This window comes from Halomonas sp. Ps84H-12, assembly GCF_024124725.1.
GTDB classification, from domain to species: domain Bacteria; phylum Pseudomonadota; class Gammaproteobacteria; order Pseudomonadales; family Halomonadaceae; genus Vreelandella; species Vreelandella aquamarina.
This window is the reverse complement of the sequence record NZ_JAMXSJ010000005.1, coordinates 1-113,922: the sequence shown is the minus strand read 5'-3', so window position 1 is coordinate 113,922 and position 113,922 is coordinate 1. Positions and strand designations below refer to the sequence as shown.

Sequence of the window (113,922 nt, the reverse complement as noted above, 5' to 3'; positions counted from 1 at the left end):
GGCTCAAACGACGTGCGCAGTGCTTCCGCCGACATACCCAGAGAATCCGCCAGAATCTCGTAACGCATAAAAAAGCGGCCAGTCTCTAAGTCAGAGTGCTGGCTGGCTTCGGTAATTGAGCCACCTTGTTGAGCAATGAAACTTGAGACACGCGCCACGATGCCCACTTGATCTGGGCAGGAAACAACTAAACGATAGTAATGAGACATAACAAACACTCTTAACGTATTTAACGGCACGCTCGCCAAGCACCTGCCTACCAGCAGGTAAACCACATTAGCGGCGGTAGTGTACCGTAAGCACGATGAGGAAGCACCGTGGTCAGGTGCCGCGATGATTGTTACCCGCCCCCCGCTTCCCGTATAGTTAAGGAATTACTTTCTAGGCTTTTCATAACTGATGCATCCATCCCGCGTTCAACTTCGTCCTCGTCGTCGCCCGCCCCTGCGCCTACTCCCGCTAGGTGGATGTGGTGAAATTGGAATGAATCTTACGCTGTATGGATACGACGACCAGTGGATCGCCGTAGATTGCGGCATGATGATTCGCCAAGACCTGCCCAACTCGCCGCTGCAAGTACCTAATACCGATACCCTAGAGGCACTGAAGATCACACCTAAGGCGCTGTTTATCACCCATGGTCATGAAGATCATATTGGTGCGGTGGCGTGGCTATGGCCCAAATGGGGTTGCCCTATCTTTGCCACTCCTCTCGCAGCAGGGCTATTGCGTTACAAATTCGCCGAACACCAGCTCAGCAGCGCCTCCATTGAAGTGATTGAACCAGGCGATGCGGTGGAGAGCGGGCCATTTACACTGCGCTACTTGAGTGTTACCCACTCCATCCCCGAAAGCTGCTCCATCATGATGCAGGCGGGTGATTACCGCATACTGCACACCGGCGACTGGAAACTCGACCCCAACCCACTGATTGGCGCCCCCGTGAACGCTGCCCAGTTTAGAGCACTGGCGCCGGTGGATCTTCTGGTAGGTGACTCGACCAATGCGCCAATGCCAGGGCAGTCGGGCAGCGAGGGGGATGTTGCCAAGGCGCTTTCCACCACATTGAAAGCGTGTAAAGGCCGCGTGGTAGTGTCCTGTTTTGCTAGCAACCTAGCGCGCGTACTGGCCATTGGCTTAGCGGCCCAAGCGTGTGGCCGTCGCGTTAGTTTGATGGGCCGCTCAATGGAGCGCATGGTCAGTGTTGCTAGAGGCCTTGGTTATCTGGATAACTTCCCCCCCCTGGTGCCACCCCATGATTTGGGCTATCTACCACCGGAGGAGGTCGTGATTATTGCCACCGGTAGCCAAGGCGAGCCTCGCGCTGCCTTGCAGCGTTTAGCGCAGCGTCGACACCCCTTTGTGGACTTGGAACCCGGCGATAGCGTGATTTTTTCCGCCAAAACAATTCCAGGCAATGAGCGCCCTATCGAGCAGCTTAAAAAACGTTTATTGCAACTCGGTGTCACGCTGTTCGACGAAATGAACCACCCCGAGCTTCATGCCACCGGCCACCCCGCTCAGGAAGAGCTGAAAAAGCTCTACCAGTGGGTTAGGCCCAAAATGCTACTGCCGGTACATGGTGAAGCGCGCCATCAGGAGGCGCACCAAGCGCTTGCTGAGGAGCTAGGTATCAGAGCGCCGTTAGCACCGGTGAATGGCGATATGATTGTGCTTGACCACCAAGGGCTGCGCTGCGAAACGCGCTACCCACAGCCGCCTTGCATTGTTAACCAAAATAGCGTCGTGCCTCACCCTGGCCTTGAGAGCAGCCATCCCACTACCCGTCGTGGCAGTCTGTTTCTAGCGCTACCGGTAGCAGCAACAGAAACGGGATGGTGTCGTATTGGTCGTCTGATGCTTGACGCCAACGGCGCAAGCCCTATGGATGAAGATAGCTTCAGCGAGTGGCTGGATGAGCAGCTAGAAGAGATTGAGGCAGACACCTTGGCTGATTTGCGCCATGCGCTGCAGCCAAGGCTGGTGCACTGGCTGGCTAACCACTTGCAACATATGCCAGACGTGCACCTGCAGATCATGGCCGCTGAAATGCCGACCATCGAAGAGTTAAACGACGAGCCTTAAACACAGGTGTTACCAGCGTTCAGCATCCTGCTGATCGGTGTGGCGCTCTTTAACCCAGTACGCCCCCTGCTTGGAGTGCTCTTTCTTCCAAAACGGCGCCTGGGTTTTTAAATAATCCATAATGAAATCGCAGGCCTCAAACGCATCGCGGCGGTGTGCGCTTGCCACCAGCACTCTAACGATAGGGTCGCCCGGGGATAAGTCGCCCACCCGATGAATAACACGCACCGCCTGCAGCGCCCAGCGCTGCCAGGCTTGCTCAGCAATTTGCGTTAAGGTGCGCTCAGTCATTCCTGGATAGTGCTCAAGGGTTAACCCCGTTACGTCGGGCGTCTCGTTAAAATCTCGCACTAACCCGGTGAACGTCACAATCGCACCAATGTCGGTGCGCTGGCGCAGCGCGCTCTCATAGCCGTACGCCATTGAAAACGGAGCGGACTGCACTTCTACCGCGATGTCTGGCAATGTCGGCTCGCTAACAGACACGGCTTAGCCTCCCGTTACCGGTGGAAAAAAGGCCACTTCGTCATCATCAGTGATACGAGCGCTATCATTTGCCATCACTTGGTTAATGGCACATAGAGTGCGCTGATCAGCCAGCACGGAAAAGCGTGCATCCTGGGCACTAAGCGCAGCTTTTAGCCCGGCCACATCGCGACTTGGCAGCTTATCAAGCCCAATGGCCAGATCACTCTCACCGACCCGCTCACGCAGCTCTGCCAAAAACTTGACGCGCACACAGGGCGAGGCACAGCGCTCACCTAAGCTTACCTCTCCCACTGCGCCTTCACCGGTGACAATAGGCGTGACCATCTCACGCTCCCGCTGATAGTCACCACGCAATCCGCCTCGCTTGCTGTCGAGCTGCACAGCTTCAATGCGCATCTCTTTATCAACGGCTTTACACATATCGTAAAGCGTCAGGCAAGCAACCGAAACGGCCGTCAACGCTTCCATCTCGACGCCCGTGCGCCCGTTCAAGCGACACATGGCCGATACATTCACCCAGCCATTTGCATGGTCAATATCGAAATCCACCGCTACTTTGGAGAGCGCCAGCGAGTGGCAGAGCGGAATCAGTTCATGAGTTCGCTTCGCTGCTTGAATACCCGCAATACGCGCTGTTGCGAGTACATCCCCTTTGGGCAGCGCCCCATCGCTTAATAGCTGCAGAGTATTGGGCTGCATCACGATTCGCCCAGAGGCAACAGCCTCACGACGGGTCTCGCGCTTATCGCCGACATCAACCATATTCGCTTCGCCGTGCGCGTTCAGGTGGGTTAACTGCATGGTGTCACCTTTTCATCATCAAGCCAGAGTGCGGCGTTGTTGGTCGGCCCACTCACTTACCCAGCGAGCAATCTCTTCACAATTATTTAAATCCAAGCGGGCCACCGATGGCCTAAGAGCCACCGGCGGCTCAGCAGTAAGCGCAGCCGCCTGCACCCACTCATCGCATAAAATAGCCGGATCGCCTATTCCGTCTCGGTAAAGCACCAGCTTGGGAATAGGCCATGCTTTGAAGCCTTCCACAATCACCAGATCTGGGTGATGCGGTGCCATTAGGGTAAGCAAATAGGCTAAATTAGGCTCCTCCTGCCCTGGCGTCTCCTGCATCAGTGCAAAACGTTGGCGCGATGCAATCAGCATAGGAGTGGCCCCGGCGCTACGCAGCTTGTAGCTGTCTTTACCCGGCTGGTCCACATCAAACTGGTGGTGGGCATGTTTAATCACCGCTACCGAAAGGCCCTTTTCACGCAGTAGAGGTAACAGCTGCTCTAGCAGCGTGGTTTTACCGGTCCCACTCCAGGCTGCCACCCCTAATACGGGAAACGAGCATCGTAGGGCATCACTCATAAGTCACCATTCGCGCCACGGGTTACTCATCCTCTTTTTCTGCGGGCAATAACCAGTTTAACGCAATGCCTACCAAAGCGGCTAAGCTTACGCCCTGCAAAGTGAATTGCCCGCCACCAAACTGCATACCACCGATACCAAACACCAAAATAAGTGACACCACCACTAGGTTACGCGCCGCAGTAAGCGACTGACCTGCGCGCACCAGGGTATTCATCCCCACTACGGCAATAGAGCCGAATAGCAGCGTCATAATCCCACCCATGACCGGCCCAGGAATTGTCTGCAGCAGCGCCCCCAATTTGCCAACAAAGGCAAGGATGATGGCAATAACGGCAGCCACAATCATATATTTTGGATTGAATGCCTTGGTTAGCGTCACAGCACCGGTAACTTCTGAATAGGTCGTGTTAGGCGGCCCACCGAACAGGGCTGCTGCCGTCGTTGCCAAGCCATCGCCCAGTAACGTGCGGTGCAAGCCAGGTTTTTCAAGATAGTTTTTACGTGTCACCGAGCCAATCGCCACCATATCGCCAATATGCTCAACGGCGGGAGCGATGGCCACTGGAATCATAAACAGGATGGCCGCCCAGTGAAAACTCGGCGCGGTAAAGTTGGGGATAGAGAGCCAAGCCGCTTCACGCACCGGAGTAAAATCAACCACCCCCATAATCAGCGCCAACGCATACCCCGTTGCAATGCCGCCTATAATCGGCACTAAACGCAGCAGCCCACGGCCAAGCACCGCAAGCAATAAGGTTACTAACAGACTGGCCATGGAGAGAAAAATAGCTTGCCCATAGCTAATATTATCGCTGATTTCACCGGTTGCCATACTGACCGCGACTGGCGCTAGCGCTAAGCCGATCACCATAATCACTGGGCCCACCACGACAGCAGGCAGCAAACGATGCAACCAGGCGGTGCCCTTCAAGCGCACCGCCTGGGAAATGGCAACATAGACAAGTCCCGCGGCCATCAGGCCGCCCAGCGTGGCAGAAACGCCAAAACTGGCGATTGAGCCTTGAATAGGAGCAATAAATGCAAAGGAAGAAGCTAGAAACACCGGCACCGTTTGTTTGGTCACGCCATGAAACACCAGCGTGCCAATCCCGGCGGTAAAGAGCGCCACGCTGGGGTCTAGCCCGGTTAATAGCGGAACCAACACAAGCGCACCAAAGGCCACGAACAGCATTTGCGCGCCGGTAAGCAGCATTTTAGGCCACGACTCTTGACCAGCACTGTTTGTCATCACACCACTCCTGGGGGTCGGTTATTAGTAACGGAGACAAAAAAATGCCCCCAACGCGAAGCGTAAGGGGCCTTTTGAGGCGGAGCGCTTAACGCGTTCCGAAAATCTTATCGCCGGCATCTCCCAAGCCGGGGACAATGTAGCCATTCTCATCGAGTCGGTCATCTACCGACGCCGTGTAAATCTCTACATCAGGATAAGCATCTTGCACCCGTTTAATCCCTTCAGGGGCAGCAACTAAGACAATCACTTTCATATGTTCACAGCCACGCTCACGCAGCATATCCAGCGTGGCCACCATCGAACCACCAGTCGCCAGCATCGGATCAATCACAATCGCCATGCGCTCTTCGATGTCGTTGGCGAATTTAGCGAAGTAAGGTACCGGTTGAAGCGTCTCTTCATCCCGGTAAAGACCAACAACGCTTACCCGTGCGCTAGGGATTAAATCCGTTACGCCCTCCAACATGCCTAGCCCGGCACGCAGGATCGGCACGATAGTGACTTTCTTACCTTTCAAACGACGGGTCGCAATGGGCTCGCCGTTCCAGCCCTGAATCTCATGGTCTTCCAGCTCCAGACCTTTGGTTGCTTCATAGGTCAAAAGCTTAGCCACTTCACCTGCCAGTTCACGAAAGCTCTTAGTGCTCAAATCAGCTTCGCGCATCAATCCCAGCTTATGTTGAACAAGCGGATGGTTAATGGCGTAGACACTCATGGGGCTTCCTCACTGCAGGGGATTCAGGATGGCGACCTAGGTCGCATCGACATGCTTACAAAATTGCGCGCCATTCTACCCGCAACTGACCATCAGGTTAAGGGGTTTCGGGCAATTGCCACTCAATTGGCGTCCGCCCTTGCTCCTGCAAGAATTGATTCGCCCGCGAAAAGTGGTGATTACCAAAGAAACCACGGTGCGCCGACAGGGGAGACGGGTGTGGTGACTCAAGTACCAAATGGCGAGAGGTATCGATGAGCGCTTTTTTCTGGCGAGCATGACTCCCCCACAGCAGAAAGGCGCAGGGCTCTGCATGCTGACTCACGGTTTCAATAGCCCGGTCGGTAAAATGCTCCCAACCTTTTCCCCGATGCGACGCGGCGTTGCCCTGCTCAACGGTAAGCGCTGTGTTCAGCAGCAGCACCCCCTGCTTCGCCCACGACTCTAAAAAGCCATGACGCACTGGGGTAAAACCGACATCGCTTGCCAACTCTTTGTAGATATTGACCAGCGACGGCGGCACTTGCACGCCCGGCTGTACCGAAAAACAGAGCCCATGGGCCTGATTAGGCCCGTGGTAAGGATCCTGCCCTAGAATTACCACTTTCACCGAGGAGAGCGGCGTTAATTCAAAGGCGCGAAACCAGTTTGAGGAGTGAGGGTAGATCACTTTCTTAGCCGCTTTCTCTGCGGCCAAAAATGCTTTCAGGGCGGACATATAGTCAGCCTGAAAATCCTGCCCCAGCCACTGGCTCCAGTCTTCGGGTAGCGGGTTAGCCATATTACTTTTTCATTTGGTCAGCGAGAGGCTCTACGTAGGCAATGCCCATATCCCAAGGGAACTGAATCCAGCACTGCTGAGCCACTTCGGTCAGGTATTGATCCACCAAAGGGCGACCCTCTGGCTTAGCGTAAATCGTGACAAAGTGCGCTTTTGGGAGCATTTCGCGTACGGCGCGTGCCGTTTTTCCCGTATCGACGAGGTCATCAACCAGCAGCCAGCCGTCACCGTCGTGATCCACCCCTTTCATAATATCCAGACCACCTTGATCCATATGGTCGTAACTTTTGATGCACACGGTATCAATCAAACGGATATTCAGTTCGCGAGCAATCAGCGCAGCCGGAATCAAGCCGCCGCGAGTAATCGCCACAATGCCCTTAAAATCACGTTCGATTAAAAGATGGCAAAGTTGGCGCACGTCGCGGTGAATTTGGTCCCAAGAGACGGTGAAATGTTGATGGTAGCGTTCGCTGCTCATGGGGAATTACTCGTCTTCGTTAAAGGAACAGACCGCGAATACGCTATAGCCCGCATCGCGAATTTTCTGAGAACCACCCAGCTCAGGCAGATCAATGATAGTGGCTGTTTCCACCACCTGCCCACCGCAGCGCTGAATCAAATTCGCGGCTGCCAGCATCGTGCCACCAGTGGCAATCAAGTCGTCCATTAACAGGATCCGGTCGCCTTCCTGGAACGCATCAGCATGCAGCTCTACTTCTGAATGGCCATACTCCAGCGTGTAGGTTTCGCTGATAGTTTTAAACGGAAGCTTGCCTTTTTTGCGCACCGGCACAAAGCTGCAGCCCAACTCATACGCCAGCGGCGCACCGATAATAAAGCCACGGGCGTCAATCGCCGCGATGGCATCCAGGTTCATCTCCTGGTAGCGGTGCACGAAGCTATCGATCAGCTTGCGAAAGGCAGCGCTGTTTTGCAGCAGCGGAGTGATGTCACGGAAGTTCACTCCTTGCTCTGGCCAGTCAGGAACCGTGCGAATAACGGACTTAATGTAATCGCCGTAGATGCTCATCGCGTCTCTCATTGATTAGTCAAAATGCGGGCAGTTAGCCCAGGAACAGGAACTTTGCTGCAAACAGCAGCGCCAGCACGACCACTGCCGGATTCAGGTCGCTGAATCGACCTGACAGGGTCTTGATGGCAACGTAGCTGATAAAGCCCAGGGCAATACCCTCGGCAATCGAGAAGGTCAGCGGCATGGCCAGCGCAGCGATCAGCACCGGCGCGGCGTCTGTGGGGTCTTCCCAGTTGGCATGCGCCAGGCTACCCGCCATCAACACCGCCACGTACAGCAGAGCGCCCGCCGTGGCATAGGCCGGAATGGAACCCGCCAGCGGCGCAAAGAACAGGCTGATCAAAAACAGTATGCCAACAACCACCGCCGTCAGACCGGTACGGCCGCCCGAGGCAATGCCCGCTGTCGACTCGATGTAACTGGTCGTGGTGGAAGTACCCAGCGCAGCACCGGCCATGGACGCCGTGCTATCGGCCATCATGGCACGACCAATGCGCGGCAGCTTGCCATCCTTGTCCAGCAGCTTGCCACGGTGTGCCACGCCCACCAGCGTACCCGAGGTATCGAACAGGTCCACGAACAGGAACGCAAAAATCACGCTCAACATGGCCACGTCCAGCGCACCCATCAGATCCATGGCCATGAACGTCGGCGCGATGGAAGGCGGCATGGACATGATCCCGCCATACTGGTTGTGGCCCAGCACCATGGCCATGACGGTCACCCCCAGAATACCGATCATCACCGCACCGGTCACGCGCAGGTAGGCCAGCGCGGTAATCACGAAAAAGCCCAACAAGGCGTAAATGGCCGGCGGCTGGGACAGGTCGCCCAGCGCCACATAGGTCGCCGGGTTGGACACCACGATGCCCGCATTCTTCAGGGCGATCATCGCCAGGAACAGACCGATACCCGCCGCAATGCCCAATCGCAGCGACAGCGGAATAGAATTAATGATCCATTCGCGAATTTTAAAAATACTCAGCAGGAAAAAGGTCAAACCAGAGAAGAAGACGGCCCCTAACGCCGCTTCCCAGGTGTAGCCCATACCGAGCACCACGCCGTAGGTAAAGAAGGCATTCAACCCCATACCCGGCGCTTGAGCGATCGGATAATTGGCCCATAGGCCCATCACGAAACAGCCAATCGCCGCGGCCAAACAGGTGGCTACGAACACAGCGCCGTAATCCATTCCCGCTTCCGAGAGAATGCTTGGGTTAACGAAGATGATATACGCCATGGTAAGAAACGTTGTAATCCCAGCGATCACTTCCGTTTTTACATTGGTCTTCTGCTCTGTGAGCTTGAAGTAGTTGTCCAGTGATTTCATTTAGTTTTTATCCTTCGCGCTTACGCTGAATGCGTCCCTTGATGCGAGAAAAGCCGCACATACTACCGAAAGGCACCACGCGATGCGAGCACCTCAAGTGCGGCTAGCTAAGTTGAGGAGAAGCCTCATACCTAATTTATTAGCAAACTTCAGGCCATGAGCTAACCGATTGGTCAACAAAGAGCCAAGATTTTCCACTATTGGCGGCTCGCCAGAACCCGCTCCACCGTCTCAACAATCACTTGAGTCTGCGGGTCAATTTCAATATTGACCCAGTCATTCATCAAACGGCTACCTAACATCGTGCGTGACAATGTTTCAGGGATGAGATTAACACTGAACTCCACCCCTACCCCATCGGCAGATGGGCGTACATCGCCAACGGTGAGGCTGATACCGTCGACACCAATATAGCCTTTTTCAAACACAAACTTGGCCGCTTTATCAGGCAACGCAAACCAGAGCCGACGGTTATTAGGAGCTTCTTCAATAGCTACTACCTTCGCCATACAAATAATGTGGCCTGACATGGAGTGCCCGCCAATTTCATCCCCAAAACGAGCTGCGCGCTCTATATTGACGCATTGGCCTGGCGTAATTGCACCAAGATTGGTCAATCTCAGTGTTTCGCGCATCAGGTCAAAGCTAACGCGCTCACCATCTATCGCCGTTACCGTCAGGCAAACGCCGTTATGTGCCACTGATGCACCAATCTCTAACCCGCTACGCATACTCTCTGGCAGAGCAACCACATGGGTGCGGAACTCCTCTAGTTCATGCACCTCAACGACCTCTGCGATACCTTGAACAATGCCAGTAAACATTGGCCCTTCCTTTCAATCTCAGGTTAGTAGGATGGCATAGACCATAAAAACTCGCGCAAGCTTACTACTAATGACCCAACCTTGTGCAGCCAGTGGTTAGCAGACGTCTATTGATCATGGCTTTTTGCTGTTAGCAAGCAGCTCAATCACCCCAAAACAGCAATAAAAACCAAACATGACCAATAAAAAGGAAAATAAACCTGTATATGAACTTAAAAACATGAAATAGAACGGATTTAATTGACAACCCATTCGCCACTCTTTAGACTTTCGCCGCAAATGTAATGACGCCGATTTGTACCCAGATTGCGGGCGTCCACCTGGCCTTTGGCGGGGTGAAGTGCAGCTAAAAGGGTGTGTCCAGCATTGATGGCCACCCGCAAGGGTGGCCTTTTTTTGTTCCCCGCCCTACGCTTGCCCCCTCGCACTCCGTCTTCGGCCTACCATTAAGGCAGACGCTATGATTGAACTTAGCAACGTTAGTAAAACCTATGGCAGCGGCGACAGCGCCGTCCATGCTCTTCAGAATGTTAATTTAACGATTCCCAAAGGCACGATACACGGCGTGATTGGTCTGTCCGGTGCGGGCAAATCGACGCTCATTCGCTGCGTCAATCTGCTAGAACGCCCCACTAGCGGTAGCGTTTTGGTGGATGGTCAAGAAATGACCGGTCTACGCCGTCGTGAGCTCAACCATGCTCGCCATCGTATTGGTATGATTTTTCAGCACTTTAACCTGCTCACCACGCGGACCGTGTTTGATAATGTCGCCCTTCCCCTGGAGCTGATGGGCGAAAAGCGCAGCACTATCAAAAATCGTGTTTTACCGCTATTGGAGATGGTGGGCTTAGCCGATAAAGCGAAGCAGTACCCTGCCCAGCTTTCCGGCGGCCAAAAACAGCGCGTGGCCATTGCCCGCGCCCTGGCCAGCAAGCCCAACGTGCTGCTATGCGACGAAGCGACTTCAGCCCTCGACCCGCAAACGACCAGTTCAATCCTTGAACTCCTCAGGGATATCAACCATCAGTTGGGGATTACCATTCTGCTGATTACCCACGAAATGGAAGTGGTGAAATCGATTTGCCATCGGGTAAGCCTGATCTCTGACGGCAAGCTGGTAGAAGACGCGGAAGTCGGCGACTTCTTTACTGCGCCAGCCACCCAGCTTGGCCGCGACTTTTTGAACGACTTTCTACAGCTCAGTCCTCCTAAAGAGCTTTTGGAACGCCTGGAAGAGAGCCCCAGCGAACATACACATCCGGTGGTGCGGCTGACTTTCTCAGGCGATGCTGTCTCCACGCCGCTCATTTCTCGCTTGGCGCGTGAGTGCAGCGTCGATGTCAGCATTTTGCAGGCCAAAGTCGAGTCCATTCAGGACCGCACGCTTGGCCTAATGATTGCCGAACTACTGGGCAGCCATGAGCAAACCCAGCAAGCCATGTCCTATTTAGCAGCGCATCAACTACAGGTGGAGGTACTCGGCCATGTCCAGCGCAATGTTTGATCTTATTTTACAGGCCACGCTGGATACCCTTTATATGGTGGCAGTGTCCGGCGTCATCGCCACACTGCTTGGCCTGCCGCTGGGCGTAATGCTTTATGTCACCCGCCCGCGGCAAATTCTGGCGATGCCGGTGCTTAACCAAGTGTTGGGTATCATTACCAATATTGGCCGCTCAATTCCCTTCATCATTTTGATGGTGGCCATCATCCCCTTCACCCGCATGCTGGTAGGTACGTCTATCGGCATCAACGCCGCCTCCGTACCGCTGACCATTGCAGCAATTCCGTTTGTGGCTCGCCTCATTGAAGGCGCGCTCAACGAGATTTCTCCAGGGTTAATTGAATCGGCACAATCCATGGGTGCGACGCCTTGGCAAATTATTACCAAGGTGCTGATTCCCGAAGCTCGCGGCGGCATTATTACTGGCCTCACCATTACGCTCGTCACTCTGGTGAGCTACTCAGCCATGGCAGGCGCAGTAGGCGGCGGCGGCCTTGGCGACCTTGGCATTCGCTATGGCTACAACCGCTTCAACCCAACCATTATGCTAATCACTGTGGTGATTCTAGTGGTGCTGGTACAAGGGTTCCAAAGCCTAGGCGACTATTTAGTGCGCAAAAGCGACCGTAAATAGTCATAGCCAGCGCCTTTCATCGACATAGCTAAATATAACAAAAACGCATTAGACTTGCGTTTCTTATTCCCTCATCATTGCACCACGATGCATAACGACACTGGAGTAACGCCATGCAAAAAGTCATTATCGGCAGCCTGACCGCGCTTGCACTTGCCATCAACGTTGCCAATGCGGAAACCCGTACCATTAAAATGGGCACCGTAGCTGGTCCTGAAACCGAAGTGATGGAAGTCGCCGCTCGCATTGCCAAAGAAGAGTACGAGCTGAACGTCGAAATCATCGAGTTCACTGACTACGTAACGCCGAATGCCGCACTGGCCGATGGCAGCCTGGATGCCAACGCTTACCAGCACGAGCCCTACATGCAGGCGATGGTGAATGACCGCGGCTACGACTTTGCCATTGCCGGTTACACCTTCGTGTATCCCATCGGCGCTTACTCTGAAAAGTACGACAGCATTGATGAGCTGCCGGACGGCGCACAAATCGCGCTGCCCAACGACCCCTCCAACGAAGGGCGTGCGCTTATCCTAATGCACAACGAAGGCCTGATCACGCTCAACGATCCGACGTTCCTGGAAGCCACGCCGATCGATATCGCCGAAAACCCGCGTAACTTCCGCTTCCGTGAAATCGAAGCGGCGCAGCTGCCCCGCGTACTGCCTGACGTAGACATGGCCTTCATCAACAACACCTTTGCCCAGCCGGCCGGCTTAAGCCTTGACGACGCGCTGATCAAAGAAGGCCCAGAGTCTCCTTATGTGAACCTGATTGCCGTGCGCAGTGGCGATGAAGAGCGCGAAGAGATTCGTCAACTAGTAGACGCCTACCAGCGTGACGAAGTCATTGAAAAAGCCGAAGAGCTGTTCAAAGGCGCAGCAGTACCGGGCTGGATTGAAGAGTAATCTTCCCCACCGCTCATTCAAGCACGATCTTAAGCTAGTACTATCAGGCCAGCCGAGAGGCTGGCCTGATGCGTTTTCACCAAAGGAGACGGTATGTCGACAACCGATTACACGCTGTTAAACCGCCAGTTAGAGGCTTTGCTGGATACCCGCGACTGGCTGACCAACAGCGCCCAAACCTGCGCGTTTATTCAGCAGGAGCTCAGCGAGCTGAACTGGGTCGGTTTTTATCTTCAGCGCGAAGCGCAGGTGCTCTGCCTAGGCCCTTTCCAGGGCAAGCCTGCCTGCCACCCCATCCCGTTTAGCAAAGGGGTATGTGGCGCAGCAGCACGCGAGCAAGCCACCCAAAGAGTCGACGATGTGCACGCCGTTGCTGATCATATCGCCTGTGATGCAAACTCGAACTCTGAACTGGTGGTTCCTATCGTGACCGATGGTTTCGTCTGGGGCGTGCTGGATATCGACAGCCCGCAACATGCGCGCTTTAGCCAAGAAGACCAAGCCGGCATCGAGGCGCTTGTTGCTACGTTCATGCGCCAGACAGACCTACCCCGCTTCCTTTGATTCAAGGCCGTTTTGATTCAAGGCCGGGAAAGTCAGCACGTACAAAAAAGCCCCGCTCATTGAGCGGGGCTTTTGAAATTTGGTAGGACCAGGCGGATTTGAACCGCCGACCTCCACGATGTCAACGTGGCGCTCTAACCAACTGAGCTATGGTCCTAGAAAAGTGTGCACACATGAAATGGTAGGACCAGGCGGATTTGAACCGCCGACCTCCACGATGTCAACGTGGCGCTCTAACCAACTGAGCTATGGTCCTACTGTGCAACGGATGCGTATTCTACGGCTTCATAGCTGAATTGCAAGTAGTTTTTATTCTTCACACCCTTACCAACGAGTACCTTATCGCTGTTTCTATGAATAATGTCGGCACTTATCAAACCTAAGGACTAAGCTGGACATAGATTAATACTGATCGCCCGTGAAATAAGGAGGTAGGTTTTGCTAGGGCCTTTGCTAGGATGCATCGCCGTTTTACTGCTACTTTCCACGTTAATTGCTCGCATAAGATTGCGCTGGTGGTGGATACGCAGTTTTGAGTTTCCACGCCTGCAGATTGCCTTACTCGCTGGGGTATGTGCGCTAGCAAGCTGGATGCTGCTGGAGCCAGGTAAATGGCGAATGGCATCGACAGGCTTATCGCTGCTTACCCTGCTGATACAGCTGCGTTACATCATCCCTTGGACGCGTCTCTGGCCCGTTCAAGTGAAATCGACCCATGAGGCGCCAAGCAATCAAAAAATCACCCTGCTGATCGCCAATGTGCTTACTCCGAATCGCCAGGCGGATAAACTGCTCAGTATGATTGAGCAATACCAGCCCGATATTGTGCTAACGCTGGAGTCAGACCAGTGGTGGCAGGATCAACTAGATCAAGCGTTAGAGGATAAGTGGCCTAATAGCGTCAAAATTCCGCTCGATAATCTTTACGGCATGCATATGTACTCGCGACTAACCCTCAGCGAGACCGAGGTAAAGTGGCTGATTCAGGATGACATCCCCTCTATCCATACCTATGTCACGCTGGAAAGCGGCGACCGAATCCGCCTATATGCTCTTCACCCGCGTCCGCCAGCACCCAGTGAAAGCGAGAAGTCGCTCTGGCGCGATGCTGAACTACTGTTAGTTGGTAAGGAAATTCATCGCCACCCTTCTGCCACTCTGGTCGCAGGCGATCTAAACGATGTTGCTTGGTCGCGCACTACCCGACGCTTCTGCCGCATCAGCGGCATGCTTGACCCTCGTCGTGGCCGGGGCATGTTCAGCACGTTTCACGCTAACTACCCGGTCCTGCGCTGGCCGTTAGATCACGTCTTTGTCAGTGAACACTTTACGCTGGACAGCATGCAGCGCTTAGATGCCTTTGGGTCTGACCATTTCCCTATTCTGGCCACACTCTGCTATCGCCCTACTCGCCAGAACGAGCATGAAACACCAGAAGCCAGTCAAGAAGAGCACCAGGAAGCCAGCGAAACCATTGAAAAGGGCAAAACGGAGACGCAGCAAACTTAACCGTTTTGCCCAATCGCTAGGCGTAGGATGGAATAGGTTACTCGGGCAGACCGCCTTGCGTTAATACAGTGGGATCAAGCAGGCGCTCTAGGGTGGCGCGGTCCAGGTCCGTTTCCTCTTCCGCGACATCGATAATCGGCCGTCCTCCTTGATATGCCTTTTTAGCAATCGCGGCGGCCGCGTTGTAGCCAATCACACTGTTCAGCGCGGTCACCAAAATCGGGTTACGCGCCAGCGGCACCTGCAGGTTATCTTCACGCACTTTGAAAGTTGCGATAGCACGCTCAGCCAACAGCTTGGCGGTATTACTCATCAGAGTAATTGACGTGAGCAGATTAAACGCCACCAGCGGCAGCATAACGTTAAGCTGGAAATTGCCGCTCTGCCCCGCCACTGTGATCGCCGTATCTAACCCCATCACCTGCGCCGCCGCCTGTGCTGCCGACTCGGGAATCACCGGGTTGACTTTGCCCGGCATAATAGAGCTACCCGGCTGCAGCGCCTCAAGCTCAATTTCACCCAGCCCGGCCAGCGGCCCCGAGTTCATCCAACGTAGGTCGTTGGCGATCTTCATCACCACGCAGGCGAAGCCTTTCAGCTGGCCGGATAATTCCACCGCAGCGTCTTGCGAAGCCAAGCTGGCAAAAAAGCTATCGTTAGGAACAAAAGAGAGGCCCGTTTGTTGGCTCAGTTCTTTCGCCATTAAGTCAGCAAAGCCCTCCGGCGCGTTAATCCCCGTACCCACTGCAGTTCCACCCTGGGCAAGGCGGCATAACCGCACCACCGCACTGTCAAAGCGCTCAATGGCTTGCCCCACCTGGCTAGACCACGCCCCTAACTCTTGATCCATCCGCAAAGGCATAGCGTCCATCAAATGGGTGCGACCGGTTTTAACGACATGGCTGAGTTCGTCAGCACGGCGATCAATGGTCGCTTGTAGCGCGACTAATGCAGGCTTCAGTGACTCATTCACGGCGATAGCGGCGGAGAGGTGGATCGCCGTCGGGATCACATCGTTACTGGATTGGCCCATATTAACGTGATCGTTAGGCGCCACCTCGACTCCTTCACGGCTAGCCAACGTCGCCAGCACCTCATTCACGTTCATATTGGTGGAGGTGCCCGAGCCAGTCTGGAAAACGTCAATGGGGAAATGGTCGTCATGCTGGCCATCAATCACCGCTTGTGCGGCTTTTTCGATAGCCTGCGCGCGCTCGGCATCTAATAGTCCTAGCTGGTGATTGCTACGAGCAGCCGCTAGCTTAATGCGTGCCACGGCATGCACAAATGCCACCGGCATGGGCGTGCCTGAGACGGGAAAATTATTAATGGCACGCTGGGTTTGGGCACCGTAAAGCGCCCTTGCCGGTACCTCAAGCTCTCCCATGCTATCTCGTTCAATACGCGTATCCATTCCACACTCCTGTTAAGTCATCAGCGGCATTTGAACTAACACCACTTCATTGATAACGATTCTCTCTACGCTTCAGCCTAGCCACCCCGCACGGTTTGGTAAACCACCAAGCTGGCTGGGCGCGTTTTCAAGGTTTATTTTGCCCGCACCCGAATTGTTGCACCGCACAAAACCGCCTGCTATGCTGCAATGCAAGATAACCCAGATCAGTAACGGTGCATTCCTTAGCTCGCCGTCGCTGATAAACGAATCGTCTTGGGTTTAGCTTAGCAGCCCACAGACCTTAGCAATGGCACAGGAGTGTTGATTATGCGTACCTTTAACACCAATGAAATGACTCAGCAGTTCGATAACCTGTTTATGGCTCCGGCACGTGCCTACATGAGCCTCAGCATCGACTATTCTGAAAAACTGCTAAACGCTCAGCTAGACGCTAACAAAGCCTATGTTGATACTGGCATTGCACAAATGCGCCAGCTGATGAGCGTTAAAGACGCTGAGGGCCTGCGCAGCTACATGGAAGGCCAGCAGAAAGTAGCCAAAGAGTTGGCTGAGCGCGTCAAAGGTGATGCAGACAAAGTGGTATCACTGCAGCAGGACTTCTTGCAGAAGAGCCAAAAGCTGACGGAAGATAACGTTAAGCAGGCACAAGCGACTGCCAGCAAAATGAGCAAAACTGCCTAATGCTGAACTGATCGCGAAAGCGATTCAGCAACTTAAAAGCGGCTAGATGACGCCCTTGCCAGTTCTCTGGCAGGGGCGTTTTACCAATTAAGCGCGGATTTCACGAAAGGAATGGTGAGTTTGCGTTTCGCAGAGAGTGACGCTTGATCCAACGTTTCCAGCGCTCGACACAGCTCCCCTAGCTCCCTTGGGCCACGATGCATAATGTAGCGCCCAACGTCATCCGGTAGTTGCATCCCGCGGACATTCGCACGCAGCTTTAAGGCGGCCAAGCGGTCACTATCATCCATAGGATGTAGATGAAACGTTACCCCCCAGGCAAGACGCGATGCCAAATCCGGTAGGGCTACTTCCAAGTGGCGTGGAGGCTTATTGGCGGCAATCAGTAATGCTTTGCCCGCATCCCGTAAGCGATTGAAGGCGTGAAATAGCGCTTCCTCCCAGCGCTTACGGCCTATCACATACTCAAGGTCATCAATCGCGACTAAATCAAGACGCTCAATATCCTCTAGCATCAGCGGGGGGAAATGACCTAAATCAGCCAGAGGTAAATAGAGCGCTCGTTTGTCTTGATCAGAGGCCGCATGGCAGGCCGCTTGCAAAAGATGGCTACGGCCACTGCCCGGCGCGCCCCATAGATAAAGAAACGGCTCTGAGCCAGGCATTAGCTGATGGCTTAAGTGGTCTACCAACGAAGCATTGGCACTGGATGCGTAGTAATTATTAAACGTAGCATCGTCACGCAGCCCTACCCCAAGCGGTAGCTGTGCCGGTACTCGGCTCATGATGACTCCCTTTTGTCGTCGCGACCCAGCTCATCATGCTGTGTTTGCTGTTCTAATGGTTCTGACCGTGCATCATACAGCGCACTATTTTTATAACGATCTTTTACTTCTCGCAGCAGCACCATAATCACCGCCGCCGCCGGAAGCGCTAACAACACCCCAGTTAAACCAAAGAGATGCCCACCCGCCAGTACGGCAAAAATAACTGCTACCGGATGCAGGCCAATCTTATCGCCTAATAGCTTCGGCTGCAGCACCACGCTTTCAGCCACTTGCCCCAGACCAAACACGGCAATGACGCCTAATAGCGCCCACCACGTATCAAACTGAAACAGTGCCACCACCAGAGCAATTACTAGCCCGACGATAAAACCTAAAAACGGCACGATGCTCACTAGCCCAGAGAGCACGCCAATCAGCAGGCCAAAGTTAAGCCCCAACAGGGTTAAACCCACTGCGTAGATAATACCCAAGCAAAGCATGACCAGCAGTTGACCGCGTAAAAACGAGGCTAATACCTCATCACAGCGACGTGCCAAGCGAAACGTATCGTCCACCCACTGGCGAGGTACTAGATTCGCCATATTGTTAAGCATGCGCTCCCAATCCAGCAGCAAATAAAACGTCACCACAGGAATCAGCGCTACATAGGTGACCCAAGAGACAAACGCCATACCCGAGCGGCCAATCTGGCCTAACGCCTGGGCAACGTAACTACCCGCATCACGCCAGTTTTCAACCAGCGTTTCACGTACATTGCTCAGCTCGGAGGCGAGGTCATAGCCCGTCCACTCTTGCACCTGTGGAGCCAATACGCCTTCAATCCAGTTAAGCACGCCCGGGAGCGCTTCGCCCAGTTGCTTAATCTGTTGTACCACCAGCGGAATAAGAATAAGTAAGCTCAGCGCCAGAACAATCATCAGGACTAAAAACACGCTGCTGACTGCCCAAACACGCTTCATTCCCAGGCGTTGGAAATAATTGGTCAATGGGTCGGCCAAGTACGCCAATATCAACCCAGCAATAAAGGGCATCAGTACTGCATCGAGAAAGTAAACCGTGCCAACCAGAGCGACAAGTAGCGCAATTCCCCACCTTGAGTTTCTCATTCCACGCTCCTTCCTGGATATACGGTCAGCAGTAATGCTTGAATAGTAACAAAAGTTGCCCGCAGCGCACCTGATAACACGTCACATCGATGCGACTTACGTCGCTGAGTGATACAATCGCACCCCGTTATTGCTCCGGCACTGGCTACTTGCCAGCACAATCGCATTGCAGCTTTGCATAGGCTTCACAGGACCTGTCATGACCGAGACCTCTCCCTCCCAGGCTACTCCCTCTCTCAGCTACAAAGACGCAGGCGTCGATATTGATGCCGGCAACGCCCTTGTTGATCGTATCAAGCACGTTGCCAAGCGCACATCACGCCCTGAAGTGATGGGTGGCCTTGGCGGTTTCGGCGCATTGTGCGAGCTGCCCGCGGGTTATAAACAGCCGGTACTCGTCTCAGGCACAGACGGGGTGGGCACTAAACTGCGTCTGGCAATGGATCTTGGCAAGCATGACACTATCGGCATCGACCTGGTAGCCATGTGTGTGAATGACTTGATCGTGGCGGGTGCCGAGCCGCTACTTTTCCTGGACTACTATGCCACGGGCAAACTAGATGTGGATATTGCTGCCGACGTAGTGACCGGTATTGGCGCTGGCTGCGAGCTAGCAGGCTGTGCACTGGTAGGTGGTGAAACCGCAGAAATGCCCGGCATGTACGAAGGCAGCGACTACGACCTGGCCGGCTTCTGCGTTGGCGTCGTAGAAAAGTCAGAGATTCTCGACGGCAGCAAGGTGGCCGAAGGCGATGTGCTGCTCGGTCTGGCCTCCTCTGGCCCCCACTCCAATGGCTACTCGCTGATTCGTAAAATTCTTGAAGTCAGCAATGCTTCCCTGGAAGAAACCGTTGACGGCAAGCCACTAGGCGATGCCTTGATGGCCCCTACGCGCATCTATGTAAAATCACTGCTCTCCATGATGCGCGGCACCGACATCCCCGTACATGCCCTTTCGCACATTACTGGCGGCGGCCTGCTGGAAAATATCCCCCGCGTTCTACCAGACACCCTGGCAGCGCACATTGATCTCACCAGCTGGCAGCGCCCTGAAGTGTTCAACTGGCTGCAGGCCAAAGGCAACGTCAACGAAACCGAAATGCACCGCGTACTGAACTGCGGTATTGGTATGGTCATCGTGGTGCCCGCAGATCAGGCAGCGAACGCTAAAGCGCACCTTGAGGCCCAGGGCGAGACCGTTTATCAAATCGGTCAGATTATTCATCGCCAGGACGAGGCGGTCGTACTCGACCACGCCCAAGCGAGCCACAACGCATGAGCAGCACCGACTACAGCAGCGACACCCTAAACGGCATGACGCCTGATCCTGTGGGCGCACGCCGCGTGGTGGTACTGATCTCTGGCAGCGGCAGTAATCTACAGGCGCTCATTGATGCTCAGCAGCATGACCGCTTGGGCGGTGAGATCGTTGCAGTGATCTCCAACGAGCCCGATGCCTATGGCTTGAAACGTGCCCATGAAGCTGGCATCGAAGCGGTAGTACTTCCCCATCGTGAATATGATAGCCGCGATGCTTACGATGGCGCGCTGATCAAGGTAATAGAACGCCACGAGCCAGACGTTATCGTTCTAGCGGGCTTTATGCGCATTCTAACACCGCGTTTTGTACAGCGTTTCTTGGGGCGGATGCTTAATATTCACCCCTCACTGCTGCCGGCTTACCAGGGCTTGAACACCCATGCACGCGCATTAGCTGATGGCGCCTCGCACCACGGCTGCAGCGTACACTTTGTCACTGAAGAGCTCGATGGCGGTCCCGTTGTGCTGCAAGCGGAGCTGCAGGTTAACCCAGATGACACGGTGGAGACGCTAAAGGAGAAAGTCCACGCGCGCGAGCACCTGATCTTCCCGATTGCGGTGCAGTGGTTCCTGGAAGGACGCCTGCAGTACAACGCAGAGGGTGCCACCATGGACGGCCACCCGCTTCCGCCGTACGGCATGCGCCTCTCCCATGCGGATGCCGCTGAAGAGCTGGATGAAGAGATCGACGACGCCTAATTTCTCAGAAGAGCCGCCGTTAAAAAAAGCCTTGCCGCAGTGATGCGGCAAGGCTTTTTTAGTAGCACAGAAGGCGTATTAGGTACGCGGCAACGTCACGCCACGTTGGCCCATGTACTTACCACCCCTATCTTTATAAGAGGTTTCACACACCTCATCCGACTCCAGGAAGAGCATCTGGGCGACGCCTTCATGGGCATAGATCTTCGCGGGCAGGTTGGTGGTGTTGGAGAATTCCAGCGTCACGTGTCCTTCCCACTCAGGCTCCAGCGGCGTCACGTTGACGATGATGCCACAGCGCGCGTAGGTGGATTTGCCCAGACAAATGGTCAGCACATTACGCGGAATGCGGAAATACTCCACCGTCCGCGCCAGCGCAAAAGAGTTTGGCGGAATGATGCAAACATCGCCCTTCACATCGACAAAGCTTTTGTCGTCGAAGGCTTTAGGGTCAACAATCGCCGAGTGAATGTTGGTAAATACCTTAAACTCATCGGCGCAGCGTACATCGTAGCCGTAGCTGGAAGTGCCATAGGAGATCACCCGCTGGTCGTTCACATAGCGTACCTGCTCTGCCTCGAAAGGCTCGATCATGGCATCGCTTTGCGCCATCCGGCGAATCCACTTGTCTGATTTAATGCTCATCGGTTACTTCATCACTCGCTAAAAGAAATCGTAGGGCCGCCGCTTTGGCTAGCACTGACGGACTGCGCTACTTGGCTGGCAATCTCGGCAAAGGTACGGCTAACGGCACTGTCTGGCTCGGAAACCACGCTTGGGCGTCCAGAATCTGCCAGCTCGCGAATCGACAGGGTCAGCGGCAAACGTCCCAACACGGTAGTGTCGTACTCCTCTGCAATACGATCGCCACCGCCAGTGCCAAAAATAGCGGCTTCATGGCCGCACTTCTCGCAGTGGTACAGGCTCATGTTCTCCACCACGCCCAGCACTGGCACGTTCACTTTGCGGAACATTTCGATGCCTTTACGGGCATCCAATAGCGCGATGTCCTGTGGTGTCGTGACGATCACAGCACCAGATACCGGCACTTTCTGCGCCAGCGTTAGCTGGATGTCACCCGTGCCCGGCGGCATATCGATCAGCAGAAAATCCAGGTTATCCCACTGAGTTTGGGTCAGCATCTGTTGAAACGCACCCACCACCATCGGGCCACGCCACACCATGGCATCCCGCGTGTTAACCATAAACGCCATCGACATGGCCTGAATACCGTGGGCTTCCAACGGCAGAAACTTATTATCTGCCGCCGCCTGAGGACGCACACCCTCTTCTACACCCAGCATTTGTGCCTGGCTGGGGCCATAAATATCTGCATCCAAAACGCCTACACGATAGCCCTGTGCAGACAACGCCAGCGCTAAATTGACGGTCACGGTGGATTTACCAACGCCACCTTTGCCGGATGCCACTGCCACAATATGTTTTACACCATCCATCAATGGCACTCCCGTTGTTTGTTTATCGTGAACATGGCGTGAATGATACTCCTCAGCGGTCTATTTCTAAACCAACAAACAAAAGCGGATGTGGGAAACCACCCCACATCCGCTAAAGGAGTTATCAACCCCCGGAAGCCACGGCGCCGTGCTTAGTTGCTGCTTGGCTGGCTCTCTTCAGCCGCTTGGGCATCTTCGCTCTCTGCATTGTTGTCATCACCAGCGCTATCTTCTTGGTCCTGGCCTTCCTGATTTTGCTGATCTTGTTGGTTTTGCTGTTCACCCGTTAGGCTGGGCACCTCACCAGAGGCAGCATCTTCTACGTTTAAACGCTCATCCAGCGCAGAGAGTTCATCGCGCCACTCGCTCAACTGCGCTTCTAAACGTGCTAGCTGCTCTTCACGGGTTTCGATATCGCTCTCGACCTTAGCCACTTCATCGCGACCGATATCCAGTGCCACCATCAGGTCGTCCATTTCAGTGCGAACCTGCTCTAGGCTTTGCTGCTCTTCTTCGCGCAGCTGAGTTAAAGAGTCCACTTCTGATTGCAGCGAGTCACGCTCTTCAACCACGTTATCGCGCTCATCCTGCAAGGTTTGCAGCTCGCTCTCCTGGGCAGCAATTTCCTCTTCAAGCGTCGCTAAGCGCTCATTGGCATCCGTCACTTGGGCTTCAAGATCGCTTAGCTTGGTTTCAGCGGCGCCTAGCTCTTCAACAGCTTGCTGACGCTGCTCTTCAGCTTCCTGACGAGCAGACTCTGCCTGCTGACGAGCGTCCTCGGCACTTTGACGAGCTTCTTCAACCTGCTGAAGCGACGCCTCCGCCTCATCGCGCTCACTTACCACTTGCTCACGCTCTTCACGAAGCGACTGCAACTCGCTTTCGGTGCTAGCAAGCTGCTCTTCCAAAGCAGTGACTTCCTGCTGCAGCGTTTCACGCTGGCTTTCTAACTCTTCAAGACGAGACTGTACGCTGCTGACATCTCCCTGAGCAGACTCAAGGCTGGCGGTTGCCTCTGCTTGCTGCTGCTCTAAAGACGCCATTTCATCGCGCATCGCGGTCAAATCAGTTTCGGCCTGCTCTACTTCCGACAGGCGCTGGCTGAGCTCAGTATTCTCTTGCTCAACGCTGGCGAGCTGCCCTTCAAGCGCCTCTACACGCTCCTGGTGGGTGCCTGAATTGGATTGCGCCATAATGGCCCAGATCACCGCAATGGCTGCAATACCGGCAATACCTTTGACCCGGTTATCCTTAAACAGCGTTTTCATATCCGGCTTGTGGCCTGGCGTGTACTGATCTGAACGGTTTTCTTCTGACATGCTGCGCCCCTCTTTTTGCTTGGCTACTGGCGTTAGCAGCGTTAGTGGCAAGTAACACGATAAGTGAATGATCGTTTTTTAAAAGTGCTCTTTACTAGCATACACAGACAATTACATAACGCCACCCGGCTTGGCTCTCAAAACGCTCAACCATCTGTTAAACGCGCATGCTTACCCTCTGAAAAACCAACTGCTGTTCCGCTATCAGTCTCAAACCATGAAAGCGTCCGGTGCAGCGATACCACGCTACCAATTATTAACAGCGTGGGTGGCTTAATGTCACCTGCTAAAAAGCCATCCGGCAAATGCTGTAGTGTGCCTATGTGGGTTCGTTGCTGTTGTGTAGTGCCTTGCTCAATCAGTGCAAGAGGTGTTGCTGGGTTTAAACCATGAGCAATCAGCTCCTGACAGATCAACGTGAGATTGCTCAACCCCATATAAAACACCAGCGTTTGGCCAGGCTGAGCTAAGGTGGGCCAATCTAGGGTAAATTCGCCATGCTGAAGATGTCCGGTCACAAACCGCACCGACTGCGCATGGTCGCGATGCGTCAACGGAATGCCCGCATAAGCTGCACATCCGGAAGCGGCGGTAATGCCAGGCACTACCTCAACGGGCACATTAGCGGCGACCAGCGTTTCAAGCTCTTCACCACCGCGCCCAAAAATAAATGGATCACCGCCTTTCAGGCGTACCACCTGCTTTCCTTGCCTAGCCCACTCTACCAGCGATTGATTGATATCCTCCTGCGGGACGCTATGGGAGGAGCGCGCTTTGCCCACGTAGTAGCGCGCGGTCTCTGCGGGTAACAGTGCCAAAATTTCATCGCTAACCAAGCGGTCATACAGCACGACTTCCGCACTCAAAAGTCGTTTGTAAGCCTTTAACGTTAATAAATCAGGGTCTCCTGGGCCAGCCCCTACCAAGCTAACGCGCCCCTGGGAACGCGGCGCCGCTTCAGATGCTGTTGCCGTAACGGCGCCCGTATGTAATTTCTGCGTAACCAAAGCGACCACCAAATAGAATTAAAATATTTTTTAATATTTCAAAAAAAGAATAAAAAGCATAATCCGCCCAACTTTTGTCATTTTTACGGCAAAACAACAAAAATGGAATAGATAAGCAATTTTTAATTACCAAAAAATATTAAAAAAAGATAAATTGTCAGCAAAAGCTTACATATTGTTTACGATTTTACCGCTAATCTTCACGGCTAAATTACAACAGGCATAAAATTGGAGATTCACGCATGCCCGTGAATGATGCACCTGTACCTCCTGTAGCCATACCTCAAAGTGCTGATACCTTAGTTCCACATATCCCTGGGGTGCTTTTTCAATTCTATCGCTCCCATAGCGGCCATATGCACTTCCCTTACCTAGAGGGCGGCGGCATGGCGCTTGCTTATGTTGACAGACAGCAGCTAGCGACCGATGCAAGCCAACTAATCGAGCAGTTAACAGGTAATGATTACCCTAAGGTGATGTCAGCCATTGAGCGCTCCGCGCGCTGGATGCTGCCGTTAAATACGCGTTTCAGGCTGCCCTTTCCTAAAGCAAAACCGCACTGGATCGCCGTTAGCGCTAACCCCGAGCCAATGGAGACGGGGGTACGCTGGAACGGCATTATGCTGGATATTACTGACCAAGTGCTGGAAGAGCTTCGCTTGCGCAAACTAAGCGATACCGACCCGCTGACCGGCCTACCTAATCGGCGCAAACTGATGGGGCAATTAACCCACCTCACATCACTGAGCACACGCCACGGTACGCCGCTTTCGATCATGATGATCGATATCGACCACTTCAAACGGCTCAACGACCGCTGGGGTCATCTACAAGGTGATAGCGTTCTGGCACAGCTAGCCGATGTGACGCAGTCACTGCTTCGCTGTGAAGATATGGTGGCAAGGCTAGGAGGTGAAGAGTTTATGGTAGTGCTGCCGCTTACCTCGCTGCAGCAATGCCATAAGCTTGCCGACCGTTTACGCCACACCATTGCAGACTACGATTTTGGCATTGGCCAGGGTAACGTCACACTCAGCATTGGCGTGGCTGAATATCGTTGCGGAGAGCCACTGGTGAGCCTGATCGAACGGGCCGATCGAGCGTTATATAGTGCAAAGGATGTTGGTCGTGACTGTGTCTGCCTTCTACCCTGATAGATAAGTCAACCCTGGAGACTAACACTATGACATCTCTTGCTCAGTCGCAGTGCGAACCCTGCAGCGGTAGCGCTATACCGCTCTCTTATGACGCATGCCAAGCGCATCTTAAGGCGCTTCCAGAGTGGCAGATTATCGAGCACGATGGCATCATGAAGCTGACGAGACAATTTACGTTTCGTAATTTTGCTGATGCGCTAGCGTTTAGCCAGCGTGTTGGTGATGTCGCAGAGCAGGCTGGCCATCACCCAGTATTGGTGACCGAGTGGGGCAAAACCACGGTGACGTGGTGGTCTCATAAAATAAACGGCCTGCATCTTAATGACTTCATTCTTGCCGCCAGAACCGACGAGGTAGCCGAATAAATGTTTGAGCAAATTGAGCGAGTCCCTGGAGATGCCATTCTCGGGCTGATCGAAGCTTTCAAAAAAGATACCAACCCGCAGAAAGTGGACCTTGGTGTTGGTGTATACCGCGACGCCGCTGGCAACACGCCGGTCATGCGCGCCGTCAAGGAAGCAGAAGCTCGCCTGCTCAAGAATGAAACCACCAAAACCTACATTGGCTCCCACGGTGCACCCGCTTATGGCAATGTCGTTCTGCCGATGGTATTGGGCGCTGACTCTGCGGTGCTAAAAGCCAACCGCGCCAGCGCTACCCAGTCCCCTGGCGGCACCGGTGCCTTACGTCTGGCAGCCGACTTTATTGCCAGCCAACTGCCAGGTAAAGGCATTTGGGTCAGCGACCCCACTTGGCCGAACCACCACGGTATTTTCACCGCTGCCGGCATTGAACTGCATAAGTACCCCTATGTAGATGCCGACAACCGTTTAGATTTTGATGGTATGTTGGCCGCGCTGAAAAAGATCCCCGAAGGCGATGTAGTGGTATTGCATGCCTGCTGCCACAACCCGACCGGTTTTGATCTTTCTCAACAGCAGTGGCAAGAAGTGCTGGCGGTACTGAAAGAGCGCCATTTGTTGCCACTCGTCGACTTCGCTTACCAAGGTTTCGGTGAAGGCCTTGATGAAGACGCCTATGGCGTTCGCCTGCTAGCTGAAAACCTGGATGAAGTGATCATCACCAGTTCCTGCTCCAAGAACTTTGGTATTTACTGTGAGCGCACGGGCTGCTTGATTCTGGTCGCTAAAGACGCCGAGCAGATGGAGAACGTTCGCTCCCAGGTGGCTATTGTCGCCCGTGAAAACTACTCTAACCCGCCAGCCCACGGCGGTGCGATTGTCAGCGAGATTTTGCATGATGCAGAGCTTTCTGCCATGTGGCGCGAAGAGCTGACCGAAATGCGTGACCGGATCAACACGCTGCGTCGTGACTTCGTTGATGCGCTGAAGCCTTACGGTCTCGATGAGAAGTACGCCTGCGTTGCCGAGCAGCGCGGTATGTTCTCTTACACCGGCCTCACGCCCGAACAGGTAGATCGTCTGCGCGACGAGTTCGGCATATATATGGTGCGCTCTGGCCGCGCGAACGTGGCAGGCTTCTCCCATGAAAATCTGCCCTACCTCGCCAAAGCCATTGCTTCGGTTAACGACTAACCAACGGCATACCCTATCCACGCCCAGGCCAAGCGCCTGGGCGTTTTTGTTGGTAACAACTGGCTATTTCGAAAAGCCATAAGATTATCAATCCCCTTGGCAAATGTTGTGTACAATTGCGCGTTCGCCGCCAATTCCGACGAGCAGCCGCGTTTGCTGTGATAGCCGCAGGCTTCTCGTTTGTCGGCTTAATGCATGCGCCCAAACTCGCTTTTAACGCCGCGCCAGAATTTGTGATGGGCTACTTAGCCATGGCCCTGCTGTTTACGTACTTCTCGTTCCAAGAAGCCCCCCATAAACGCTAAGCTAGCCTGACGCTCCCGCCTGCCGATGCGGGCGGGAGAGGATACGCTTCAGCAAGACCCAGGCCGTTAGCCCGGCCAGTAAATTGCCGATAGCTGCACCAGCAGCGAGGCCCGTCCAGCCAAATAGCGCTGCCCCTAGCCATAAACAGGGCAGGTAGCAGATAAACAGCCGCGCACTAGAAAGCAGCATTGCCCTAAGCGGCCACCCCAGCGCATTACCCGCCGATACGACCAGCATGCACACTCCAAGTGCTGCGTAGCTTGGCAGCATAAAGCGAATCAGCAGAGCAAGTTCACTCTGCACCCCTGGATTGCCCGCCAAGGCCATGGCCACCCACGGCGACGCTAACGCCAGCAGCACGCCAAGGCTTAGCTGCCAGATCACGGCCACTTTTAATGCTAGGCGCATAAGCTGCTGAATTTGCCCCCAATCCCCCGCGCCATAACAGCGCCCCAGCCAAGGGGGCAACGACATGGTCATGGCAAGAATCACCATCAGCGATAGCGTCTCAAGGCGACTCGCTAACCCCCACGCCGCTACTTGGGTGTCGCCTAAGCCCGCCACTGCGGCAATGGCAAGCATTGCCGCCAGCGGCGGCATTAACTGGCTGACCATCGCGGGAGCGGCAATGCCTGTAAAAGGCCGCCATGAGCGCACAGCTTCTTGCCCAATATCATCCATTGTCGCCCACTGACAGCGCCGCAATTTAGCCCCTGTTAGCAACAGCCCAACGGAAAACGCCACGGCAGTCGCCCACGCTGCCCCCGGAAGCCCCCAACCTTCCCAGCCACCTACACCAAAAATAAACAGCGGATCGAGCGCTAGGTTGATCAGGCTACTGAGCACCATCATCTTGCCGGGCATGCGTGTATCACCGTGAGCACGAAAAACGCTATACATAAAGTAAAGCAGCGCCCCTAACCAGGCAGAAAATAGCTGAGGCCCCCAGTAGGTACGAATATACGTCAGCGCCGTTTCGTCCGCCCCCAACAGCTGAAAGAGCGGCACCTGAAGCAGCCATAACGCCACTGCCAGTACGGCAATCACCGCCCCACCAGCAATCAGCACTAGACTTGAGAGCCGCTTGGCCCTCGCCTGCTCTCCTGCTCCTAATGCTCTGGAAATCAGCGCGGCGATGGCAATGCCCATTCCCACTTGTATACCAATGATCAAAAACGACAGAGGAAAGGTAAACGACTGAGCCGCCAGCGGCGCAGTGCCTAAACGTGCGATAAACGCACTATCCACAAGCTGAAAACCCAATAGCGCCAGCACACCAATGGCCATCGGCCACGTTTGCCGCCATAGGGTTATCGCCAACTCGCGTTGTTGCATGACAGCTGCCAAAAACTGACTCCTTAACATCATAAATGTAGGAATACTAAACGCAAAAAAACGCCACCACCCGTTAGGGTGGCGGCGTTTTTAAACCGTATCGCTTACTGGCGAATACCTTCAAACGTCACGTACAGCTCAACTTCGTGCATAACTTCCGGGAAATCGCTCATGTTAATACCGAAATCGCCGAGGGTAAGCATCGTGCTGCCTTCAAAACCTGCACGGTAATTGCCCCAGGGGTCTTCACCTTCGCCCATCAGGGTTACCGGCATTTCGATCACTTGAGTCTGACCATGCAGCGTTAGCTCACCGGTCACAACGCCTTCATTGTCGCCGGTAGATTCAAAACCGGTAGAAGTAAACGTCGCCGTGGGGAATTCGCTGGCATTCAGGAAGTCACCACTCAAGATGTGACGGTCACGCTCAGCATGATTACTGGTCAGACTATCAATTTGAACTTCCATTTCGACAGAAGAAGCGTCCAGATCGTCAGCATCGTAAGAGAACTGGCCGTCAAACTCTTCAAAGCTGCCCAGGATGTAGGAGAAGCCCAGGTGGTTAATTTTGAATTGAACGAAGGCGTGCTGGCCTTCCGTATCAATCTGGTAGTCCGCTGCCTGTGCTTGGCTCAAAGGAACCATCGCCGCTGCCGCTACGGCTACTGCCATTACGCTTTTCTTCATCATTATTTCCATCTCCTTTCTTTCCTTTATGGGCACTGTCGGCATTGCCTCTACCTTACCCGACAGCGTTCAAAAATTGTCACCCAGCAATCAGAGGCTGGTTCGGCTATAGCGGGGGTTTACCATCCGACTCAGCGTTGTATGACGATACCGGTAGTGATGTACTAACGCTGCCAGGGCATGACCACCCGCCAACAGCATTAGCGCAATCGCGCTATACCAATGAACCTCCCCCGCAAGGCTTGCCTGATTCGGCAGATCGTACAGCACCGCAGGAATCTCAAACCATCCAAACACGCTAATACCGCGGCCATTCGCTGTGGAAATCAAATAGCCACTGGTCAGCACAAGCAGTAATAGTACATAAAGCGCTATATGGCCCAGGTGAGCAGCAGCTTGCTCTAAGCGGCTGCCTTCTCCCGCAGGCGTGGGCTGAGCAAAACGCCATATTAAGCGGCCTACGGTCGCCAGTAGTAACAAAATACCTATCGAGCGATGAACCCAGGGGCCTTGGTTATACCAAGGATCGTAATAACCCAATCCGGTCATCCACCAGCCCAAAATAAACAACCCAATGATCGCCAGGGCACTGAGCCAGTGAAAAAGAATACTAATGACACCCCAACCGCTGCGTGTGTTCCGCAACATCCTTGATTCCCCATATAAAACTGCCCGCAAGGGTCTGCCCGCTCGTTTCGTAATGAGCATACCGTTTCACCGGCAAAAACTCTGCTGAAAAAAGCAGAATACATCGTTCGTAAAAACCATTGGTTATGTCGCTAATGACTCTGATGCTTCTTCACAAATTCTCCACGACATGTTCCAAGCCTAGCATCTTAGACGAAAGTTTAAAAAATCGAACAAACCCAGCAATTTTAATCAATTTTACTATTTGTTTAGCGCACTTATTATTAGCGCACTTTCTGACACGACACATCACAACGCTTTTAAACGAATCCACTATCTATAGAGAGTATGACCCATGAAAAAATTGACCCTTATTTCCGCTATCGCCCTAACATTGACCTCTACAGCGGCTCTAGCCGAACAAGGCTCTGCTGAGCTCAATGAAATCGTTCAGGCCAGCTCTTCTGTGAACCACAGCACAGAAAGCTTAAACCTGACGCCCGCTGATCTGACGCGTGTAAACGGTGATGCTGCTAAAAACACCGTTATCGAGCCTAGCTCTGAAGCGCGTCACTCAAACAGCAACAATGACCAGATTGCGCAGTCTGACCTGCCGCATCGCAACGCCTCCTAAGACAGGTAAGCGCTGCTGTCCAACGCAGAAACGCTTAGCTCCTTAGATGACAAAAACCCACCTCACGGTGGGTTTTTTATTTAGCTTGAACCAATGTTCCTTACTGGGCGGCTAGTACATCTAGGCCTCGTGCCAAGTCACGCTGAATATCTTCCTGACTTTCAAGCCCAACGGCCACACGAACCAAGCCCGGCGAAATGCCTGCCGCCGCTTTCTGTGCGTCCGAGAGACGGCCATGCGTGGTGGTTGCCGGATGAGTAATAGTGGTTTTTACATCACCTAAGTTCCCGGTAATGGAAAGCATCCGCGTGGCATCAATGACCTGCCAAGCGCCCTCTTGCCCACCTTTCACCTCAAAACCGAGCACCGCACCAAAGCCCTGCTGCTGCTGTTTCGCTAACACATGTTGAGGATGTGCTTCCAGCCCGCTGTAGTAGACGCGATTGACGGCCGGATGCTGATCTAGCCAGAGCGCCAGTGCCAGTGCGTTTTCACAGTGCGCTTTCATACGCAGTGAGAGGGTTTCCAAGCCTTTGGTGAAAATCCACGCATTAAACGGGCTCATGCAAGGTCCACAGGTGCGCACGACACCAAAAACTTCTTCCATCACGTCATGCTTGCCTACCACGGCTCCGCCTACTGCGCGTCCCTGACCATCCAGATATTTCGTGGCAGAGTGAATGACCAAGTCCGCACCTAGCGCGATAGGCTTTTGCAGTGCGGGGGTCAAAAAGCAGTTATCAATGGCGAGCAGTGCACCGCTACGCTTGGCGAGCGCCGCCAGCGCAGGGATATCCGCCACTTCGGAAAGCGGGTTTGAAGGCGTTTCAGCAAACAGCAGCTTAGTCTTAGGGCTGATCGCCTCTTCCCACGCGGCCAAGTTGGAAAGCTCCACATAGCGCGTTGTGATACCGAACTTGCCCAGATACTTATCAAACAGGCTGACCGTGGAGCCAAATAGCGAACGAGACGCCACAATCTCATCGCCTGCTGAAAGCAGTGCCAGCGCCGTTGAGAGAATGGCTGACATGCCAGAGCTAGTCGCCACGCAGCGTTCACCACCTTCAAGCGCCGCTAGACGGCGCTCGAAAGTATGTACGGTAGGGTTCGTAAAGCGCGAGTAAACATTGCCTGGCTCTTTACCACCAAACTTGCGTGCCGCCTCGGCAGCACTCTCGTACACAAAGCTTGATGTGGGAAAAATGGGTTCCGAGTGCTCCTGCTCAAACGTGCGGTGGTGGCCCGCGCGAATAGCAAGCGTCTCAAGCGACCACTCATCCTGATGGCTATCTTCGTGCATGGCAGAGCCCCTTATTCCAAACGCGATTTCAAAATGCTAATTATTGCACCACATACACATTTCTCCTGCGGGCCACTTGGGCACCGCAGGTAGCGTGACACTTAATCGTCCAGATCGTCGTCTTGATTATGCATATCGACCAGCGCGTGGTCACCCGCGCTCTGATCTTTTACTGCATCGTTACGGCTGGCTTCCAAGACGGCCAAATACGCATCGTCAATGTCGCCAGTGACGTAGTTACCGTCAAATACTGAACAGTCGAAGGCTTCCATGTCAGGATTTACTTCGCGGCAGGCGTCTTTTAGATCTTCCAGATCCTGATAGAAGATGCGGTCGGCACCGATCAGCTGCCCAACTTCCTCTTCAGTACGACCATGGGCGATCAGCTCAGACGCCGCAGGCATATCAATCCCATAAACGTTGGGGTAGCGAACGGGCGGCGCGGCAGAGGCAAAGTAAACCTTACGCGCACCAGCATCTCGCGCCATCTGAATAATCTGTTTGCAGGTGGTACCTCGTACGATGGAGTCATCCACTAGCAGTACATTCTTGCCTTTGAACTCCACATCAATGGCGTTCAGCTTTTGGCGTACCGATTTTTTACGCTGGGTTTGACCCGGCATAATAAAGGTACGGCCAATGTAGCGGTTCTTCATAAAGCCTTCGCGGTAGGTCACGCCGAGATGCTGAGCCATCTCTAGAGCGGAAGTACGCGAGGTATCGGGAATTGGAATAACCACATCGATATCGTGATCCGGCCACTCGCTCAAGATGCGATCACCCAGCTTACGACCCATCTGCATCCGCGTGCCGTAAACGTAAGCACCGTCCAGGATAGAGTCAGGACGCGCCAGATAAACATGCTCAAAAATGCACGAGCGTAGCTGTGGGCGATCTGCACATACCTGGGTGTGTACTTGCCCCTGCATATCAACAAAAATCGCTTCGCCGGGGCCAAGGTCGCGTTCCAGCTCGAAGCCACCCACGTCCAGGGCCACCGACTCAGAGGCAATCATCACCTCTTGGCCATCAGCATCCTGACGGGTACCAAACACCACCGGACGAATGCCGTGGGGGTCACGGAACGCCACCATACCAAACCCATTAATAATCGCGACCGCCGCGTAGCCGCCTTTGCAGCGCCGGTGCACTCTACGAACCGCATCGAAAATATCCTCAGCTTCCAGGTGCAGTCCCTGTTTGCCCAGTTCGTGGGCGAACACATTCAGCAGCACTTCAGAGTCGGAGCTGGTATTGATGTGGCGAAGATCCGTGGAGAACAGCTCCTGCTTCAACTGCTCTGAGTTGGTCAGGTTACCGTTGTGGGCCAGCGCAATGCCGTAAGGAGAGTTAACGTAGAAAGGCTGTGATTCTGCCTCACTGGAGGAGCCAGCTGTCGGATAGCGAACATGACCAATGCCCAGGTTGCCTTTCAGGCGTGCCATGTGGCGAGTATGGAAGACGTCACGAACTAAGCCGTTACTCTTGCGCAGTAGGAAGCGCCCCTCGTTCCAAGTCATCATTCCGGCAGCGTCTTGGCCCCGATGCTGAAGTACGGTCAGGGCATCGTAGATTCCCTGATTTACTGCCTGCTTGGCCAGAAGGCCCACTATACCGCACATTCCAGTTACCTCGCTTTAATACCATGGCTTACTGACGCAAGCCCGTACGTTCATCAAACTGACAAGCACTGGCGCTGGAAGCAGCACCAGCGGAGAATTTTCTGGCAGTTCCCGTTACTCAACCTCAGGGGCGCTGCTGGAGGGTAGCGTCGGCTGTGGGCGACGCAGTTCAGGTAGCGAAATATCGCGCAGCGACTCAGGCGGTGTCGGCAGCTCCCGCTCCCATTGGTCTAGCTGGCTGACCGCCCAATCGCGAAGCTCAATAAAGGTTGGCCGTAACGATGCTTGCTGCCAAGCCTGGAGCTCAGCCAGCGGCGTTAGGGTAATCAACACCGTAGCCACTAGCAGAATCACCGCCCCGCGGGCTATCCCAAAGGCAGCACCTGCAAATCGATTCAACAACCCCATGCCAACCCATTCAACGGCCGCATGCACCACGCGAATAACAATGCCACATAACAGAATGACGGCAAAAATCACCAGAGCAAATGCCAGCACTAAGCGTGCATCAAAGCTCTCAATAAAGCCGCTCATTAACTCTGCAACGGGCTCCGCCAAAACACGTGCGACCATTAACGCAACGACCCAAGCAGCTAAGCCAAGCGACTCGCGCACGAAACCGCGCACAAAGCCCGCCAGCATCGAAAGCCCAAGAACGGCTAAAAACAGCGCATCAATCCAGGTCAATGCCATCGTTAATCTCTTACTCGAACAAGCAAACCCTGCACATTAATACGCTGTTTGATAAGCGCCATCGCTGCCTCACCATCCTCAGACGTGGCGTAAGGGCCTACTAATACAGTAGTCAGATTGTTATCACGGGCGCGCTGAAACACGCTAAAACCTTCACCGCTTAGCTGGTCGCTAATACGCTGGGCGTTGGCGGTATCACCAAAACTGCCCACCTGGACTGCCCACTCACCCTGCTGCTGAGCAGAGGGTGCTACGGAGGCACTGCTATTGCGGCTCTCATTCGCTGCGACCAGCGCGGCAATGGGGTCTTCTTGCGGCGGAGAATCCGGTTCACGGCTGGGCTGCAAAGGCGCTTGTTGGCTAGGCTCGGCAGCAGCGGTTTGCGACGATGAACCTTCATCAGAACTAGAGCTCGCTACTTGATCTATTTGTGGCGCTCGAGGTATTTCCTCTATCGGCTCATCCAGCGCTTCATCGGTAAGGACAGGTGACGACGGTGCAGGTGTATCAATGGTGTCAGGCATGTCAGGCACGGGCACATCTTGTCGCTCCACATCCACAGGCTGTTCGATCACAAAGGTGGGCTGAGGGCGCTCTTCCCGAGGTGCGGGGTCGCTCATCAACCAAGGGACAACGATGGCCAGTAGCGCCAGCAGTATCACGATGCCACTAATGCGTTCCGTTTTACCGTATTTCATATCCCTCTCCATCAAGCTTAGCGTGCCCGCGGCGTTGCTTGCGGCAGTGGCATGGCCAGTAACTCAGCTACCGTGAAGAATGAGCCGGTGGCCAGCACGCGGTCATCTGGGGCTAGCTGCTTGGCAAGCTTGGCAACCCCCGCTGCGGGGGAGTCGGCGCAATAATACACGTGTCCGCCCAGCGACGTAATATGTTTGGCTAACTCGTCTGCAGAACGGCCACGCTCACCTTCAAGGGTAACGCACACCCAGTCCGTGATACTTGGCAAAAGCGCCTGAATCACACCGTCAGCATCTTTGTCGTTAAGCATACCAATCAACGCCCACTGACGACCCCCTTTGGGTGGTGCTGGCAAACGGCGGGCCACGTAGTGTGCCGCATGAGGGTTATGCCCTACGTCCAAACACCACTGCCCTACCCACTGCATTCGCCCGGAGAGCGTTACCGTACGCAGCGCTTTGCGCACCGTGTTTAACTGCAAAGTGACACCCGCTAAGGCCAGCGCTTGAAGCGCCGTGGCGGCATTATCAATTGGCAATCCAGGGTCTGGTAAACCATCCAGCGAAAGTGTACTGCCATCGGCAGTAAGGCCATGCCAGCACCAGGGGTTGCCTACCGTCTCACCAGCACTATGACTGAAGGCGGTGCCTAGTGCGTAGCTATGGGCTGCTATCGCTATTGCTGATTCCAACACGCTTGGCGGAAGCGACTGGCTACCTAGCACAGCGGGTTTTAGCGGGCGAAAAATACCCGCCTTTTCTCGCCCGATCTGTTCAAGATCGTTGCCTAGAAAATTCGCGTGATCAAGCGCAATCGTGGTCACGATAGCCACGTCCGCGTCAATAATATTCACCGCGTCTAAACGGCCGCCCAGCCCCACTTCCAGAATCGCAATATCCAATGTGGCATTAGCCAAGCACCACAGCGCACACAACGTGCCAGCTTCGAAATACGTGAGGCTAATTGAAGGCTCTTGTAAACGGGCGTTTTCTACTTGCTGAAAGCCTTCCACCAAACGCTGGTCGCTGGCTTCCCGGCCATCCACCGTCACGCGTTCGTTGTAACGCAGCAAGTGCGGAGAGGTATAAGTGCCCGCCCGCAACCCGTGGGCACGAGCGACAGCATCTATCATGGCAAGGGTAGACCCCTTGCCATTGGTACCTGCTACCGTGATGACCTGTTTCGCGATGGGGCGCTCTAGCAACCCCATACGCTTGGCCACCAGAGAAACACGCTCCAGCCCCATATCGATCCCTACGGGATGCAGGGTTTCAAGGTGATGAAGCCATTCGGCTAAGGTATTAGGCATTGCGTGAAGCGTCATCGCTCGTCGCGTGACGAGAATCCGCTTGAGCAGATGTCTCTGCCGCTTCCGCTAGCTGCTCTTCATTGGCCACCGGCTCAACCACCTCAGCTTCGGGCAGATCACCTTCAGCAGGGTTAGCACTTTGATGTGTCAGCTTACGCAGCACGCCACCCACGCGGGCACGCATATCGTGGCGGTGAACAATCATGTCCACCGTGCCGTGCTCTAGCAGGAACTCACTGCGCTGGAAACCTTCCGGCAGCGTTTCACGCACGGTTTGCTCAATAACACGGGGACCAGCAAAACCAATTAGCGCGTTGGGCTCGGCAATATTTAGGTCGCCCAACATCGCCAAGGAAGCCGAAACACCACCAAACACGGGGTCAGTCAGCACCGAAATATAGGGCACGCCCGCCTGCTTGAGTTTCTCAAGGGCCGCTGAGGTTTTCGCCATCTGCATCAGCGAGAACAGCGCTTCCTGCATACGCGCACCACCCGAGGCAGCAAAGCAGACCAACGGAATGCCCTCTTCCAGAGCGATGGTGGCGGCACGTACAAATTTCTCACCCACCACAGCGCCCATAGAACCACCCATAAAGGTGAACTCAAACGCCACAGCAACGATCGGCAGGCCATCCAGCTCGCCGCGCATCGCCACCAGCGCGTCTTTCTCGCCAGTCTCTTTTTGCGCTGCGGTCAGGCGGTCTTTGTACTTCTTGGAGTCGCGGAATTTGAGGCGATCATTCGGCTCAATCTCTGCCGCGATCTCTTCGCGCCCCTGTTTATCCAGGAACCAGTCCAAGCGTTTGCGCGCCGTTAAGCGTAAATGATGCTCACACTTGGGGCATACGCTGTGATGTTTCTCTAATTCAGGCAGGTAGAGAACGGCTTCACACTTGGGACATTTACGCCAGAGACCATCGGGCACGCTGGCACGACGGTCTTTACGCTGGATACGCCCCATGGAGGGCACGATCTTGTCTAACCAGCTCATATCAAAAAGGCTTCCGTGTACGTCAAGGCTTGGCAGCGCCAAGCCTGATGAGTGTCGTCAATCAATTCAGTGTAGACGATGAGGGAACGCGCTTAGGCGTCCATCGCGGTGCGCATTTCTGCCAGCACGCTTTTTAACTGCCCGGCGATCGTTTCAGGCGCATCGACGCTATCGGCAATACGGTTAACCAGTGCACTGCCCACAATCACGCCGTCGGCAACTTTTGCCACTTCGGCAGCCGTCACACCATCGCGAATACCAAAACCAACGCAAAGCGGTAAATCGGTCATATCACGCAGTGGCGCAAGGTGCTCGGCAACGTCTTCAGCGTTCAGCGTTGCCGCACCGGTGACACCTTTTAGCGAAACATAGTAAAGGTAGCCCTCACCGTGGGCGCATATTGTAGCGGCACGGGCATGGGAAGTGGTAGGCGCAACGAGGAAAATCGCTGCCAAGCCACGTGCCTTCAGCAGCGGGCCGAACTCATCGGCTTCTTCTGGTGGCATATCAACTACCAGCACGCCATCCACCCCAACACTCGCGGCTTTATCGGCAAACACCTCGTAGCCGATGCGCTCGATAGGGTTGAGATAGCCCATCAAGACGATGGGCGTCGTGGTGTCGGTTTGGCGAAACTCGGCCACCATTTCCAGCAGGTCCACCAAGCGAGTGCCCTGCTTCAGCGCCCGCTCACAGGCTTTCTGGATCACCGGGCCATCGGCCATGGGATCTGAAAACGGCACGCCAAGCTCAATCACATCAGCGCCCGCGTCTACCAAGGCATGCATAAAGCCAACGGTATACTGCGGTGCCGGGTCGCCTGCGGTGATGTAAGGGATCAGGGCTTTACGCCCCTGCTGCTTTAACTCTGAAAAACGCTGGTCAATACGATTCATGCTAGCCCTTAAAACTCGATGCCGTCGATTTTCGCAACGGTCATGATGTCTTTATCACCACGACCCGAGAGGTTCACCACAATATGCTGATCCGGGCGCATGGTAGGAGCCAGCACCTTGGCATGGGCCAACGCATGGGCAGACTCCAAGGCGGGCATAATGCCCTCCATGTGGGTCAGCTCACGGAAGGCTTCCAGCACCTCTTTATCGTTCGCGGCTACATAGTTAACCCGGCCCACGTCTTTCCACAGCGCGTGTTCGGGGCCAACGCCGGGGTAATCCAGGCCTGCAGAAATCGAGTGCGTATCCGACACCTGCCCCGCCTCATCCGACATCAGGTAAGTTCGGTTGCCGTGCAGCACGCCACGCGGCGCGTTAGATGAGAGCGGTGCGGCGTGACGGCCTGTCTCTACCCCATCGCCACCGGCTTCTACGCCGTACATGGCCACTGCATCATCCTCTACAAACGGATAGAAGAGACCCAGCGCGTTGGAGCCACCGCCCACGCAGGCGACCAGCGCATCGGGTAAATGGCCGATTTGCTCTAGTGACTGGCGACGGGCTTCGCGGCCCACCACGGCATTGAAATCACGCACCAGCTGCGGATATGGGTGCGGGCCCGCCACGGTACCGATGATATAGAAGGTATTATCCACGTTCGTTACCCAGTCGCGCAGGGCTTCGTTCATGGCGTCTTTGAGCGTACGGGTGCCAGACTCCACCGGGATAACCCGGGCACCCAGCAGACGCATGCGGTAAACGTTGAGCTTCTGGCGCTGCACATCGGCAGCCCCCATATAGACATCGCACTCAAGGCCCAAGCGGGCGGCTACGGTGGCCGTGGCAACGCCGTGCTGGCCAGCACCGGTTTCAGCAATCACGCGCGGCTTGCCGGTCTTTTTCGCCAACAGCGCCTGACCAATGGTGTTATTAACCTTATGAGCGCCCGTGTGGTTGAGGTCTTCCCGCTTCAGCCAGATTTGCGCGCCGCCTAACGACTCTGACCAGCGCTTGGCGTGATACAGCGGAGAAGGACGGCCAACGTAGTGAGCCAGGTCACGATCAAACTCGGCCTGAAAATCCGGATCATCACGCAAACTCAGATAAATCTGCTCCAACTCTTCCAGCGCAAAGCTTAAGGTTTCTGACACAAACCGGCCGCCGTAGGGGCCAAAATGACCACGGGCATCCGGCATTCGGGTCAGGTCGCTGAACTTGGTTTCAGTTGCTGAGACAGTCACAGGCATACCTCACAGGATCGCCAGAAAAGGCAAAAATGAATGAACAAACGTCTAGCGCGCCCACGTTCGCGGTGAGCCACGCATCGTAATTCTGAATGCACGCAGGTGGTAACGCTTAATGCGTATTGGCCTGCGCCACATGACGAACAAAAGCGGCCATTAACTCGGCCTCTTTAACACCGGGGGATGCCTCAATACCGCCTGAAACATCAACCGCATACGGCGCTACCTGAGTTACCGCGGCGGCAATATTATTGGCTGTTAGCCCACCCGCGAGGATAACAGGTTTTTCCAAGGTTGCGGGGATTCTAGACCAATCAAAGGTCTCGCCAGTTCCACCCGGCACGCCCGGACGGTAGGCATCTAACAGCAGCGCTTGCGCCGCCGCGTACTCTTTTGCCGCCTCGTGCAGGTCGATGTCATCGCGCATGCGCAGCGCTTTAATCCAGGGTCGCCCAAACTGTTGGCAAAACGCCGCCGACTCATCGCCGTGGAACTGAATAAGATCTAAATGCGGCAGACACTGCTCAATCAGATCGGCAGGCTGGTTCACAAATAGCCCCACACGGGTCACAAACGCAGGCACCTGTGCGGCAAGTACCCGCAGAGCCTCAGGGGTAATGCTGCGGCTACTTTTAGGCCACATCACAAAACCTAGCGCATCGACACCCAATGCCACCGCTTTGGCAATATCTTCCGGGCGAGTGAGCCCACAAAATTTGATACGCGTGCGTGCCATTAGCTGGCTCATGAGGAAGTCTCCTGCTGCTCAGGTTTCGCTTGCTTGGAGAACGTCAGCCGTCGTCTTGCGGCCACCCGAGGGCTTTCCGGCAATACGCGCTCTCCGGTCCACTCCCCAGTAAAGGCGAGTAGATTCGGGCCTAGCGGCTCTTTGGGTAGCTCGAAACGCTCATCGTAGATGGAGTCGACGAAATGCAGGCCGCAGGCAGGCGCCGTGACATCGCCCTTCTGGCGATTTTTCATCGCCAGCAGGCGCTCAATATGCCCTTCGTCCTGCGCCCCCCGGCCAACGCTGGCCAGCGCTCCGGCAATGTTACGGATCATGTGGTGCAAAAAGGCGTTGCCTTGAATATCGATGACCACCAGTGGACCGTGACGCTTCACTTCCACAAAGTGCATTTGCCGCCAGGGGGTTTTCGACTGACAACCGGCGGCGCGAAAACTACTGAAGTCATGCTCGCCAACCAACGCCTGGGCAGCACGGTGCATGGCATCGGCATCCAGCGGGTCACGGCACCAGGTCACGTTAGCGCGCTCTAACACCGGGCGGCTAATTTGGTTCAAGAAAATATAGCGGTAACGGCGCGCCAGCGCGCCAAGGCGCGAATGAAAATCGTCGGACACCGTTTTCACCCAACGCACCGCCACGTCTCGGGGCAGATTGGTATTCGCGCCAAAGATCCAGGCCTTTTCGGTGCGCTGTACCGGCGGGTCGAAGTGAATCACTTGGCGAGTGGCGTGTACGCCTGAATCTGTGCGCCCACTGGCATGGATACGCACCGGCGCGCCAGCCACCTTGGCTAACGCATCCTCGATGGCCTGCTGGACAGAGGCCGCATGCTTTAAACGCTGGAAGCCGCAAAAGCGTGAGCCATCGTACTCAACGCCCATCGCCAAACGGCCAGCCAGCGGTTGTGTCTCATCAAAGTGGTAGAACAGCGTCATCGAGCCACGTCATTTAGAGGATTTTGAAGGTTAGCTATTATCCCGACGTCGCGGCTCGAATGCCACCTCTTCGATTTCCCACTCATCTTCAGGCACTCGCCGCGTGTGATTCGCGCTCTTAGACGGGGTCGTCGTGCCACTGTTCAGCCCATCGTTATACGCACCCTCCTCACCCGTTTCCTCTTGTTTTAGCGATGGAGGGTTATAGTCAATGTAGTAATCCAGGGGCTGAGAGCGCTGATCCTCATCAGGCAGCGACACCTCGTCCTCCACGCCCTCCTTCGGGCTTTCCTGCTCATCGGCATCGGATAAATCATCGAGCGCACTGGCTTCCTGTTTCGCCGTCGAAGGCGCTAGCGATACCTGATCTTGGCTATCCGGTTTATGCTGCTGACGCTGTGCCGCTAATCCCGATGCTTGGCTGCGTGTAAACACGTCATCGTCGTCCGCTTCCCACTCTTTTGGTGCTTCGCTGTCACTAACCGTTGGCGGCTCCTCATTTGGCGCTGCCATGCCGGGCTTCATTACCGGCGCTTCATCAAACGCTGCGGTCTCCAGCTCTGGCTCAGCAGCCTGTGATTCAAAAGGGGCAGCACGGGCAGGCTCCGCGACATGCGGCTCCGTGCGCCCTGAGGCTGTCGCAGCAGACGCGGGCGGAGGCGTTACGGAACGTTCGGTTACCGGTGCATCTTCCCACTGACGCTCTCGGCGCTTGCGCGACCAGACCAACCCTGCCAACAACAGCACGAGGGCAGCACTGGCTAGCGGCCACCGATACTCAGCCAGCGGCGCTAACACACTCCCCTGATTGGCAGTAGGTTCAGGTGAAGCGCCCTGGCCTTGCTCACGCCCTGCACCTACCGCCCCCCCCGTTGCGACGGCATTAGCCGCGCGGCTCTCCTGCTGAGAGGCATTCAGCGCCTCGGTTAACGCAGCAACCTCCTGGCGTAGCTCAGCCAGCTCTATACGCAGCTGGGCTCGCTCTGCAAGTACTTGTTGGAGCATGGCTTGGCTTTCGGCCAGCTGCTCTATGACGTCATCTAAAGTAAGGCCAGCCAGCGCACTTTCAGGATTTTGCGCCTGCTCAGCGTCAAGTGGCTCTGCCGCTGACTCCGCGACAGAAGCGCTATCACCGGTGGCCTGATCCGGCTCTTCCTGCGGGATTTCTGCCGCCGCTTCGGCAGGCGGCGATTGACTTGTCCGCCGCATTGCTTGTACCGCACGCGCTGCCTCACCGGGTGAGCGCGCCATCACCTGCTCCCGGCTCGGCACCGCCAACGTTTGGCCAGCGCGCAGGCTATTGATATTGCCAGAGGGAAAAACGCTCGGATTTGCATCCACCAGCGCCACTATCATCTGCTGTACGCTAGCATTATCGGGCTTAATCCGGTCGGCCACACTCCACAGCGTATCGCCACTTGCCACATAAGCGGTGTTATTCGCTGTGGAAGTGCTACCGCCGCTTGGCACGCCTGGGGCTGCAGAAGCGGCAGACTGGCGATTGGGTAGAGCAATTTTCTGCTGCTCATGCGATGGACTGCGTGCATTCACCATATTGGGCGGGTCAAACAGCAGCATAATCGCTTCCGTACGCCGCCCTTCAGGCGTAGTGATGGTGACCAAGAGATCCAACCATGGCTCGCTCACCGCTTGCTCAGAACGCAGCACCAACTGTGGGCCACCGGGCATATGCTGTAATTCAGCGCGCACGCTGGCGACCAGCGGCGTCCACTCTAAGCCCAGCGCGTTAAAGGCAGCTTCATTTGCTATTTCCACGCGTACATCGTCTAGCGCCACACCGGCGGCATCGACCAGCGGCACGGTGGCATCTAGCGGCGATTGCAGCGGAGAATTCACGGTGGCTTGCCCAAGCCCAACTGCTAAAGCCAACGGGCTAACAGCGCTCAGTGGCAACCACAACCACCATGCCAGCTTCTTTTTCATGTAGGGCCCCTACTGCCTGCGATTCACTGCCACGATGCAACACCTGCATTCTGTTGCGACTAGATAAGTTAGTTCGTTCTTATCATAGCGTATTTATCATGCCGTTATGTTCAACGCATACATTTGCATGAAGCCATGGATTAGAAACATAAGTCACGGCAAAAAAATGGGAAGCTGCGAACAGCTTCCCACTTTTAGCTAGCGATTAAACGCCGGTGTTTCGCGACCGCTTACTGCTCACGCAGAATTTTCAGCATGCGCTTGAGCGGCTCAGCAGCACCCCACAGCAGTTGGTCGCCAACGCTGAAGGCAGAGAGGTATTCACCGCCCATTTTCAGCTTACGCAGACGGCCTACCGGCACTTGCAGCGTGCCAGTGGCAGCTGCAGGCGTTAGGCCCGCAATGGTGGCATCTTTATCGTTGGGGATTAGCTTAACCCACTCGTTATGCTTGGCAATACGCTCTTCAATTTCATCCAGCGGCACATCTTGCTTCAGCTTGATGGTGAACGCCTGGCTGTGAGAGCGCATAGCACCGATACGTACGCAGAGGCCATCAATGGGAATCGGGTTGTTCTCAAGACCCAGAATCTTATTGGTCTCGACGCTACCCTTCCACTCTTCACGGCTCTGGCCGTTATCGAGCTTGGTGTCGATCCACGGCAACAAGCTGCCTGCCAACGGCGCAGCGAAGTTGTCAGTGGGGAAATCACCGCTACGCATGGCTGCCGTCACTTTGCGGTCGATGTCCAGAATCGCGCTTGCCGGGTCGGCCAATTCGCTGGCCACGCTATCACGCAGGTGGCCCATCTGGTTGAGCAGCTCGCGCATGTGCTTGGCACCGGAGCCAGACGCCGCTTGGTAGGTCATGGAGGTCATCCACTCGACCATATCGGCTTCAAACAGGCCGCCTAAGCCCATCAGCATCAAGCTAACGGTGCAGTTGCCACCCACGAAGGTTTTGGCACCTTTCGCCAGCTGCGCATCGATGACCTTGCGGTTCACCGGGTCGAGGATGATGGTGGCTTCGTCTTCCATCCGCAGGGTGCTGGCGGCATCGATCCAGTAGCCTTGCCAACCGCCGCTGCGCAGGTCGCCGTAGACCTTCTTGGTGTAGTCACCGCCCTGACAGGTGATGATCACGTCCAGCGCTTTCAGGTCATCCAGTGCAAACGCATCTTTCAGCGGAGGCACGTCCACGCCGATGTCGGGGCCGGGTTGGCCAACTTGAGAAGTGGTGAAAAAGATCGGCTCAATGCCGTTAAAATCACCATCTTCCTGCATGCGCTGCATCAGCACCGAGCCAACCATGCCACGCCATCCCACGAAACCGACTTTCAACATGTGAAGTCCTCCAACTAAGAATGAGACCTATATTATACACACATATCAGACACGACGTCGGCCACCCCTGAGGGCGGCCGACGCGGTCTGTTTACAAAGCAACAAGGCGAATCAGTTAGTTAGCAAGCTCGCTTTATGCTTGATAATGCTCGAACGCCGCGAGTACGGCGTCCCCCATCTCAACCGTCGAGACGCGCTTCATGCCTTCAGAGGCGATATCGGCGGTGCGCAAGCCATCGTCCAACACGCTACCCACGGCGGCTTCGATACGCTCAGCCATCGCCGTTTCATTGAGCGAGTAACGCAGCATCATCGCCACGGAGAGCATCATAGCCAGCGGGTTGGCGATGTTTTGGCCCGCGATATCCGGCGCGCTGCCATGGCAAGGTTCGTACATGCCCTGACCGCTCTCGTTGAGCGAGGCAGACGGCAGCATGCCAATGGAGCCGGTCAGCATGGCGGCGGCATCGGAGAGAATGTCACCAAACATGTTGCCGGTTACCACCACATCGAACTGCTTCGGCGCGCGCACCAGCTGCATGGCAGCGTTGTCCACGTACATGTGGGACAGCTCGACATCCGGGTATTCCGGCGCCAGCCGCTCCATGACCTCACGCCACAGAATAGTGACTTCCAGCACATTGGCTTTATCTACTGAGCAGAGCTTTTTGCCCCGCTTCTGGGCCATCTCGAAGGCGACACGACCAATACGCTCGATTTCGCTTTCAGAGTAGATATAGGTGTTGAAACCAACGCGCTCACCGTTACGCTCTTCGATACCGCGCGGCTGCCCGAAGTATATGCCTCCGGTCAGTTCCCGCACGATCATGATATCCAAGCCCGCCACCAACTCCGGCTTTAGGCTGGAAGCGCTGGCTAGCTGCGGGTAGAGCATGGCCGGGCGAAGGTTGCCGAACAGACCGAGATTCTTACGCAGCCCCAGCAGGCCTTTTTCAGGGCGCTTGGAGAGGTCTTCGAGTTTATCCCACTTGGGGCCACCCACCGCACCCAGCAGAATGGCGCTGGCGGCTTTGGCTTTTTCCAGTGTTTCAGCGGGCAGCGGCTCGCCGTGGACATCGTAAGCGGAACCGCCCACCAAGCCCTCTTCTACCTCGATATCCAAGCCCGCCTCTTGGCAGGCTTTCAACAACCGCGCCGCCTGAGCCGCGATTTCCGGGCCGATACCATCACCGGGCAGCAGTAACACTTTATGAGTCATGCTCAATCCTTAGCACTGATAATTTAGATATTCATAGCCCATGGCAACTCTCTGCGAGGGCGCTGTGAACCCCTCCCTGGGCGCTACTTTTGCCATCCATGGCAAAAGACCCTCGCATAGACTTGCCCTTGCCATTACTCGGTGAGTGGACGCTAAGCTGGCTGGCGGAACAGCCACGGGCGCTGCTGGCGATGCTTCTCTTCAAAGCTACGAATAGCGTCTTCGTCTTGCAGGGTGATGCCAATATCGTCCAAGCCATTCAGCAGGCAGTGCTTGCGGAATGCATCTACCTCAAACTCCAGAATCTCACACCCTGGGGTAATCACCCGCTGATGCTCCAGATCCACATCGAGCTGATAGCCTTCGTTGGCGTCCACTTCCGCAAATAAGCGGTCGACCTCCTCTTCCTCCAGCGTGATCAGCAGAATGCCGTTTTTAAACGCGTTGTTGTAGAAAATATCGGCAAAGCTAGGGGCAATCACCACCTTGAAGCCGAAATCTTCCAGCGCCCAAGGGGCGTGCTCGCGGGAACTACCGCAACCAAAGTTACGCCGCGCCAGCAGCACTTCAGCTCCTTGGTAGCGCGGTTGGTTCAAAACGAAATCGGGGTTCAGCGGGCGCTTGGAGCAATCCTGGCCCGGCTGGCCTTCATCCAAATAACGCAGCTCGTCAAACAGGTTGACGCCAAAGCCGGTGCGCTTGATGGACTTCAAAAACTGCTTGGGAATGATCAGGTCGGTGTCGACATTAGCGCGATCTAGAGGCGCGACGATGCCTTCAAAACGTTCGAACTTTTTCATGGCTTAGGCCTCCTGCGCGTGTGTGGCGTCGTTAGCGGGTAAGGTGCGTACATCGACAAAGTGACCGGCAATCGCCGCTGCCGCTGCCATGGCAGGGCTGACCAAGTGAGTACGGCCACCGTAGCCCTGGCGACCCTCGAAGTTACGGTTAGAGGTAGACGCACAATGCTCGCCTGCGCCTAGCTTGTCGGCGTTCATGGCCAAACACATGGAGCAGCCCGGCTCGCGCCATTCAAAGCCCGCCTCAATGAAGATTTTGTCCAGGCCTTCCGCTTCCGCTTGGCGCTTCACCAAGCCAGAACCCGGCACCACCATGGCCAGCTTGATGGAATCGGCCACTTTGTTGCCCTTCGCCACTTTTGCCGCTTCACGCAGGTCTTCAATACGCGAGTTAGTACAGGAGCCGATAAAGACTTTATCCAACTTGATATCGGTGATCTTCTGATTCGCCTGCAAGCCCATGTACTCCAACGCGCGGGCGTGGCTGCGCTGAACGGTTTCGTCATCGGCGGCTTGCGGGTCGGGTACTTGGCCTGAAATACCGGTGACCATTTCCGGGCTGGTGCCCCAGCTCACCTGCGGTTCGATCTCTTCGGCTTTCAGCGTCACCACTTTATCGAAGTGGGCGTCTGCATCCGACACCAGGTTGCGCCAATCGGCTACGGCGGCTTCCCACTGCTCGGCGGTGGGCGCAAAGGGGCGCTCAGCGAGGTAGTCGATGGTGGTATCGTCCACGGCGATCAGGCCCACGCGAGCACCCGCTTCAATCGCCATGTTGCACACCGTCATGCGGCCTTCCATGGAGAGCGACTCGATGGCACTGCCAGCGAACTCGATGGCGTAGCCTGTGCCGCCTGCGGTGCCAATCTTGCCGATAATCGCCAGCACTACGTCTTTTGCGGTCACACCCAGGCCCAGCTCGCCTTCGACGCGCACCTGCATGTTTTTCATCTTTTGCGCCAGCAGGCACTGAGTGGCTAATACATGCTCCACTTCTGACGTACCAATACCGTGAGCCAAGGCACCAAATGCGCCGTGGGTGGCGGTGTGGGAGTCGCCGCATACCACGGTCATACCGGGCAATGTAGCGCCCTGCTCGGGGCCTACCACGTGCACGATACCCTGGCGTGGGTCGTTGATTTTGAACTCTTCGATGCCGTACTCGACGCAGTTATCGTCCAGGGTTTGCACCTGAATAAGCGACACAGGGTCTTTAATACCGCTGTTACCTTCGGCGCGCTCTTTCACCGTGGTGGGCACGTTGTGGTCCGGCGTTGCCAGGTTGGCATCCAAACGCCAGGGCTTACGGTTGGCCAAACGCAGGCCTTCAAACGCCTGGGGCGAGGTCACTTCGTGGAGCAACTGGCGGTCGATGTAGATCAGCGCCGTACCATCATCGCGCTGTTTCACCAAGTGCTGGTTCCAGAGTTTGTCGTAAAGGGTTTGACCTGACATGTGGCTCTCCTGGGCGGTGCCCTGCTAGTTCGGTGTGGCAGCCTCTATGTGCTGCTTAAATTGCGATGAACTGGAGTGTTACGCGACTCGCGCATAAAAGCAATTCATGTTATTCATACTTTAGATTCCAAATAGGAATAGATGACCAGGAGCCGCTGTGGATACCCAAAGCCTGCAAGCCTTTCTCGCCGTGGCGGAAACCCAGAGCTTCTCCCGCGCTGCCGAGCAGCTCCATCTCACGCAGCCCGCCGTCAGCAAGCGCATCGCCACACTGGAAGACCTGCTGGGCACTCGGCTTTTCGACCGCATTGGACGGCGCATCGCACTCACCGAGGCGGGTAACGTGCTGCTACCCAAAGCCCAGCGCATTCTGTTTACCGTGGAAGACAGCCGCCGCGCGCTGGCGAATCTCTCTGGCCAAGTGGGCGGCAAACTGACGCTCGCCACCAGCCACCATATTGGTTTGCACCGGCTGCCGCCGCTATTAAAGCAGTACACCCAGCGCCACCCAGAAGTCGCGTTAGACCTGCACTTTTTAGATTCCGAACTGGCCTACCAGGGCGTAATGGATGGCACGCTGGAAATGGCCATTGTGACGCTCGCCCCTCACCCCGTTGAACAACTGCAGGTAGTCGAGCTTTGGCGAGACCGGCTGTGTTTTGTCTGCGCCAAAGACCACCCGCTGGCCCAACGCAGCCGTGCTGATGACAAGCCCCTGAGCTTGGCGGAACTGTGTGAAGTGAACTGCATATTGCCGGGAGCCAAAACCTTTACCCGCACGCTGATTGGCCAGCGCTTTGAAGAAGCAGGTCTTAACCTGCCCGTGAGCATGTCCACCAACTACCTTGAAACGCTCAAAATGATGTGTGGCGTTGGATTAGGGTGGAGCCTGTTACCCGAAAAAATGCTCGACAGCGAGCTAGTAGCGCTACCCGTAGACACCGCGCCCATCCATCGTCCGTTGGGCTATCTAGTACATAACAACCGCACGCTCTCTAATGCTGCCCGCAAAATGATTGAGCAATTGGAAGCAAATTGCGAAACATAAAGTTACAAAAAGCTTACCTTCAGGAACCGCTGATCAATTCGTCTCTAAGCGGCTGAAACGCTCATAATGGCACTTTCACTGCATCAGCGGTCGCTTTCTGACCAGCGAAGGTGGTCTGTTTCCCCTGCCAGCCGGATTAGCCGGCTGGCAGGGCAGATGACAGCTGTGGCGGGATGCGTGCAGCGCTTCCCTTCGCTTAGCCTCCCCACACCGAACACGGTAAGCTTGGCGGCACTCTCGTTGCTGAAGATGCTTTACCCATGACAACCCACTGGATTCTTGGCCCTGGGGCCATTGGCCGTTTATTGGCGCACTCGCTGGCCCCGTTTGTGGAGGTGGCGGTGATTGGCCGCCGTGAATTGCCTACGCGGCAGGTGCTCACCACGCCAGAAGGCGAAGCGCGTGATCAGTACTTAACCTCACTCGCCGCTAAACAGTTGGTGGCTAATGCCCCTAAGCCGCCTGCGTTTGTGCATATCACTACCAAAGCGATGGCTGCCGAGGCGGCGCTTTCGAGTATTGCCAGCCTGCTGCCCCCCTCTACCCCGCTGGTGCTGTGGCAGAACGGTTTTTATGCCCAGCCACGCATTACCCAAACGTGGCCTGGGCCGGTGCTGTGCGCTACCACTACTCAGGGGGCCTACTTAACCGGGGATGATGGCGTGGTACACGCAGGCCGTGGGCCAACGTTTATCGGGGATTTGGATAACCAGCACGCAGGACTAGCGGAATCTTTAGCGACGCTGTTGAGTGAGGCTGGCTTTACTGCTTCGGCGGTGGGCGATATTCGTAGCCGCTTATGGCAGAAGTTAGCGGTGAATGCGGCGATTAACCCGTTGGTAGCGCTTAATGGCGTGCGTAATGGTGAGCTTCGTGGTGATGCCTACTCGGGCCGCGTGGTTGCCGTGGTGAAGGAAGTGGCGGAGATTTTAGCGAAGGAAGAGGTTGCCCCGCCGAATGGTGGTGAAGGTGACGCCGTGTGGCTAGCGTTAGTGTGGCAGGTGGTGGAGTACACGGCGAATAATAAAGCCTCTATGTTGCAGGATGTGGAGGCGAGGCGGCTTACCGAACGCGGGGCGATTTTGGGGCCATTGATTGAGAGCGCTGAGCGGCATGGGTTGGGGTGTGAGGTGTTAAAGGGGTTAGATCAGGAGTTGGCATTATTGGAGGCTGGGTTTTAGGTGGGCTTGGGTGGCTGAATCGTCGCGCGCTGAAGCGCCCTCCCACAGGCGCTCTCACAAGCACTAAAGTTGAGTATTGTTATAACGCACGATGGGTAGGTTGAGTATGTCGATAACAGCCCAGTGGCGGCTTTGCTGCCCTTCGAGGGTGCCTCGCGTGGCTCATTACGCCGCGCTACGGGATGATTACCCCTGTTCAACGACGAAGATACACGCCGAGCTCAAAATGAATTTTTAGGTGACGGGAATCATCACTACTTTGCGGTAGGCGGGGCGTTCGGCGAGCTGCTCTACCCAGCGCTGTAGATGCGGGCGGGGCTGCCAAGTAAGGCCGCTGTTTAAGAGATTGTAGGTGAACGGGGCGATGGCGATATCGCCAAGGCCGAATTCATCACCAGAGAACCAGGACTGCTGGCTTAACGCGGCGTCTAGCTGGGCGAAGAGTTTTTCGCAGGTGGCGATGGCGGGGTCTAGCAGTGTGCTATCGCACTGCTCCGGCGGGGTGCGTACATAGCCCATCAAAATGGTGCGGTGGGCGGGGGTTAGCAAGCTGCTAGACCAATCCATCCACTTTTCCATTTGCGCCCTTTTGGCGGGGCTTTCAATCCATAAATGGTTGGGGCCGTACTGAGCCGCTAGGTAGCGGATGATGGTGTTGGACTCCCACAGCACGCTTTGGGTGGCGTCATCTTTAAGCAGCGGCACCAAACCGTTGGGGTTCATGGCGAGGTATTCCGGCGTGTCGTTTACGCCGTGTTGCAGGCCTGCCATGATCTGCTCGAACGGTAGTTCCAGTTCTTCCAGTGCCCAGAGCACTTTTTTGACGTTAGTTGAGTTGTTGCGGCCCCAAAGCGTAATCATGGCAATCCTTGTTGTTGGTTAGTTTTGTGGCGCGACCAGGGCGGCGTTGCCGCCCTTCGCGGGTGCCTCGCGCTGCTCGTTACCACGCGCTACGCCACCCCCTCACGATTTACCACTTACCACTCACTACTCACTCTTATCCTGATACAACTTGAGCAGGCTGGAGAAGTCGAGTTTGCCGTTGCCGCCTGCTTTGTGCAGGGTGAACAACGAACGGGCGGCGGAGCCCATGGGCACGGGGGATGCGCATTGCTGGCTCACGTCCATGGCGAGGCCTAAGTCTTTGATCATTAGATCCACCTGGAAGCCGCCCTGGTAGCCTTTCGAGGCGGGGGCGTTCTCCATCACCCCTGGGTAGGGGTTGTAGACGTTCAGCGCCCAGTTGCCGCCGGAGCTTTGCTTCATGATTTCCGAAAGCACGGCGGGGTCTAGGCCGTTTTTGACGCCCATGTTGATCGCTTCGCAGGTGCCCGCCATCAGAATCGAGAGCAGCATGTTATTGCACACTTTGGCGACCTGCCCCGCGCCGTGGTCGCCTGCGTGGAAGATGTTTTTACCCATGGCTTGCAGCACTGGCTGCGCCTGGGCGAACTGAGCCTCCGAGCCGCCGACGATAAAGGTCAGCGCGCCCGCCTGGGCACCGCCCACCCCACCGGAAACCGGTGCATCTACAAAGCCAATGCCCTTTTCAACGCCAGCAGCGGCTACTTGACGGGCGGTATCGGCATCAATGGTGGAGCAATCAATCACCAGCGCGCTGGGTTTAATTACTTCAAACAGCGGCGCGTCACCATCCACGTAAAGCCCGCGCACGTGCTTGCCTGCGGGCAGCATGGAAATAATGAAATCGGCGTCGGTAGCGGCCTCTGTGGCGGTGGCGGCAACGTCGCAGCCTTGGGATTTCGCGGTTTCCAGCGCTTGGGCGGAAAGGTCGAAAGCGCGCACGATAAAACCTGCTTTCGCCAGGTTGGCAGCCATCGGGCCGCCCATATTGCCTAAACCAATAAACGCAACGGTAGTCATCTTTTTGTCCTTATTAGCGTGTTGTAGAGAGTGCGGTGTGCGTTATTTAAGATCTGCCAGCGGGCTGGTGTCCCATGCGGGTGCCAGCAGCTCGTCTATAAAGGAAGGCTCGACCGAGGCCACGTCTGGGTAGGTCCAGCTTGGCTGGCCGTCTTTATCCACCAGCAGCGCGCGCACGCCTTCGGGGAACTCCCGGTGGCGGCAGCACTGCACAGAGAGCGAAAGCTCAAACTGAAACACTTCCGCCAGCGACATATGCTTGGCACGGGCGAGCTGCTCGTGAATCAATTTGACCGAAACGGGGCTGCCGTGGGCCAAGGTTTTTTGCGCTTTGCTGAACCACTTGTCGTCGGTCTCGACTGCCAACACAGCCTCAACCATCTGCTCGACGGTGTCGTGATCCATCAGCTCACGAATTAAAGATGACGACTTGTAAACTGGCGCTTCCATCTCCGCGAACACTTCTTGGGAGGCCTGTTCCAGCTCGCGCAGTACGTGATTCACCACGCCGTGGGCGTCGGTGTGTTCGCCTTCGCCCCAGCTGGCTGCTAGCAGCTTTTCGGCCAGCTCGTCGCGGTAGTGGCTGGCAATGGCGCGGTCGGCAAGGCCCAGGTGAACCGCATCCGGGGCGTTAATTTGCCCACCGGTCATGGCCAGAAACCGCCCGGCGCCGCCCGGTAGGCGGTTAAGGAACCAGCTCGCGCCTACATCCGGGTACAACCCAATGGTAACTTCTGGCATAGCCAACCGGGAGGTTTCCGTGACGATGCGGTGGCTGCTGCCGCTTAACAGGCCCATGCCGCCGCCCATCACGATGCCGTTGCCCCAGCAGATCACCGGTTTGGGGAAGGTGTGCAGCTGGTAATCCAGGCGGTACTCGTTCTCGAAGAAGCGCTCGGGGAAGTCCGCGGCACCTTCACCTTGAATGGCTTTGTAGAGGTTGACCACATCGCCACCGGCGCAGAAGGCTTTTTCGCCTGCGCTATCCAGCAGCACGGCTACGACCCGCTCGTCGCTTTGCCACTGGTTTAGGCGCGGCAGGATCTCTTCGATCATTTCCAGCGTGAGCGCATTTAAAGAGCGCTCGGCGTTCAGGGTAATCTCGCCAATCACGTGGCCATCTTGGGTGGTGTGCTCTTCAAACAGTACGCAACTCATGGTTTGTCCTTATATGCTCGGGGCTTGGTGATATGTGCCCTGACAGCTATAGCTCAGCGGCACCGTCGGCCAGTACGCGGCGGGAAATAATCAGCCGCATAATCTCGTTGGTACCTTCCAGAATACGGTGTACGCGGGTGTCGCGCACGTAGCGCTCCATCGGGTACTCCTTGATGTAGCCATTGCCGCCGTAGAGCTGCAGCGCTTCGTCGCACACCTTGAAGCCCACATCGGTAGCGAACCGCTTGGCCATCGCACAGTAGGTGGTGGCATCCGGGTGGCCCGCATCCAGCTTGGTGGCGGCCATGCGTACCAGTTGGCGGGCGGCCACCAGCTCGGTCACCATATCGGCTAGGCGAAACTGCAGCGCTTGGAACTCGGCCAGGCGCTTACCGAACTGCTTGCGCTCTAGCATGTACTCGCGGGCTTTATTGAGCGCCTGCTGAGCGGTGCCGATCGAACACGTCGCAATATTGATGCGCCCGCCGTCCAGGCCCTTCATGGCGATTTTGAAGCCGTCGCCCTCGTTGCCCAGCAGGTGGTTAGCGGGTACACGCACGTCTTCAAAGGTAATCATGCGGGTGGGCTGGCTGTTCCAGCCCATTTTGTCCTCTTTGCGGCCATAGCTGATGCCCTCGCTCTTGGCATCCACCGCGAAGGCGGAAACGCCGCTGGGGCCTTCGCCGCCGGTGCGCGCCATCACCACCAGGAAATCGGTGCTACCCGCGCCGGAAATAAACATCTTGCTGCCGTTCAGCACGTAGTGCTCGCCATCGCGCTTGGCGGTGGTTTTCAGCGAGGCCGCATCGGAGCCTGCGTTGGGTTCGGTTAAGCAGTAAGAGCCCAATAGCTCGCCGGTCGCCAGCTTTTCGCCCCACTGCGCCACGGCGTCCGGTGTGCCGAAGTCCGCCAGCATCCAGGTCACCATGTTGTGGATGGTGAGGTACGCGGTGGTGGAGGTGCAGCCCATCGAGAGCTGTTCAAAAATAATGCTGGCATCAAGCCGGGAAAGGCCCAGTCCGCCGACACTTTCCGGGGCGTAGAGCGAACAGAAGCCCAACTCCCCTGCTTTACGAATCACATCGACGGGGAAAAAAGATTCTGCGTCCCATTCGGCGGCGTGGGGTTCTAGCTCGTTCTGGGCGAACGCCCGGGCCATATCAGAAAAAGCGACCTGGTCTTCACTTAGCTCAAAATTCATGGCGTATCTCCACAGTGCGTGGATGCACCGCGCCTAGGCAGGCGGCAGGCAAGTCACGCATTAGCTGTTGTCATTATTAGCAATGTTGACGTTTACGTTAACTTATATTCTTACCCTACCTTGCGCAACCAAATCCCCCACGACCTTTGGCGTAGAAATGGGCTTACGGCCTTATTTCACAAGCAGAAAAAAGGGTGCCCGAAGGCACCCAATCCACGGACAGACGCGGTTAACGGGAATCCATCACTTAAAGTTTTTACGGTACATTTTGGCCAGCTCGCCGATGATGCCGCTACGGAAGCTCAGCACGCACACCACAAAGATGATGCCCAGAATCACGCTCACCCAGTTCCCCAACGGCGACTGCGCCAGCAGATGCTGCAGGCTAACCACTAGCCCCGCCCCCATCAGCGGGCCAAGCAGCGTGCCTACACCGCCCAGCAGTGTCATCAAAATCACCTCACCCGACATATGCCAGTGGGCATCGGTGAGCGAGGCCAGCTGGAACACCACGGTTTTAGTGGAACCTGCCAAACCTGCTAGCGCCGCCGAGAGAACGAAAGCCAACAGCTTGTAGGCATCGACGTTGTAGCCCAGCGACACGGCGCGGGGCTCGTTCTCGCGAATGGCTTTCAGCACTTGCCCAAAGGGTGAATGAACCGTGCGCTGAATCACCGCGAAGCCAAACACGAACACGGCGAAGACGAAGTAGTACATCGCCAAGTTGCTGCTCAGATCGATCACGCCAAACAGGTTACCCCGCGGCACGCCGTGCAGGCCGTCTTCCCCTCCGGTAAAGGAGGACTGCACAAACACGAAGAACATCAGCTGTGCCAGCGCCAGCGTGACCATGGCGAAGTAAATGCCCTGGCGACGAATGGAGAGCACGCCAAACAGTACGCCTAGCAGAGTTGCCATTAACGTACCCGCAAGAATGCCTAGCTCTGGCATTAAGCCTGGGTAGCTGGCCAGCAAGTAGCCGGTCACATAGCCGCCGGTCGCTAGGAAGGCCGCATGGCCAAATGAGAGCAGCCCGGCGTAGCCCAACAGTAGGTTGAAAGCGCAGGCAAACAGCGCAAAACAGAGAATCTTCATTAAAAAGACGGGGTACGCCACAAAGGGAGCAACTAGCCCCATCGCCAGCAGCACAAGGTAGAACATATTGCGGCGTAGCTTGGCGCGCCGTTGGCGCTCCTGCACCGCGGAGGGCAACTGGGTTGCCGAGGTGGTATGCGTTGTTGTCATGGTTATGCCTCCTTACCGAACAGCCCAGCGGGGCGTAACATGAGTACCAGGATCATCACTAGAAAGATCACGGTATTAGAGGCTTCCGGGTAGTACACCTTGGTTAACCCTTCAATAATGCCCATGCCTAAGCCGGTTAAAATGGCGCCTAAAATGGAGCCCATACCGCCGATAACGACCACCGCAAACACCACAATCAATAGGCTTGAGCCCATAGTGGGCGATACCGGATAAAGCGGTGCCGCCAGCACGCCTGCAAAGGCGGCAAGCCCAACCCCAAACCCGTAGGTTAGGGTAATCAGCAGCGGTACGTTCACACCGAACGCCTGCATCAGTTGGGAGTTTTCTGTACCGGCGCGCAGGTAGGCACCCAAGCGGGTACGCTCAATCATGAACCAGGTGAATAGACACATGGCCAGCGCCGCTACTAGCACCCAAGCGCGGTAGGTAGGTAAGAACATAAAGCCCAGGTTAAGGCCGCCCTGCAGAATTTCAGGGGTAGCGTAGCGCGCCCCAGAAACGCCGAATAAGTTAATTAACGTGCCTTCGAAAATCAGCGCCAACCCGAAGGTCAGCAGCAGCCCGTAGAGGTGGTCGAGGTGGGCAATGCGACGCAGCAGAAAGCGCTCCATCAGCATGCCACAACCACCCACCACCAACGGGACTAAAATCAGTGCTAGCCAATAGTTAATGCCCAGGTAGCGAAAGCCTAGCAGCGCGGCGAAGGCTCCCAGCATGTACTGCGCCCCGTGGGCAAAGTTGACGATCTTCAGTAGGCCGAAGATGACCGCCAGGCCCAAACTAAGCAGTGCGTAAAAGGCACCGTTCACAAGCCCAAGCGTTAGCTGGCCCATGAACACGGCCATTGGCACGCCGAATATCATCGTCATGGTATGACTCTCCTCGCCGCTAAGCGGGCAGCCCTATGGAGCTGCCCCAGCGCGTTGCTTATTGTTAGAAACGCCTTTACGGCTTGCTTGGCCCCAGACCAAGGCAGCAGATGCCTGAGCCTGGAGCGCGTCAGCAGATCAGTTCTGTACCAGCGAGCACTGGCTTTCAGACAGCGGACGGTAGGCTTCTGTGGCGGGAATGGTGCTAAGGATCTCGTAGAGGTCCCACTCACCGGTAGACTCTTCCGGGGTTTTTACCTGGGCCAGGTACATGTCGTGAATCATACGGCCATCTTCACGAATGCTGCCGTTACGGGCGAAGAAGTCGTTGATCGGCTCTTCGGCCATTTTCGCGCGCACGGTTTCAGGGTCATCGGTGCCAGCGGCTTCCACGGCTTTCAGGTAGTGCATAGTGCTGGAGTAGATACCGGCTTGCACCATGGTGGGCATACGGCCGGTTTCTTCAAAGTAACGCTCGGACCAAGCGCGGGACTCTTCATCCATGTCCCAGTACCAGCCGGTGGTTAGCAGCAGCCCCTGGGTGGCTTCTAGCCCCAGCGCGTGTACGTCGTTGAGGAAGATCAGCAGGCCTGCTAATTGCTGGCCGCTTTGGGTCAGACCAAACTGGCTGGCAGTGGTAATAGCGTTGACCGTGTCGGCACCGGCATTGGCGAGGCCAACGATTTTCGCACCAGAACCCTGCGCCTGAAGAATGTAGGAGGAGAAGTCACTGGTGGGGAACGGGTGACGCACGCCGCCGACAATTTCACCGCCATTGGCTTCTACCACACTGGTCACGTCGGCTTCCAGTGCATGGCCGAAGGCGTAATCCGCAGTGAGTAGGAACCAGCTATCGCCGCCCTGCTCAACGACGGCCTTCGCGGTGCCGTTGGCCAGCGGATAGGTGTCATATACCCAGTGAATATGGTTCGGAGTACAGTGTTCGTTGGTAATACTAGACGCCGCCGAGCCCGAGACGATGCCCAGGCCGTTGTTCTCTTGCAACACTTTGGTCACGGCGATAGACACAGACGACGCCACTAAGCCGCCAACCATATCGACGTTACGCTGGTCGATCCACTCGCGCACGGTGTTGGCACCCACGTCGGCACTGTTGCGGTCATCGGCGCTGAAAATCACAATGGGTGAGCCGTTCACGCTGCCGCCAAAATCGGCCACCGCCATTTCCATCGCAGTTTGGCCACCTGGGCCAGCCAAATCACGGTAGGTGCCGGACATATCGGCTAAGTAGCCAATACGCACTTCACCATCGCTGATCTCGGCGTGGGCGGTCGAGATCGCCATGCTGGAGGCAGCGGCAACGGCGATGCTGGCGGCCAGCGTCTTCTTCATATAGGTCATGTTCGTCTCCTGGCCCTGAGGGCCTTTGTTTTTATGATGCGGACGTTCAGTTATAGCGTTTGTGTGTGGAGCGCTTGTGTATGAAACGTAAGTGTTGCGTTTGTTGTTCTTTAAGGCCGTGCTTACAGTTTAGATGGTGTGCGATTTATACCCCCAGCATGCTGTTTAAATGTTCCCGCCGGGAAGGCAACTGCTCGGCGGTGATCTCCTCAACAATTTGGCCGTGATCCATCACAAAGTGGCGGTCAGCCAGCGGGGCAGCAAAGCGGAAGTTCTGCTCAACCAGCACGATGGTCATGCCGCGCTCTTTTAGCTGCACCAATACCTCGCCCAGCTTTTGCACGATGACCGGCGCCAAGCCTTCGGTGATTTCATCCAGCAGCAGCAAGCGCGCACCGGTACGCAGAATGCGCGCCATGGCCAGCATCTGCTGTTCGCCGCCGGAGAGCCGCGTGCCCTGGCTTTTGCGACGCTCGTAGAGGTTCGGGAACATGCCGTAGATTTCATCCAAGCTCATACCGCCTGAACGCACAGTGGGTGGCAGCAGCAGGTTTTCGTGAACATCTAAGCTCGCAAAAATACCGCGCTCTTCCGGGCAGTAGCCAATCCCTAACCGGGGAATATGGTGCGGCTTCATGCGCAGGGTTTCATTGCCATTAATGACAATCGAACCGGTGCGCCGCCCGACCATATTCATAATCGCTTTTAGCGTGGTGCTGCGGCCCGCGCCGTTGCGGCCCAGCAGAGTCACCAGCTCGCCACGCTTCACGTCGAAATTCACCCCATGCAGAATGTGCGATTCGCCATAGAAGGCATGCAGGTCTTGCACTCGCAGCATCTCTAAAGTCTGGTTTTCTGGGGCTTCTTGGCTCTCGAATGCTTCTGCGGTATTCATACGGCAGCCTCCTCAGCCGCTTCGCTGCCCATATAGGCTTCGCGCACTAAGGGGTTGCGGGAAACCGTGTCGTAATCCCCTTCTGCCAGCACCGCACCCCGCGCCAATACGGTAATACGGTCACACAAGCGGCTGACCACGCTCAGGTTGTGCTCCACCATCAACACCGTGCGGCCTTGGGAAACCCGTTTGATCAGCGCAACGATACGGTCAACATCTTCCGCGCCCATGCCCTGGGTCGGCTCGTCTAGCAGCATCATGCTGGGGTCCAGCGCCAGCGTGGTGGCCACTTCTAAGGCGCGCTTGCGGCCATAGGGCATTTCCACAGTGAGCGTATCGGCGTATTCGCGCAGGCCCACTTCATCGAGCAGCGCTAGGGCGCGGTCGTTGAGGTGGTCCAGCGTTTTTTCCGATTTCCAGAAGTGGAACGACGTGCCCAGCTGGCGCTGAAGCGCTACGCGTACGTTTTCCAATGCGGTCATGTGGGCAAACACCGCTGAAATCTGAAACGAACGCACTAAGCCAAGCTGGGCGATCTCGTTAGATTTTTTGCTGGTGATGGGTTGGCCGCGATAGAGAATCTCGCCCCGCGTAGGGGGCAAAAACTTGGTTAACAGGTTAAAGACCGTCGTTTTCCCTGCACCGTTTGGGCCAATCAGGGCATGAATATGCCCCTCCTGCACCTGGAGGTTTACGTTATCCACGGCGGTAAAGCCGCGAAACTCTTTGGTCAGCCCTCGAGTTTCGAGCACTGGCCCCTTGGTCACTTCGTCTGCACGCATGAGGTAGGACGCCTCTTGTTGTTCTTGTACGGTGGGAAGCGAAACTCGTTAGCCAGCAACGCATCCTTACCTGAACGTAAGGTGTAAGTGCAAACTAGCAACCCCACACAGGGTATTACAATTACAACTTTGGTCTACGCACCACTCCGACGCATCAAATTAAAGTTAAAAATCCTTTATTTATCAATTACTTTTTAAAATTCAACGGTAGCTCACTCATTGCAATCCCAGCTTTACGTTAACGTAAACTTGCTTTAGCCTCATGGTCAGTGTTCCATAGGGACATCCCCTATCGACGAGAATAACGATCATGAGCAAAACCTACTCGATCAGCGAACTGGCCAGCGAGTTTGATGTGACCACGCGTAGCATCCGCTTTTATGAAGATCAGGAGCTACTGCATCCCACCCGCCGGGGCCAGACACGTATTTACAGCAGTAAAGATCGCGTACGGCTAAAGCTGACACTGCGCGGCAAACGCCTGGGGTTTTCGCTGGCGGAAATCCGCGAGCTGTTTGAGCTGTGGGATGAGACCCGCAGCGGCAGCGAAAAGCAGCTACAGCTGATGCTGAGCAAAATCAGCGAGCGTAAAGCCGCGCTGGAACAGCAGATGAAAGACATCACGATGGTGCAGTTGGAGCTTGAAAGCGCTGAGATTCGCTGCCGCCAAGCCCTCGAAGAGCTTAACGAGAAACATCCGGCCACCGCGAAATAAACAACCTCAACGAATAACGACCCGATTAACAACGACAAGGTGATTGACCATGTTTTCCCACTATTCAGAACTAAATTTCGGTCTTGACGATGAACTGAACATGCTGCGTGAGCAGGTCAACGCCTTTGCCGCCAGTGAGATTGCCCCACGCGCCGCCGAGATCGACCACAACAATGAGTTTCCCAACGACCTGTGGAAGAAATTCGGCGATATGGGCCTGCTGGGCATTACCGTACCGGAAGAAGATGGCGGCAGCGGTATGGGCTACTTGGCCCACTGTATCGCCATGGAGGAGATCTCCCGGGCCAGTGCTTCCGTCGGGCTCTCCTACGGCGCGCACTCCAACCTGTGCGTTAACCAGCTCAAGATCAACGCCTCCGCCGAGCAAAAAGCCAAATACCTGCCCAAGCTAATGAGCGGCGACCACGTGGGCGCGCTGGCGATGTCAGAGCCCGGCGCTGGCTCCGATGTGGTCTCCATGCAGCTGCGCGCCAAAGAGGATGGCGACCACTACATTCTCAACGGCAACAAAATGTGGATCACCAACGGTCCCGATGCCGATGTGCTGGTGGTGTACGCCAAAACCGACCCGGATGCCGGCTCCAAAGGCATCACCGCGTTTATTATCGAAAAAGGCATGCCGGGCTTTTCCACCGCCCAGAAGCTCGACAAGCTGGGCATGCGTGGCTCTAACACCTGCGAGCTGGTCTTCCAGGATTGCCGCGTACCCGCCGAGAACGTGCTGGGCGAAGTAGGCAAAGGCGTTCGCGTATTGATGAGCGGCCTGGATTACGAGCGCACCGTTCTGGCCGCTGGCCCCATTGGCATCATGCAAGCCGCCATGGACATCGTCATTCCTTACATCCATGAGCGTAAGCAGTTCAATCAATCCATCGGTGAGTTCCAACTGGTGCAGGGCAAGGTGGCGGATATGTACACCACCCTAAACGCCTGCCGCGCTTATTTATACGCCGTCGCGGCCGCCTGCGACCGTGGCCAAACTTCTCGTAAAGATGCCGCTGGTGTCATCCTCTACTGCGCTGAAAAAGCCACCCAGGTCGCGCTGGATGCCATCCAGCTACTGGGCGGCAACGGTTATATCAACGAGTACCCCACCGGCCGCTTGCTGCGCGACGCGAAGCTTTACGAAATTGGCGCGGGCACCAGCGAGATTCGCCGGATGCTGATTGGCCGCGAACTTTTCACCGAAAGCCTTTAACAAAAATTAGCAGGGGCGCGCCATGAGCACACTCTCCACACAGATCAACCCGCGCAGCGATGTGTTTCAGGCCAACGAGGCCGCCATGCTGGGGGAAGTCAACAAACTCCGTGAACTCACTGCGGCCATTGCACAAGGAGGCGGTGAGAAAGCCCGCGCCCGCCATGAGAGCCGTGGCAAGCTGTACGTGCGTGACCGCATCGACCATTTGATTGATGAAGGCTCGCCGTTTCTGGAGTTTTCCGCGCTGGCGGCGCATCACGTTTACGACAGTGAGGTACCTGCCGCAGGCGTGATCACCGGGATTGGTCGGGTGTCTGGCGTTGAGTGCGTGATTGTGGCCAACGACGCCACGGTAAAAGGCGGCACCTATTTCCCGCTAACGGTGAAAAAGCACCTGCGTGCCCAGGAAATTGCCCGCAAGCACCGCCTGCCGTGCATCTACTTGGTGGATTCTGGCGGTGCCTTCCTGCCCCGCCAGGACGAAGTCTTCCCCGACCGCGACCACTTCGGGCGTATTTTCTACAACCAGGCCACGATGTCCGCTGAAGGCATTCCACAGATCGCCGTGGTGATGGGCTCCTGTACCGCAGGGGGTGCATATGTGCCTGCCATGGCGGATGAGTCCATCATTGTTAAAGAGCAAGGCACGATCTTCCTGGGTGGCCCACCGCTGGTAAAAGCCGCCACGGGGGAGAGCATCAGCGCCGAGGACTTGGGCGGTGCGGACGTTCACGCCAAAGTGAGCGGTGTAGCCGACCACTACGCTGAAAATGACGCCCATGCGCTGCAGCTTGCCCGCGCCTGCGTATCGCGTCTGAACTGGCAAAAGCGCGGCCAGCTGGCCATGCAGCCGCCTAGGCCGCCCAAGCTCGACCCTTCAGAGCTTTATGGCATCGTCGGCACCGACCTGAAAAAGCCCTACGACGTGCGCGAAGTGATCGGCCGCATCGTCGATGGCTCCGACTTTGACGAGTTCAAACGCTACTACGGCGACACGCTGGTGACCGGCTTTGCCCATATTCACGGCTACCCGGTGGGGATCGTGGCGAATAACGGCGTGCTGTTTTCAGAGAGTGCGGTAAAAGGTGCGCACTTTATTGAGCTGTGCGCCCAGCGCAAAATCCCACTGGTGTTCCTGCAGAACATCACCGGCTTTATGGTTGGCTCCAAGTACGAGCATGAAGGCATTGCCAAGCACGGCGCCAAACTCGTCACCGCCGTGGCCTGCGCCAACGTGCCGAAATACACCGTGCTGATTGGCGGCAGCTTCGGCGCGGGTAACTACGGTATGTGTGGTCGTGCTTACGACCCCAACCTGCTGTTTATGTGGCCCAACGCGCGTATTTCGGTGATGGGCGGCGAACAGGCGGCAGGCGTACTTTCCCAGGTAAAACGCGAGCAGTACGAGCGCGAAGGCCGAGAATGGAGCAAAGAGGACGAAGAAGCGTTCAAAAAGCCCACCCGCGACCAGTACGAGCACCAGGGCCACCCCTACTACGCCAGCGCCCGCCTGTGGGATGACGGCGTGATCGACCCGCTGCAAACCCGCGATGTGCTGGGGCTGTCACTGGCCGCATCGATGAATGCCGAAGTCAAAGAGACGCGCTTCGGCGTGTTCCGGATGTAAGGGGCGAACATCATGGCTTACTCAACATTAGTCATCGAGGCGGGTATCGCTCGCCTAACCTTAAACCGCCCAGAGGTGCATAACGCCTTTGACGATAGCCTGATTGCCGAACTCAATACTCATCTGGAAAAGCTCCACGGCTTGGTAAGTGCAGGCGACGTGCGGGTGGTGGTGCTCGGCTCTGAAGGTAAAAGCTTCTCCGCAGGTGCTGACCTGAACTGGATGAAGCGCATGGTCGATTACGACCTGGAAGATAACCTAGCGGATTCCCGCAAGCTTGCGGCGCTGATGCACGGCCTAGATACCCTGCCCTGCCCGACCATCTGCCGCGTACAGGGGGCGGCGTTTGGTGGCGCGGTGGGCTTAGCCGCCTGCTGCGATATCGTCGTGGCGTCCGAAAAAGCCAAGTTTTGCCTGTCGGAAGTCAATATTGGCCTGTCGCCTGCGGTGATTAGTCCTTACGTTCAGCGCGCCCTTGGTCAGCGCCAAATGCGCCGCTACGCGCTGACCGCCGAAGTGATGGATGCGCCCACCGCGCTCAGCCTGGGTTTGGCCCATCAGGTAGTGGAGCACGATGCCTTGGATAACGCGGTGGACAGCATGATCGCCACGCTGGTTAAAGGCTCTCCCCAGGCACAGCGGGCTACCAAGGCACTATTAGCCACCGTGGCCCAAGCTCCAGATGCCGATGCTACTCGTGAGCACACCTGCCAAGTGATTGCCAAGCTGCGGGTGAGCCAAGAGGGCCAAGAGGGCCTCGCCAGCTTTTTGGACAAGCGTCGCCCCGCCTGGACATCTCCTGAAGAACACAATAACGCTGCGGAGCCACGCTCATGACGCTTACCCCAACCAAATTCGATACCTTGCTGGTGGCTAACCGCGGTGAGATTGCCTGCCGCGTGATGCGTACCGCCCGCCGCATGGGCTTAAAAACCGTCGCTGTTTATTCCGATGCCGATGCCACCGCCCGCCACGTACGTGAAGCCGATGAAGCCGTGCGCCTCGGCCCTGCCGCCGCCCGGGAAAGCTACTTAAACGTTGACGCGGTGATTGAGGCCGCCCAACGCACCGGCACCGGCGCGATTCACCCCGGCTATGGCTTCCTGTCTGAAAACGGCACTTTTGTTAAAGCGCTAGAGCAAGCGGGCATTACTTTTGTTGGCCCGCCCGCTTCCGCCATTGCCGCCATGGGCGACAAGTCTGCCGCCAAAGCGCGTATGGCGAATGCGGGCGTGCCGCTGGTGCCCGGCTACCACGGCGACGACCAAGGCGATGCCCTGCTGCGTTCCGAGGCCGATAAGATCGGCTACCCCGTCATGCTAAAAGCCAGCGCCGGTGGCGGCGGTAAAGGCATGCGCGTGGTAGAGAGCGGTGAAGGCTTCCAGGCCGCGCTGGACGGCTGCCGCCGGGAGTCTAAAGCCGCGTTTGGCGATGACCGCATGCTGATCGAGAAGTATCTAGTACAGCCCCGCCATGTGGAAGTACAGGTATTCTGCGACCGTTACGGCAACGGCGTGTATCTGTTCGAGCGGGACTGCAGCGTGCAGCGCCGACATCAAAAAGTGATTGAAGAAGCCCCCGCCCCCGGCATGACGACTGAACTGCGCGCCGCCATGGGCGATGCCGCCGTTCGCGCCGCCCAGGAGATTGGCTACGTGGGTGCGGGCACGGTGGAGTTTCTGCTGGACTCTTCACCAGGTCAGGACGGCGCTTTCTATTTCATGGAGATGAACACCCGCCTGCAGGTCGAGCATCCCGTTACCGAGATGATTACCGGTCAAGACCTGGTGGAGTGGCAACTAAGAGTCGCTATGGGCGAGCCGCTGCCCTGCCGCCAGGACGAGCTGACCATTACCGGCCACAGCTTTGAAGCGCGCATTTATGCCGAAGATCCGGAGCAGGACTTCCTTCCCGCCACCGGCCTCCTCACTCGCTTCGCGCTGGACTTGGAAGGCGCAGGGCTAGGCGCTGATCAAGTCCGCCTAGATAGCGGCGTGGAGAGCGGCGATACGGTCTCGATGCACTACGACCCGATGCTCGCCAAGCTGATTGTGCATGGCGTTGACCGTGACGCTGCGCTGGCAACCCTCAACCGGGCGCTAGCGTCGCTGGATGTGCAGGGCGTGGTCACCAACCGCGCCTTCTTGCAGCGCTTAGCCAATCACCCTGGCTTTAAGAACGTCGAGCTGGATACCCGCTTTATCGAGCGCAACGAAGCGACCCTGTTTGCTCCGCGTCAGTTTTCTACAGAAGACTATGCCAGCGCCGCGCTGATTGGCTTGCATCAATTAGCCCAGGAGTGCGAAAGCGACTCCCCTTGGGGCCGCCACGATGGTTTCCGGCTCAACGCCCCGCACACCATTCGCATTGCGCTGTGTGACCCGGCAAGCGCTCAAGCCGCGGATAATGACAGCGCAGTGGTCGTGGTAGAGGGCAAGCGCGCCACCTTGGATACCCAGTGGCAGCTCACCATTGGCAACAGCACACTGACTGCCAGCCTACAGCCGCTGGAAGGCGATGCCGTGGCCGTCACGCTCAACGGTCACCGCCGCCGCTTACAGGCGTATAAAGATGGTCATGTAGTGGTGATGGCCGAACCCAGCGGTGAAACCCGCCTGTTCTGGCGGCGCATCGACGCCATCGACCACGGCCACCACGAAACGGAATCTACTCTCACCGCGCCGATGAATGGCACGGTGGTGGCGCTGCTAGTGGAACCGGGTGCTCAGGTTGAAAAAGGCATGCCGCTGATGGTGATGGAAGCCATGAAGATGGAGCACACCATGACCGCCCCCGCCGATGGCAGCGTAGAGACCTTCCACTTCCAGGCAGGCGATACGGTAAGCCAGGGCGCTGTGCTGCTCGACTTTGCCCCCAGCGAATAGGAGCCACACATGGCACTGCCTACGTCTATCAAGCTATTTGAAATGGCCCCCCGCGACGGGCTGCAGAACGAGCCGGGCACCCTGGTGCCCACCGCCACCAAAATCGAGCTGATTGAGCGGCTGGCAAATGCGGGCATTCGCCACATTGAAGCGGCCAGCTTTGTCTCGCCCAAATGGGTGCCGCAAATGGGCGATGCCGCTGAGGTGATGCGCGGCATTCAGCGACAGCACGGCGTGGTGTATTCCGCGCTAACGCCTAACCTCAAAGGGTTAGAAGGCGCCCTGGAGGCAGGCGTTGAGGAAGTCGCGGTATTCGGTGCGGCATCGGAAGCGTTCTCCCAGAAGAACATCAACTGCTCGATTGCCGAGTCGCTGGCGCGCTTTGAGCCGGTGCTTGCCCGCGCCAACGAGGCAGGCGTGCGGGTGCGGGGTTATGTTTCCTGCGTGCTGGGCTGCCCTTACGAGGGCGACATTGCCCCCCATAAAGTAGCGGATGTCGCCAAAGCGCTGTATGAGATGGGCTGCTATGAAGTTTCCCTGGGCGACACCATTGGCGTGGGGACCCCGCTGGCCGCTAAGCGGATGATCGAAGCCACTCGCCAGCAGGTGCCGATTGAGAAACTGGCCGCTCATTTTCACGACACTTACGGCATGGCGATTGCCAACCTGTACGCCGTACTGGAAGAAGGCGTGAGCGTGATTGATGCCGCCACGGCAGGCCTGGGTGGCTGCCCCTACGCTAAGGGCGCATCGGGCAATGTGGCCACCGAAGACGTGCTCTATTTATTGGAAGGGCTGGGTATCGATACCGGCATCGACCTGCAGGCAGTGATCGATACCGGCTACTGGATCACGCGGCAGTTGGGCCGCCAGCCCAGCGCCAAAGTAGCGCTGGCCAGAGGGTGCACACAGCGCACTCCCGGCTAGTACGGCCCGGCCCTAATAATTAAAAACGCTTCACTTCCCGTTCAGACAACAAAAAGATTTCGGAGAGACTCACCATGGCATCATCTGCACCGCTTTCCAGCGCCCTGCCCAGCTACACTAGCAGCACCGCCGACAAACCCTTGCTGGGCATGACCATTGGCGATAAATTCGACCAAATTGCCGCCCAGTATCCGGATAACGACGCGCTGATTGCGCTACACCAGAATATTCACTGGAGCTACCGCGAGCTTCAGCAGGAAGTGAACCGCTGCGCCCGCGCCCTGCTCGCGATTGGTGTACAAAAAGGCGACCGCGTGGGCATTTGGGCACCCAACTGCAGCGAGTGGACGTTGACCCAGTTTGCCACCGCTAAAATTGGCGCAATTCTCGTGAACATCAACCCGTCTTACCGAACCCACGAGCTGGAGTACGCGCTGAACCAGTCCGGCGCGCGCTTTTTAGTCACCGCCAACCAATTCAAAAGCTCCGACTACACGGCGATGCTGTTCGAGCTGGCGCCAGAGCTCAACAACTGCGCGGAAGGTCAACTAAAATCACAGAAACTGCCGGACCTTAAGTGCGTGATTAATTTAAGCGCCGACAAGCACAGCGGCATGTGGCGCTGGGCAGATTTCATCGCCGAAGCCGACAAGGTGAGCCAAACCGACGTGGACGACCTACAGGCCACGCTGCAGTTCGATGATCCGATCAATATCCAGTACACCTCTGGCACCACCGGCTTTCCCAAAGGGGCCACGCTCTCTCACCACAACATTCTTAACAACGGCTTTTTTGTGGCCGAAAGCATGGGCTTTACCAGCGAAGACCGCTTGGTGATTCCCGTACCGCTCTACCACTGCTTTGGCATGGTAATGGGCAACCTGGGCTGCGTGACCCACGGCGCGGCGATGATCTACCCAGATGAAGGCTTCGACCCCGGTAAAGTGCTGAAAGCCGTTCATGAGCAGAAAGCCACTGCGTTGTATGGTGTTCCTACCATGTTCATCGCCGAGCTTGAGCACCCGGATTTCGCCAGCACCGATTTTTCGACGCTGCGCACCGGCATTATGGCGGGCTCCATTTGCCCGGCAGAGATCATGAAGCAGGTCATCAACAAGATGAACATGAAGGGCGTGCAAATCGCCTACGGCATGACCGAAACCAGCCCGGTCTCCACGCAAACCGGCGCGAACGACACCATTGAAAAGCGCGTTTCCACCGTGGGCCGCACCCAGCCCCACCTGGAGAGCAAGATTGTCGACCCCGGCAACGGCGGTATTCTACCCCGTGGCGAAATCGGCGAGCTGTGTACCCGTGGCTACAGCGTGATGCTGAAGTATTGGAACAACGACAAAGCCACTGCTGAGGCCATCGACGAGACAGGCTGGATGCACACCGGCGACTTGGCCACCATGGATGACGAGGGCTACATCCAGATCGTCGGTCGCATCAAAGACATGGTGATTCGCGGCGGCGAAAACGTCTACCCGAAAGAGATCGAAGAGTTCTTGTACGCTCACCCGGCGATTTCCGAAGTACAGGTCACCGGCGTGCCAGATAAAAAGTACGGCGAAGAGCTGATTGCCTGGGTGAAGCTCAACAGCACGGCGGGCGAAATTACCGGGGAAGACCTGCGCGAATACTGCAAAGGCAAAATCACCCACTTCAAGATCCCGCGCTACTTCAAGTTCGTGGATGAGTTCCCGATGACCGTGACCGGCAAAATTCAGAAATTCAAAATGCGCGAAATCTCGATTAAAGAGCTGGGGCTGGAAGACCAAAAGTAAAAGGGATCGAAGCTGTTACAACGATCAACTGTCGATCAGAACAACCCGTAGCGGAGGCGTTCGCCAGGGTTGTTCTGATCCTGAGACGTTAGCCCCAACCGAGGTTCCCCATGCCCACTTCCCTCGCCCACCACTACCATCAAGCGCTGCGCGACCAGGATATCCTTAACCAACTGAGCTCCCACTACCCCGATGGCCCCACGCTGCATCAATTAGCACCGCTCGACCAGCTGCATATTGGCGGTATCGCCGCATCGAAAAGGCTCTTGGATTTGCTCGATCAGAGCGCCCCTATGGCGCTGGATATTGGCGCAGGGCTGGGGGGATTGATGCGCCAGGGGGCCGCATTGGGTTTTCATCTCACCGGACTGGATATTACCCACCGCTTTAACGTGCTGAATCAAGCCATCAGCGAACTGGCAATGACACAGCCTCCTAACGATTCATCAGCGGGCACTCTGCGCTGTGTGACGGGAGATGCCTGCGCACTGCCGTTTAGTGATGCCAGCTTCGATGCTGTGCTGTTCCAACACAGCCTGATGAATATGCCCGATCCTGCACGCGTACTGGCCGAGTGCCGCCGCGTGCTGCGCCCCGGCGGGCAGCTGGTGATGCATGAGGTGGTCAGCGGCCCTCACTGCGAGGCACTGCGTTTTCCGGTGCCCTGGGCAGAAGGGCCGACACACTCGCATTTGCTGACGTTGGCGGCATTGACACAGCGACTGCAAACGGCGGGCTTCGATATTCGACACTGCGAAGACTGGAGCCACACCGCGCTTAAATGGCGCCAGCGCCAGCGTCAAAAAGAGCAGGCCCCGCGTACCGGTGTGCTCTCCCCGCAGTGGGTGTTTGGCGAACGGTTTATGTGCATGGGTAAACATTTATTGGAAAACTTGGCGAATGGTGCAATTAACGTGGTGGAAATCAGCGCCCGTTGCTAGTCTGTTAGGGATAACGTCAACAAGAAAGGACAAGAGGAACGCCAATGAACCGCTTGGCAAGCACCCTGCTCTTGAGTCTGTTCGGCACGCTCCTACCCCTAGAAGCCACCTTGGCCGATGATGACGCTCCTGCTCTCTCCTATGCAGCCCCCAATAGCGAATGGATGCGCCTCGATAACGGTGTGGTGCTGGAAGGCAGCGACCTGAGCAGCCTGGACACCAACACCACCGGCTTTCGGCTGACCGCGGGATTCAGCCCCGAACAGCTGCCCCGGCTGGATATCGGTGCCGAGATCGCCTATCGCGAAAGTGAAGAAGTCCCCATTACTTCCCAGATGAACCCGCTGCTCATGGACACCCTGAGCCTGGGTGGCGCCTTGGTGGCAGGCGTGCGCATGGGCGCCGTCAGCATTTATGCCAAGTCCGGCTTCACCGAGTGGCGTGGTGAAGCGTACCAGCCCCAGGCCGATGATGGCGGCACGGCGCTACTGCAAGGCTTCGGCGCCACCATGACCATCAACCGGTTGATCAGCCGTTTCGAGTACGAGCGTATCGATGCAGCCACGCTCAGCCACCTCAATATGCTCAGCGCTTCGCTACACCTGCCGTTTTAATCCCAGTTTTCGATGCTGCCAGCCGAGATGTCTCTTGACTCGGCGTTTATCCGTGTTAATGTACTATCGTACTAGTACATTAACACGGATTACATCGACCGCTGGTGACTCACTCATGCCCCTCTCTCCGTCACACTATCAGACTGAGCTGGTACGCCATCTGGTGGCCATCGAGACCCCCGAGGCCATGGACGCTGCGCTGGCAAGCCTTCTGACACCAGCAGAGTACCAAGAAATCAGCAAACGCCTACAGATTTTTAAGCTGCTGCGCGATGGCGTGCCCCACCGCAAAATTGCCGAAACCCTAGGCGTGGGTATTGCGACCGTGTCACGCGGATCACGCGCGCTGACGATGTTAGCCTCTTCACGGAATGATCACTTATGAGCACTACCGATACGGCCGCTGCGGCAGGCCCACAGCCGTTTACCCTGCCCCGCAAGCCCCACTACGTTACCCTGGCGGCGGACTGCGACTTCTTTGCCCTATTTCAAAAAATCGAGCGGCACTTCGATACCTGCTACATGCTGGAGTCGCTGGGCGAAGATAGCCACATGGCGCGCCACTCGATCATTGGTTTCGACCCCGAGTACACGCTCTACGCCAATGGCACCACGCTGACCATTGAAAACCGCGACGGCGATGCCAAGCATTACCAGAGCGACAATCCCTACGAGCTGCTGCGCAGCCTGATCCCGCAAAATATTATTTCACGCAAATACGCGGGCGGATTAAGCGGTTACCTGGGCTACGACGCCATGCAGTACTTCGAGCCTTCCCTGACGCTGAAAGCCAGCGACGACTTCGATACGTTCCGCTTTGGGCTGTATAAAGACGGCTTGATCCTCGACAAGATGACCGGGGAAGTCACCTACTTCTACTACGACAATAGCCGCTACGAGTTTCTGCAGACGCTGATCGACGCCGACGACGAACCCGCAGGCCCGCTGCACATTACAGCGCTGGGCGACACCATGAGCAAAGCCGAGCACGCCGAAGCGGTCGCCAAGGTGAAGCAGGACATTATCGACGGCAAAGTTTTTCAGTGCGAAGTGGGCTTTAAAAAGCGTTTTCGCATTCAGGGCGACACCCTGGCGCTTTACGAGCAGCTGCGTACCATCAACCCCTCGCCGCAGATGTACTACGTGAAGTTTGGCGAACAGAAGCTGATTGGCGCGAGCCCCGAGCTGCTGTTCCGCCTGCGCCAGGGCGAGATGGAGACGTTCCCGCTGGCAGGCACTACCCTGCGCGGCCAAACGCCCCAGGAAGATACCCAGCTTGCCCGCGCGCTGCTCAACGACCCCAAAGAGATCGCCGAGCACAATATGATTGTGGACCTGCACCGCAACGATATTGGCCGAGTGGCCCAGTTTGGCACGGTGAAAGTACGCAGCCTAATGGATATCAAGCGCTTCAGCCACGTTCAGCATATCTCTAGTGAGATCGTCGGAATCATTGCCGAAGGCGAAGACATGTTCACCGCGCTGGCCAGCAACTTCCCGGCGGGCACGCTAACCGGCGCACCTAAAATCGAAGCGATGAAAATCATCGATGACCTAGAAACCGATGGGCGCGGCCCCTACGGCGGCGCGGTGGGCCAGTTCTCTTTCAACGGCGACTGCACCTTTGCGATCCCGATCCGTACGGTGTTTGTCAACGGCGAGCGCGCCTACGTACAAACCTGCGGCGGCAACGTGTACGACAGCAACGCCGAGGATGAATACGAAGAGATTCGCCGCAAATTCGCCGGCACTCGCAAGGCCTTGGCCCCCTTTATGGATACGGAAACGGAGAGCCCCGCATGAAGGTGCTGATCATCGATAACTACGACTCCTTCACCTATAACCTTTACCAGTTTATTGGTGAGATTCTGACCACGGAGAAGAATCGCGGCGAGCTGCCTCATTTTGAGATCATGGTGAAGCGCAATAACCAGATTGATTTTAAAGCGATTGAAGCCATGGCGCCGGATCGCATTATTATCTCGCCTGGCCCAGGCTCGCCGGATGACCCGCGCTACTTTGGCGTATGTGCCGAGGTGATTGAGAAGCTGGGCAAAACCACGCCACTGCTGGGGGTTTGCTTAGGCATGCAAGGGATTGTGCATGTGTTTGGCGGCAAGGTGGTCAAAGCGCCGCTGCCAATGCACGGTAAAATCAGCCCCATTAATCACAATAACCAATCGGTATTCAACGGCGTGCCCGACCAGCTTGAAGTGATGCGCTACCACTCACTGATTGCCGATGCGGCGACACTTCCAGAGTGCCTAGAAGTGACCGCCACAGTAGGTGCACTCACCGCCGACAACTTTGCTGAGCGCGGCCGCTGGCAGGCAGCGGGTGAATTTGAGCTGATGGGCGTAAAGCACCGTGACTACCCAATTCACGGCATTCAGTTTCACCCGGAGTCGTTTGCCACCGAGGGCGGCAAAGAGCTCATCGCTAACTTCCTATTTGCCCCTAACGCAGTGGCATAACCGCGACAAGACCACCTAACACTGCAATATTGAGCAGCACCGTGGCCCAATAAACGCGTCGAAAGCTGGTTTTTTGGGTCTTGTGGCGCAGCTGCTGCTGCGCGCACCATGCCCCCGGCCAACCGCCTAGCAGCGCCAGCCAGTGCAGCGTTTTCTCACTCACCCGCTGGCGCTGTTTAATCGCGGCCCGCTTATCCCACGCATAGAGAACGTAGGTAATCACGCTGGCCGTCGCATACCACGCCAGTAGGTAACTCATATAAGTTGGCATCTCTGTCATGGAGAACTACTTGCGCCGGGAAGGCGGCTTACCGGAGGCAGCTTTACCCCCGCTGGGGCGTCCGCCCTTTATCGCGCCCTTACGCGCGCCCGGTTTGCCGCTAGAGTGGCTCCCGGGCCTCCCCTTTCCTTTAGTGGCCGGTCTTCCCGCTGACACTGCTCCTTTGCCGCCTGACTTACCAGCAGCGGCCCCTTTTGCCTTGGGATCCTTGCGGGCTTTGTTACCCGCGCCGGCACCTGAAGAGGCCCGTTTTGCTGCCGTCTTTTTATCCTGCGCGCTACTTCTACCGCCGCTGTAGTTGGGTCGGGCGATTTTTTTCTTCTCAGGTGCTTTCTTCTCAGATGTTTTCTTCTCAGGCGCTACATCTGAGGTTTCGGTGAGGGCAACAATGGTCTCGATCTCTTTGGGCGTCAGGTCACGCCAATCCCCCAGCGCCAGCCCTTTCAGCGAGACGTTCATGATGCGCGTACGTACCAGTTGCGTCACTTCGTAGCCAAAGTATTCGCACATACGGCGAATTTGGCGGTTGAGCCCCTGCACTAGCGTGATATTGAACACAAAGGTGGACTCTTTAACCACCTGACACTTTTTGGTCATCTGCCCAAGGATCGGCACGCCGCCCTGTATACCGGCAATAAACTCGTTGGTGATCGGTTTATCGACCGTCACCACGTACTCTTTTTCGTGGTTGTTGTTGGCGCGCAGGATTTTGTTGACCAAGTCGCCGTTGTTGGTGAGAAAGATCAACCCCTGGGAGTCTTTATCTAAGCGCCCAATGGGGAAAATACGCGTGCCGTGCTTCACAAACTCAACGATATTGTCTTTTTCTGCCGACTCCGTGGTGCTGACAATCCCCACCGGTTTGTTGAGCGCGATCAGTACTAAATCCTCCTCTTCCTGCGGCTCAATCTCCTGGCCGTTGACCTTTACCCGATCCCCCGCGACCACTTGGTCACCAGTGGTTGCCCGGCGGCCGTTGATCCACACATTGCCCTGCTCGACAAAGCGGTCCGCCTCCCGGCGGGAGCAGAGGCCGCTTTCGCTGATGTATTTATTGATACGGGTAGATTTTCGTAACGACATAAATCGCCATATAGCCTAAATAAACGTTAAAAAGAGGAGCCGGGCTGCTTGAGGAACTCGACCTCTTCCGGAGTCGAGGCTCTGCCCAAGACCGCATTGCGATGCGGGTAGCGCCCAAAGCGATCGATAATCTGTTGGTCGATTTGGGCATCTTTCTTAAACCACTGGGCTGGCGACAACTCCTGAAACCAGAATGCCAGCACGGCCTGAGCGTCTGTGGTCATGTTTCTGCCTCCAACACTGGACATAAAGAAAAGCGCCGCCACCCATCGGTAGCGGCGCTGGTGGGCTGTCTTCAGCTTAGCCGGTGTTACGCAGGCCAGCCGCAATACCCGCCATGGTGACCATTAACGCGCGGGAGAGATCTGGGCTAATCGCCCCATCAGCATCCCGGTTACGCTGCAAAAGCTCGGCTTGCAGGCCATGCAGCGGGTCGATGTAGGGGTTGCGCACGTCAATCGCCTGACGAATCAGTGGCGTGTTCTCCAGCAGTTTCTCCTGCTGCAGGATATCTAACACCACGTCTTCCAGACGCTCGAAGCGCTCACGGAGTTTTTTGCCCAGCGCTTTTAGCGACGGCTCGTCCACCAAGCGGTGCTCGTAGTAGGCGGCAATCGCCACGTCTGCTTTGGCTAGCAGCATCTCTAACATATCCAGGTAGGTGCCAAAGAAGGGCCACTGGGTGCGCATTTCTTGCAGCACTTCACGGCCGCCGGGCTGCTCCAGACGGCGGGAGAAGGCTTCGCCACTGCCAAGCCAAGCGGGCAGCATCAGGCGGATCTGCGTCCAGGCAAAAATCCAGGGGATCGCCCGCAGGGTTTCTACGCCACCATCCTGACGGCGCTTGGTGGGCCGCGAGCCTAGCGGCAGCCTACCCAGCGCGCCCTCCGGCGTCACCGCACGGAAATAGGGGACGAAGTCGGGATCTTCCCGTACAACACCCACGTAAGCCGCATGGGCCACCTTGGCCAGTTGATCCATCTCTTCGCGCCAGTGGGGTTCCGGCGCGGGCGGTGGCAATAGCGTGGCTTCCAGCACCGCACAGGCGTAGATCTCCATGGAACGCAGCGCGATATCCGGCTGGCCGAACTTAAAGCGAATCATCTCGCCCTGCTCGGTCACCCGCAGGCTGCCGTTCACGGAGCCAGGCGGCTGAGACAGAATCGCCGCGTGAGCCGGGCCGCCACCACGGCCAACGGTGCCGCCACGGCCGTGGAACAGCGTTAGGTCCACACCATGTTTCTCACACACGTTCACCAGCGCTTCCTGGGCGCGGTACTGTGCCCAAGCGGCGGCGAGCTGACCGGCATCTTTGGCGGAGTCGGAGTAGCCGATCATCACTTCTTGGCGGTCTTTCGTCAGGGCGCGGTAGCCCGGCAGCGCCAGCAGCTGATCAACCACATCCCCCGCGTGGTCCAGGTCGTTGAGGGTCTCGAACAGCGGCGCGATGGGCAGCGTTACTTGCCCACCCACTTCCTTCATCAACAGTGCCACGGTGAGCACATCAGAGGGCTCGGCGGCCATGGAGATAATGTAAGTACCCAGCGCTTCCGCGTGCTCCTGGGCGATCACCTTGAAGGTATCGATGACTTCCCGGGACTCTGCCGAACACTCCCAGCGGCGGGGAATCAGCGGGCGGCGAGACTCAAGCTCCGCCAGCAAAAACTCCTGACGCTGGGTTTCGCTCCACTCCTGGTAATGGCCTAGCCCCAGGGAGCTGGTGAGTTCTTCCATTACTTGGGCGTGGCGGCTGGCTTCCTGGCGAAGGTCGAGCTTGGTCAGCGTGACGCCGAACACGGCCACGCGGCGCAGGGTATCCAGCAGCGCACCGTTGGCAATGGTATCCAGCCCCACGTCGCACAGCGAGCGGTAGCAGGCCAGCAGCGGCGCGTAGATTTGGTCGCGGGTTTCAATGATCGGCCCGCCGTCGTAGTTGCGGCCATCCAGCTGCGCTTTTGCCCAGTCGCGGGTGGCTTCCATTTTAGTCAGCAGCCGCTTAAGCAGCTCCCGGTAGGGTTCCGCCACATCGCCCACTTCGGCTTTGAGGGCGCTGTTGGCTTTCCACATGGAGAGCTCAGTCTTGAGCTGCTCTAAATCGCGCAGATAAAGGTCCGCCGCCATCCAGCGGCCCAGCAGCAGCACTTCCTGGGTCACTTTGGCGGTGACATTCGGATTGCCGTCACGGTCGCCGCCCATCCAGGAAGCGTAGCGGATTGGCGCGGCATCCAGCGGCAGGCGTTCGCCTGCGGTGTCCAGCAGCAGGTTATCCAGATCGCGATGAAAATCTGGCACCGCCTGCCACAGTGAGTTCTCGATGACGGCAAAGCCCCACTTCGCTTCGTCTACCGGCGTGGGGCGTTCGTGGCGAATCTCGTCGGTATGCCACGCCTGGCTGATCAGCTCTTCCAAGCGGCCTTGGGCGCGGGCACCACGCTCGGGGTAATCCTCGGAGCTTTCGATCGCAGTCAAGCACTCATCGATCGCATCGTATTTTTGGATCAGCGTGCGGCGAATAACTTCGGTGGGGTGGGCGGTCAGTACGAGCTCGACGCGCATATTAGCCAGGGTTTCCACCAGCTTGCGGGGCGAGTTACCGGCCTGCTGAGCGCGCCCCAAGAGCTCCCCTAGCGCGGGCTGCGAACCGGGTTTGTAATCCTCCACCCGACGGAACCGTGCCCGGTAGTGCTGCTCGGCGATATTGGCCAAATTCAAGAACTGGTTGAATGCGCGGGTCACCGGGAGCAGGTCCCGCTCGGGTAGCTGACGCAAATACTCGATGAGCTGGCGCTGTTGAAGCGAGTCGCCCTGGCGACCGCGCTTGGCGTGGGCACGAATGGTTTCAATCTTATCGACAAACGACTGGCCTAAGTCATCGGCGATGGTACGCCCAAGACTGTCCCCCAGAATACGCACGTTGTCGCGCAGGGATTCGTGTAAATCATGACTCATGGGCGTGGCCTCCTTGCGGGGTCGCGTTGATGATTTTGAAATTAGCGTTGTTCTTGGGCTTTAGCGGCTTGCCAGTGGCCTTCCATTTCGTCCAGCGAGGCCTCGCTTAGCGGGCGCTCTGCCTCGGCAAGCGCACGTTCCACATAGCGAAAGCGGCGCTCAAATTTTGTATTGGTGTTACGCAGGCACTGTTCGGGGTCGGCCCCGAGGGTGCGGGCTAAATTGGTGACGGCAAACAGCAGGTCACCGACCTCTTCCTGGGCGTGCAGCCTATCGCCTGCCGCCAGCGCCTCTTCGACTTCATCCAGCTCTTCGCGGATTTTGTCCAGCACGCCACGGGCATCCGGCCAATCAAAGCCCACTCGGGCAGCGCGTTTGGAGAGTTTGGCCGCGCGGCTTAGGGCGGGCAGCGCCCTAGGCACATCATCTAGCACCGACGGGGCTTCGGTAGCCCGCTCGGCGCGTTCGTCCGCTTTGAGCGCTTCCCAGCGGCTATTCACCTGTTGGGTTTTGACTTCTTCGGCACTGACGCCGGGCGGGCGGCGTGACGCCAGGGTGCCCTGCGGAAACACATGGGGATGACGGCGGAGCATCTTGGCGGTCAGCGTATCGACGATATCGTGAAAATCGAAGCGCTGCTCTTCTGCGCCAAATTGGGCGTAATAGACCACTTGAAAAAGCAGGTCGCCGAGCTCGCCGGGCAGTTCATCGAAGGCGCGACGCTCGATGGCGTCGGCCACTTCGTAAGCCTCTTCCAGGGTGTGGGGCACGATGCTGTCCCAATCCTGCTGGATATCCCACGGGCAGCCCTGCTCCCGGTCGCGCAGCACGGCCATTAGGGTGAGCAAATCCTCCAGGGTATGACGCATCAGGCCCCTCCTTTACGGGCACTTTTCTCGGGATCGGCGTTACGCAGGCGACGCACTTCGGTCACGTTGGGCAACTGCTGAATACGCGAGAACAGCCTGCCCAGGGATTCAAGGCCATCGACTTCCAGGGTAATCCTCAGTCGGGCGATGCCCTCGTCGGTATCCGTAAGCGTGTTGACCGCTAACACATTGACCTTTTCATTACCCAAGAGACCGGTCACATCGCGCAGCAGGCCGGAGCGGTCCCAGGCTTGAATCTCGATGGTCACCGGGTAGCGGGTGTGTGCCCGCTCGCCCCACTCCACCTCGATAATGCGCTGGGGCTCTTCCATACGCAATTGGAGAATATTGGTGCAGTCCTGGCGGTGCACGGTGACGCCACGCCCCTGGGTAATGAAGCCAACGATCGGCTCGCCGGGTACCGGGCGGCAGCAGTTGGCCATGCTGGTTTTCAGATTGCCCACCCCCAGCACGGTGATATCGCTTTGAGTGGCCTTGCTGGGCTGGCGGCGTGGTTTTGCCAATAGGCGGTCGAGCTGCTCCTGGTCGTCGGTTTCACCAAACAGCTGTTGGGCCTGGTGCAGCACTTGCCCAATACGCAGGTCGCCAGCCCCCAGCGCCGCGTACATATCGTCGGCGTTTTGATAGTTGACGGCTTTGGCGAGCTTAGCAAGGTCCAGCCCTTCCACATCCAAGCGGCGCATTTCGCGCTCAAAAAGTACCCGACCTTCATGCAGGTTTTGGTCGCGGGCCTGGTGCTTGAACCACGCCTGGATTTTTGCCCGGGCGCGGGAGGTGCGCACGTAACCTAAGCTGGGGTTGAGCCAGTCACGGCTGGGGCCGCCTTTGGTGGCAGTAAGAATCTCGATCTGCTGGCCGGTTTTGAGCTTGTAGGTCAGCGGTACGATACGGCCGTTAACCTTGGCTCCCCTGCAAAGGTGGCCAATTTCGGTATGCACCCGGTAAGCAAAATCGATCGGCGTGGCGATACGCGGCAGGTCGATGACGTGCCCATCGGGGGTAAAAACGTAGATGCGGTCTGGGGCGACATCGCTGGAGAGGCCTTCGCGCAGGTCGCCAAAGCCGCCCACTTCGTCCTGCCACTCCAATACTTGGCGCAGCCAGGCGATTTTCTCTTCGTAGCTGCGGCTCTTGGCGTTGGTATCGTGGCCTTTATAGCGCCAGTGGGCACACACCCCAAGCTCTGCCTCGTCGTGCATGGCAAAAGTGCGGATCTGAATCTCCAGCACCTTGTTTTCCGGCCCGAGTACCGCCGTATGCAGCGACTGGTAGCCGTTTTTCTTGGGGTTGGCAATGTAGTCGTCAAACTCGTTGGGAACGTGGTGCCAGCGGGAGTGGACAATCCCCAGTACGGTGTAGCAGTCGGTGACTTCCGGCACCAGAATACGCACGGCGCGCACGTCGTGTACCTGGGAGAAATCGATCCGCTTGCGCTTCATTTTGCGCCAGATGGAGTAGATATGCTTGGCCCTGCCGCTCACGTCGTAGCGGTGAATGTGTTGCGCTTCCATCAGGCTTTTGAGGGTTTCGACGACGTCGTGAATATAGCGGTCGCGATCAAGGCGCTTCTCCGCCAATAGCTTGGCGATGGCCTTGTACTCATCCTCGTGCAGGTAGCGAAACGAGAGGTCTTCTAGCTCCCATTTAATTTGGCCAATGCCCAGGCGGTGGGCCAGCGGTGCGTAGATATCCGCTACTTCCCTGGCGACCTGTAAGCATTTCTCACGGGGAGCGTCTTTGACTTGGCGCAGCGCGCAGGTGCGCTCGGCAATTTTGATCAGGGCGACGCGCACGTCGCCCACCATATTCACCAGCATTTTGCGCAGATTTTCCTGCTGGTTGTGCTGGCTCATGCCATGGTTGGGTGCCAACGGGTAGCTAATGGCGGCCATTTGCAGAACGCCATCGATGAGCTTGGCGACTTCATCCCCAAAGCGTTTGGTCACCGCCTCCAGGCTCAGCAGCCCTTCCCGCACGGCGCGGTAAAGCACGGCCGCCTCTAGCGCTGGCTGGTCGAGCTTCAGGTCGGCGAGGATGTCCGCCATCTCAAGCCCCATGCGGAAGCTGGAGCCGGGCGACAGCCACACGCGATGGGTTCGAGGCGCTTCCCGATCTAACTGCTCGGCAAGCTCGCAGGCTTCCTGCAAACGCTCGGGTTCACGTAGGCGCACATCTTCTTGAAGGCGCGTTAACCATTGTTGTATGTCCACCTTTCCGCTTTCTGTCAGCGGTTGGTCTTCACGCACTTTCACCATGACGTTCACTCATCCTTTCTGGGTGACGGCCTCCACACCGCCGCCACCAATGCTCGCTGCAAAGGGCAAACTAGCCCGCGTATTCAAACAGCATTAACGTTTCCATGTGGGCAGTGTGCAGAAACATATCCGCTACTGCGACTTGCTTAACACGATATCCCGCATGCACAAGGTGTGCCGCATCCCGGGCTAGCGTGGCCGGGTCGCAGGAAACATAGGCCACCTTGGGTATCCGGTGGCGGCCAACCGCTTGGCAGATAGCTTCCGCCCCGCTGCGTGGGGGATCTAATACCAACGCATCCACCGAACGCTCGCGAAGCAGTGTTTTTACCGCTATTGCATCGTTTAGATCTGCCTGTTGAACGCTCACATTGAGCTGGTTCAGCGCTGCGTTAGTGCCAAGGCGCTCTACCATGGCGGTGTTACCTTCTACCGCGTGCACGCTGGCGCCTGCAGCGGCCAGAGGAAGGCTGAAGTTCCCCATCCCGGCAAACAGGTCGAGTAGCTGCATCCCAGGTGCTGGCGTTAACCATGCTACCACCTGAGACACCATCTTTTGATTGACCTCGGCATTTACCTGTAAAAAATCACCTGGCGCAAACTGCAGCACCAACTCAGACTCAGCGCTTTCTTGGTGGGGCGACACACCAAGCGCACTCAGCGAAAAGCGCTCTTCCAGCGCAGGCTCTGCACCATGCCAGTGCAAGGACGGTGACTCACGCCCTAACCATGCGCCTAATCTCACTTGGTGCTGGTCAGCAAACCCTTGCCAGCGCTGCCAATCCTGCGGCTGCTCTTTTAACTGCCTGACCAGCACCACCGTAGCCTGGGGCGTCGCCAGCAGTTCAATATGCCCTACCGCGCGGGGTGCATCCAGTTCAGTAAGCAGTTGCTTTAGTGGGGCTATCAGTGCTTGAAGGGCAGGTACCAATACATGGCAGTGGTCGATATCCACCAGCCGGTGGCTGTTGGCGGCACGAAAACCTAGCCGAACACTTCCCTGAGCGTCGACTTTAACACCTAGCCGCGCCCGTCGGCGGTAACCTTCCTGGTGCCCAGAAATCGCCGCCACCTCGCCAAGCGGTATGCCTTGGCGCGCCATTAATTCGCTAACGACTTCACGCTTGTGGGCGCGCTGGGCATCCACCGCCAGATGCTGCAAATCACACCCGCCGCAGTGTCCGAAGTGGCTGCAAGGCGGCGTCACCCGCTGGGGCGAGGTAGTCATCAGCGCTTTCACATGCGCTTCATCAAAGCGCTTGCGGGTGATGTGCACCGCCACCTCAACCTGTTCGCCCGGTAGCGCTTGGTCGACAAACACGGTTTTACCCGCCGGGTTATGGCTAACGCCACGGCCATCGTGGGCTAACCGTTCAATCACCAGCGGCGCCGAGAAGTCGCTAGTGGTAGCCGCACTCTTGGCCGCCTTGCCGTTGCCGCTTGGCTGGCGCGCCAGCCCGGAGTGGCCGGAGGCGGGACGCGGCGGCCGCCGCTTACCCAACATAGCCATCTATACCTCCGGGGCAAATAAGCCCGTGGAGAGGTAGCGGTCACCACGGTCACAGACAATAAACACGATGACCGCATTTTCGGTTTGTTCAGCAATGCGCAGCGCACCCGCCAGGCTTCCGCCAGATGAAACGCCTGCCAGAATGCCCTCTTCTCGGGCCAGGCGGCGCATATGCGTTTCCGCTTCTTGCTGGCCGATATCCAGGGTGACATCTACACGCGGCGCTTCGAAAATCGCCGGCAGATACTCTTTGGGCCAACGGCGAATACCGGGGATACTCGCCCCGTCAGCGGGCTGCAGGCCTACGATCTGAATGGCGTCGTTCTGCTCTTTAAGATAGCGCGATACGCCCATAATGGTACCGGTGGTACCCATGGAGCTGACAAAGTGGGTGACTTCGCCACCCGTTTGCCGCCATATTTCCGGGCCGGTGGTGCGGTAGTGGGCCAGCGGGTTATCCGGATTGGCAAACTGGTTGAGCGGCTTGCCTTCACCCCGGGCAATCATGGCATCTGCGATATCGCGGGCCTCTTCCATGCCGCCTTCTTTACTGGCCGTAATCAGCTTAGCGCCGTAGGCCGCCATGGCCTGCTTGCGCTCGGCGGAAGCATTTTCCGGCATAATCAGGGTCATGTTGTACCCTTTTAGAGCCGCCGCCATAGCAAGCGCAATGCCGGTATTGCCGGAAGTCGCCTCAATTAACGTATCCCCTGGGGAAATTTCCCCACGAGCTTCCGCTTCACTCAGCATAGAGAGCGCGGGACGATCTTTCACCGAGCCCGCGGGGTTATTGCCTTCGAGTTTGGCAAGCAGCGTATTGTTCTTCCCAGCGGTAATTCGCTTCAAGCGAACCAAGGGCGTATTGCCGACCACATCTTCAAGCGTGGGATAATTCATCGAACATTCCTTATCGTAACCGTTATGCTGCATTATATCGGTGCTGCCTGTGACTGGACAGGCAACCTACTAGATTCAACGAGCTTCTTTCATGTCATTAAACACGCGCCTGCTGTTTGCTCTGCTTGGTTTCCCACTGTTGGTCTACGCCGTTATGGCAATATTGCTTGTTATCCAGAGCGACCTGGGAGGACGCGACGAGCTTAAAGAGCGCTTAATCAGCGCTGGTGAGTTGATGGCTCCCAGCTTAGGCGATGCCATGGCCGACGGGGATTTACAGCGCCTTGAAAAGCTCGCTAGGCAGCTGTTGGAGCATCGCGGGCTGCGAGCCGTGACGCTGTTTGATGAACAGGGCAACCGTCTGCTGGTGCTAGGTAGCTCTATGCCACCGCCTAGACTGGATGCGCCAATGGCAACGGCCATCACCATGGAAGAGGACGCCTGGCGGCTGCGGGTGCCGCTGGGCAGCAGCGACACCCTGCGCATGACGAACGGGTGGTTAGAGGCTGAGATGGATACCCGCACCCTAACGCTTGAGCGCTATAAGCTTATTGCAAGCCTGAGCCTTGGCGGTATGTTGCTGGGGTTACTGCTATTTTTAATCGCATTTGCCATTAGCCGCTATGCTACCCGTCCAATCGAAGAGGCTAACCAGGCACTTTATCGCCTGTCGCGTGGCGACTACAGCTTGCTAATATCATCGGCCAAGCCCACCGAGCTAAAGCAGCTGGCCGATCATATCAACCGTTTAGCCGAACATTTCCAGCAGGCCCAGCGGGATATGCAGAGCCAGATTGAGCAGGCCACCAGTGAGCTGCAGGAGTCGATGGAAACCATCGAAGAGCAGAATATCAAGCTAGACCTTGCTCACCGCAGCGCGCTGCGCGCCAATGCTGTTAAATCCGAATTTCTGGCCAATATGAGCCACGAGATCCGCACACCGCTCAACGGCATTATTGGTTTTTGCCGCTTGCTGGGCCGTTCATCCCTCGACACCCGGCAAGAAGAGTGGCTGGAGCACGTTCGCCGCGCCTGCGATAACCTACTGATGCTGGTGAATGATGTCTTGGACTTCTCCAAACTGGAAGCCGACCGGCTGACTCTGGAAGAGGTCGATGTCGATATTGTTGCCCTGGTTGACGAAATTATTGGCTTGCACGCCCCTGAAGCACAGCGCAAGCAGCTGCACTTGGTCGCCATGGTATATGACGATGTGCCGACTCCCTTATGCGGCGACCCGTTACGCATTCATCAAGTGTTGAACAATCTGCTAGGCAACGCACTAAAATTTACCAACGAAGGCGAGATCATCATTCGCGTTATGCTGGATAGCCAAGAGGGTCAGCATGTCATACTGCATATTAGCGTGAGCGATACCGGCATTGGTTTAAGCGATGAGCACCAGCAGCAGCTCTTTAGCGCGTTCTCACAAGCCGAACCGAGTCACTCTCGCCAGTTCGGCGGCAGCGGTTTAGGGCTGACCATTTGCCGCCAGCTTATTCAGCGGATGGGTGGGGAGATTACGGTAGAAAGCGAACTGGGTAAGGGGTCGACTTTCTCATTTACCCTGCCTCTTCTGGCACACCAGGCGGCTGAGCGCCCGCCGGAGCTGACGCTAGATAACCCCACTATTCGCCTTCACGAAACGCACCCACCCACTCGCCATGTGCTAGAGCATTTACTAGTACGCTGGGGCGCGCGCCCAGTCTCGTTTATTAATGCCGGCAATGAATCGCTGCTGATGCTATGTCTGGCGCAGAGTGACTTTGAAGGTGATCGCAAAGCGTACTGGCAGTCCGTGATTGCGCAAACTCCCTGCCCGGTCATTATTCTGGCGAATACTACTAGCTTTGACCTACCCACGTGGGAATTTCCCTACGGCGGCGAAATGCTGTGCAAACCGTTTACTCGGACGCAGCTTGTGACCACCCTGCGTCAGTTGCTGCAACTGCAACCACTCCCCCTTGCCAGTGAAGCAGTCAGCAAACCGCCGCTTGCCCCTCGCCTAACAATTTTGATTGTCGACGATAACTCGTCAAACCGTGAACTGTTAAAAGCGATGCTGGAGAGCGATACGCTACACATTGTGCTAGCAGAAAGCGGCCAAGAAGCACTGGAGTTTGCGCGCCACCAAATTGCCGATATGGTATTGATGGATATCCGCATGCCGGGGATGGACGGCATACAGGCCACACAAGCGCTGCGGCGTATCAATAATAGCTGGGCGCGCTGCCCTATTATTGCCGTGACGGCCCATGTACTGAGCACTGAACGACAGCAGTGGCTGGCCGAAGGGCTGGATGATGTGCTGATCAAACCCATCGACGATGCCCAGCTACAACAGCTGTTGCAGCGCTTTTTAGGAATTGCACCACGAAAAGCAGCCCCTACTGAAGCAGCTTCCACTCGTCAGTCACAGGTTCCCACCGCTCCCCCTAGCTCGCTGCCAGCGGTCGATTTGATGCTAGGTGCACGCTTGGCAGGAGGCAGGGAGACCTTAGCCAAGCAGCAACTGGTACGGCTCATTGACAGCCTGCCGGAGAGCGAGCAGCAGATACGCGACGCCTTTCAGGCAGGCGATCTAACGGCACTACTGGACTGGGTGCATGGACTAAACGGAGCCAGCCGCTACTGCGGCGCACCAGAACTAGCCCTGCTGGTGGAAACCCTAGAAACGCGCCTGCGTACCAGTGGCCTACGCCATGTAGAGGCACTGCTTGACGAGCTATACGCCGCCATGACGCGCCTTAGCCAAGAGCGCGACTCACTGGTGAGCCGATAACTGCCCAGTATGAGGCATATTATCAGCTCTCTAAAATAACAAAGGCGACGGCGTAGTCGGCTTCATCACTCAGCGTAATATGCGCGGCGGTCGCCCCGCTGGCGGTGAACCGCCGCTGCGCTTCACCGCTCAGTTTAAGGCTGGGCTTCCCCAGGGCATCATTGAGTACCTGAATATCGCCCCACTGCATCCCCTGGCGAAGCCCAAGGCCCAGGGCTTTCACAAAAGCCTCTTTCGCCGCAAAGCGCTTGGCAAGATAGGCGACTGCTTGTCCCTTCTCCTGCCACACCGCCTGTTCGTCGGGCCCTAAGATACGCTGAGCAAAGCGCGGGCCGTGACGCGTCACGGCCTGGCGAAAACGCTCAACTCGGGCAATGTCCGAGCCAATTCCCACAATCATGTTAATGGCCGCAGCAGTGGTGACTGTCGCCGTGATCGTGGTCATGTTCGTGCTCGTGGGCATCAAGCGCAGCCATTAAGCCCGCTTCTTGCCCGGCAATGATTAGTCGTTTCATCTCTTGCACGGCTTCTTTCAAGCCGACAAACAGCGCACGGGCAATGATCGCGTGGCCAATGTTCAGTTCATTAACACCGGGTAGCGCCGCAATGGCTTCCACATTGTGGTAGTGCAACCCGTGACCAGCATTGACCACCAAGCCCAGAGATACGGCGTGTACCGCCGCCGCGCTGAGGCGGTCATACTCGGCGTTGGCCTCGGCACTCCCCGGTTTTGCCTCTGCATAGGCTCCGGTGTGTAACTCGATGGTAGGCGCGCCTGCGCGCTTGGCCGCATCAATTTGTGCTTCATCCGGGTCGATAAACAGCGATACATCGCAGCCAATCGCAGCGAGACGCTGGCAAGCACTGGCGATATGATCGAAACCGCCGACGATATCCAACCCGCCCTCGGTGGTCAGCTCTTCGCGCTTCTCGGGCACCAAGCACACATGGGCCGGGCGCACTTCTTCTGCCAGCGCCAGCATCTCTTCGGTGACCGCCATTTCAAGATTCATGCGCGTATTGAGCACCTCCGCCAGCAGGCGCACGTCACGAGGCTGAATATGGCGGCGGTCTTCGCGTAGGTGGACGGTAATCCCATCGGCTCCAGCTTCTTCCGCCAACAGCGCTGCCTGAACCGGATCAGGGTAACGAGTGCCACGGGCCTGACGCAGCGTGGCAATATGGTCGATGTTAACGCCGAGTAATATCCGTGGGGGATGCATAGCGGGTCTCCAATCAATAAGCAGCGATAGGTCGTTATCGCGATCAATAGTAACGGTGGTTCACTAACGATGACGGCGGCGGGCTAAATCCAGCATCAGCTCGCGAGAACGTAATGCCGTTGGGCCAAGATGGGGGGCCAACGCTGCCCGCATGACCGCTTTCAGAGCGCTCGCTAAGCCCGTAGGCTGCCAGTCGCCTTGCTCTATGTAGCGTAAGGTGCGACCTTCAATACCCTGTTCCGCTGCCACAAAAGCACGGCTGTCAGCATCAAAGCGATAGCGTTGGTGCGGGTCCAGCGCTCCGCCTTCAGGGGTACAAAAACGCGGCGTGGCCTCAAGCACCTCCAATAGCGCCCACTCATAGCGTCTAAGCGCCAAGCCCCGCTCCGCAGGTACCGGCAGCGCATCTAGCAAAGCACTATAAAAAGCAAAGACATCGGTGGCGACCAGTTCAAGCGGGAGTAAGCGAGTAGCAATTTCATTGGCGTAGAGACCACACAGCAGGCCTTCGCCTGCTAGCAGCGCGGTGTGACCTCGCGATTCCATCAACGTTAACCGTTTTAACTCTCGCTCTCCCCGCCATGACACAAATAGCGGGGTGAACGGCTGCAACCGCTGGCGAGATTTAGAACCGGGCCGCTGGCCGCCGTGGGCAACCGCCCGGATGCGGCCATGGTTGAGCGTTAATAAGTCGACCAGCGCGCTGGTTTCACGATATGCCCGGCGGTGCAGCAGAAACGCAGGCTCGGCGGTCATGGCGGTGCTCAATCGAGATCGTAACCCAGGCTCTTCAGTGCCCGCTCGTCATCCGACCAGCCGCGCTTCACCTTCACCCAGAGATTCAGCATGACCTTAGTACCCAGCGCACGCTCCATATCCAGGCGCGCTTCACGGCCAATACTCTTGATCCGGTCGCCGTTCTCGCCGATCAAAATCACTTTCTGTCCTTGGCGCTCCACCAAAATTAGCGCGCTGATGTGCGTGACGCGCTCGGTCTCGCGGAACTCTTCGATCTCGACCGTCATCTGGTAAGGCAGTTCGTCACCTAGCTGGCGCATGACTTTCTCACGCACCAGTTCGGCCGCCATAAAGCGCAGGCTCTTGTCGGTGATTTGATCTTCTGGGAAGAAGTGGATGCTCTCCGGCAAGTGCTTGGCGACTTCCTCTTCCAAGGTCTCTACCTGAGTGCCGTGCTTGGCGGAGATGGGCACAACGGCAGCAAACTCACGGCGTGCGCCTACCTCGGCCAGCCAAGGCAGCAGGTCGGCTTTATCCTGGAGACGATCGACCTTATTGACCGCTAGAATTACCGGCGCTTTCACATGCTCTAAACGCTTTAACACGGCCTGGTCTTCGTCAGTCCAGCGAGTGCGGTCGATGATGAACACCACGCAGTCCACATCGCGAAGCGCCTGGGTCGCCGCCTGGTTCATGAAGCGGTTGATGGCCTTGTTGCGATCTTTGGACATGATGTGCATGCCCGGCGTGTCGACGTAGATAAACTGCGTCTCTTCAACGGTTTTAATGCCCATCACTTGGTGGCGGGTGGTTTGTGGCCGCCGCGAGGTAATCGAAATTTTCTGCCCCAGAATCCGGTTCATGAGGGTTGATTTGCCTACGTTGGGACGGCCAACGATGGCCACGAATCCGCAGGTTTGGCTCATGATTTGTCTCCAGGGGGGTGTTCGAGATAGGACAGTGCTTCTTCCGCAGCCTGCTGTTCAGCGTGGCGGCGGCTGGGGCCTTTACCAGTGGTATGCTCGCTTAGTAGCTCGATGTAGCACTCCACGGTAAAGGTCTGGGCATGCGCCTCTCCCTTTACAGAGACCACTTCATAGCGCGGCAGCGCCGCTTGGCGCGACTGCAAAAACTCTTGTAAGCGTGTTTTGGGGTCTTTTTGGGTATCTTGCAGCGAAATATTTTCTAGACGCTCGGCATACCACGCCAGCACGCGCTCGCGTACCGCATCCATACCGGCATCCAGGTAAATCGCGCCTATCACGGCTTCCACGGCGTCTGCGAGAATTGACTCACGGCGGTGGCCGCCACTCTTCATCTCACCGGAGCCTAAACGTAAACACTCACCGAACGCCATTTCCCGCGCCAGTTCGGCGAGGGTTTGGCCTTTTACCAAGCGGGCACGCAGGCGGGAAAGCTGCCCTTCCCGCGCCTGGGGAAAGCGCTGAAACAACGCTTCGGCAATCACGAAATTGACGATAGAGTCACCTAGAAATTCCAGGCGCTCATTGTTACGACCACCGTAGCTGCGATGGGTCATGGCCAGTTCCAAAAGCGTTGGGTCGCCAAAGGTATGACCGATTCGTCGGCAAAAAGCGGTTAAGGAATTACTCACAGTGCTCCTACGTCATTGACGTTAACTAAGATAACCACACTAACGGTTTGTAAATTATGCTGCTTCATTCAATACGCCGTACGCTGGTGAAGCTGGGCAGGCCGCCATCCCAGTGCATCCAAACAGCAAACGCGCGGCCCACAATGTTATCTTCGGGCACAAAGCCCCAGTAGCGGCTGTCATTGGAATGGTCGCGGTTATCCCCCATGGTGAAGTAGTGGCCTTCAGGCACGACGACTTCGCTCATTTGCGGGCCTGGGTCACGGGGGTTGTTATAAATAAAGTGGCTGACTTCGCCTAACTGCTCTTCCAGCAGTAGCTGTTGGGGAGAGAGCTCCGGGCCCTCTTCAATCAGTACTTTGGTAACCGGCTCGCCGTTGATATAGAGCTGCTTGCCCTCATAGCGAATACGGTCGCCGGGCAGGCCCACCACGCGCTTAATAAAGTTCACCGATGGTTCTTCGGGGAAGCGGAACACCATCACATCGCCCCGCTCAGGGTCGTCTACCTCCAAAAAGCGGTTATGGACAACAGGCAGCCGAAGCCCATAGGCAAATTTATTCACTAGAATAAAGTCACCGATTTCCAGGGTAGGCTTCATGGAACCAGAGGGAATCTGAAACGGCTCTACGATAAAGCTACGCACCACCAACACGACGAGTAGCACCGGAAAAAACGAACGCGCGTAATCGACTGGCCACGGTTCTTTTAGGAGCTTTTCCCGAGTTGGCGCATCCAGGCCTTCCATGGTGGCCGTTTCAGCTTTGGCCACACGCTCACGGCGCTTTGGCCGAAGCACCAGCACATCCAGCAGATAAATGGCTCCAGAGAGTGCAACGGCGAGTACCAGTAATAGTGAAAAATCCATGTGGGGTTCGTATCCCTAGTCGTTTACCTTGAGCACAGCAAGGAAGGCATCTTGGGGAATTTCAACACGCCCCACCTGTTTCATCCGTTTCTTACCGGCTTTCTGTTTCTCTAGCAGCTTTTTCTTACGGCTGACGTCGCCGCCGTAACACTTAGCCGTGACGTTTTTACGTAGAGCCTTCACCGTAGAACGAGCAACCACCTGACCACCAATCGCTGCCTGAATCGCTACGTCAAACATCTGACGCGGAATCAGCTCTTTCATCTTTTCCACCAGCAAACGGCCGCGGGAGTGAGCATGGTCGCGGTGGATAATGACCGCCAGGGCGTCGACTTTATCACCGTTAATCAATACATCGAGACGCACCAGTTTCGCCGCTTCAAAGCGCTCGAAGTTGTACTCTAGCGAGGCATAACCGCGAGAGATGGATTTTAAACGGTCAAAGAAGTCCATGACCACTTCCGACATGGGCAGCTCATAGGTCAGCTGAATCTGGTTACCTAAAAACTGCATGTCCAACTGGGTGCCACGACGCTGCTCGCACTCGGCGATGACGTTACCTACAAACTCCTGAGGTACCAGAATGCTGGCACGCACGATGGGCTCGCGCATCTGCTCTACATCGGCCATATCAGGCAGCTTGGAGGGGTTGGAGACGTACTGGATGTCGCCGTTCTTCATGGCGAGTTCATAGACAACCGTTGGCGCGGTGGTCAGCAGATCCAGATCGTACTCACGCTCCAAGCGCTCTTGGATGATCTCCATATGCAGCGTGCCGAGGAAGCCTACGCGGAAACCAAAGCCCAGTGCATCGGAGTTTTCCGGCTCGTACTCAAGAGAAGCATCGTTAAGGGCGAGTTTTTCCAGGGCATCGCGGAAATCTTCATAATCGTCCGCACTCACTGGGAACATACCAGCGTAAACCTGCGGCTTCACTTTCTGGAAACCTGGCAGACGCGGCACATCTGGGGTCTTGGTGTGGGTGATGGTATCGCCCACGGGTGCCCCATGAATCTCTTTGATACCGGCCACGATAAAGCCGACTTCACCGGCACGGAGGATATTGGTCTCTTTGCGCAGCGGGGTAAAAATACCCACTTCCGTGGCGTTCCAGTCGCGGCCAGTCGACTTGATGCGAATTTTGTCGCCCTTACGCAGCGTGCCGTCAAACAGGCGCACCAGCGAGACAACGCCCAGGTAGTTATCGAACCAGGAGTCGACAATCAGCGCTTGGAGAGGTGCATCGGGGTCACCCTTGGGCGGCGGAATATCGCGCACTAGGCGCTCTAGCAGCGCGTCAATGCCGATACCGCTTTTCGCTGATACCTGGCAGGCATCGGTCGCATCTAAGCCGATAATCTCCTCTACTTCCTGGGCGACCCGGTCGGGGTCGGCCTGGGGCAGATCGATTTTGTTGAGTACCGGCAGGACTTCCAGCCCTTGCTCAATAGCGGTATAGCAGTTGGCCACCGATTGCGCTTCGACCCCTTGGGCGGCATCAACCACCAGCAGCGCCCCTTCACAGGCGTACAGCGAGCGCGAGACTTCATAGGAGAAATCAACGTGCCCTGGGGTATCGATAAAGTTGAGCTGGTAGACCTGTCCATCGGCAGCGGTATAGTCCAGCGTTACCGACTGCGCCTTAATAGTAATGCCCCGCTCACGCTCGATATCCATGGAGTCGAGCACTTGCTCCTTCAGCTCACGTTCCGTCAAACCGCCACAGGTTTGAATCAGACGATCAGAGAGCGTCGATTTACCGTGGTCGATATGCGCGATGATGGAGAAATTGCGAATATGCTTGAGCTTTCCGCTGGAAACGTCATGAGACATCGAGTGTGTTCTGCCTTATTGGTACGCAAGCGTGGGGGTGCGGCGCTAGGCCGAAGGGCAAAAAATCGAGGACCGCACCACTGCATTGCCAAAGTTCGTCAAAAGATAAGCGCTATTGTAGCGATATGCGGGGGATAGGAACAGCAGTCCGGCGAGAACCGCCGGACTGGAGTAAAGACAAGGAGGGGTTATTCGAGTCTTAATGCCACAAACAACGAACGACCATCACGGTATAGCCGCACAGGAATAGCACGGTCATTGGGCAGCTCTTCTACAATGCGCATTAGCTCGTCTGCCGACGCCACGCTGCGGTGATCAATACTCACCAGAATATCGCCAGCGCGCAGGCCCGCCTGGGCAGCCACACTATTAGGCTCTACCTGACTGACTACAACGCCGCCATTGATGTTCAGCCGCTCCCGCATTGCTTGATCCACTTCAGCAACTGCGACACCTAGGCGTACTTGGCTATCGCTATTGGCTGCCGATGTTGCTTCGTTCATATCGGGCCAGCTGCCCAGCTCTACCGTTTCTGAGACTTGCTCGCCATCACGCATTAGCGTTAGTTCGACATCATTGCCAGGTGCTACGCGACCAATTAAGCGAGGCAGCGTGCTTGAACGGTCAACCTCTTCGCCATTCACTTCGATAATGACATCTCCCGCTTGCAGGCCACCCTGGGCCGCAGGGCCTTCTGGATCAAGGTCGGCGATCAGTGCGCCAATGGCTTTGCTCATGCCAAAAGACTCAGCCAGATCTTGAGATACCGGCTGGATCATGACACCCAGCCAACCACGATTAACGTGGCCATCTTCACGAAGCTGATCGGCGACATCCATAGCAACGTTAATCGGAATAGCGAACGAAAGCCCCATAAAGCCACCGCTGCGGGTAAAGATCTGCGAGTTAATACCCACGACCTCTCCCTCTAAATTAAACAGCGGTCCACCGGAGTTGCCAGGGTTAATCGCCACATCGGTTTGAATAAACGGTACGTAGGCATCACGGGGTAGCGTGCGGTTAATCGCGCTAACGATGCCTGCAGTCACCGAGTGATCAAACCCAAACGGTGAACCAATGGCAGCGACCCACTCGCCTACTTTCAGTTCGTCAGAGTCGCCAAGGTTAAGCACTGGCAGATTGTTAGCATCAATTTTCAGGAGTGCCACATCAGTTTGAGTATCGCTACCGATCAGCTCAGCCGACAATTCGCGCCGGTCGTTCAAGCGCACCAGAATTTCGTCGGCATCCTGCACCACATGGGCGTTTGTCATGACATAGCCATCAGCGCTGATAATAAAGCCAGAGCCTAACGATTGGCGCTCCTCACTGCCTCCCCCGCTACTGCCTGGGGGTATCGGAAAACTATCGCCAAAGAAGTGACGGAAGATTTCAGGGATCTCCTGGCCGCCAAACCCTTGAATGGCCGGGCTACGCTGAACCGTTCGACTGGTGGAGATATTCACAACGCCCGGTGCTGCATCTTCCACCAATTCAGTGAAATCGGGCAACGTTTGCGCATAGGCGTTCTGGCCTATAAAAAACATCGCGACTAAGCATAGCCATAGTGTTGAGGGAAGAACCAAGCGCTTCATGCAACAGCTCCTAGTAAAGCAGATACGAAACGAAGGGAGTGCAACTCTTAGTGAGCTACGGAACAACTAACTGACCAAGCGCGGCCGGAAGCGTTCCATCCGCCCATGCATTAGATATTTAAGGACAATAACACCGCATATCAAGGCACTAAAGAAAAGCGCTGCGCTTAACCATTCATTAGTGCCTAGCAGCGAGGCGCCTCCAGAGACTAACAACGCCGCCAATAGTGGCAACGCGTAAACCAGAAGCGCCAAATAGCTGATATCGTGTTTAGGTAGTGCAATGGTAACTTGGCTACCAAGAGGGTAAGCAGACGCACCGCTAGCGACGCGCGCCTTAGGATACACAGTGATGTGCTGCTGTTGGCGCCGCGCTAACAGCCCCATACCACAACCACGCCCTTCAGCACACTGCTGGCAGGCAGCGTTAAGCGACACATCAACGGTCAATCCATCACCCGTATAGCCAACGACGATACCCGTTCTTAAAAGCGATGCGCAGGCGGCATAAGGGGTAGACATGGCTATGGCTCAATACGAACAGATTGCACAATACGCTGCAGCATATCCGAAGGAAGCTCCCCAATGGCTATCCATTGCCAGCGTTGATCACCCTCAGACACCAGCGCCACTGCTGCTGTTGAAACACCTAGCGGGTGAATGCCTTCTTTCAACACGCTCTGCTCAATAGGGTTAACGAAAAGGCTGACTGCGGCCAACCCATCGCTATATACCCGCTGGTTGCTGACAGGCTGCCCTGGATCTTGCGGCTGAGCAACAAACCCCTCTGGCAACCACTCTGCGTGCCAAGAGTGATCGACTTGTTCGGCGCTCACGTCATCGGCGACGCCGCCATCATAAAGTTTAGGAGAGTGAAGCTGGGTAATTTGAAAGGTTTCCAGCACACGTTCTTGCCGGTCACTCATAACATGCTTAAGTAACAGCCCGGTCTCTTTATCAACCCACCATGCATGATAGTAGCGCTGCTGATCCCGGGGTGAAAAACGCAGTTGCACTGCATCGCGCCCTGCTACTCGGGCATCTTCTTGAAGGGAAATATCGTAATAGGAAGCCACATGTTGCGCCCAAGCTTCAGAGGCTTTTAAGCCACTGTTCACTTCTGGCGTAAAGCGCGCCATATAGCCAGCAATAGAGCGTCGCTCGATACTTACCGATGGCCCATCAAGATGTTGTACGACCTGCTGGCGAACACCATCACGAATGCGGTGGGAAAGTGCAAGCGTACGTACACCCAAGGCATCGATAGCGACTGCCCGGGCCTGAAAGTCATAACAGTGGCCCGCAACCAGTGCTAACTCAAGCCATGCTTGCGTGGTTGCTGGTGTTTGCTGTTCAGCAACCTCGGCACAGGAGAGCACCGTAGGGGTATCAGCAGTAACAAACGAGGAATGCAGGCTGGCACTCAACAGGCTTAACGTTAATGCAAGCCGGCCTCCCCATAAAGCACATCTGGCAGTCACCATACCAATCTATCAGCCCCTTACTCAGCGATCACGTTGTCCGGCGACCCGCCTTGCTTAACGCTGACCCAGTGGTTCTGTCACTGCTGAGCGCATCAGCGGCATCCAGCTGTCACCACCGCCCGTTGCAGCACCCTGCGCATGTTGCTCTAGGTAGGACTGAAGCATGCGCAATTGATCAACATCAATCGTCGTCGCTTGCTGTGCCATCATGCCTTGCGGAGCAACGGGGGCAGAAAACCCAGCTTCGCTAATATTCATTAAGCCGCTGTTGCCCGACTGACCATTAATGCGAAATGGTGTAGGTTCAAACATAGGCATGTCAGAAGCCGTCATAGCGGCAGGTTGTGATGCTGCCAAATTTACCGGCTGCACCTGAGCTCCAGCGCTATTCTGCGAAGCCACTGTATTACTCGCGGGCTGAGCACCACCGGTAGAGGCGCTGCCATTAAAGAATTGAACGCCCGTAATGACCATCAACGACACCGCAGCAGCGACACCGGCACCACGAGCAAACGATATTCCACCTGCCCGTACAGGTGAGGCTGCGCTATCGCCACCCATAACAGGCGCTGGTTCTTCACGCAGGCGAGCCATAATGCCAGCAGAAAGGTCTACGCTAACGTCCACCCCACGCTCACGCTGCATCATACTGCGCGCTAAGTGATAGCGGCGCCACGTTTCTGCCGCGTCGGCATCATCGGGCAGTGATTTCAACACCCGGCGCAACTCAAGCTCGTCACTCTCACTGTCCATTAATGCTGAAAGTGATTCCCGTGTGCTTTGACTCATACTTCACACCCTCACACTGTGTTAGAAGAAGCTCAGCGGCAACACGGCTAGCGCGTGCTTTAACCGCAAAACCTCGCAGGCCAAGGCCCTATTACAAATTACCGTTTGCATAATGCTAATCACTGACAGACAGGTAGCATTACGGTAGCTGTCGGCGGCTCAACTCGTTAAAGCTAGATAACTTGTATGACGCCTCACTTGCCAGACAGTTCACAAAAAAAGCAAAAACGTAAATGACTGTGACCAAAGCACTACTTTGATTAGTCAGCGGCTTAGTCATCGCGGCTGTTACGCGCCGTAGTGACTAGCGGACGAATATGCTCATCAACCGCTTCCCGAGCGCGAAAAATTCGTGAGCGAACGGTGCCCACCGGACACTGCATCACTTGGGCAATATCTTCGTAGGCTAAGCCGTCCAGCTCACGCAGCGTAATAGCGGTGCGTAAATCATCTGGCAGTTTCTCAATCGCTTCATATACCGCCGCCTCAAGTTGATCCCGAGCAATAGATGCTTCTGGCGATTCTGAGTCCGCCAAGCGACCACTCTGATCAAGAATTTCAGCGTCGACAATATCTAAATCGCTACCTGGCGGCCGACGTCCACGAGATACCAAGTGGTTTTTCGCCGTGTTAATCGCAATGCGATACATCCAGGTGTAAAACGCGCTCTCTGCGCGAAATTTACCCAGCGCACGATAAGCCTTGATAAAAGCCTCCTGCGCCACGTCCTGCACTTCTGCATGGTCGTGGACGTAGCGTCCAATCAAGCCAATGATTTTATGCTGATATTTTTTCACCAGTAGATCAAAAGCGCGTGTATCGCCTTTCTGAGCACGTTCAACCAGCTGTTGGTCTGTTTCACGAGTGCCCATTCACACGCTCCTTCTGCTCGAACGTTTTACGCCGAGCTTTGTGTCTTTTTCGCCCTGTAAGCCGGGCCTTCACAGCAAGCAGCATAGCGTCCCTTGGGCTTAAGTTAATCATCATGGAGGAAATCAACAGGCAAAGCTCCACCTGCCCCACTTGGTTATGTTGCACGCGTTGAATTGCTAAACACCAATATCGTCTAGTGTTACGCGTTCTTAGCAGCGCATCAAGCGCTTGCCCCCTCTATTAAAACCCTGAGGCTGACATTTTTCCTTAATGCAAAGTTCCGTAACAATTGATTTTTACCACCGTGACGCGCCATAGTAGTGGTCACTTTTAGCCCATCGCGCACGCACAGGTAGCAAGATGTCAGATCAACAGGTTAGTAACCTTAACGTCCTTGCACAGGATGTTCTTACCACCCCAGAAGCACTGAAAAACGCTATCCCTTTAACGGAAAGCGCCGAGCGTTCGGTTATCGAAGGCCGTCAGACCATCCAAAACATTCTAGATGGCAAAGATCCGCGTTTGCTGGTGGTCGTTGGCCCCTGCTCTATTCACGACGTTGAAGCAGCGCTTGATTATGCCCGCCGCCTACGCACTCTGGCTGACCAAGTGAGCGACAGCCTCTATATCGTGATGCGTGTCTATTTCGAAAAGCCGCGGACGACCGTGGGCTGGAAAGGGTTAATTAACGACCCGCACCTGAACGACTCTTTCGAAATTGACGAAGGCCTGCACATTGCCCGCAAACTGCTGGTCGATTTAGCCGAAATGGGTCTGCCGCTAGCTACTGAAGCGCTTGACCCCATCTCTCCGCAGTACCTGCAGGACTGCATTAGCTGGTCGGCCATTGGCGCCCGCACCACCGAGTCACAGACTCACCGTGAAATGGCCTCCGGCCTCTCCTGCCCGGTTGGCTTTAAAAACGGCACCGATGGTAGTCTGGATGTGGCGATTAACGCACTGCAATCTGTCGCTAACCCGCACAACTTCCTGGGTATCAACCAGGCAGGCCAAGTGGCGATTATCCGCACCCGCGGCAACGCCTATGGCCACGTGGTCCTGCGCGGCGGCAATGGTAAGCCCAACTATGATAGCGTGAGTGTTGCCCTGGCGGAGAAAGAGCTTAAAAAATCTAATCTCTCTGCCAACATTATGATCGACTGCTCACACGCAAACTCGAACAAAGATGCCGCGCTGCAGCCACTGGTACTGGAAAACGTGACCAACCAGATTCTCGAAGGCAATACCTCGATTATCGGCCTGATGGTGGAATCCAACATTGGCTGGGGCAATCAAAAAGTGCCTGCAGACTTAAGCCAGCTGCAGTACGGCGTATCGATCACCGATGCCTGCATCGACTGGGACACCACAGTGGAAACGTTCACCCGTATGAACGAGAAACTAGCATCGGTACTGGCGAAACGCATCGCGTAAACAAGCCACCGCTCTCGAAAACGTCCCGCTGAGCGCTGCTTAGCGGGCGTTTTTTATTGCCAGAACCTAACGCCCCCTACCACCTATGCCTGTATATCGCGCCTGAAAGGCGGCAACGCATCTAATAGCGCCTGGCCATAGCGGCGCGTAATCACCCGCCGATCCAGCAGCGTAATGACTCCCCGATCGCTCTCTTTACGGATTAAACGACCACACGCCTGCACCAGTTTAATCGAAGCATCCGGTACGCTAATACGCATAAACGGGTTACCGCCCTGGCTCTCGATCCATTCGGCAAGCGTTGCCCCAACAGGGTCATCCGGCACCGCAAACGGCAGCCGAGTAATCACCACGTGGGTGAGATAATCCCCCGGCAAATCGATACCCTCGGCAAAGCTCGCCAAGCCAAAAATCACGCTACCCTTACCGCCATCCACCGCGGCCCGGTGGCGCTCAATGAGTTCACGTTTAGGCAACGCGTCTTGCGCCAAAATGCGCTCTTTTGTCGCAGCGGGTAGCGCCTTTTCCACCGCACGCAGCTGAGCACGGGAAGAAAACAGCACCAGTACCGCCTCCTCCTCACCTAGCTGCGACACAAAGCGTACAATGGCGTTCTCATGGGCATCCCGGTCACTAGGGTCGGTCGCTTCAGCAGGCACCCGCAAGACCGCATTGGCGTAATCAAACGGGCTTGGCAGCGCCTGATAACGATAACGGTTAGCTAAACCAGCTCGCTCCTGCAGGCGCTCAAAACGACCAAGCGCCGTGAGCGTTGCCGAAGTGACAACCGCCCCGTGGCAGCGCCCCCATAGGTGCTTGGCAAGCGTGTGCGCTGCAGAAACCGGGCTTGCTGAGAACTCAATCTCTGGTTCGCCCGCCACACGACTGAGCGTTATCCACCGTGCGCTGGGCGGCGCATTGGCGTCATCCTGTTCACTAAACGCTTGCCACAACGCATGAGCCTCCAGGGCGCGGCCATGGAGCAACGCTATTAGAGGCAGCCACGTTTCCGCCTGGTCACGGTCCAGGCCGGTCTGTTTATCCGGATCTAAACTTTCGCGCAGAATATCGCTAATGCTTTCTAGACTTCTCGACAGGGTGGCAAACATGACTAGCAGCTGCTGCGCCTGTTCGCGCAGCGCCTCGGGCACTTGGCCTTTTTCAAAGCGCTGCTGATGGGTCGCCTCTTCATCTGCCAGACCATTTTCACGCCCTGCCAGCTGATGCCCCATGCTAAATACGTCACCCAGCGCAGGCTCCAAGCTATGCAGCAGCTCAGGCAGCCCTGCCAGTAAGCGAGCAATGGTGGGCTGTACCGCCAGCCCCTGATTCAAATCCGTCAAACTACTTTTCAGGGTTTTTAGCCAGCGCAGACAGCCGTGCACTGCAAAGCGGTGGGCGAAATGGGACAGCGCCTTATCCGGCAGGTGGTGACCTTCATCAAAAATAAAGATGCAGTCGGCAGGGTCTGGCAGAATCGCACCACCCCCAAGGGCAAGATCCGCCAGCACAAGGTCGTGGTTAGCAACGATAACATCCGCATTTTCCAACTCTCGACGAGAGCGGAAAAAGGCGCAGGCACCGAAATGGCCACAACGGCGGCCGGTGCACTGGCGATGATCCACCGTCAGCTGCCGCCAGTGTGTATCTTCAATCGATACCGGCCAGGTATCGCGGTCGCCCTCCCAGTCGCCCTTGCCATAGGCTTCGGCCATATCGGTGGCCAGGACGTTGAAGTCGCTGCTATCAGCTTGAAGGGATTGCTCGAACAGCGAAAGCGTTGGGTTGGGCTCACTACCCTCCAGCGCTTGATCCAGCCGCGCCACGCAGACGTAACGGCCGCGACCTTTCGCTAGCGCATAGCGAAAGGCAACACCGCTATGGCTAGCCAGCGACGGCAGGTCTTGATTCAACACTTGCTCTTGAAGGGCAACGGTGGCCGTGGAGACAATGAGCCGTTTGCCTTGTGCCTTGGCTATAGGCAGCCCCGCAATGAGATAAGCCAGCGTCTTGCCCGTGCCGGTACCGGCTTCCAGCACGCAAACGTGGCTATCGCTAACGCGCTTTCCCTCGCTGTCGCACTCGATATCACCTAGGGTGCGGGCGATTTCAGCAATCATTAAGCGCTGCCCGTAGCGTGGTGTCAGCCCTAGCTTTTCCACCACGTTACGGTAGGCTTGCTGAATATCGTTTTTAAGCGCGTTATCGAGCATGCCCGTTACAGCATGCCTTCCGGCGGATGTTCGCAGGGCAGCTTACCGTTAATGTAGCGCTCAATCTCTGGCAGTGAGAAGGCGTCTTCTTCACCAACAAAGCTGATGGAGACCCCTTTGGCGCCCGCGCGGCCAGTACGGCCAATACGGTGGACGTAATCTTCAGGGTCTTCTGGCAGCGTGTAGTTGATAACGTGACTGACGTCTTCAATATGGATACCGCGACCCGCGACATCGGTGGCGACCAGTACCTGAATCTCTCCCTCGCGGAAGCTTTCCAGCGTTTTAATACGCTGGTTTTGAGGCACATCACCGGACAGCATAGCCGCGCTGACACCCGCTTTTTTCAGCAGATCGTCAAGCTTTCGCACCAAATCACGGCGGTTACCGAAGACCATGACGCGCTCAAAGCTCTCCTGCTCCAGTAGCTTCACCAGCAGCCGCTGCTTATCGTCATCTGAGACAAGATAGACGCGCTGGTCGATATCCGCCTGATTCTCGACGGTCACTTCGATCTCGACATGCGCCGGATCAAGCGTCCATTGGCTCGCCAGATTGAGAATATCGTCGGTGAAAGTGGCCGAGAACAGGAACGTTTGGCGCTCCTCTTTTTTCGGCGTGTAGCGAACAATGCGCTTCACGTCGGGGATAAACCCCATGGAGAGCATACGGTCCGCTTCGTCGAGCACCAGCACTTCGGTTTCAGAGAGGTCGATATCACGCTTCTGATGGAAGTCCAGCAGGCGTCCAGGCGTGGCGACCAGGATATCGATCTTCTTGCTCAGGCTATCGCGCTGTTTTTGATAATCCATGCCGCCGACGACACTGGCGACATTAAGCTGAGTAAAGCGCGCAAGCGCCTTGGCGTCTTTCTCGATTTGCAGCGCCAGCTCACGGGTTGGCGCGATGATCAGCGCGCGGGGAGCCCCCGGCTTTTGGCCCTCCGGTGTGGGCTCTTCGAGAAAATAGGCCAACACGGAGATCAAAAAGGCGGCGGTTTTCCCGGTGCCCGTTTGCGCTTTACCGACAATATCGCCACCTAACAGCGTGTGGCGCAGTGCTTCCGCCTGAATGGGCGTGCAGTACTCAAACCCTTGGGCATGAATCGCGCGCATCAAGGGCAGCGGCAGATCAAAGTCATGGAAGCGCCACTTGCCGGCAACGGCGGGCACCTGAAACTGACGAAGATCCCAGTTCGACTGACGACGACGCGGTTTCCGACGACGACGTTTAGGCTTGCGGTTCTGGGCCGATGCTGTGGTCTGTTCCGACTCGCTCATAGGCTGTGTATCTGTCCATTGCTGTGGAGGTTAGGCATCACGAAGTGCGCATTGTACCAGGGGTTGGCGATAAGAGCGCGCCCTGCTGTCGAAGGAGCACGCTTGCCTGTTAGAATGAGGCATACATTAACCCAAGGAGCGCGACATGACGCGTAAGAAAAAGACTCGTTCATTAGCGGATAAAGTGACTATCCGCACTGGTCGCCGCAAAGATTATAAAAAGTGGCGCCATGAGAACCCTGAGCAGGTGACCTCATCGCGCCGCTTTGTGGCTAAAAAGCAGCAGCAGCGCAAACTACAAGCCGTGCGTAAACTAGCGCGCCAGCAAAGTGGCCAACCGATTGCGATTCACCCTGACAAAGGGGGCGACAACTCATCAGGAGACCCTTCGTAATGCGTTTGGTGTCGTTTAATATCAATGGCATTCGGGCACGGCTACATCAGCTTCAAGCGCTGATCGACACTCAACAACCTGATGTCATTGGCTTACAAGAAACCAAAGTGCAGGATAGTGAATTCCCCGTGGCTGACGTAGAAGCCATGGGCTATCACGTCTTCTATTATGGCCAGAAAGGGCATTACGGCGTTGCGTTACTGTGCCGCCAACAGCCGCAGGCGGTGTTTTACGGTTTTCCTGATGATGAAGAGGATGCGCAGCGCCGCATGATTGGCGTCAAGCTTCTCGCCGACGATGGCGAAGCGGTCACTGTGTGGAACGGCTACTTTCCGCAAGGCGAGAGCATTGATCACCCCACCAAGTTTCCGCACAAAGCACGCTTTTATCAACAGCTCGCACACCTGCTTAATACCCAGCATGCTCCTGAAGAGCGGCTGGCGGTCATGGGTGATTTTAATATCTCACCGGAAGACCAGGATATAGGCATTGGCGAAGCCAACCGTAAACGCTGGCTGCGCGATGGCAAAACCAGCTTCCAACCCATTGAGCGTGAGTGGCTGGAAGGCATTAAAGCGTGGGGGCTTAGCGACAGCTACCGGCTGTGCCACCCTAATAACAGCGAGTGGTTCAGTTGGTTTGACTACCGTTCTAAAGGGTTTGATCGAGAGCCAAAGCGCGGCCTGCGTATCGACTACATTCTCGTCTCAAAGCCTTTGGCCGAGTGCGTGACAGGCGCAGGCATCGATTACCCGCTACGCGGTATGGATCGCCCCTCCGACCACGCCCCAACCTGGAGCGACTTTACATTAACGCTCCCTGTTACTCAGTAGTATGTGAAGCAATTAGCAAGAAAATTCAGTAACAAGAAAACAGCCTGCCCCTTGTTTAGCGAAGGGGCTTTTCTTATCAACGAAAATTGGCCAGCCACTCTTCCGCTTGGGTATCCCCAAGATTAGCAGCGGTTGTAAGCGCCGCCTCTGCTTGCTCATTTCTCCCCCACCCATAAGCAAGTTGACCCAGTTGGCGCCAGTCATCGGCTGATTGCGTTACTTCAGCGAGCGCTTGCCAAGCGCCCAAGGCATTATCAATATGTTTCGCCTGCTGCCAGGCCGTCGCTCGCAAGCGCAACGTCTCTTCGTTGCTAGGAAGCTCGCCTGCCTCAAGCGCTGCCTCTAAATGCTCCCCGGCACGGGCGGGGGTCCCGCCTGCCAGATGAAGCTGGATAAGAGTAAGGCGCTCATCTGGGGTCGAGAACTTGCCTAACTGCCATGCCGCCTCCCAGACGGCGGCTGCTACGCCCAACTGGCCTGCCTGCTGGGCAAGCCCGGCTGCCTGACGCCATGCATCGGCTTCGCTCTCAGCGTTTAAGCCCTTCAACAGCCAACTTAGCGCCTGCTCATTCTCTCCTGTGTGCCGTAGCACAACATTCGTGAGCGTTTGTTGTTCAGCGCTGAGATCCCCTTGCTCTAGCAGCGGCACCAGCCACTCTAACGCAGCCTCCCAGCGCTCCTCTTCGGCCAGCATTCGCACCAACAGCCACGCCGTTTCTGCGTAACGCTCATTGCCCGAGGACTCTGACAACCACTGTTCGAACAGAGCAATGGCCTCATCACGCTCTCCGGCTGCACGGCGCAGCGACGCCTCATCGCGCAGCCAGCGGCGTACCTGGCTATCGGGAACGCTCGGGCGTTGGCGAGCGCTGGCCAGTTCATCGGCGGCCGCAAGGTTTTCCCCCTGGTGCACAAGGGCGCTTGCCGCTAACTGGTGATAAAGCGCACTGGCCCACTGGTCGGCCCGGTTACCGCCAGCCAGCCGCTCAGACTGAGAGCGCGCATGGCTAATAATACGGCTTAACACCTCTGGATCTGCCGAACCGCTTGCTTGGCTTGCTAACTGGCTTTGCAACCCGTTCAGGTCTTGAATAATGTCACCGGGCAGCGGCTCATTGGCCACAGCGGTAGCGCTTAAGGCGCTCAGTAACATGATGGCGACCCACCGCTGCATCCTCTTCCCTCGGCCAGCATCGTTCACTAGCCTGTTTGGCGATTTTTCTCTACGAGACATGTCACCGCTACCTTAACTGGAACTCAATACGCTGGGTGGCGCGACGTAGCTGCTGGCTGGGTTCGAACTGCCAACGCGCAATCGCTTCGCGGGCAGCGTCTTCGAAGACCCGACGAGGCTGGGCATTGGTCACCCGAATAGAGCCACCGTCAACACTACCGTTACGCTGAATGACGAACTCCACCTCCACAAACCCCTCCATGCCACGACGCTGAGCACGGGGTGGATACGACGGGTTAACGCGATTCGTCGGCGCCACCTGCCCAACGCTCACCGGTTCATTGGAGGGGGCAGGCTCTGCGGCCGGTGCCGCGTCGCGCTGGGCAGCGGCGGGCTCAGCGGGTGGCGCTACCGTTTCTGCTGGCTCGGGCGAGGGTTCCGGCGCAGGTTCAGGAGCTGGCTGTGGCCGCGGTGTGGGTTCGGGCTGAGCCTCGGTCAGCTCGGGCAGCTCGCTTTCCAACTCGACGGGCTCTACCGGCGCGTCAGGCAGCTCTACCTCGGGTAACGCAATCGTACTGGTGGCCACTGGTGCAGGCGCGGGAGTCGGCATGGGCGGAGGCGCGGGTGCTGCTTGCGCAGGCGCGGGAGGCGGTGCCTCCTGTTCGGGCGCCACCTCCGGCGCTTCCACCATGGTCATGGACATCGTCATAATGGGCTCATCGACTTGCTGTTCAGGTGGTGCCACCAGCAGCGCCAGCATCCAGAAGAGTCCGACGGCCAGGGCAATACCGCCTAGCATCGACAACGCATGACGCATCATGGCGCGCTCCGGCTCGCTGCCACGGCGACCTGCTCGACCCCTGCCTGCTGGAGACGATCCATCACCTCAATCAGCACACCCGTGGTGGACTCTCGATCGGCTTGAATAACCACCGACCCTTCACCACTGAGCATTCCGGCCACCTGCTGGCCAACACGATGTAGATCTACCGGCTGGCCATCTACCCATACCGCTCCTTCCGGCGTGACAGCAATCAGCACCTGAGCATCGGGGCGGGGCGTGGCCGCAGACGCTTCAGGACGGTCAATCTCCACCCCGCTCTCCTTGATAAAGCTGGTCGTGACGATAAAGAAGATCAGCATAATGAACACCACATCCAGCATCGGCGTTAAGTTTACCTCATTGCTGTCGTCGGCAGCCTCTATAGAACGGCGTCTACGCATCACTCTCCTCCAAGGCACGCGCTAAGCGGTCATGCAAACGCTGGTCTTCGCGACGGATAACGTGCTCTAAACGGCTAATAAACAGCATACCCACTACCGCAATGGCCATTCCCGTTAAGGTAGGCAGCGTTGCCCGGGCAACGCCATCAGCCATGGCCCGAGCTTGGTGGGTATCACTCATCGAAAGACTATCAAAAACGGCGATCATACCGGTGACGGTACCCAACAGCCCCAGTAGCGGGCAGAGCACCACCAGCAGTCTGATCCAGGGCAGCGGGCGGCGAAGCTTGGCCACCAAAGCCGCACTCCATACATGGCGTAGCGTACGCGCACTCCAACTGCGGTGGTCGCTACGGGCCGCCCAGCGACGAACCAATTCATGGCGCGCGCGCCGCCAACTGATGCGGTAGTACCACCAGCGCTCAATCGCCATGGCGAACACCACCACCGCCACCAGCGCAAGCACGACTAGCACAGCGCCGCCCGCCTCTAACAGCCGCTCTACTGGCTCTAGCCAAAGGGGTAAGGTCGGCATGCTAGTTCACCGTTTGCCCAGAAAGAGTGGACTGCGCTTCCAGATGGTCGGCCAACGTGGCGCTGGCTTCGCCTTCAATCACCTGGGTAATAAAACGGCTGCGACTGGAGAGCGCCGTTTGAGCAAACAGCAGCGGCACAGCGGTTACCAAGCCCAGCACAGTGGTCACCAGCGCCTGACTGATACCGCCGGCCATTAGCTGCGGGTCGCCGGTACCAAATACCGTAATGGCTTGGAAGGTCACGATCATGCCTGTCACGGTACCCAGTAGCCCCAGCAGAGGTGCAATGGCGGCCAGCAATTTAACGATAGGCTGACCACGCTCAATCTTCGGCAACTCGGCCAGCACCGCCTCATCCAGCCTCGCTTCGAGCGCTTCTGGCGTTTGGTGCTTATCCATCTCTTTAAAGCGTTCTAACACGCGACCAAGCGGATTATCCTTGCTTGGCTGATCTAAGTTTTGGCGCTGGCGGCGCACACGCGCACTCACCGTCAGTAGGTAAATATACTGAGCTAACGCCACCAGCAGCCCGATACCACCGAGCACGACAACGACGTAACCGACGTAGCCCCCTTGCTGAAAGCGCTCCCAGAGCGTGGGCTGTTGCGCCAACGCTTCGAGAACACTGCCTTGCGTGGGGTCAATGGCAAATTCACGGCTCTCGCCCTGATGGTAAGCCGCTAACAGGTCGCTGATTGCTGTTGGCGTGCGCGGCACTTCGGCGAGGCTGCTCTCTTCGTCTTGCCCCTTTCTAAGCAGCGCAGACTCGGTAAAGGCAGCAAAATCACCCAGCCGCACGACGCTATGTGACTCTATGTCGCCGCTTGCATCCGCCACCGGCAGCTCGAGACGCTCGGCACGACCGGTATTCACAGTGAGCGTTGCCAGGCTATCTACCACGGCCTCAATTTGTGAGCGCTCCAGAACGTCGACATCATTAAGGCGCGGCGGCAGCGCATCTGCCTCTAGCGTTAGCCAGCTATCGCCGCCTAGCTCATTGCGAATTTCTTCACTATGACGGGCAAGATCTGCTAGCAATGAGGTTAACGCTTCTCCCTGCTCCTCTTGCCGCTGAGCAAGCGCTTGGGCCTGCTCGCTTTGCTCATCCTGCTGCGCTTCAAGGGCTGCCTGCTCTTCTTCAGCCGCCTCATGGGCAGCGCGTGCTTCCTCCAAGGCGGCTTCCAGGCCATCTTGATCTTCTAAGAATGACTGCAGCCGCTCCTGATCACGCGCTTGGGCAGCCTCTCGGGCCTCCCTTAGCGACCCGAGTTCGTCGCTTTGAGCCATGGCAGCGCTGCTCGTTAATGCGCCGACCAGTAACGTTAGGCAAAGCCATGCTTTTGGGCGAGAGAATAGACTCATGGCTGGCCCCCTTGGTCATTGGCAGTAATAGAAAGTGGTAGTTGCAGAAGCTCCGGCGTGCGCTGATCATTAGCGATGCGCAGGCCGTTGCGTACCTGACGGCGAGCGGGTTCGTCTAACGCCAGCCATTCACCGCTCTCTTCATCCCATACGCCACCTTCGCGACCATCGGGCGTCAGGTAGTAAAAGCCAATACGGCCAATGCGCAGGTACTCCACCTCTCTTGGCGACGCCCCCTCCATCACCAACCGGCCTCGCCAACTATCCACTTCACGGCCATAGGCCAGCTCAGCGCGCCAGGCTTCGAGCAAGCTGGCAATGCGTTCAGCGCTGCCTGCCTCGGGATTACCGGCGGATTCCACCCGGGCGAGGCGTTCATCGGTTAAGAAAGGTAGATCTGACTCGATCCAACGGGCTAGCTGCTCGGCCATGTCCTGCTCAATCATGGGCAGCGCATCACGGGTATCGCTTAACGTATCAAGCGCTTGGCTTAATCGCTGCAGGCGCTCGGCTTCGCTAGCCAGGCGGCTACTGAGCGTTGCGTTAGTAGTTTCTATCTGGCGGGTTTCCCGCTCTAGGCGGCGCAACTCTTCAATGGCGGAACGCGTAGCTTCATCCGCGCTGTTAATTTGCTGCTGCAGTTCAGACTGGGTTTGCTGGGCCTCGACACTTTGGGCCGCCTGATCCATTGTCTCATCACTTGCCATCAGCGTACCGCTGGCCAGCACTCCTGCTAGCCAACACCCACGCAAGGCAAAGAAAGGCCTTTTCAGCACGTTATGTCTCCGTCACTGCTTAACGCGCCCTCACGAACGGCGCGCTAAAACTCATTAGGTATAAGAACGATTTGCGTTTAACGCGTGCAGTGCATAGCGTAACACTAATAGAATAAATGACAATATTTATCATTAACATCCACCAACAGTCTGGCGGGAGTTGCGCGCATAAAAAACGGGAGCCATAAGCTCCCGTAGAGAACGTAACGACAGCAGTGCTTAAAACGCCCAGTCGTCGTCTTCTGTGGCGACCGCTTTACCAATGACATAGGAAGAGCCAGACCCTGAGAAGAAGTCGTGGTTCTCATCCGCGCTGGGTGACAGTGCGGCCATGATCGTCGGGTCAACGTCCGTCACGCTGCTGGGGAACAGCGGCTCAAAGCCCAAGTTCATCAGGGCTTTGTTGGCGTTGTAGTGAAGGAATTTCTTCACATCTTCCGACAGACCCACTTCATCATACAGCGACTCGGTGTAGCGAACTTCGTTGTCGTAAAGCTCCAGCAGCAGCTCGTAAGCGTAATCTTTGACTTCCTGCTGTCGCTCGGGCGTCTCTTCTGCCAGCGCCTGCTGGAATTTGTAGCCCACGTAGTAACCATGCACCGCTTCATCGCGAATGATCAAACGAATCAGGTCGGCCGTGTTGGTCAGCTTGGCATGACTGGACCAGTACATGGGCAAGTAGAAGCCGGAGTAGAACAGGAACGACTCCAGGAAAACGCTCGCCACCTTGCGCATCAGCGGGTCGTCGGAGCGGTAGCGCTTCAGGATGAGCTCCGACTTCATCTGTAGCGTCGGATTTTCCTCACTCCAGCGGAACGCGTCGTCTACATCACGCGTTGCACACAGCGTCGAGAAAATCGAGCTGTAGGAGCGCGCATGCACAGATTCCATAAAGGCGATATTGGTGTATACCGCTTCTTCATGAGGAGTGCGGGCATCTTCCATCAGCACAGGCGCACCCACGCTGCTTTGAATGGTGTCCAGCAGCGTCAGACCCGTAAATACGCGGATAGTAAGCTGCTTCTCTTGCTGCGTCAGCGTGTTCCACGACTGAATATCATTAGAGAGCGGCACTTTTTCCGGCAACCAGAAGTTACTGGTCAGGCGGTTCCATACCTCAAGGTCTTTATCGTCTTGAAGGCGGTTCCAGTTAATCGCATTCACTCGCGACAAACGTTGCATCATCGTCATCAGAGTTCTCTCACAAACATCTTCTTAAAAGCGTATCCGAGGTTACAGCGTACAGGAGACGCAACCCTCTACCTCGGTGCCTTCAAGCGCACTTTGGCGTAAGCGAATGTAGTAAAGCGTCTTGATACCTTTACGCCATGCGTAAATTTGCGCCTTGTTGATATCCCGCGTGGTGGCCGTGTCCGGGAAGAACAGTGTCAACGAAAGGCCTTGGTCAACGTGCTTGGACGCCTCCGCGTAGGTATCGATAATTTTTTCAGGACCGATTTCGTAAGCATCCTGGAAGTAATCGAAATTCGCTTCGTTCAAGAATGGCGCTGGGTAGTAAACGCGACCCAGCTTGCCCTCTTTACGGATCTCGATCTTCGCCGCCACCGGGTGAATGCTGGAGGTGGAGTGGTTGATGTACGAGATAGAACCAGTCGGCGGTACCGCTTGAAGGTTACGGTTGTATAGGCCGTGCGCCATCACCGAGGCTTTCAGCGCTTGCCAATCGTCTTGCGTGGGCAATGCAATACCGCTGCGCTCGAAAAGCTGACGGACTTTCTCGGTACGCGGCAGCCACGCCTGGTCGGTGTACTTATCGAAGAACGTACCCGATGCATAGGTAGAGTCTGCGAACCCGGCAAAGGTCTCACCGTGTTCGATGGCCAACTGGTTCGACGCACGAATGGCATGGAACGCAACGCAGTAGAAGTACAGGTTCGTGAAGTCCAACCCTTCTTCTGAGCCGTAATAAATATGCTCGCGAGCCAGGAAGCCATGCAGGTTCATCTGGCCAAGACCGATGGCGCGCGATTTGGCATTACCCTCGGCGATGGAGGGAACGCTGCGCAGATTACTCATTTCAGACACGGCGGTCAGACCGCGAATGGCGATCTCGACGCTGGTGCCGATATCACCGGAATCCATCACCTTGGCGATGTTCATCGAGCCGAGGTTACAAGAGATATCTTGCCCTACCTGACGGTAGCCCAAGTCGTCGTCGTACTCGGTCGGCGTGTTGACCTGCAGAATCTCGGAGCACAGGTTACTCATGTTGATACGGCCTGCAATCGGGTTGGCGCGGTTGACCGTATCTTCGAACATGATATACGGGTAGCCAGACTCGAACTGCAGCTCGGCCAGGGTTTGGAAGAAGGCGCGAGCATTGATCTTGTGCTTGCGAATACGCGCGTCGGCCACCATTTCATGGTACTTCTCGGTCACACTGATATCGCCAAACGGCACGCCGTAGACGCGCTCGACATCGTAGGGCGAGAAGAGGTACATGTCGTCGTTGCGCTTGGCCAGCTCGAACGTGATATCGGGAATGGTCACGCCCAGCGACAGCGTTTTGATGCGGATTTTTTCGTCCGCGTTTTCACGCTTGGTGTCCAAAAAGCGCAGAATGTCCGGGTGGTGGGCGTTGAGATAGACCGCTCCGGCACCTTGACGCGCACCTAGCTGATTGGCGTAGGAGAACGCGTCTTCCAGCAGTTTCATGATCGGAATGATGCCCGACGACTGGTTCTCGATACGCTTGATCGGCGCGCCGGATTCGCGAATGTTGCTGAGCAGGAAGGCCACGCCGCCGCCACGCTTGGAGAGCTGCAGCGCGGAGTTGATGGAACGCCCGATGGACTCCATATTGTCTTCGATACGCAGCAAGAAGCAAGAGACCAGCTCGCCTCGCTGGCGCTTACCACAGTTTAGGAAGGTGGGCGTCGCAGGCTGGAAACGGCCGCTGATGATCTCGTCGACTAGCGACTTGGCCAACGCTTCATCGCCACGCGCTAGCGTGAGCGCCACCATGCAAACCCGGTCTTCATACCGCTCGAGATAACGTTTGCCGTCGAAGGTTTTGAGCGTGTAGCTGGTGTAGTACTTGAACGCACCCAAGAAGCTCGGGAAGCGGAATTTGTACGCATACGCCTGCTCGAACAGCGCTTTGACAAACGTAAAGCTGTACTGCGCCAGCACGTCGGCTTCGTAGTACTGCTCTTCCACTAGGTAGTCCAACTTCTCTTCCAAGGAGTGGAAGAACACGGTGTTCTGATTGACGTGCTGCAAGAAGTACTGGCGCGCCGCTTCGCGGTCTTTATCCAACTGCAGTTCGCCGTTGGCACCGTACAGGTTCAACATCGCATTCAGCGCATGGTAATCCAGCGTGCGCGCCTCGGTGGCTCCCGCAGCAGGGCGTTGATCTGCCGAGTTTTTTGCAGCTACGTTCTTAGAGACTGAGCTTGACGTTTCCAAAACTCTTCTACTCCTTTGCGGACCTTGGCGACATCGTCATCGGTACCAAACAATTCAAAACGATAAAGCAGCGGCACTTGGCACTTTTGGGCAATGATTCGCCCCGCCAAAGCGTATGCGTCACCAAAATTAGTATTACCAGCAGCAATGACACCTCGTAAGAGGTGTCGGTTGTGCTCGTCATTTAAAAACCGAATAACCTGCTTTGGCACAGCCCCATTGGCCGAGCCACCTCCGTAGGTGGGGGTAACCAATATGTAGGGCTGCTCAATGCGTAGCGTCGGGGCTTCACGATGTAACGGCAGCCGCTGTGCACTTAAACCAAGCTTTTCAATAAAGCGATGGGTGTTGCCTGACTTGGTGGAAAAATAGACCAGCGTACCTGCCTGCTCGGCTTCCACGTCAGCAGCGTGCATGGGTGACGATTACGCCAACGCTTGGATGCGGTCCGGACGGAAGCCCGACCAGTGCTCTTCACCGACGACCACGACAGGCAGCTGGCGGTAACCCAGCGCTTCGACTTCTGCTTGAGCACCCGTTTCGGCGGTAATGTCGATGACGGTGTACTCAAGGCCTTGCTTATCCAGCGCGCGATAGGTGGCAGTACACTGTACACAGGCAGGCTTGCTATAAATTTGGATTTCCATGGCTATTTCCCCTTTTCATAGCGGCAATTTTCAGGTAGTGCGCAGTGCTTGCTCTACCCCTCTAAAAGTCACCACGCATACTATATATAGACTAAGAGAAAATCAATTTCAGCATATATGGTATTTTTTCATCCACAGGTTATGGACAGCTCATGCCCAGCGCTATACCCAGACACAAAAAAACCGCTCCCTGATAGGGAGCGGTTTTCCAGCGGTGTCAGTAGCTGACACCGCCCTCACAGGGCGTGAGTATTAGGCGATGGCGGCTTGGTAACGGCGCTCGACATCTTCCCAGTTCACCACGTTGAAGAAAGCATCCACGTAGTCTGGACGCTTGTTCTGGAACTTCAGGTAGTAAGCGTGCTCCCAAACATCCAGACCGAGTACGGGCGTGTTGCCGTGCATCAACGGGCTATCTTGGTTGAGGGTATTTTCGACGACCAGCTTTTTCTCAGGCGTGACGGACAACCACGCCCAGCCGCTGCCGAAACGGCCCAGCGCGGCTTTTTTGAAGGCGTCTTTGAATGCATCAAAACCGCCCAGCTCTGCGTCGATGGCTTTAGCCACGTCGCCATGCGGCTGTCCGCCACCGTTGGGTGACATCATTTGCCAAAACATGGAGTGATTAGCGTGGCCGCCACCGTTGTTGATAACGGCTTGACGCTTCTCTTCGGGTACGCGATCCAAGTTCGCCACCAGCTCTTCCACCGGAACGTCTTCTAGACCGGTGCCTTCCAGCGCACCGTTCAGGTTGGTGACGTAGGTGTTGTGGTGGCGAGAGTGGTGAATTTCCATCGTCATCGCGTCGATGTTCGGCTCGAGAGCATCGTAAGCGTACGGCAGTTCAGGAAGGGTATGTGCCATGCTATCTTCTCCTTGAGTGGCTTCTGTTGCGTTCACTACATTAGGTGTGGTCTTACTCCACCCTTTTCAACCACCGCCCCGGCAATTTTTTACCATCGGCGGCAAATCTTTGTCCCAGCACCTTAGTCAACTATTGTCAGTTTATCGAACCCGCCCGCAATAAAAAAGCCGACTTCTGGCGAAGTCGGCTTTTGACAGGCAGCAAGTTCAATGACTTACAGCTTGCTTTCCAGCTCTGGCAGAATCTCGAACAGATCCCCCACTAGGCCATAGTCGGCGACCTGAAAGATCGGAGCTTCGTCGTCTTTGTTGATGGCGACGATCACCTTGGAGTCTTTCATGCCCGCCAAGTGCTGAATCGCACCTGAAATACCCACCGCAATATAAAGCTCAGGCGCGACGATCTTACCGGTCTGGCCCACCTGCATGTCGTTAGGAACAAAGCCCGCATCGACCGCCGCACGCGAAGCGCCAATGGCCGCGCCCAGCTTGTCGGCAATGCCGTCCAGCAGCTTGAAGTTCTCGCCGTTACCCATGCCACGGCCACCGGAGATGACGACCTTGGCACCGCCGAGTTCCGGGCGGTCGCTCTGGGCCAGCTCTTCTTTGACAAAGCTGGATTGGCTGTTGTCAGCGGCGAACGCTACCGCTTCCACGGCTGCGCTGCCGCCCTGGCCCACCGCATCGAACGCGGTGGTGCGCACGGTAATGACTTTCAGCGCGTCGTCACTTTTGACCGTGGCGATGGCGTTACCGGCATAAATCGGGCGCAGGAAAGTATCGGCGCTTTCGACGCCAATCACATCCGACAGCTGGCTGACATCTTTCAGGGCCGCCAAGCGTGGCAGGACGTTTTTACCGGTGGTGGAGGCGCTGGCCAGTACGTGGGTGTAATCACCTGCCAGCTCTACCAGCAGCGCACCCATGGGCTCGGCCAGCTGATGGGCGTAGACGGCGTT

Annotated in this window: 110 protein-coding genes, 2 tRNA genes and 1 pseudogene (1 of these 113 only partly in view); 32 read left to right on the top strand and 81 right to left on the bottom strand. The window is 56.4% G+C overall.

Going from position 1 to position 113,922, the window contains the following annotated elements; genetic code table 11:
• Nucleotides 1-209 carry the 5' end (the start) of a formyltetrahydrofolate deformylase gene (purU, locus tag NH344_RS04005; protein ID WP_044628295.1) on the bottom strand. It extends 646 nt beyond the left edge of the window, so 209 of the gene's 855 nt are visible here — the first part of the coding sequence; its start codon is at nt 207-209; its stop codon lies beyond the left edge, outside the window.
• 274 nt (nt 210-483) lie between these two features.
• On the opposite strand from purU, the gene NH344_RS04000 reads away from it, so the two are divergent.
• A complete protein-coding gene (locus tag NH344_RS04000) occupies nt 484-2,085 on the top strand; it encodes a ribonuclease J (RefSeq protein WP_062360388.1) in 1,602 nt (533 codons plus the stop codon).
• A 9-nt stretch (nt 2,086-2,094) separates the two neighbouring features.
• On the opposite strand, the gene moaE is transcribed toward NH344_RS04000, so the two are convergent.
• From moaE to NH344_RS03950, 10 genes are all read right to left on the bottom strand, one after another.
• Complete coding sequence (moaE, locus tag NH344_RS03995; protein ID WP_074210515.1) at nt 2,095-2,571, bottom strand: molybdopterin synthase catalytic subunit MoaE; 477 nt, start codon at nt 2,569-2,571, stop codon at nt 2,095-2,097.
• A gap of 3 nt (nt 2,572-2,574) precedes the next feature.
• Nucleotides 2,575-3,375: a cyclic pyranopterin monophosphate synthase MoaC gene (gene moaC / locus NH344_RS03990; RefSeq protein ID WP_062360390.1), complete on the bottom strand. Its 801-nt coding sequence runs from the start codon at nt 3,373-3,375 to the stop codon at nt 2,575-2,577.
• 18 nt (nt 3,376-3,393) lie between these two features.
• Nucleotides 3,394-3,942 carry a molybdopterin-guanine dinucleotide biosynthesis protein B gene (gene mobB, locus NH344_RS03985; protein ID WP_044628298.1) on the bottom strand — a complete coding sequence of 183 codons (549 nt, stop codon included), beginning with the start codon at nt 3,940-3,942 and terminating at the stop codon, nt 3,394-3,396.
• A 22-nt stretch (nt 3,943-3,964) separates the two neighbouring features.
• A complete protein-coding gene (locus NH344_RS03980) occupies nt 3,965-5,194 on the bottom strand; it encodes a uracil-xanthine permease family protein (protein ID WP_235252944.1) in 1,230 nt (409 codons plus the stop codon).
• Nucleotides 5,195-5,282: 88 nt separating this feature from the next.
• Complete coding sequence (upp, locus tag NH344_RS03975; protein ID WP_044628300.1) at nt 5,283-5,912, bottom strand: uracil phosphoribosyltransferase; 630 nt, start codon at nt 5,910-5,912, stop codon at nt 5,283-5,285.
• 97 nt (nt 5,913-6,009) lie between these two features.
• Nucleotides 6,010-6,693 (bottom strand): uracil-DNA glycosylase, encoded by a 684-nt coding sequence (gene ung, locus NH344_RS03970; protein WP_058578092.1) that lies wholly within the window; start codon nt 6,691-6,693, stop codon nt 6,010-6,012.
• Between the two features lies 1 nt (nt 6,694).
• Entirely contained in the window at nt 6,695-7,174 is a 480-nt protein-coding gene (gpt, locus tag NH344_RS03965; protein ID WP_044628302.1) for a xanthine phosphoribosyltransferase, read from the bottom strand.
• A gap of 6 nt (nt 7,175-7,180) precedes the next feature.
• Entirely contained in the window at nt 7,181-7,726 is a 546-nt protein-coding gene (locus NH344_RS03960; RefSeq protein WP_044628303.1) for an adenine phosphoribosyltransferase, read from the bottom strand.
• Nucleotides 7,727-7,760: 34 nt separating this feature from the next.
• Entirely contained in the window at nt 7,761-9,059 is a 1,299-nt protein-coding gene (locus NH344_RS03955) for an NCS2 family permease (protein ID WP_044628304.1), read from the bottom strand.
• A 197-nt stretch (nt 9,060-9,256) separates the two neighbouring features.
• Nucleotides 9,257-9,883 (bottom strand): riboflavin synthase, encoded by a 627-nt coding sequence (locus NH344_RS03950; RefSeq protein WP_054640843.1) that lies wholly within the window; start codon nt 9,881-9,883, stop codon nt 9,257-9,259.
• A 460-nt stretch (nt 9,884-10,343) separates the two neighbouring features.
• Here NH344_RS03950 and NH344_RS03945 point away from each other — a divergent pair, with 460 nt between their 5' ends.
• The 4 genes from NH344_RS03945 (at nt 10,344) to NH344_RS03930 (ending at nt 13,493) form a co-directional block, all read left to right on the top strand.
• On the top strand, nt 10,344-11,387 hold the full coding sequence (locus tag NH344_RS03945) for a methionine ABC transporter ATP-binding protein (protein WP_089675302.1): 1,044 nt from the start codon (nt 10,344-10,346) through the stop codon (nt 11,385-11,387).
• Nucleotides 11,368-12,021: a methionine ABC transporter permease gene (locus NH344_RS03940; RefSeq protein WP_044628308.1), complete on the top strand. Its 654-nt coding sequence runs from the start codon at nt 11,368-11,370 to the stop codon at nt 12,019-12,021. The genes NH344_RS03945 and NH344_RS03940 overlap by 20 nt, the downstream gene beginning before the upstream one ends.
• Before the next feature lie 113 nt (nt 12,022-12,134).
• A complete protein-coding gene (locus NH344_RS03935; RefSeq protein ID WP_253027564.1) occupies nt 12,135-12,929 on the top strand; it encodes a MetQ/NlpA family ABC transporter substrate-binding protein in 795 nt (264 codons plus the stop codon).
• Nucleotides 12,930-13,022: 93 nt separating this feature from the next.
• On the top strand, nt 13,023-13,493 hold the full coding sequence (locus NH344_RS03930) for a GAF domain-containing protein (protein ID WP_044628309.1): 471 nt from the start codon (nt 13,023-13,025) through the stop codon (nt 13,491-13,493).
• A gap of 80 nt (nt 13,494-13,573) precedes the next feature.
• Here NH344_RS03930 and NH344_RS03925 read toward each other — a convergent pair.
• Both NH344_RS03925 and NH344_RS03920 read right to left on the bottom strand, forming a co-directional pair.
• Nucleotides 13,574-13,650 (bottom strand) — tRNA-Val (locus tag NH344_RS03925).
• A gap of 22 nt (nt 13,651-13,672) precedes the next feature.
• Nucleotides 13,673-13,749: transfer RNA gene (locus NH344_RS03920), tRNA-Val, on the bottom strand.
• A 182-nt stretch (nt 13,750-13,931) separates the two neighbouring features.
• Here NH344_RS03920 and NH344_RS03915 point away from each other — a divergent pair.
• A complete protein-coding gene (locus tag NH344_RS03915) occupies nt 13,932-15,002 on the top strand; it encodes an endonuclease/exonuclease/phosphatase family protein (RefSeq protein ID WP_044628310.1) in 1,071 nt (356 codons plus the stop codon).
• Between the two features lie 37 nt (nt 15,003-15,039).
• Here NH344_RS03915 and NH344_RS03910 read toward each other — a convergent pair whose 3' ends face one another.
• Nucleotides 15,040-16,416, bottom strand: coding sequence for a class II fumarate hydratase (locus NH344_RS03910; RefSeq protein ID WP_044628311.1), 1,377 nt, complete (start codon nt 16,414-16,416; stop codon nt 15,040-15,042).
• Between the two features lie 309 nt (nt 16,417-16,725).
• Here NH344_RS03910 and NH344_RS03905 point away from each other — a divergent pair, with 309 nt between their 5' ends.
• Complete coding sequence (locus tag NH344_RS03905; protein WP_044628312.1) at nt 16,726-17,100, top strand: phasin family protein; 375 nt, start codon at nt 16,726-16,728, stop codon at nt 17,098-17,100.
• Nucleotides 17,101-17,180: 80 nt separating this feature from the next.
• Here NH344_RS03905 and hda read toward each other — a convergent pair whose 3' ends face one another.
• Entirely contained in the window at nt 17,181-17,885 is a 705-nt protein-coding gene (hda, locus tag NH344_RS03900) for a DnaA regulatory inactivator Hda (RefSeq protein ID WP_044628313.1), read from the bottom strand.
• Nucleotides 17,882-18,994, bottom strand: a complete 1,113-nt coding sequence (locus NH344_RS03895) for an AI-2E family transporter (RefSeq protein ID WP_044628314.1) — start codon at nt 18,992-18,994, stop codon at nt 17,882-17,884. The genes hda and NH344_RS03895 overlap by 4 nt, the downstream gene beginning before the upstream one ends.
• Nucleotides 18,995-19,193: 199 nt before the next feature.
• Here NH344_RS03895 and purM point away from each other — a divergent pair, with 199 nt between their 5' ends.
• A complete protein-coding gene (purM, locus tag NH344_RS03890) occupies nt 19,194-20,273 on the top strand; it encodes a phosphoribosylformylglycinamidine cyclo-ligase (protein WP_044628315.1) in 1,080 nt (359 codons plus the stop codon).
• Nucleotides 20,270-21,013 carry a phosphoribosylglycinamide formyltransferase gene (gene purN / locus NH344_RS03885; RefSeq protein ID WP_044628316.1) on the top strand — a complete coding sequence of 248 codons (744 nt, stop codon included), beginning with the start codon at nt 20,270-20,272 and terminating at the stop codon, nt 21,011-21,013. The genes purM and purN overlap by 4 nt, the downstream gene beginning before the upstream one ends.
• 78 nt (nt 21,014-21,091) lie before the next feature.
• Here purN and dcd read toward each other — a convergent pair whose 3' ends face one another.
• The 4 genes from dcd to cobA form a co-directional block, all read right to left on the bottom strand.
• Nucleotides 21,092-21,658 carry a dCTP deaminase gene (dcd, locus tag NH344_RS03880; RefSeq protein WP_044628317.1) on the bottom strand — a complete coding sequence of 189 codons (567 nt, stop codon included), beginning with the start codon at nt 21,656-21,658 and terminating at the stop codon, nt 21,092-21,094.
• A gap of 11 nt (nt 21,659-21,669) precedes the next feature.
• Entirely contained in the window at nt 21,670-22,473 is an 804-nt protein-coding gene (gene apbC, locus NH344_RS03875) for an iron-sulfur cluster carrier protein ApbC (RefSeq protein WP_074210513.1), read from the bottom strand.
• Between the two features lie 149 nt (nt 22,474-22,622).
• Nucleotides 22,623-23,789, bottom strand: a complete 1,167-nt coding sequence (locus tag NH344_RS03870) for a kinesin K39 (protein ID WP_044628318.1) — start codon at nt 23,787-23,789, stop codon at nt 22,623-22,625.
• Nucleotides 23,790-23,935: 146 nt separating this feature from the next.
• Entirely contained in the window at nt 23,936-24,796 is an 861-nt protein-coding gene (cobA, locus tag NH344_RS03865) for a uroporphyrinogen-III C-methyltransferase (RefSeq protein WP_082051398.1), read from the bottom strand.
• 242 nt (nt 24,797-25,038) lie between these two features.
• Here cobA and NH344_RS03860 point away from each other — a divergent pair, with 242 nt between their 5' ends.
• The 4 genes and pseudogenes from NH344_RS03860 to NH344_RS03845 all read left to right on the top strand — a co-directional run.
• Nucleotides 25,039-25,950 carry a GGDEF domain-containing protein gene (locus NH344_RS03860; RefSeq protein ID WP_044628319.1) on the top strand — a complete coding sequence of 304 codons (912 nt, stop codon included), beginning with the start codon at nt 25,039-25,041 and terminating at the stop codon, nt 25,948-25,950.
• Nucleotides 25,951-25,979: 29 nt separating this feature from the next.
• Nucleotides 25,980-26,318, top strand: coding sequence for a 4a-hydroxytetrahydrobiopterin dehydratase (locus tag NH344_RS03855; RefSeq protein ID WP_044628320.1), 339 nt, complete (start codon nt 25,980-25,982; stop codon nt 26,316-26,318).
• Nucleotides 26,319-27,509, top strand: a complete 1,191-nt coding sequence (locus tag NH344_RS03850; RefSeq protein WP_044628321.1) for an amino acid aminotransferase — start codon at nt 26,319-26,321, stop codon at nt 27,507-27,509.
• A 131-nt stretch (nt 27,510-27,640) separates the two neighbouring features.
• A pseudogene (locus NH344_RS03845) lies at nt 27,641-27,814 on the top strand (NCS2 family permease); the annotation flags it as partial.
• A 1-nt stretch (nt 27,815) separates the two neighbouring features.
• On the opposite strand, the gene NH344_RS03840 reads toward NH344_RS03845, so the two are convergent.
• The 3 genes from NH344_RS03840 to NH344_RS03830 all read right to left on the bottom strand — a co-directional run bounded on the left by NH344_RS03840 (nt 27,816) and on the right by NH344_RS03830 (nt 30,484).
• Nucleotides 27,816-29,162 (bottom strand): MATE family efflux transporter, encoded by a 1,347-nt coding sequence (locus tag NH344_RS03840; RefSeq protein WP_082051399.1) that lies wholly within the window; start codon nt 29,160-29,162, stop codon nt 27,816-27,818.
• A 92-nt stretch (nt 29,163-29,254) separates the two neighbouring features.
• Nucleotides 29,255-29,839, bottom strand: coding sequence for a YceI family protein (locus NH344_RS03835; RefSeq protein WP_044628323.1), 585 nt, complete (start codon nt 29,837-29,839; stop codon nt 29,255-29,257).
• Nucleotides 29,840-29,926: 87 nt separating this feature from the next.
• Nucleotides 29,927-30,484 carry a cytochrome b gene (locus NH344_RS03830; protein WP_062360409.1) on the bottom strand — a complete coding sequence of 186 codons (558 nt, stop codon included), beginning with the start codon at nt 30,482-30,484 and terminating at the stop codon, nt 29,927-29,929.
• Nucleotides 30,485-30,818: 334 nt separating this feature from the next.
• Here NH344_RS03830 and NH344_RS03825 point away from each other — a divergent pair, with 334 nt between their 5' ends.
• Nucleotides 30,819-31,097 (top strand): hypothetical protein, encoded by a 279-nt coding sequence (locus tag NH344_RS03825; protein WP_044628325.1) that lies wholly within the window; start codon nt 30,819-30,821, stop codon nt 31,095-31,097.
• Nucleotides 31,098-31,197: 100 nt separating this feature from the next.
• Here the strand turns inward: NH344_RS03825 and NH344_RS03820 are convergent, their stop codons facing one another.
• The 15 genes from NH344_RS03820 to leuC all read right to left on the bottom strand — a co-directional run bounded on the left by NH344_RS03820 (nt 31,198) and on the right by leuC (nt 48,295).
• Entirely contained in the window at nt 31,198-32,397 is a 1,200-nt protein-coding gene (locus NH344_RS03820) for an O-succinylhomoserine sulfhydrylase (RefSeq protein WP_062360411.1), read from the bottom strand.
• Nucleotides 32,398-32,498: 101 nt separating this feature from the next.
• Nucleotides 32,499-34,019 carry an amidophosphoribosyltransferase gene (purF, locus tag NH344_RS03815; protein ID WP_044628327.1) on the bottom strand — a complete coding sequence of 507 codons (1,521 nt, stop codon included), beginning with the start codon at nt 34,017-34,019 and terminating at the stop codon, nt 32,499-32,501.
• 114 nt (nt 34,020-34,133) lie between these two features.
• The gene (locus NH344_RS03810; RefSeq protein WP_044628328.1) at nt 34,134-34,712 is read right to left on the bottom strand and encodes a CvpA family protein; all 579 of its coding nucleotides are present in this window, start codon (nt 34,710-34,712) and stop codon (nt 34,134-34,136) included.
• A gap of 2 nt (nt 34,713-34,714) precedes the next feature.
• Complete coding sequence (locus NH344_RS03805; RefSeq protein WP_044628329.1) at nt 34,715-35,410, bottom strand: SPOR domain-containing protein; 696 nt, start codon at nt 35,408-35,410, stop codon at nt 34,715-34,717.
• A 17-nt stretch (nt 35,411-35,427) separates the two neighbouring features.
• Nucleotides 35,428-36,735, bottom strand: coding sequence for a bifunctional tetrahydrofolate synthase/dihydrofolate synthase (folC, locus tag NH344_RS03800; RefSeq protein WP_240312619.1), 1,308 nt, complete (start codon nt 36,733-36,735; stop codon nt 35,428-35,430).
• The gene (accD, locus tag NH344_RS03795) at nt 36,713-37,711 is read right to left on the bottom strand and encodes an acetyl-CoA carboxylase, carboxyltransferase subunit beta (RefSeq protein WP_044628331.1); all 999 of its coding nucleotides are present in this window, start codon (nt 37,709-37,711) and stop codon (nt 36,713-36,715) included. The genes folC and accD overlap by 23 nt, the downstream gene beginning before the upstream one ends.
• Before the next feature lie 92 nt (nt 37,712-37,803).
• The gene (trpA, locus tag NH344_RS03790; RefSeq protein WP_054640833.1) at nt 37,804-38,607 is read right to left on the bottom strand and encodes a tryptophan synthase subunit alpha; all 804 of its coding nucleotides are present in this window, start codon (nt 38,605-38,607) and stop codon (nt 37,804-37,806) included.
• Nucleotides 38,608-38,615: 8 nt separating this feature from the next.
• The gene (gene trpB / locus NH344_RS03785) at nt 38,616-39,854 is read right to left on the bottom strand and encodes a tryptophan synthase subunit beta (RefSeq protein ID WP_253027563.1); all 1,239 of its coding nucleotides are present in this window, start codon (nt 39,852-39,854) and stop codon (nt 38,616-38,618) included.
• Nucleotides 39,855-39,963: 109 nt separating this feature from the next.
• On the bottom strand, nt 39,964-40,599 hold the full coding sequence (locus tag NH344_RS03780) for a phosphoribosylanthranilate isomerase (RefSeq protein ID WP_253027562.1): 636 nt from the start codon (nt 40,597-40,599) through the stop codon (nt 39,964-39,966).
• On the bottom strand, nt 40,596-41,534 hold the full coding sequence (gene truA, locus NH344_RS03775; RefSeq protein ID WP_044628335.1) for a tRNA pseudouridine(38-40) synthase TruA: 939 nt from the start codon (nt 41,532-41,534) through the stop codon (nt 40,596-40,598). The genes NH344_RS03780 and truA overlap by 4 nt, the downstream gene beginning before the upstream one ends.
• Before the next feature lie 30 nt (nt 41,535-41,564).
• The gene (locus tag NH344_RS03770) at nt 41,565-43,478 is read right to left on the bottom strand and encodes a FimV/HubP family polar landmark protein (protein WP_044628336.1); all 1,914 of its coding nucleotides are present in this window, start codon (nt 43,476-43,478) and stop codon (nt 41,565-41,567) included.
• A gap of 230 nt (nt 43,479-43,708) precedes the next feature.
• The gene (gene asd / locus NH344_RS03765; RefSeq protein WP_044628337.1) at nt 43,709-44,821 is read right to left on the bottom strand and encodes an aspartate-semialdehyde dehydrogenase; all 1,113 of its coding nucleotides are present in this window, start codon (nt 44,819-44,821) and stop codon (nt 43,709-43,711) included.
• Nucleotides 44,822-44,954: 133 nt separating this feature from the next.
• Nucleotides 44,955-46,040 (bottom strand): 3-isopropylmalate dehydrogenase, encoded by a 1,086-nt coding sequence (leuB, locus tag NH344_RS03760; protein ID WP_044628338.1) that lies wholly within the window; start codon nt 46,038-46,040, stop codon nt 44,955-44,957.
• 152 nt (nt 46,041-46,192) lie between these two features.
• Nucleotides 46,193-46,840 carry a 3-isopropylmalate dehydratase small subunit gene (gene leuD / locus NH344_RS03755; RefSeq protein ID WP_044628339.1) on the bottom strand — a complete coding sequence of 216 codons (648 nt, stop codon included), beginning with the start codon at nt 46,838-46,840 and terminating at the stop codon, nt 46,193-46,195.
• 3 nt (nt 46,841-46,843) lie between these two features.
• Entirely contained in the window at nt 46,844-48,295 is a 1,452-nt protein-coding gene (gene leuC / locus NH344_RS03750) for a 3-isopropylmalate dehydratase large subunit (protein ID WP_044628340.1), read from the bottom strand.
• A 157-nt stretch (nt 48,296-48,452) separates the two neighbouring features.
• Between leuC and NH344_RS03745 the strand changes: the two genes are divergently transcribed.
• Together NH344_RS03745 and NH344_RS03740 are read left to right on the top strand one after the other, a co-directional pair.
• Nucleotides 48,453-49,343 (top strand): LysR family transcriptional regulator, encoded by an 891-nt coding sequence (locus NH344_RS03745; protein WP_044628341.1) that lies wholly within the window; start codon nt 48,453-48,455, stop codon nt 49,341-49,343.
• Nucleotides 49,344-49,603: 260 nt separating this feature from the next.
• Nucleotides 49,604-50,524, top strand: coding sequence for a 2-dehydropantoate 2-reductase (locus tag NH344_RS03740; protein ID WP_253027561.1), 921 nt, complete (start codon nt 49,604-49,606; stop codon nt 50,522-50,524).
• A gap of 234 nt (nt 50,525-50,758) precedes the next feature.
• Here NH344_RS03740 and NH344_RS03735 read toward each other — a convergent pair whose 3' ends face one another.
• From NH344_RS03735 to NH344_RS03695, 9 genes are all read right to left on the bottom strand, one after another.
• A complete protein-coding gene (locus tag NH344_RS03735; protein ID WP_253027560.1) occupies nt 50,759-51,385 on the bottom strand; it encodes a glutathione S-transferase family protein in 627 nt (208 codons plus the stop codon).
• A gap of 126 nt (nt 51,386-51,511) precedes the next feature.
• Entirely contained in the window at nt 51,512-52,408 is an 897-nt protein-coding gene (gene mmsB, locus NH344_RS03730; protein WP_062375088.1) for a 3-hydroxyisobutyrate dehydrogenase, read from the bottom strand.
• Nucleotides 52,409-52,450: 42 nt separating this feature from the next.
• The gene (locus NH344_RS03725; RefSeq protein WP_062375090.1) at nt 52,451-53,566 is read right to left on the bottom strand and encodes an enoyl-CoA hydratase/isomerase family protein; all 1,116 of its coding nucleotides are present in this window, start codon (nt 53,564-53,566) and stop codon (nt 52,451-52,453) included.
• Nucleotides 53,567-53,612: 46 nt separating this feature from the next.
• Nucleotides 53,613-54,767 carry an acyl-CoA dehydrogenase family protein gene (locus NH344_RS03720; protein ID WP_062375092.1) on the bottom strand — a complete coding sequence of 385 codons (1,155 nt, stop codon included), beginning with the start codon at nt 54,765-54,767 and terminating at the stop codon, nt 53,613-53,615.
• Nucleotides 54,768-55,010: 243 nt separating this feature from the next.
• Nucleotides 55,011-56,012, bottom strand: a complete 1,002-nt coding sequence (locus tag NH344_RS03715) for a branched-chain amino acid ABC transporter permease (RefSeq protein ID WP_253027559.1) — start codon at nt 56,010-56,012, stop codon at nt 55,011-55,013.
• Nucleotides 56,013-56,014: 2 nt separating this feature from the next.
• Nucleotides 56,015-56,902 (bottom strand): branched-chain amino acid ABC transporter permease, encoded by an 888-nt coding sequence (locus NH344_RS03710; protein ID WP_253027558.1) that lies wholly within the window; start codon nt 56,900-56,902, stop codon nt 56,015-56,017.
• A gap of 138 nt (nt 56,903-57,040) precedes the next feature.
• Nucleotides 57,041-58,264, bottom strand: a complete 1,224-nt coding sequence (locus NH344_RS03705) for an ABC transporter substrate-binding protein (protein WP_253027557.1) — start codon at nt 58,262-58,264, stop codon at nt 57,041-57,043.
• Between the two features lie 145 nt (nt 58,265-58,409).
• A complete protein-coding gene (locus tag NH344_RS03700) occupies nt 58,410-59,159 on the bottom strand; it encodes an ABC transporter ATP-binding protein (RefSeq protein ID WP_054640828.1) in 750 nt (249 codons plus the stop codon).
• On the bottom strand, nt 59,156-59,941 hold the full coding sequence (locus NH344_RS03695) for an ABC transporter ATP-binding protein (protein ID WP_253027556.1): 786 nt from the start codon (nt 59,939-59,941) through the stop codon (nt 59,156-59,158). The genes NH344_RS03700 and NH344_RS03695 overlap by 4 nt, the downstream gene beginning before the upstream one ends.
• Nucleotides 59,942-60,251: 310 nt before the next feature.
• On the opposite strand from NH344_RS03695, the gene NH344_RS03690 reads away from it, so the two are divergent.
• From NH344_RS03690 to NH344_RS03635, 12 genes are all read left to right on the top strand, one after another.
• Complete coding sequence (locus NH344_RS03690) at nt 60,252-60,656, top strand: MerR family DNA-binding transcriptional regulator (protein ID WP_253027555.1); 405 nt, start codon at nt 60,252-60,254, stop codon at nt 60,654-60,656.
• A 49-nt stretch (nt 60,657-60,705) separates the two neighbouring features.
• The gene (locus NH344_RS03685; protein WP_054640826.1) at nt 60,706-61,875 is read left to right on the top strand and encodes an isovaleryl-CoA dehydrogenase; all 1,170 of its coding nucleotides are present in this window, start codon (nt 60,706-60,708) and stop codon (nt 61,873-61,875) included.
• 22 nt (nt 61,876-61,897) lie between these two features.
• Entirely contained in the window at nt 61,898-63,505 is a 1,608-nt protein-coding gene (locus NH344_RS03680) for a carboxyl transferase domain-containing protein (protein ID WP_253027554.1), read from the top strand.
• A gap of 12 nt (nt 63,506-63,517) precedes the next feature.
• Nucleotides 63,518-64,342 (top strand): enoyl-CoA hydratase/isomerase family protein, encoded by an 825-nt coding sequence (locus NH344_RS03675; protein WP_253027553.1) that lies wholly within the window; start codon nt 63,518-63,520, stop codon nt 64,340-64,342.
• Nucleotides 64,339-66,390, top strand: coding sequence for an acetyl/propionyl/methylcrotonyl-CoA carboxylase subunit alpha (locus NH344_RS03670; protein ID WP_253027552.1), 2,052 nt, complete (start codon nt 64,339-64,341; stop codon nt 66,388-66,390). The genes NH344_RS03675 and NH344_RS03670 overlap by 4 nt, the downstream gene beginning before the upstream one ends.
• 9 nt (nt 66,391-66,399) lie before the next feature.
• The gene (locus NH344_RS03665) at nt 66,400-67,317 is read left to right on the top strand and encodes a hydroxymethylglutaryl-CoA lyase (RefSeq protein ID WP_253027551.1); all 918 of its coding nucleotides are present in this window, start codon (nt 66,400-66,402) and stop codon (nt 67,315-67,317) included.
• Nucleotides 67,318-67,391: 74 nt separating this feature from the next.
• Complete coding sequence (locus tag NH344_RS03660; protein WP_253027550.1) at nt 67,392-69,104, top strand: AMP-binding protein; 1,713 nt, start codon at nt 67,392-67,394, stop codon at nt 69,102-69,104.
• A gap of 110 nt (nt 69,105-69,214) precedes the next feature.
• Nucleotides 69,215-70,045 carry a methyltransferase domain-containing protein gene (locus NH344_RS03655; protein WP_058578063.1) on the top strand — a complete coding sequence of 277 codons (831 nt, stop codon included), beginning with the start codon at nt 69,215-69,217 and terminating at the stop codon, nt 70,043-70,045.
• Between the two features lie 44 nt (nt 70,046-70,089).
• Nucleotides 70,090-70,659, top strand: a complete 570-nt coding sequence (locus NH344_RS03650; RefSeq protein WP_058578062.1) for a hypothetical protein — start codon at nt 70,090-70,092, stop codon at nt 70,657-70,659.
• Between the two features lie 115 nt (nt 70,660-70,774).
• Nucleotides 70,775-71,044, top strand: coding sequence for a Trp family transcriptional regulator (locus NH344_RS03645; protein WP_062375105.1), 270 nt, complete (start codon nt 70,775-70,777; stop codon nt 71,042-71,044).
• Entirely contained in the window at nt 71,041-72,462 is a 1,422-nt protein-coding gene (locus NH344_RS03640) for an anthranilate synthase component I family protein (RefSeq protein WP_062375106.1), read from the top strand. The genes NH344_RS03645 and NH344_RS03640 overlap by 4 nt, the downstream gene beginning before the upstream one ends.
• Nucleotides 72,459-73,133, top strand: a complete 675-nt coding sequence (locus NH344_RS03635; protein ID WP_054640824.1) for an aminodeoxychorismate/anthranilate synthase component II — start codon at nt 72,459-72,461, stop codon at nt 73,131-73,133. Before NH344_RS03640 ends, NH344_RS03635 begins: the two co-directional genes overlap by 4 nt.
• Here NH344_RS03635 and NH344_RS03630 read toward each other — a convergent pair.
• From NH344_RS03630 to cysM, 8 genes are all read right to left on the bottom strand, one after another.
• Entirely contained in the window at nt 73,117-73,413 is a 297-nt protein-coding gene (locus tag NH344_RS03630; protein WP_228219151.1) for a DUF1294 domain-containing protein, read from the bottom strand. The two genes, NH344_RS03635 and NH344_RS03630, sit on opposite strands and share 17 nt — an antisense overlap.
• A gap of 6 nt (nt 73,414-73,419) precedes the next feature.
• On the bottom strand, nt 73,420-74,496 hold the full coding sequence (rluF, locus tag NH344_RS03625; protein ID WP_062375108.1) for a 23S rRNA pseudouridine(2604) synthase RluF: 1,077 nt from the start codon (nt 74,494-74,496) through the stop codon (nt 73,420-73,422).
• A gap of 26 nt (nt 74,497-74,522) precedes the next feature.
• Nucleotides 74,523-74,720, bottom strand: coding sequence for a DUF924 family protein (locus NH344_RS18245; RefSeq protein WP_054640822.1), 198 nt, complete (start codon nt 74,718-74,720; stop codon nt 74,523-74,525).
• A gap of 76 nt (nt 74,721-74,796) precedes the next feature.
• A complete protein-coding gene (gene ppc, locus NH344_RS03615) occupies nt 74,797-77,445 on the bottom strand; it encodes a phosphoenolpyruvate carboxylase (RefSeq protein ID WP_062375110.1) in 2,649 nt (882 codons plus the stop codon).
• Nucleotides 77,446-77,486: 41 nt separating this feature from the next.
• On the bottom strand, nt 77,487-78,314 hold the full coding sequence (gene mazG, locus NH344_RS03610; protein ID WP_062361108.1) for a nucleoside triphosphate pyrophosphohydrolase: 828 nt from the start codon (nt 78,312-78,314) through the stop codon (nt 77,487-77,489).
• Nucleotides 78,314-80,590 carry a GTP diphosphokinase gene (gene relA, locus NH344_RS03605; RefSeq protein WP_253027549.1) on the bottom strand — a complete coding sequence of 759 codons (2,277 nt, stop codon included), beginning with the start codon at nt 80,588-80,590 and terminating at the stop codon, nt 78,314-78,316. The genes mazG and relA overlap by 1 nt, the downstream gene beginning before the upstream one ends.
• Nucleotides 80,591-80,660: 70 nt before the next feature.
• Complete coding sequence (gene rlmD / locus NH344_RS03600) at nt 80,661-82,100, bottom strand: 23S rRNA (uracil(1939)-C(5))-methyltransferase RlmD (protein WP_172514569.1); 1,440 nt, start codon at nt 82,098-82,100, stop codon at nt 80,661-80,663.
• A complete protein-coding gene (gene cysM, locus NH344_RS03595) occupies nt 82,101-82,997 on the bottom strand; it encodes a cysteine synthase CysM (protein ID WP_172514570.1) in 897 nt (298 codons plus the stop codon).
• Nucleotides 82,998-83,088: 91 nt separating this feature from the next.
• Between cysM and NH344_RS03590 the strand changes: the two genes are divergently transcribed.
• Nucleotides 83,089-85,779, top strand: a complete 2,691-nt coding sequence (locus NH344_RS03590) for an ATP-binding protein (protein WP_044628371.1) — start codon at nt 83,089-83,091, stop codon at nt 85,777-85,779.
• Between the two features lie 22 nt (nt 85,780-85,801).
• On the opposite strand, the gene acpS is transcribed toward NH344_RS03590, so the two are convergent.
• The 12 genes from acpS to rpoE form a co-directional block, all read right to left on the bottom strand.
• The gene (gene acpS, locus NH344_RS03585; RefSeq protein ID WP_044628401.1) at nt 85,802-86,179 is read right to left on the bottom strand and encodes a holo-ACP synthase; all 378 of its coding nucleotides are present in this window, start codon (nt 86,177-86,179) and stop codon (nt 85,802-85,804) included.
• A 1-nt stretch (nt 86,180) separates the two neighbouring features.
• On the bottom strand, nt 86,181-87,002 hold the full coding sequence (gene pdxJ / locus NH344_RS03580) for a pyridoxine 5'-phosphate synthase (protein ID WP_044628372.1): 822 nt from the start codon (nt 87,000-87,002) through the stop codon (nt 86,181-86,183).
• A gap of 63 nt (nt 87,003-87,065) precedes the next feature.
• Nucleotides 87,066-87,758 carry a DNA repair protein RecO gene (gene recO / locus NH344_RS03575; protein ID WP_058578052.1) on the bottom strand — a complete coding sequence of 231 codons (693 nt, stop codon included), beginning with the start codon at nt 87,756-87,758 and terminating at the stop codon, nt 87,066-87,068.
• A gap of 8 nt (nt 87,759-87,766) precedes the next feature.
• Complete coding sequence (gene era / locus NH344_RS03570; protein ID WP_137094125.1) at nt 87,767-88,666, bottom strand: GTPase Era; 900 nt, start codon at nt 88,664-88,666, stop codon at nt 87,767-87,769.
• A complete protein-coding gene (rnc, locus tag NH344_RS03565) occupies nt 88,663-89,355 on the bottom strand; it encodes a ribonuclease III (RefSeq protein ID WP_172416256.1) in 693 nt (230 codons plus the stop codon). The genes era and rnc overlap by 4 nt, the downstream gene beginning before the upstream one ends.
• 64 nt (nt 89,356-89,419) lie before the next feature.
• Complete coding sequence (gene lepB / locus NH344_RS03560; protein WP_058578049.1) at nt 89,420-90,223, bottom strand: signal peptidase I; 804 nt, start codon at nt 90,221-90,223, stop codon at nt 89,420-89,422.
• A gap of 15 nt (nt 90,224-90,238) precedes the next feature.
• Nucleotides 90,239-92,056, bottom strand: coding sequence for a translation elongation factor 4 (gene lepA, locus NH344_RS03555; protein WP_044628377.1), 1,818 nt, complete (start codon nt 92,054-92,056; stop codon nt 90,239-90,241).
• A 188-nt stretch (nt 92,057-92,244) separates the two neighbouring features.
• Entirely contained in the window at nt 92,245-93,651 is a 1,407-nt protein-coding gene (locus NH344_RS03550; protein ID WP_253027548.1) for a DegQ family serine endoprotease, read from the bottom strand.
• Nucleotides 93,652-93,717: 66 nt separating this feature from the next.
• Complete coding sequence (locus NH344_RS03545; RefSeq protein ID WP_137094119.1) at nt 93,718-94,173, bottom strand: SoxR reducing system RseC family protein; 456 nt, start codon at nt 94,171-94,173, stop codon at nt 93,718-93,720.
• A 2-nt stretch (nt 94,174-94,175) separates the two neighbouring features.
• Nucleotides 94,176-95,078, bottom strand: a complete 903-nt coding sequence (locus NH344_RS03540) for a MucB/RseB C-terminal domain-containing protein (RefSeq protein WP_228168407.1) — start codon at nt 95,076-95,078, stop codon at nt 94,176-94,178.
• Nucleotides 95,079-95,189: 111 nt separating this feature from the next.
• On the bottom strand, nt 95,190-95,924 hold the full coding sequence (locus NH344_RS03535; RefSeq protein ID WP_253027547.1) for a sigma-E factor negative regulatory protein: 735 nt from the start codon (nt 95,922-95,924) through the stop codon (nt 95,190-95,192).
• Nucleotides 95,925-96,196: 272 nt separating this feature from the next.
• Complete coding sequence (rpoE, locus tag NH344_RS03530; protein WP_044628382.1) at nt 96,197-96,796, bottom strand: RNA polymerase sigma factor RpoE; 600 nt, start codon at nt 96,794-96,796, stop codon at nt 96,197-96,199.
• Nucleotides 96,797-97,157: 361 nt separating this feature from the next.
• On the opposite strand from rpoE, the gene NH344_RS03525 reads away from it, so the two are divergent.
• Nucleotides 97,158-98,231 carry a 3-deoxy-7-phosphoheptulonate synthase gene (locus NH344_RS03525; protein ID WP_044628383.1) on the top strand — a complete coding sequence of 358 codons (1,074 nt, stop codon included), beginning with the start codon at nt 97,158-97,160 and terminating at the stop codon, nt 98,229-98,231.
• An 83-nt stretch (nt 98,232-98,314) separates the two neighbouring features.
• Here NH344_RS03525 and dinG read toward each other — a convergent pair whose 3' ends face one another.
• Both dinG and rhlB read right to left on the bottom strand, forming a co-directional pair.
• Complete coding sequence (gene dinG, locus NH344_RS03520) at nt 98,315-100,444, bottom strand: ATP-dependent DNA helicase DinG (RefSeq protein ID WP_058577661.1); 2,130 nt, start codon at nt 100,442-100,444, stop codon at nt 98,315-98,317.
• Nucleotides 100,445-100,449: 5 nt separating this feature from the next.
• Nucleotides 100,450-101,724, bottom strand: coding sequence for an ATP-dependent RNA helicase RhlB (gene rhlB / locus NH344_RS03515; protein ID WP_044628385.1), 1,275 nt, complete (start codon nt 101,722-101,724; stop codon nt 100,450-100,452).
• A gap of 145 nt (nt 101,725-101,869) precedes the next feature.
• Between rhlB and NH344_RS03510 the strand changes: the two genes are divergently transcribed.
• Complete coding sequence (locus tag NH344_RS03510) at nt 101,870-102,118, top strand: hypothetical protein (protein WP_044628386.1); 249 nt, start codon at nt 101,870-101,872, stop codon at nt 102,116-102,118.
• A complete protein-coding gene (gene xthA / locus NH344_RS03505) occupies nt 102,118-102,951 on the top strand; it encodes an exodeoxyribonuclease III (protein WP_062375132.1) in 834 nt (277 codons plus the stop codon). The genes NH344_RS03510 and xthA overlap by 1 nt, the downstream gene beginning before the upstream one ends.
• A gap of 76 nt (nt 102,952-103,027) precedes the next feature.
• Here xthA and NH344_RS03500 read toward each other — a convergent pair whose 3' ends face one another.
• From NH344_RS03500 to NH344_RS03445, 12 genes are all read right to left on the bottom strand, one after another.
• Complete coding sequence (locus NH344_RS03500) at nt 103,028-104,125, bottom strand: hypothetical protein (RefSeq protein WP_137094114.1); 1,098 nt, start codon at nt 104,123-104,125, stop codon at nt 103,028-103,030.
• A 67-nt stretch (nt 104,126-104,192) separates the two neighbouring features.
• The gene (locus tag NH344_RS03495) at nt 104,193-104,945 is read right to left on the bottom strand and encodes an energy transducer TonB (RefSeq protein WP_253027546.1); all 753 of its coding nucleotides are present in this window, start codon (nt 104,943-104,945) and stop codon (nt 104,193-104,195) included.
• Nucleotides 104,942-105,349, bottom strand: coding sequence for a biopolymer transporter ExbD (locus NH344_RS03490; RefSeq protein WP_044628390.1), 408 nt, complete (start codon nt 105,347-105,349; stop codon nt 104,942-104,944). Before NH344_RS03490 ends, NH344_RS03495 begins: the two co-directional genes overlap by 4 nt.
• Nucleotides 105,342-105,884: a MotA/TolQ/ExbB proton channel family protein gene (locus NH344_RS03485; RefSeq protein WP_172416261.1), complete on the bottom strand. Its 543-nt coding sequence runs from the start codon at nt 105,882-105,884 to the stop codon at nt 105,342-105,344. The genes NH344_RS03490 and NH344_RS03485 overlap by 8 nt, the downstream gene beginning before the upstream one ends.
• Before the next feature lies 1 nt (nt 105,885).
• The gene (locus NH344_RS03480; protein WP_172416262.1) at nt 105,886-107,247 is read right to left on the bottom strand and encodes a MotA/TolQ/ExbB proton channel family protein; all 1,362 of its coding nucleotides are present in this window, start codon (nt 107,245-107,247) and stop codon (nt 105,886-105,888) included.
• Nucleotides 107,244-108,023, bottom strand: coding sequence for a DUF3450 domain-containing protein (locus NH344_RS03475; protein WP_253027545.1), 780 nt, complete (start codon nt 108,021-108,023; stop codon nt 107,244-107,246). Before NH344_RS03475 ends, NH344_RS03480 begins: the two co-directional genes overlap by 4 nt.
• A gap of 219 nt (nt 108,024-108,242) precedes the next feature.
• A complete protein-coding gene (gene nrdF / locus NH344_RS03470; protein ID WP_044630793.1) occupies nt 108,243-109,214 on the bottom strand; it encodes a class 1b ribonucleoside-diphosphate reductase subunit beta in 972 nt (323 codons plus the stop codon).
• Between the two features lie 42 nt (nt 109,215-109,256).
• On the bottom strand, nt 109,257-111,362 hold the full coding sequence (nrdE, locus tag NH344_RS03465; RefSeq protein WP_089674578.1) for a class 1b ribonucleoside-diphosphate reductase subunit alpha: 2,106 nt from the start codon (nt 111,360-111,362) through the stop codon (nt 109,257-109,259).
• Nucleotides 111,363-111,418: 56 nt separating this feature from the next.
• On the bottom strand, nt 111,419-111,868 hold the full coding sequence (gene nrdI / locus NH344_RS03460; protein WP_044630794.1) for a class Ib ribonucleoside-diphosphate reductase assembly flavoprotein NrdI: 450 nt from the start codon (nt 111,866-111,868) through the stop codon (nt 111,419-111,421).
• Nucleotides 111,869-111,877: 9 nt separating this feature from the next.
• Complete coding sequence (nrdH, locus tag NH344_RS03455) at nt 111,878-112,099, bottom strand: glutaredoxin-like protein NrdH (RefSeq protein ID WP_044630795.1); 222 nt, start codon at nt 112,097-112,099, stop codon at nt 111,878-111,880.
• Between the two features lie 252 nt (nt 112,100-112,351).
• Nucleotides 112,352-112,963, bottom strand: a complete 612-nt coding sequence (locus tag NH344_RS03450; protein ID WP_044630796.1) for a superoxide dismutase — start codon at nt 112,961-112,963, stop codon at nt 112,352-112,354.
• Nucleotides 112,964-113,178: 215 nt separating this feature from the next.
• Nucleotides 113,179-113,922: FAD-binding protein (locus NH344_RS03445; RefSeq protein ID WP_253027544.1), on the bottom strand; the 744-nt coding region annotated here is incomplete at its 5' end.

What these genes read in the sequence shown, in the direction of transcription:
- lepA (WP_044628377.1), bottom strand. Translation starts at nt 92,056, where the DNA reads ATGTCTCATGACGTTTCCAGCGGAAAGCTCAAGCATATTCGCAATTTC.
- NH344_RS03710 (WP_253027558.1), bottom strand. Translation starts at nt 56,902, where the DNA reads ATGACGATGATATTCGGCGTGCCAATGGCCGTGTTCATGGGCCAGCTA.
- NH344_RS03945 (WP_089675302.1), top strand. Translation starts at nt 10,344, where the DNA reads ATGATTGAACTTAGCAACGTTAGTAAAACCTATGGCAGCGGCGACAGC.
- NH344_RS03905 (WP_044628312.1), top strand. Translation starts at nt 16,726, where the DNA reads ATGCGTACCTTTAACACCAATGAAATGACTCAGCAGTTCGATAACCTG.
- mobB (WP_044628298.1), bottom strand. Translation starts at nt 3,942, where the DNA reads ATGAGTGATGCCCTACGATGCTCGTTTCCCGTATTAGGGGTGGCAGCC.
- NH344_RS03500 (WP_137094114.1), bottom strand. Translation starts at nt 104,125, where the DNA reads ATGCAGCGGTGGGTCGCCATCATGTTACTGAGCGCCTTAAGCGCTACC.
- NH344_RS03810 (WP_044628328.1), bottom strand. Translation starts at nt 34,712, where the DNA reads ATGGCATTGACCTGGATTGATGCGCTGTTTTTAGCCGTTCTTGGGCTT.
- NH344_RS03590 (WP_044628371.1), top strand. Translation starts at nt 83,089, where the DNA reads ATGTCATTAAACACGCGCCTGCTGTTTGCTCTGCTTGGTTTCCCACTG.
- NH344_RS03960 (WP_044628303.1), bottom strand. Translation starts at nt 7,726, where the DNA reads ATGAGCATCTACGGCGATTACATTAAGTCCGTTATTCGCACGGTTCCT.
- NH344_RS03825 (WP_044628325.1), top strand. Translation starts at nt 30,819, where the DNA reads ATGAAAAAATTGACCCTTATTTCCGCTATCGCCCTAACATTGACCTCT.
- NH344_RS03450 (WP_044630796.1), bottom strand. Translation starts at nt 112,963, where the DNA reads ATGGCACATACCCTTCCTGAACTGCCGTACGCTTACGATGCTCTCGAG.
- NH344_RS03510 (WP_044628386.1), top strand. Translation starts at nt 101,870, where the DNA reads ATGACGCGTAAGAAAAAGACTCGTTCATTAGCGGATAAAGTGACTATC.
- NH344_RS03480 (WP_172416262.1), bottom strand. Translation starts at nt 107,247, where the DNA reads ATGAGTCTATTCTCTCGCCCAAAAGCATGGCTTTGCCTAACGTTACTG.
- trpA (WP_054640833.1), bottom strand. Translation starts at nt 38,607, where the DNA reads ATGAATCGTATTGACCAGCGTTTTTCAGAGTTAAAGCAGCAGGGGCGT.
- NH344_RS03895 (WP_044628314.1), bottom strand. Translation starts at nt 18,994, where the DNA reads ATGAGAAACTCAAGGTGGGGAATTGCGCTACTTGTCGCTCTGGTTGGC.
- mazG (WP_062361108.1), bottom strand. Translation starts at nt 78,314, where the DNA reads ATGCGTCATACCCTGGAGGATTTGCTCACCCTAATGGCCGTGCTGCGC.
- era (WP_137094125.1), bottom strand. Translation starts at nt 88,666, where the DNA reads ATGAGCCAAACCTGCGGATTCGTGGCCATCGTTGGCCGTCCCAACGTA.
- rluF (WP_062375108.1), bottom strand. Translation starts at nt 74,496, where the DNA reads ATGTCGTTACGAAAATCTACCCGTATCAATAAATACATCAGCGAAAGC.
- leuD (WP_044628339.1), bottom strand. Translation starts at nt 46,840, where the DNA reads ATGAAAAAGTTCGAACGTTTTGAAGGCATCGTCGCGCCTCTAGATCGC.
- gpt (WP_044628302.1), bottom strand. Translation starts at nt 7,174, where the DNA reads ATGAGCAGCGAACGCTACCATCAACATTTCACCGTCTCTTGGGACCAA.
- dcd (WP_044628317.1), bottom strand. Translation starts at nt 21,658, where the DNA reads ATGAGCATTAAATCAGACAAGTGGATTCGCCGGATGGCGCAAAGCGAT.
- rhlB (WP_044628385.1), bottom strand. Translation starts at nt 101,724, where the DNA reads ATGAGCGAGTCGGAACAGACCACAGCATCGGCCCAGAACCGCAAGCCT.
- NH344_RS03910 (WP_044628311.1), bottom strand. Translation starts at nt 16,416, where the DNA reads ATGGATACGCGTATTGAACGAGATAGCATGGGAGAGCTTGAGGTACCG.
- NH344_RS03660 (WP_253027550.1), top strand. Translation starts at nt 67,392, where the DNA reads ATGGCATCATCTGCACCGCTTTCCAGCGCCCTGCCCAGCTACACTAGC.
- NH344_RS03640 (WP_062375106.1), top strand. Translation starts at nt 71,041, where the DNA reads ATGAGCACTACCGATACGGCCGCTGCGGCAGGCCCACAGCCGTTTACC.
- NH344_RS03630 (WP_228219151.1), bottom strand. Translation starts at nt 73,413, where the DNA reads ATGACAGAGATGCCAACTTATATGAGTTACCTACTGGCGTGGTATGCG.
- trpB (WP_253027563.1), bottom strand. Translation starts at nt 39,854, where the DNA reads ATGCCTGTGACTGTCTCAGCAACTGAAACCAAGTTCAGCGACCTGACC.
- NH344_RS03550 (WP_253027548.1), bottom strand. Translation starts at nt 93,651, where the DNA reads ATGAAGCGCTTGGTTCTTCCCTCAACACTATGGCTATGCTTAGTCGCG.
- NH344_RS03670 (WP_253027552.1), top strand. Translation starts at nt 64,339, where the DNA reads ATGACGCTTACCCCAACCAAATTCGATACCTTGCTGGTGGCTAACCGC.
- NH344_RS03720 (WP_062375092.1), bottom strand. Translation starts at nt 54,767, where the DNA reads ATGAATTTTGAGCTAAGTGAAGACCAGGTCGCTTTTTCTGATATGGCC.
- NH344_RS03545 (WP_137094119.1), bottom strand. Translation starts at nt 94,173, where the DNA reads ATGTCTACCCCTTATGCCGCCTGCGCATCGCTTTTAAGAACGGGTATC.
- NH344_RS03830 (WP_062360409.1), bottom strand. Translation starts at nt 30,484, where the DNA reads ATGTTGCGGAACACACGCAGCGGTTGGGGTGTCATTAGTATTCTTTTT.
- relA (WP_253027549.1), bottom strand. Translation starts at nt 80,590, where the DNA reads ATGGTGAAAGTGCGTGAAGACCAACCGCTGACAGAAAGCGGAAAGGTG.
- NH344_RS03495 (WP_253027546.1), bottom strand. Translation starts at nt 104,945, where the DNA reads ATGATGCGTCATGCGTTGTCGATGCTAGGCGGTATTGCCCTGGCCGTC.
- NH344_RS03645 (WP_062375105.1), top strand. Translation starts at nt 70,775, where the DNA reads ATGCCCCTCTCTCCGTCACACTATCAGACTGAGCTGGTACGCCATCTG.
- NH344_RS03690 (WP_253027555.1), top strand. Translation starts at nt 60,252, where the DNA reads ATGAGCAAAACCTACTCGATCAGCGAACTGGCCAGCGAGTTTGATGTG.
- folC (WP_240312619.1), bottom strand. Translation starts at nt 36,735, where the DNA reads ATGACGCTTCACGCAATGCCTAATACCTTAGCCGAATGGCTTCATCAC.
- nrdF (WP_044630793.1), bottom strand. Translation starts at nt 109,214, where the DNA reads ATGACGATGATGCAACGTTTGTCGCGAGTGAATGCGATTAACTGGAAC.
- leuC (WP_044628340.1), bottom strand. Translation starts at nt 48,295, where the DNA reads ATGTCAGGTCAAACCCTTTACGACAAACTCTGGAACCAGCACTTGGTG.
- NH344_RS04000 (WP_062360388.1), top strand. Translation starts at nt 484, where the DNA reads ATGAATCTTACGCTGTATGGATACGACGACCAGTGGATCGCCGTAGAT.
- NH344_RS03525 (WP_044628383.1), top strand. Translation starts at nt 97,158, where the DNA reads ATGTCAGATCAACAGGTTAGTAACCTTAACGTCCTTGCACAGGATGTT.
- cysM (WP_172514570.1), bottom strand. Translation starts at nt 82,997, where the DNA reads ATGAATTATCCCACGCTTGAAGATGTGGTCGGCAATACGCCCTTGGTT.
- NH344_RS03725 (WP_062375090.1), bottom strand. Translation starts at nt 53,566, where the DNA reads ATGAGTTGCGTACTGTTTGAAGAGCACACCACCCAAGATGGCCACGTG.
- NH344_RS03780 (WP_253027562.1), bottom strand. Translation starts at nt 40,599, where the DNA reads ATGAGCCAGCTAATGGCACGCACGCGTATCAAATTTTGTGGGCTCACT.
- mmsB (WP_062375088.1), bottom strand. Translation starts at nt 52,408, where the DNA reads ATGACTACCGTTGCGTTTATTGGTTTAGGCAATATGGGCGGCCCGATG.
- NH344_RS03950 (WP_054640843.1), bottom strand. Translation starts at nt 9,883, where the DNA reads ATGTTTACTGGCATTGTTCAAGGTATCGCAGAGGTCGTTGAGGTGCAT.
- NH344_RS03870 (WP_044628318.1), bottom strand. Translation starts at nt 23,789, where the DNA reads ATGTCAGAAGAAAACCGTTCAGATCAGTACACGCCAGGCCACAAGCCG.
- nrdI (WP_044630794.1), bottom strand. Translation starts at nt 111,868, where the DNA reads ATGCACGCTGCTGACGTGGAAGCCGAGCAGGCAGGTACGCTGGTCTAT.
- NH344_RS03715 (WP_253027559.1), bottom strand. Translation starts at nt 56,012, where the DNA reads ATGACAACAACGCATACCACCTCGGCAACCCAGTTGCCCTCCGCGGTG.
- NH344_RS03705 (WP_253027557.1), bottom strand. Translation starts at nt 58,264, where the DNA reads ATGACCTATATGAAGAAGACGCTGGCCGCCAGCATCGCCGTTGCCGCT.
- NH344_RS03835 (WP_044628323.1), bottom strand. Translation starts at nt 29,839, where the DNA reads ATGATGAAGAAAAGCGTAATGGCAGTAGCCGTAGCGGCAGCGGCGATG.
- NH344_RS03675 (WP_253027553.1), top strand. Translation starts at nt 63,518, where the DNA reads ATGGCTTACTCAACATTAGTCATCGAGGCGGGTATCGCTCGCCTAACC.
- asd (WP_044628337.1), bottom strand. Translation starts at nt 44,821, where the DNA reads ATGTTGAAAGTCGGTTTCGTGGGATGGCGTGGCATGGTTGGCTCGGTG.
- NH344_RS03485 (WP_172416261.1), bottom strand. Translation starts at nt 105,884, where the DNA reads ATGCCGACCTTACCCCTTTGGCTAGAGCCAGTAGAGCGGCTGTTAGAG.
- NH344_RS03650 (WP_058578062.1), top strand. Translation starts at nt 70,090, where the DNA reads ATGAACCGCTTGGCAAGCACCCTGCTCTTGAGTCTGTTCGGCACGCTC.
- purM (WP_044628315.1), top strand. Translation starts at nt 19,194, where the DNA reads ATGACCGAGACCTCTCCCTCCCAGGCTACTCCCTCTCTCAGCTACAAA.
- NH344_RS03655 (WP_058578063.1), top strand. Translation starts at nt 69,215, where the DNA reads ATGCCCACTTCCCTCGCCCACCACTACCATCAAGCGCTGCGCGACCAG.
- nrdH (WP_044630795.1), bottom strand. Translation starts at nt 112,099, where the DNA reads ATGGAAATCCAAATTTATAGCAAGCCTGCCTGTGTACAGTGTACTGCC.
- NH344_RS03665 (WP_253027551.1), top strand. Translation starts at nt 66,400, where the DNA reads ATGGCACTGCCTACGTCTATCAAGCTATTTGAAATGGCCCCCCGCGAC.
- dinG (WP_058577661.1), bottom strand. Translation starts at nt 100,444, where the DNA reads ATGCTCGATAACGCGCTTAAAAACGATATTCAGCAAGCCTACCGTAAC.
- NH344_RS03980 (WP_235252944.1), bottom strand. Translation starts at nt 5,194, where the DNA reads ATGACAAACAGTGCTGGTCAAGAGTCGTGGCCTAAAATGCTGCTTACC.
- rpoE (WP_044628382.1), bottom strand. Translation starts at nt 96,796, where the DNA reads ATGGGCACTCGTGAAACAGACCAACAGCTGGTTGAACGTGCTCAGAAA.
- NH344_RS03735 (WP_253027560.1), bottom strand. Translation starts at nt 51,385, where the DNA reads ATGATTACGCTTTGGGGCCGCAACAACTCAACTAACGTCAAAAAAGTG.
- NH344_RS03700 (WP_054640828.1), bottom strand. Translation starts at nt 59,159, where the DNA reads ATGAATACCGCAGAAGCATTCGAGAGCCAAGAAGCCCCAGAAAACCAG.
- acpS (WP_044628401.1), bottom strand. Translation starts at nt 86,179, where the DNA reads ATGATTGTGGGAATTGGCTCGGACATTGCCCGAGTTGAGCGTTTTCGC.
- recO (WP_058578052.1), bottom strand. Translation starts at nt 87,758, where the DNA reads ATGACCGCCGAGCCTGCGTTTCTGCTGCACCGCCGGGCATATCGTGAA.
- NH344_RS03490 (WP_044628390.1), bottom strand. Translation starts at nt 105,349, where the DNA reads ATGCGTAGACGCCGTTCTATAGAGGCTGCCGACGACAGCAATGAGGTA.
- NH344_RS03935 (WP_253027564.1), top strand. Translation starts at nt 12,135, where the DNA reads ATGCAAAAAGTCATTATCGGCAGCCTGACCGCGCTTGCACTTGCCATC.
- moaC (WP_062360390.1), bottom strand. Translation starts at nt 3,375, where the DNA reads ATGCAGTTAACCCACCTGAACGCGCACGGCGAAGCGAATATGGTTGAT.
- NH344_RS03805 (WP_044628329.1), bottom strand. Translation starts at nt 35,410, where the DNA reads ATGAAATACGGTAAAACGGAACGCATTAGTGGCATCGTGATACTGCTG.
- NH344_RS03850 (WP_044628321.1), top strand. Translation starts at nt 26,319, where the DNA reads ATGTTTGAGCAAATTGAGCGAGTCCCTGGAGATGCCATTCTCGGGCTG.
- NH344_RS03860 (WP_044628319.1), top strand. Translation starts at nt 25,039, where the DNA reads ATGCCCGTGAATGATGCACCTGTACCTCCTGTAGCCATACCTCAAAGT.
- NH344_RS03635 (WP_054640824.1), top strand. Translation starts at nt 72,459, where the DNA reads ATGAAGGTGCTGATCATCGATAACTACGACTCCTTCACCTATAACCTT.
- NH344_RS18245 (WP_054640822.1), bottom strand. Translation starts at nt 74,720, where the DNA reads ATGACCACAGACGCTCAGGCCGTGCTGGCATTCTGGTTTCAGGAGTTG.
- NH344_RS03930 (WP_044628309.1), top strand. Translation starts at nt 13,023, where the DNA reads ATGTCGACAACCGATTACACGCTGTTAAACCGCCAGTTAGAGGCTTTG.
- NH344_RS03680 (WP_253027554.1), top strand. Translation starts at nt 61,898, where the DNA reads ATGAGCACACTCTCCACACAGATCAACCCGCGCAGCGATGTGTTTCAG.
- rlmD (WP_172514569.1), bottom strand. Translation starts at nt 82,100, where the DNA reads ATGGCTATGTTGGGTAAGCGGCGGCCGCCGCGTCCCGCCTCCGGCCAC.
- pdxJ (WP_044628372.1), bottom strand. Translation starts at nt 87,002, where the DNA reads ATGCATCCCCCACGGATATTACTCGGCGTTAACATCGACCATATTGCC.
- upp (WP_044628300.1), bottom strand. Translation starts at nt 5,912, where the DNA reads ATGAGTGTCTACGCCATTAACCATCCGCTTGTTCAACATAAGCTGGGA.
- purN (WP_044628316.1), top strand. Translation starts at nt 20,270, where the DNA reads ATGAGCAGCACCGACTACAGCAGCGACACCCTAAACGGCATGACGCCT.
- NH344_RS03955 (WP_044628304.1), bottom strand. Translation starts at nt 9,059, where the DNA reads ATGAAATCACTGGACAACTACTTCAAGCTCACAGAGCAGAAGACCAAT.
- ppc (WP_062375110.1), bottom strand. Translation starts at nt 77,445, where the DNA reads ATGAGTCATGATTTACACGAATCCCTGCGCGACAACGTGCGTATTCTG.
- xthA (WP_062375132.1), top strand. Translation starts at nt 102,118, where the DNA reads ATGCGTTTGGTGTCGTTTAATATCAATGGCATTCGGGCACGGCTACAT.
- NH344_RS03940 (WP_044628308.1), top strand. Translation starts at nt 11,368, where the DNA reads ATGTCCAGCGCAATGTTTGATCTTATTTTACAGGCCACGCTGGATACC.
- accD (WP_044628331.1), bottom strand. Translation starts at nt 37,711, where the DNA reads ATGAGCTGGTTAGACAAGATCGTGCCCTCCATGGGGCGTATCCAGCGT.
- NH344_RS03695 (WP_253027556.1), bottom strand. Translation starts at nt 59,941, where the DNA reads ATGCGTGCAGACGAAGTGACCAAGGGGCCAGTGCTCGAAACTCGAGGG.
- lepB (WP_058578049.1), bottom strand. Translation starts at nt 90,223, where the DNA reads ATGGATTTTTCACTATTACTGGTACTCGCCGTTGCACTCTCTGGAGCC.
- truA (WP_044628335.1), bottom strand. Translation starts at nt 41,534, where the DNA reads ATGACGCTGTTCTACCACTTTGATGAGACACAACCGCTGGCTGGCCGT.
- NH344_RS03685 (WP_054640826.1), top strand. Translation starts at nt 60,706, where the DNA reads ATGTTTTCCCACTATTCAGAACTAAATTTCGGTCTTGACGATGAACTG.
- NH344_RS03740 (WP_253027561.1), top strand. Translation starts at nt 49,604, where the DNA reads ATGACAACCCACTGGATTCTTGGCCCTGGGGCCATTGGCCGTTTATTG.
- NH344_RS03535 (WP_253027547.1), bottom strand. Translation starts at nt 95,924, where the DNA reads ATGAGTCAAAGCACACGGGAATCACTTTCAGCATTAATGGACAGTGAG.
- hda (WP_044628313.1), bottom strand. Translation starts at nt 17,885, where the DNA reads ATGAGCCGAGTACCGGCACAGCTACCGCTTGGGGTAGGGCTGCGTGAC.
- NH344_RS03855 (WP_044628320.1), top strand. Translation starts at nt 25,980, where the DNA reads ATGACATCTCTTGCTCAGTCGCAGTGCGAACCCTGCAGCGGTAGCGCT.
- ung (WP_058578092.1), bottom strand. Translation starts at nt 6,693, where the DNA reads ATGGCTAACCCGCTACCCGAAGACTGGAGCCAGTGGCTGGGGCAGGAT.
- NH344_RS03770 (WP_044628336.1), bottom strand. Translation starts at nt 43,478, where the DNA reads ATGAAAAAGAAGCTGGCATGGTGGTTGTGGTTGCCACTGAGCGCTGTT.
- NH344_RS03820 (WP_062360411.1), bottom strand. Translation starts at nt 32,397, where the DNA reads ATGCACGAAGATAGCCATCAGGATGAGTGGTCGCTTGAGACGCTTGCT.
- purF (WP_044628327.1), bottom strand. Translation starts at nt 34,019, where the DNA reads ATGTGCGGTATAGTGGGCCTTCTGGCCAAGCAGGCAGTAAATCAGGGA.
- leuB (WP_044628338.1), bottom strand. Translation starts at nt 46,040, where the DNA reads ATGACTCATAAAGTGTTACTGCTGCCCGGTGATGGTATCGGCCCGGAA.